Annotated in this window: 51 protein-coding genes, 4 tRNA genes, 1 other RNA gene and 1 pseudogene; 44 read left to right on the top strand and 13 right to left on the bottom strand. The window is 40.0% G+C overall.

The genetic code is table 11. The features are described 5' to 3' along the window. Positions 1–1305: 1305 nt before the first annotated feature. Positions 1306–1644: a Grx4 family monothiol glutaredoxin gene (gene grxD, locus C3B55_RS02775; protein WP_129211267.1), complete on the top strand. Its 339-nt coding sequence runs from the start codon at positions 1306–1308 to the stop codon at positions 1642–1644. A gap of 65 nt (positions 1645–1709) precedes the next feature. Here grxD and bfr read toward each other — a convergent pair whose 3' ends face one another. After that, complete coding sequence (gene bfr / locus C3B55_RS02770; protein ID WP_129211265.1) at positions 1710–2180, bottom strand: bacterioferritin; 471 nt, start codon at positions 2178–2180, stop codon at positions 1710–1712. A 2310-nt stretch (positions 2181–4490) separates the two neighbouring features. On the opposite strand from bfr, the gene C3B55_RS02765 reads away from it, so the two are divergent. The 4 genes from C3B55_RS02765 to fecE are packed head-to-tail and all read left to right on the top strand — an operon-like array spanning position 4491 to position 8152. Beyond that, positions 4491–5405, top strand: a complete 915-nt coding sequence (locus C3B55_RS02765) for a Fe(3+) dicitrate ABC transporter substrate-binding protein (protein WP_129211899.1) — start codon at positions 4491–4493, stop codon at positions 5403–5405. 2 nt (positions 5406–5407) lie between these two features. Then, complete coding sequence (gene fecC, locus C3B55_RS02760; RefSeq protein WP_129211263.1) at positions 5408–6397, top strand: iron-dicitrate ABC transporter permease FecC; 990 nt, start codon at positions 5408–5410, stop codon at positions 6395–6397. Then, entirely contained in the window at positions 6394–7362 is a 969-nt protein-coding gene (locus C3B55_RS02755; protein WP_129211261.1) for a FecCD family ABC transporter permease, read from the top strand. The genes fecC and C3B55_RS02755 overlap by 4 nt, the downstream gene beginning before the upstream one ends. Before the next feature lie 4 nt (positions 7363–7366). Next, on the top strand, positions 7367–8152 hold the full coding sequence (gene fecE / locus C3B55_RS02750; RefSeq protein ID WP_129211259.1) for a Fe(3+) dicitrate ABC transporter ATP-binding protein FecE: 786 nt from the start codon (positions 7367–7369) through the stop codon (positions 8150–8152). A gap of 1314 nt (positions 8153–9466) precedes the next feature. Here the strand turns inward: fecE and C3B55_RS04680 are convergent. The 3 genes and pseudogenes from C3B55_RS04680 to folD form a co-directional block, all read right to left on the bottom strand. Further along, entirely contained in the window at positions 9467–9598 is a 132-nt protein-coding gene (locus C3B55_RS04680) for a hypothetical protein (RefSeq protein ID WP_457912672.1), read from the bottom strand. A gap of 252 nt (positions 9599–9850) precedes the next feature. Beyond that, positions 9851–10898 (bottom strand): annotated as a pseudogene (locus C3B55_RS02745) (branched chain amino acid aminotransferase). A gap of 3274 nt (positions 10899–14172) precedes the next feature. Continuing rightward, positions 14173–15030, bottom strand: a complete 858-nt coding sequence (gene folD, locus C3B55_RS02740; protein ID WP_129211257.1) for a bifunctional methylenetetrahydrofolate dehydrogenase/methenyltetrahydrofolate cyclohydrolase FolD — start codon at positions 15028–15030, stop codon at positions 14173–14175. 251 nt (positions 15031–15281) lie between these two features. On the opposite strand from folD, the gene C3B55_RS02735 reads away from it, so the two are divergent. The 8 genes from C3B55_RS02735 (at position 15282) to C3B55_RS02700 (ending at position 24249) form a co-directional block, all read left to right on the top strand. Next, a tRNA-Arg gene (locus C3B55_RS02735) sits at positions 15282–15358 on the top strand. Positions 15359–15389: 31 nt separating this feature from the next. Then, positions 15390–15465 (top strand) — tRNA-His (locus tag C3B55_RS02730). A 58-nt stretch (positions 15466–15523) separates the two neighbouring features. Continuing rightward, positions 15524–15608 (top strand) — tRNA-Leu (locus C3B55_RS02725). Between the two features lie 1498 nt (positions 15609–17106). After that, a complete protein-coding gene (clpP, locus tag C3B55_RS02720; protein WP_129211255.1) occupies positions 17107–17748 on the top strand; it encodes an ATP-dependent Clp endopeptidase proteolytic subunit ClpP in 642 nt (213 codons plus the stop codon). 106 nt (positions 17749–17854) lie between these two features. After that, positions 17855–19138, top strand: a complete 1284-nt coding sequence (gene clpX, locus C3B55_RS02715) for an ATP-dependent Clp protease ATP-binding subunit ClpX (RefSeq protein ID WP_129211253.1) — start codon at positions 17855–17857, stop codon at positions 19136–19138. A gap of 206 nt (positions 19139–19344) precedes the next feature. Then, a complete protein-coding gene (gene lon, locus C3B55_RS02710) occupies positions 19345–21741 on the top strand; it encodes an endopeptidase La (RefSeq protein WP_129211251.1) in 2397 nt (798 codons plus the stop codon). A gap of 161 nt (positions 21742–21902) precedes the next feature. Beyond that, positions 21903–22175, top strand: a complete 273-nt coding sequence (locus C3B55_RS02705) for an HU family DNA-binding protein (RefSeq protein ID WP_129211249.1) — start codon at positions 21903–21905, stop codon at positions 22173–22175. A 211-nt stretch (positions 22176–22386) separates the two neighbouring features. Next, positions 22387–24249, top strand: coding sequence for a SurA N-terminal domain-containing protein (locus C3B55_RS02700; RefSeq protein WP_129211247.1), 1863 nt, complete (start codon positions 22387–22389; stop codon positions 24247–24249). 3451 nt (positions 24250–27700) lie between these two features. Here the strand turns inward: C3B55_RS02700 and xthA are convergent. Both xthA and lpxH read right to left on the bottom strand, forming a co-directional pair. Then, positions 27701–28513, bottom strand: a complete 813-nt coding sequence (gene xthA / locus C3B55_RS02695) for an exodeoxyribonuclease III (RefSeq protein WP_129211245.1) — start codon at positions 28511–28513, stop codon at positions 27701–27703. Between the two features lie 5310 nt (positions 28514–33823). Then, on the bottom strand, positions 33824–34573 hold the full coding sequence (gene lpxH / locus C3B55_RS02690) for a UDP-2,3-diacylglucosamine diphosphatase (protein WP_129211243.1): 750 nt from the start codon (positions 34571–34573) through the stop codon (positions 33824–33826). Between the two features lie 554 nt (positions 34574–35127). Here lpxH and C3B55_RS02685 point away from each other — a divergent pair. The 6 genes from C3B55_RS02685 (at position 35128) to C3B55_RS02660 (ending at position 46010) form a co-directional block, all read left to right on the top strand. Beyond that, positions 35128–36855, top strand: a complete 1728-nt coding sequence (locus tag C3B55_RS02685) for a glutamine--tRNA ligase/YqeY domain fusion protein (RefSeq protein ID WP_129211241.1) — start codon at positions 35128–35130, stop codon at positions 36853–36855. Further along, the gene (gene cysS / locus C3B55_RS02680) at positions 36849–38243 is read left to right on the top strand and encodes a cysteine--tRNA ligase (RefSeq protein ID WP_129211239.1); all 1395 of its coding nucleotides are present in this window, start codon (positions 36849–36851) and stop codon (positions 38241–38243) included. The genes C3B55_RS02685 and cysS overlap by 7 nt, the downstream gene beginning before the upstream one ends. Positions 38244–40359: 2116 nt before the next feature. Next, positions 40360–40809, top strand: a complete 450-nt coding sequence (locus C3B55_RS02675) for a hypothetical protein (RefSeq protein WP_457912699.1) — start codon at positions 40360–40362, stop codon at positions 40807–40809. 2647 nt (positions 40810–43456) lie between these two features. Next, a complete protein-coding gene (uvrC, locus tag C3B55_RS02670; protein WP_129211235.1) occupies positions 43457–45280 on the top strand; it encodes an excinuclease ABC subunit UvrC in 1824 nt (607 codons plus the stop codon). A gap of 33 nt (positions 45281–45313) precedes the next feature. After that, positions 45314–45883, top strand: a complete 570-nt coding sequence (gene pgsA, locus C3B55_RS02665; RefSeq protein ID WP_129211233.1) for a CDP-diacylglycerol--glycerol-3-phosphate 3-phosphatidyltransferase — start codon at positions 45314–45316, stop codon at positions 45881–45883. Positions 45884–45934: 51 nt separating this feature from the next. Then, a tRNA-Gly gene (locus tag C3B55_RS02660) sits at positions 45935–46010 on the top strand. A 6084-nt stretch (positions 46011–52094) separates the two neighbouring features. Here C3B55_RS02660 and C3B55_RS04585 read toward each other — a convergent pair. The 3 genes from C3B55_RS04585 to C3B55_RS02650 all read right to left on the bottom strand — a co-directional run bounded on the left by C3B55_RS04585 (position 52095) and on the right by C3B55_RS02650 (position 55282). After that, positions 52095–52268, bottom strand: coding sequence for a hypothetical protein (locus C3B55_RS04585; protein ID WP_157978055.1), 174 nt, complete (start codon positions 52266–52268; stop codon positions 52095–52097). A gap of 631 nt (positions 52269–52899) precedes the next feature. Continuing rightward, positions 52900–53493, bottom strand: coding sequence for a phosphoheptose isomerase (locus C3B55_RS02655; RefSeq protein ID WP_129211231.1), 594 nt, complete (start codon positions 53491–53493; stop codon positions 52900–52902). Between the two features lie 1609 nt (positions 53494–55102). After that, the gene (locus C3B55_RS02650; protein ID WP_129211229.1) at positions 55103–55282 is read right to left on the bottom strand and encodes a hypothetical protein; all 180 of its coding nucleotides are present in this window, start codon (positions 55280–55282) and stop codon (positions 55103–55105) included. Positions 55283–55880: 598 nt separating this feature from the next. Here C3B55_RS02650 and rsmI point away from each other — a divergent pair. From rsmI to lpxC, 16 genes are all read left to right on the top strand, one after another. After that, on the top strand, positions 55881–56732 hold the full coding sequence (gene rsmI / locus C3B55_RS02645; RefSeq protein ID WP_129211227.1) for a 16S rRNA (cytidine(1402)-2'-O)-methyltransferase: 852 nt from the start codon (positions 55881–55883) through the stop codon (positions 56730–56732). A 101-nt stretch (positions 56733–56833) separates the two neighbouring features. Next, an RNA gene (gene rnpB / locus C3B55_RS02640) (RNase P RNA component class A) lies at positions 56834–57188 on the top strand. Between the two features lie 782 nt (positions 57189–57970). After that, the gene (gene rsmH, locus C3B55_RS02630) at positions 57971–58918 is read left to right on the top strand and encodes a 16S rRNA (cytosine(1402)-N(4))-methyltransferase RsmH (protein ID WP_129211225.1); all 948 of its coding nucleotides are present in this window, start codon (positions 57971–57973) and stop codon (positions 58916–58918) included. Further along, positions 58915–59208, top strand: a complete 294-nt coding sequence (gene ftsL / locus C3B55_RS02625) for a cell division protein FtsL (protein WP_129211223.1) — start codon at positions 58915–58917, stop codon at positions 59206–59208. The genes rsmH and ftsL overlap by 4 nt, the downstream gene beginning before the upstream one ends. After that, positions 59205–60950, top strand: a complete 1746-nt coding sequence (locus C3B55_RS02620) for a peptidoglycan D,D-transpeptidase FtsI family protein (RefSeq protein WP_129211221.1) — start codon at positions 59205–59207, stop codon at positions 60948–60950. Before ftsL ends, C3B55_RS02620 begins: the two co-directional genes overlap by 4 nt. After that, positions 60950–62413, top strand: coding sequence for a UDP-N-acetylmuramoyl-L-alanyl-D-glutamate--2,6-diaminopimelate ligase (locus tag C3B55_RS02615; RefSeq protein WP_129211219.1), 1464 nt, complete (start codon positions 60950–60952; stop codon positions 62411–62413). The genes C3B55_RS02620 and C3B55_RS02615 overlap by 1 nt, the downstream gene beginning before the upstream one ends. Then, positions 62406–63776, top strand: coding sequence for a UDP-N-acetylmuramoyl-tripeptide--D-alanyl-D-alanine ligase (locus tag C3B55_RS02610; protein ID WP_129211217.1), 1371 nt, complete (start codon positions 62406–62408; stop codon positions 63774–63776). Before C3B55_RS02615 ends, C3B55_RS02610 begins: the two co-directional genes overlap by 8 nt. Next, complete coding sequence (gene mraY, locus C3B55_RS02605) at positions 63776–64858, top strand: phospho-N-acetylmuramoyl-pentapeptide-transferase (RefSeq protein WP_129211215.1); 1083 nt, start codon at positions 63776–63778, stop codon at positions 64856–64858. Before C3B55_RS02610 ends, mraY begins: the two co-directional genes overlap by 1 nt. Before the next feature lie 11 nt (positions 64859–64869). After that, entirely contained in the window at positions 64870–66210 is a 1341-nt protein-coding gene (gene murD, locus C3B55_RS02600) for a UDP-N-acetylmuramoyl-L-alanine--D-glutamate ligase (RefSeq protein WP_129211213.1), read from the top strand. Beyond that, on the top strand, positions 66207–67406 hold the full coding sequence (gene ftsW, locus C3B55_RS02595) for a putative lipid II flippase FtsW (RefSeq protein ID WP_129211211.1): 1200 nt from the start codon (positions 66207–66209) through the stop codon (positions 67404–67406). The genes murD and ftsW overlap by 4 nt, the downstream gene beginning before the upstream one ends. Before the next feature lie 7 nt (positions 67407–67413). Next, positions 67414–68484 carry an undecaprenyldiphospho-muramoylpentapeptide beta-N-acetylglucosaminyltransferase gene (murG, locus tag C3B55_RS02590; RefSeq protein ID WP_129211897.1) on the top strand — a complete coding sequence of 357 codons (1071 nt, stop codon included), beginning with the start codon at positions 67414–67416 and terminating at the stop codon, positions 68482–68484. After that, on the top strand, positions 68477–69913 hold the full coding sequence (gene murC / locus C3B55_RS02585) for a UDP-N-acetylmuramate--L-alanine ligase (RefSeq protein ID WP_129211209.1): 1437 nt from the start codon (positions 68477–68479) through the stop codon (positions 69911–69913). The genes murG and murC overlap by 8 nt, the downstream gene beginning before the upstream one ends. Before the next feature lie 884 nt (positions 69914–70797). Then, positions 70798–71667 carry a cell division protein FtsQ/DivIB gene (locus tag C3B55_RS02575; RefSeq protein ID WP_457912671.1) on the top strand — a complete coding sequence of 290 codons (870 nt, stop codon included), beginning with the start codon at positions 70798–70800 and terminating at the stop codon, positions 71665–71667. 15 nt (positions 71668–71682) lie between these two features. Continuing rightward, positions 71683–72984, top strand: a complete 1302-nt coding sequence (gene ftsA, locus C3B55_RS02570; protein ID WP_129211207.1) for a cell division protein FtsA — start codon at positions 71683–71685, stop codon at positions 72982–72984. A 68-nt stretch (positions 72985–73052) separates the two neighbouring features. Continuing rightward, positions 73053–74258, top strand: coding sequence for a cell division protein FtsZ (gene ftsZ / locus C3B55_RS02565; protein ID WP_129211205.1), 1206 nt, complete (start codon positions 73053–73055; stop codon positions 74256–74258). A gap of 112 nt (positions 74259–74370) precedes the next feature. After that, a complete protein-coding gene (gene lpxC / locus C3B55_RS02560) occupies positions 74371–75282 on the top strand; it encodes a UDP-3-O-acyl-N-acetylglucosamine deacetylase (protein ID WP_129211203.1) in 912 nt (303 codons plus the stop codon). Positions 75283–77616: 2334 nt separating this feature from the next. Here the strand turns inward: lpxC and C3B55_RS02555 are convergent. From C3B55_RS02555 to C3B55_RS02545, 3 genes are all read right to left on the bottom strand, one after another. Beyond that, a complete protein-coding gene (locus tag C3B55_RS02555; protein WP_129211201.1) occupies positions 77617–78273 on the bottom strand; it encodes an alpha/beta hydrolase in 657 nt (218 codons plus the stop codon). Between the two features lie 11479 nt (positions 78274–89752). Further along, the gene (locus tag C3B55_RS02550; RefSeq protein WP_129211199.1) at positions 89753–92599 is read right to left on the bottom strand and encodes a valine--tRNA ligase; all 2847 of its coding nucleotides are present in this window, start codon (positions 92597–92599) and stop codon (positions 89753–89755) included. 839 nt (positions 92600–93438) lie between these two features. Continuing rightward, on the bottom strand, positions 93439–94929 hold the full coding sequence (locus C3B55_RS02545; RefSeq protein WP_129211197.1) for a leucyl aminopeptidase: 1491 nt from the start codon (positions 94927–94929) through the stop codon (positions 93439–93441). A 305-nt stretch (positions 94930–95234) separates the two neighbouring features. On the opposite strand from C3B55_RS02545, the gene lptF reads away from it, so the two are divergent. The 9 genes from lptF (at position 95235) to C3B55_RS02500 (ending at position 110923) form a co-directional block, all read left to right on the top strand. Beyond that, a complete protein-coding gene (gene lptF / locus C3B55_RS02540; RefSeq protein ID WP_129211195.1) occupies positions 95235–96350 on the top strand; it encodes an LPS export ABC transporter permease LptF in 1116 nt (371 codons plus the stop codon). Beyond that, positions 96347–97429: an LPS export ABC transporter permease LptG gene (gene lptG / locus C3B55_RS02535; RefSeq protein WP_129211193.1), complete on the top strand. Its 1083-nt coding sequence runs from the start codon at positions 96347–96349 to the stop codon at positions 97427–97429. The genes lptF and lptG overlap by 4 nt, the downstream gene beginning before the upstream one ends. A gap of 106 nt (positions 97430–97535) precedes the next feature. Beyond that, a complete protein-coding gene (lepA, locus tag C3B55_RS02530) occupies positions 97536–99335 on the top strand; it encodes a translation elongation factor 4 (protein ID WP_129211191.1) in 1800 nt (599 codons plus the stop codon). 5 nt (positions 99336–99340) lie between these two features. Continuing rightward, positions 99341–100195, top strand: coding sequence for a signal peptidase I (gene lepB, locus C3B55_RS02525; protein ID WP_129211189.1), 855 nt, complete (start codon positions 99341–99343; stop codon positions 100193–100195). A gap of 183 nt (positions 100196–100378) precedes the next feature. Continuing rightward, positions 100379–101059: a ribonuclease III gene (rnc, locus tag C3B55_RS02520; RefSeq protein WP_129211187.1), complete on the top strand. Its 681-nt coding sequence runs from the start codon at positions 100379–100381 to the stop codon at positions 101057–101059. A gap of 2 nt (positions 101060–101061) precedes the next feature. Then, positions 101062–101964, top strand: a complete 903-nt coding sequence (era, locus tag C3B55_RS02515; protein ID WP_129211185.1) for a GTPase Era — start codon at positions 101062–101064, stop codon at positions 101962–101964. 540 nt (positions 101965–102504) lie between these two features. Next, positions 102505–103275, top strand: a complete 771-nt coding sequence (gene pdxJ / locus C3B55_RS02510; RefSeq protein WP_129211183.1) for a pyridoxine 5'-phosphate synthase — start codon at positions 102505–102507, stop codon at positions 103273–103275. Positions 103276–104310: 1035 nt separating this feature from the next. Beyond that, entirely contained in the window at positions 104311–104805 is a 495-nt protein-coding gene (gene tadA / locus C3B55_RS02505; protein ID WP_129211181.1) for a tRNA adenosine(34) deaminase TadA, read from the top strand. A gap of 4711 nt (positions 104806–109516) precedes the next feature. Then, positions 109517–110923 carry an amino acid permease gene (locus tag C3B55_RS02500; RefSeq protein ID WP_129211180.1) on the top strand — a complete coding sequence of 469 codons (1407 nt, stop codon included), beginning with the start codon at positions 109517–109519 and terminating at the stop codon, positions 110921–110923. A gap of 1730 nt (positions 110924–112653) precedes the next feature. Here C3B55_RS02500 and metR read toward each other — a convergent pair. Beyond that, positions 112654–113571 carry a transcriptional regulator MetR gene (metR, locus tag C3B55_RS02495; protein WP_129211179.1) on the bottom strand — a complete coding sequence of 306 codons (918 nt, stop codon included), beginning with the start codon at positions 113569–113571 and terminating at the stop codon, positions 112654–112656. Positions 113572–115343: the final 1772 nt, after the last annotated feature.

The raw sequence follows: 115343 nt of genomic DNA, 5'->3' as shown, positions 1-115343 counted from the left end.
GCATGCGCAGCATTAATGCTAGCGGTACAAGCAATCAGTTTGCTACGCCATAGTGATATTATGCTTAAAGCAGGGAGGATAGCTTGATTATATGACAAAGATCATGCTTGCTCTGTGGGTACCTAGTATTGGTCAGCTTACTTCGTAGAAAAAATCATCCTAAGTAGAATGGGTTTTGAAAAGTTAAAACCGTACGACGTAATGATTCATTATTTGCATTTCAGCACCTTTATGCACAAAGCTAACTAGCTTTTTTTGAGTGCGATTAATCATAGATGGCAAGTGCTTTGTGCTAATTATAAAGCGTTTATTTTTTAATAGATTATAGTTACTTTAACCTTGATATCTTATAGCAATACTCAAGATCAACGGTGAAAGTTACACTAGACTATAAAATATAGTACAAGTATATATTTTATCATGAAATATTGCTCAGTATTAGTATTTAAAAAATTTTAAATGCCATTTAAGAATGGCACTATAGAATATTTAAAAACTCTATGTAAGGTTTTTAAATGTAAAAACTCATAGTTTAGCCTAAAACTCCACATTTACATTACGAACGTTGATAGTACTTGACTGTGCGATAGTGAATAATGCTGTGCGTTATTTGGCACATAGGCGTATCGCCATGGCGTTCAGCACGATGTACTATCGGTTGGTACAATAGATCAGCTTTTTCACTAAAAATTTTAACTATGGTAGATATAATATCTTATATACTATAATGCTGCTTTGTAGGTGGTTATTGGTATGAAATGGCGACTGGTACTTAAAATTGTTAACAGCTTCGCATGTCTTGACGTTTGGAGTATAGCAACTAGTTACCCGTGCCAGTCATAGCCGCAGAAATGTTTACTGGGGGCAAAAGATAAATCTATGCATTTGTGACTATAATGTGCGAATCTAGTTCTGTCGACACTTAATGTTCCGCGGATGCGGTGTGAGTCCTAAAAAGCCAAATTTGCATGGTCAGTATTGACCTGCATTAAATCATACAGCACGTTCCGCTAACCTGACCTTGCTATTCACTGCAGTGCCGAACATAATTATTACTATGACAATGTTCGTTATGTTAACAACATGCATTTTTACAGTGAAGTAACTAACAAAGTTTGCACCAATAACATAACTTATGAGCGGCACTTAGACGAAATCCCCTGGAGTTCTGCACTGAACTGCATATTATTGCAGATTGCTGTTTCGTAAAACTTGATTTTTTCACTTAAATTGTGTGTCACGATGGAGCACCTTGACGACTTGTGAGTTGCAAGGTTCCTATGAAAGTTTTCATGAAGGTATGATATGAATATTATTGATACGATCAAAGAGCAAATTACTAACAATACTATTTTGCTTTATATGAAGGGCGCCCCAAATGCTCCTCAGTGCGGTTTCTCTGCGAGAGCTTCTAGGACTATTATGGCGTGCGGTGAGAAATTTGCTTACGTGGATATTTTACAAAACCCAGAAATCCGCGCCAATCTACCGAAATATGCCAATTGGCCAACTTTTCCACAACTGTGGGTTGCTGGTAAGCTGGTCGGTGGCAGCGATATCATCGCTGATATGGCAGCTGATGGTTTACTGCAAGCGCTAATTAAAGAAGCAGCGACAAACGCTTCGGCTAAAACTGATGTTTGATGTTTTAGCCATAACAACTCCTTCTTGAAACAGAGTGTAGCTTTTGTGGTCGATTAAACCGCAGATTATGCACACATCTGTGATTGTAGGTAGTTTTCTAGGCTGACTTTAATGATTAGACCAAGTTGGGTTTCCAACCAATCTATATGTTCTTCCTGATTTTTCTGAATATTTTCTAGCAGTTCACGGCTATTAAAGTCGTTTTCAGTTTCGCAATGAGAAATGGCAGCTGTGATGTCGCTATGACTTTTATGCTCAAATTTCAGATCACTGCTGATTATTTCCTGCGTATGCCCGCCAATGTTTAGCTTGCCTAAATTCTGCATGTTTGGCAAGCCCTCTAGGAACAGGAGACGTTTAATTAGCGTGTCTGCATTTTTCATTGCTTTGATGGATTCATCATATTCATGCCTTCCAAGCTTTTCTAATCCCCAATTGTCATACATGCGCGCATGTAAAAAGTACTGATTAATTGCAATGAGCTCATTGGCAAGAATTTTATTAAGTTGCTTGATCACTAAGATGTTGCCTTTCATGACTGTAGTTTTGCCCTGTATTAGCTCTATGAGAGTATAGAGTGTAATCTGCGAAACGCATAGTGTATCAATCCAATCGATTGAATAATTACTGAAACATCAGCTAAGTAAGAATGTTTATATTCTGTATTTTAGTGCTAGCTAATTGAAGTACTAGCATAAAATCTTAATACTAAATTTGGTTCCCCTAAAACACATTTACTTAAGGTATGTCTAAATTATGTTAAGCAGGAGAGTGTAGCGTGGGTTAATTTGTAGCGCAATCAGAATTGAAAACCACTTGCTTAGCAAGGTTAACATATTTGCTGTGCAAACCAGCAACGCTCGTGGTTTTGCACACTTTTTATAGTTGTATTAACATTATAGGTTATTTTGTGGATTTATCCTGTGGTGACGTCAATAGAAAAGCAGGCATACATAATAGAAAATTATTACTAGCTTAAGCTTTAAGTCCAACAGATTTGACATTATTTGTAATAACAAAAAATAACTTTTAGGTATTGCCGGATTACAACTATACATTAAACAAAAAACGTTTTAGTGTATGGTGGTCATTCTGAACTAAGCATGTTAAACTCACAGTTTATTATCGATACATAATAGGTTAAGGATGCTATCCTTGTAGCGTAAAAAGCTGCTCTCTACATTAGAATATTACCAATAAGCATACTCGTTAGTAGTGAGTTATAGTATTTCGACGCCATAACCGTTCTCGACGATGGTGAAATTACTAACAGATATAAACCATCTAAAGCTATGAAGACCACACACAGTGTGTGATGACTTAAATAATCGACATAATAAGGTAGCCAAATGCGTCGATATATTTAGTAAGGTCAGGGCTACTTAATTAATAGTATCTCGCTGAACGATAGTAAAGGCGACAAAATTAACGTAGCACCTGAGTGCACTAACCGACACTCCACAAAAACGCATACAGATTAGCGCACATGCTATGGTAGTTAACCGCTAATAATATGCACTATAACTTATGCGCAGTCCTGAAATAAAGCTAGCGCTAACTGTACAGCGTAGCACTGTTGGCGGCGAGTTTAGGCGCGGCATTAACGTGATGCTTTATAGAAGTATAAGTGATATATACAAGTAATTTTTAATTTATTACACCAAGTTATTTTGGTTAGCGATAACAATGGTGATCACACTATTTTGCTATTGGATTGCATCCATGATAAACGTATACACCACTATATTCAGGATACGCAGTTTATTATAGGTCAGCCTCGTGAAACTCGTGAACTATGGGACCAGTCTGACTGCTAGCTGCTTCATACATCGAAATTCAAAATAGCGTTACTAGGATATTACAACACTCAGCAACTTCTGTAACTCTATAATAAACTCCAAAAAACTTAACAAATAATACGTCTAGATACCAGAATCTATACCATGAGAACTGTTTTAGAGGCGTAGCGCTATCCGATAATTTAAGATTTTTAAGAATTGCTTATTGTTGGCACTAAATGCGCACCAGCAATGGTTCAAAGTTGATGGTTAGATCAATAACGTTACGTGCATTACATTTTTATATTAATGCAGATAATTCTTATCCTCGGTCTATACTATCTTCAAAATACCAAAAAATATCGCTTGATGCCAACTACTATGGAAGTTTTTAGTTAATATTTAAATTAACCTTATACCTAAATTAACAAAGATAAAGCCTTTCTATTGCTTACAAGACGCTTTATTGAAGTCAACGCCAAATATGACGTTGACCTAGGTGCTAAATTGAATATGCCGACAGTTGACGATCTGTAGCTAATCAGTCGTGGTATTTATTCTGACCTGTAGTATCTAGATAAATTTATAGTTTAAGGTAAGCCATGTCAGGAACCGCATTAACGTATGCATGCACTATGCCTGCAAGATAGCTACAACAAAATAGCAACTTACGTGCTAATGTCGAGAAAGTCGCTAATAAACTCTACTGGAGTTTATTAGCAAGCGTTGAATAATTGCGAGCTTGGTGTGATTTTGTGAATACTATGAATTTACCTGTTGCTCAACTACGGTAGATGTTTAGACTTAGCTAAAATGAAGCAAAAGAATTTTTATGTGCAAGCCTGGCTTGCCAATGAAGGTGTTATTTGAGTTTGCCTAATAAATTCGTGTGTCTGTATTACAATTTCAGGCAAGCTAGAGCTCCAATATCAGTTCGTTTTTGCTCATGATATGTGATGCTAAACAGAATGTTTTTTTGATTGCATTATCTCAATATGGAATAGTACCAACTGTTTTCCTAAGACAATCTAGTTTGAGCGCTTTAACCATGAGGTCCTTGTCATGCAAATGCTGCACTATATCTCAACTCTTGCTGCCTGCATCCTAGCGTGCTCTTCCAATGTGTTGAACGCGGCGCCTATAGACCTTAACGATGGCCAGCATACTATACACCTAGTAGGGGCACCAAAACGCGTAATTGTGCTAGAGTTTTCTTTTCTTGACAGCCTCGCAGCTATCGACGTCATGCCGATTGGTATTGCCGATGATGGTGCCGCTAACCGTGTATTGCCAAGTGCGTATAAGGCTATAGGTCAGTGGGAGTCTGTAGGCTTGCGTTCACAACCAAATATCGAAAAAATTGCCAGGCTTAAGCCAGATTTAATCCTTGCTGACCTCAATCGTCACCAAGCGCTTTATGACCACTTATCGAGTATTGCACCAACCTTATTGTTGCCGTCGCGTAGTGAGGATTATCAAGGCAGCCTAAAATCTGCTAAACTAATCGGCAAAGCTTTGGGCAAAAGCCTACAGATGGATGCACGTATTGCACAGAACTGTGAGCACCTGAAAGCTATTGCGCAGCAGATTCCAGCTGGCACTAGCGTACTGTTTGGTGTCGCTCGTGAAGATAGCTTTTCAGTGCATGGCCAGGATTCCTACGCTGGTAGCGTATTAAAAACCATCGGCCTAAAGGTGTCATCTGTTAGCGCCAAGGCTGTTCCGACAGAGTTTATTAGCCTAGAGCAATTGCTCGCGCTTGATCCTGGTTGGTTGCTGGTTAGTCACTACCGTCGTCCCAGTATCATCGATACCTGGAGTAAGTTGCCATTGTGGCAAGTGCTTAGTGCTGTACGTAATCATCAAGTGGCTGAAGTGAATGGCGATAACTGGGCACGTCACCGTGGTGTATTAGCCTCAGAACAGATAGCTGAAGATGCGTTAGTGATTCTTAAGAACGGTAAAGCCGTACTGAGCTACTAAACGTGCAGCGCAGTTTTGCTGCAGCAGGCATTTTACTGCTGGGGGCTATTCTGTTTTGGTTTTCTTTGTACAGTTGGTCACCATTTGTGATTACACCAACAGATGCTTGGAATGGTTTAGTGCATCAAGGCGTCGCAGCCGGCAATATGGCCTATATTGTTACTCTGTTGCGTGTGCCGCGGGCAGTGTGCGCGGCATTAGTCGGCGCCTGTTTAGGCTTGGCTGGCACCCTAATGCAGGGTATTACCCGTAACCGTATGGCATCGCCATCGCTACTAGGCGTAACTGCCGGTGCAGCATTAGGATTAGCATTATTTTCGACTGGTTTGGTGGTACCGCCATTCGCTGGTGGTACATTGTTAATGACTTGCCTGGGTGGTGCGTTGGCTTGGGTCACGGTATTCAGCCTGAGCCGCGCATGGTCGCCGACTACTGCTCAAGGTCGATTAGTGTTGGCCGGTATGGCAGTCGCAGCACTGTGCGTGGCTTTGACCAGACTTACAGTGATTTTGGTCGAGGTTCAAGCTCAAAGCGTATTAAACTGGCTAGCCGGTTCTCTAGCTAATGTTAACACAGCGCATGTGCAACTGCTTTGGCCTTGTACGCTGATCGGTGGTTTGTGGGCACTGTGGTGTGCTCCGCGCTTAAATTTGATCAACCTTGGTGATGATACTGCACGCTCACTGGGTGTCAGTATTGGGAGTCTACGTTTACAGGTGTTTATCGCCAGCCTATTACTTGTAGGCGCTAGTGTCTGCGTTGTCGGCCCTATCGGGTTTGTAGGTCTAATTGCACCAAATATTATTCGCCAATTTCTTGGCAATGACTATTGTTGGCTGATCCCGCTGAGCGCAGCTTTAGGCGCAGTAATTGTGCTTGGCGCTGACTTGCTCAGCCGTGCTATGGCCTTTCCAGCGGAAACTTCAGCAGGTGTGGTTACTGCACTGATCGGCGCACCGTTCTTCCTTTTTCTTGCCAGGCGTGCTCTATGACTAAGCCACGATGGTGCTTAGGATTATTGTTGAGTCTATTGCTATTGGCGCTATTTGTCAGCCTTAGTGCTGGTACTGTGTGGCTTAAATCGGCAACCGTGCTAGATCGGCTATTAGCCCACGACGCTTTAGATTTTGAGGTCTGGAACCACCGTCTGCCGCGCAGTTTGATCGCTATCCTTGCTGGCTATGCTTTTGGTATGGCTGGCGCGATTGTGCAGGGTGTCATTCGTAACCCGCTAGCTTCGCCAGAGATCCTTGGCGTAACCCAGGGCGCCAGTCTGGCGCTGACTATAGCGATTATTACTTGGCCGCAAATGCCGATTGTTTGGCTGCCATTAGTGGCTTGTCTAGGTGGTATTAGCGTGGCATTGTTACTAGCTCTGTACAATATAGGCGTGAGCTTTTCTGGAATACGCCTTGCTTTGTCTGGTGTGGCAATTGCGGTAATTTTGTCTAGTGTTACTGAGTTTCTGATACTGTCCCATCCACTAGATATTAATGTTGCTTTGCTCGCACTCACCGGTAGCTTGTGGAGCCACAATTGGCATCATGTAGCTTTGGTGCTGCCATTTCTATTATTAATTCCATTAGGTTTATGCTTAGCTAAACCGCTCAACTTGATCGCCCTCAGTGATGAGGCCGCTCATAGCCTAGGTACTACACTAAGCTGGACACGTTCGTGGGCTATGGTTTGCGCAGTGGTGCTCACTAGCGTAGGCGTTGGCGTTATCGGACCGATTGGTTTTATTAGTCTGGTTGCGCCACATATAGCACGGCAACTAGTGGGTGGGCATCACCAGTATCTTATGCCGGCTGCAATGCTGATAGGTGCGTTATTGCTTGTACTCGCCGATACCTTAGGTCGTACATTGATTGCACCAAGTGAAATTCCGGCTGGGATTTTCACAGTGGTGATAGGCGCACCCTATTTTCTTTGGTTGCTCGCACGCTTTAAGGGCTGACTGCATGAGTATTCTCCACGCACAACAGCTTGATATCGGTTATGGCGCTACGCGCATTGTGCAGGGCCTTTCGTTCGCATTATCGGCGAATCGAGTTACCGCACTAATCGGTCCGAACGGTTGCGGTAAGTCTACTTTGCTCAAAGCTTTTGCGCGGATACTTAAGCCAACTCATGGTAGATTAACCATCTATGGACAGACCTACGACAGCCTGTCGGCTCGCCAGTTAGCACGGCAGATAGCATTCTTGCCTCAAGCATTACCAGTGCCAGAAGGCGTTAGTGTACGCCAGTTGGTTGCCTGTGGTCGTAGTCCGTATAATTCACTGTGGGGCCGTCTGAGTGGCAATGATCAGTCCCACGTGACCAAAGCTATACAACGCCTAGAGCTCGATAGCCTAGCTAATCGAGCTCTTACAGACTTATCTGGTGGCCAGCGCCAACGTGCTTGGCTTGCTATGGTGTTAGCACAAAATGCACCAGTGGTACTGCTTGATGAGCCAACTACTTACCTTGACATCAGCCATCAGGTTGAACTACTAGATTTGATGGGTCAGCTGGTAGCTGAGGGTAAAACCGTGATCACCGTATTGCACGATATTAATCAAGCCTGCCGTTATGCTGATTATCTAGCAGTGATGAGCTGCGGGCAATTGGTTGCCTACGGCACGCCAGCTGAAGTAATCAATACCGAACTAATGCGTCAGGTGTTCGATGTACAAGTGCAGATCATGCGCGAGCCTTTTGCGGGTACGCCAATGTGCTTGGTGGAAAAAAGCACCCGCAATTAAGACTTAAGTGATTAATATTCATTATTGGATATAAATAGCATTTTATTTTGAATATTAATTCTGTGTTGTTACTATCAAAATAGTCTATCACTATATTTTGATAATATTACTGACAGGGAGTTAAAAATATGTTTTCAAATTACAAGCTTTCAATCGTTCCGCGGCGAGCCATATCCATACTGCGTGATCTAGAAAACTTATGGCAGCAATAAAGAAGCGAGTCACTACAGTAATCTTGCTTGCCTTAGTGCTATAGCCAACAAGAAATTAGGATAGCATTTCTCTCTATTCTCTCTATATAGAGAGGTTATTAGTCATCACGGTGCTAATTATTTGTGTGGCAACCATTATTAGAGCACTGCTCGCTTTATATCAGGCTATCTGCCGATACTTCTAGGCTACACTGAGTAGCCGTATATCTAGTATTAGACCTTTAAATGTACGTCCTCCCACATTTAACCAACAGCACCACTTCGATCACCTTATTAGTAGGCAAAATTCATAATAACTTGTTTAGTGAACAAGCGTAAGCGCTGTAGATATAGCGCAATATAGTTGCACGCCAGCTCAACTGCTAGTTAGGTACATATGATACGTTCTTCTGGCGGATCAGTGTAGTCACATTTCTTTTTCTCGCGAGAAATGGCTTTAATTATCTCGCTGTAAAATTAACTATATACTGCACTAGCTTGTATAAATAACCAAGTGCCATCATTCTCTAAAATGTAATAGCAATGCTAGTGAGCAGAGATTAAAATTTAATATAATACAAGTTTTTATCGGATGTAGCGGTATCGTATTTTGCCGGCAAAACTTTAATTTCAATCAATATATACATATGGTTTTAACTTGTTAATCACTTACATTAGAAGAAGTTTTCTTTTAGTAACTGTTTTGCTCGTAATAAAGTTATGTATTTAGAGCACCAAGGTGGGTTATAGAGCATCCTAAGTTCCTTAGTGCGCAGGTCGTAGTTAGTACGCTGTGTTTAGCTCATGAAGCAATAGTGATGGGCTCTAGAAAATCAAGAGAATTAGCACCTAGTCTAGCATGCGTAGTTATTTATCTCTGCAAATCTTAGCGTTAGTACTAATGGACCTAGAGTTAGCTTTCATAAAAGGTAGTGTTACTAGTTATACTATCCTGATAATCGAATTACTGCTTTTTAGATTTGTGCGTATATACTAGTAGTCTAGCTAAATGCGTATGTTTGTATTGATTAAAGCGCAGAAACCTACGTTGTTCGTTTGTAGGATTATAGGGCAGTTGTTGGGCTCTGTCTTGAAGTAGAGGAGCATGCATGGCTTAGAGAGCTTAGCTACGCTCTAAGCGTATTGCTAACGTAGCAAAAGTTTCAAGCATGGGAGTTTGTAGGTATTCAGTGACGTCTGACATGCGCAATACAGACAAGCTATAGCGGAGTGTTCCATAATTAAGGTGGGGCACAATAACTCGTAGTGAGGTAGCTGTTAATAGCATATAACACGTAGAGTTAGTAGTAAAAGTATAAATTGGTGTATAGCAATTGCCAGCACCTTATATAGTGGTAGAATAGTATTCTTTGCTTTAAGATGCATCAAGATCTATCAGTATATTACTGACAGTAATGATGCTTTTGTGGTATTTTACGAGTTACCACCGTATTGGTTAGGACAGAAAATTGGTATAGGCGAGAATATTGCGAAGAATATTTTTTCTTTAGTCATGAAATTGCCAAAAAATTATTTTTTGGTCTCGTTTAGACACTTTAACAATCCAATCCTCTGTTGCTTCAATATCGCTAGTTAGTACGCTGGTTACCTCTTTGTAGGGGTGCCGTGTAAATCTGGCTGACTTCAGTTTTGCTGTGGAATACGTGCAGTTTCCCGTTGTATTAGATGCCGCCAAATAGGTAATGTACCCGCTGGGTACAGCGGGCATCAGCTTCCTTGAGTGGATCTAGTTCATCAAGAAATACTTCGCCCTTTCTACTTTTTTTGGTCAAGTCTTGATTCTAGGCTACTTAGCTTAGCGATAAGAGAGTGCTACCATGATAGCACCGAGCTGAATTTGTTGTAATAAACTCATTGTCATGGGTAACCATCGAGAAGTTTGCTCAACTTACTTTCTTGATTTTTAGTGGGTCATTTAGTTTCAGTAGATTGCGTCAGCAAAACCAAATTTCTTTGCTTCTGCACTTAGCAGAAGTGCTAGCGGTATAGTTGCTAGTTATTTATAGGGCACCAGTACCTCGTGGTGCAGCTCTATTAAAAGTTGAGATTTGAATGTTATGTGGCACTAGACCGCTTTTAAAGTAAGCGCTGACTTAGACTATAAACATCGAGAATGTAAACTCTGGTGCGTACGTATGCCTATATTATTACCGGTGCTGACCATGAATTAGCGTAGCCTATGGAGCAGTCATCACTGACGTATGGCTAGATAAAGTGCTCATAGCCTACACCACTTACTTGCAGACTTCAAAAAAATTTTTGGTTGATAAAGATGGCATGAGTGGGCTTTAGTAGCTGCGCTATATGCGCTTAGCATTTTGATCCGGACAGAATAAGTTGATCGAGTTATTATTGTAATAATATGCTTGGAGGTATTCCAAGCACTGCTGGCCATAGTGCAGCTGCAGTAGCACTCTCGCTAATGTGCAACATGTTGTTGGACAGGATGTCTTTTGCTATTCACCATTTCTTTATATCTGGAGAAACCGCTTATCTGTCTTTATGTAGTTAAAACCTAATGCTTTCCAGCTGATGCTTTTTGCTGCTTATGAAGCATTTGATATTTGGTTAACCGTCGAGTCAAAAGACATATTTGTAAGTTGTTTTTTAAATAAGTTTAACAATACTTTTATTGTTGGTCGTCGTATTATGAGTCGGTGTGGGAGCGGTTAGGCGTGCAATTCAGTATTTGTATTGGCTTGATATTTCATCATTACTGAGTTACAGATCATGGAGTTGCTTCTTCAATAATTTCATCAAAAGTTTAGCTGGAGTAGCATGCTGCTTATCAAATCTTCTAGTCGTGCACTCATGACTGGGCGCAGGCCAGCATCTTGGCTTCGTTTAAGTCTTGCCTGCTGCTACTCTTGCCTACTGCATACTAGTTTCAGGCCTATAAAGTATATGATAAAGATTGCCACTAGATTACATTTATTGGACTTACCACTGATTAGTTCAGTGGATATTTTACTTTATCCAATATCTAATAATGGAGTCATAGGCTTACTGCTCAAATTATCAATGCCATATAAAGTTTGTATAATTACCCTGGTCAGGGTTGTTAATTTTAACTTTAGATCCGTTCATCGTTAGGTTTAGAGTTTAAAGGTTGAAGTAGTGGATTTTAGTTTTGCGCCTAAACTACCGCGAACGCTTGTTTTACTTTCTAGGGGCAAGATTATTCTTCTGTATTTATATTATACGATTGTAGTGTTGTTTTTAAGCCAGTTATGTTGTGTTGATAGCATGATTTTATATCTAACCACTGGAGGCATTCAGTTATTCCGTAGCGACAGCCTACCATCGTAGGTATATAGGATATTTTCCTGCGTTTAATTATACTAACCTTGCGGTATAGAACGTTCGTAGTTTGGTGATCAAGAATGAGCCGTCATGCACACGTTAACTTAGTCGATGGTTATGATCGCACCACCAATTATCTTAGTTAATAATCAGTTAAACTCATCAATTACGTTATGACTGTTATCGAACAAAATAATATATTTTGCATATGGTTTAGCTTGGTAATATATTTGCTTGACAGTTATTGCAATTCTAAAGTTTAGATATTGTCAACGGTGTTAGCCCAAATAGCGCTCTTCGGTAGTTGTTACTAGAATGATTATGGAATCCAGTAACATGTCATTATACTACCAAACCAATGGAGATAACTAGAATTTTTTATATCGACGAAAACATCGATGTAGCTAGCAGGTTTGCTGTTAGGCCGATGATATTGGTGGATATAACTAACATAATAAATGCTTGCAGTATTTTCGCTGTGGTCTTTATCAGCTTTTATACACTAACAGCTCTAATGGAATATAATTACAGGCCTAGCAGTATGACCTAGCTAATAATCTAGCACATGTTTTTTGATTATGTTAAGTAACGTACAAGTAATGACCGAAGATTAATTGCAGATATATTTATTTTTATATATGGCAGCTCTTCAAGCCTATAATCTATAGGAAATTACGCATGTGAATTATTTCCAGTGTTTTACTGCAAGCTTCTTAAAGTAAGACCATGTCATTTAAATCACTCTATTAATGCAGTACTTGGATGCTTAATTATTATATACTTATGTTTGTATAATCCTTAAAGATAAGCATAATAAATGTACATTTTAGTAAAAACGCCGAATGATTTTATAGATGAGCATATGGGCGACTAATGCGTATATGACAATTGTTAATTTGAAGTAGCCAACTACATATTTATCGCCTGTTTGTGATATTATTTAAAGAATAAAACCAAACGAAAATAATTAGTAAACACAGACAAAACGATGTCGGATGCAAGAGCATCATGGTTGACTATTACTACATGCTAGTTAAATTAAGCCTGGACACTACTGTGCATGATACACCGTAGGATTGTTATAATAAATAGAATTAATTTACTGCTCTAGCTAAATTTAATACACTTTAGTTTGAAGAATGTGGCAAGTTTAGCATTGAGTTAATAGCTATAGTTTTTGACGTTCATTATGTATCACACAACATAGTGGCAATCACTGCTAGTTAGCCATAGATCAACAGGAAATCGTTATTGCATGGCTCATGCTTATTTCTTTGTACCATGTAGATATAGCGAATACAGTATTCTTGATGGACTTGTTCGTTAACCAGGCAGTTGCTTGCGATTTAGTAATAATCGAGTCGTTCTAGTTTTTGATTATATCCAAACCTGATTCTTATTTATCTAAATGTGATTTAGTTGTGATCTTTGTTTTTATTGGCACCTAATTAAGGTAGCAAAACATTATACTATATGTTATAGTATATAAATTTTATTACTGCTAGCATGCGCGTAGCGAGTCGCAATCTATTTATGGCTTATATTGAGATTAGTAGGTCTAGCAGAGCATTTACAACTTGATAATGTATTGATTTTTCATGCTAAGGCATACCGAAATGCATTCGGGTCTTTGACCGATACACTGTCGCTAGAAAGAATTTTAATGACACTCTGCTTACTCAGTAAGTCTTTAATACTTATCGAGTCACGAAACGAAAAGTGACCTTAAATACAACATGTAGATATTCATGTGTGAATAAGAACTAATGATGTATTAGTTGGATATTCAATTGATGGCGGTTTTGATACCCTTTAATGCTAAAGCCTAGATTAGGCAAGAGAAGGTGATGATACATGAGCTTAATGTTCTGATAAAAAGTAAGATTAATTCAGTTTAGCGGCGTTATGTAATTTTCAGGTTTTTGTTAGCGCTTATAGCGAAAATTTATATCCGGCACAGAAATGCTTCTGTCAATCACAACCTGGTTGTGGATATGCATTACATTGGTGAATAGATAAATTTGCCAAAAGTATCAAGTATCATCAGTAATGCCTGGTGGTGACTGATGTTGATCATCAACATCAGGAAGTTTGTTTGGGTAGGCTAGTTATATTAAGGTTGTTATTGTTTAACTTAATATCTAAGTTGATGTGTTTGGCTGGGTGGCCTATATCGGAAAAATTAAGGTGTATATGCGTAGCTGCTAGCATCACTAGGCGGATTCATAGCTTACTTGCGGAAGCGATTAGCATGGGAACGTTAAAGTTGTTAGAATAGAGATTCTATTGGTTGAGAGACGAACTAATACGGTTTTGTCGTAAGCGATCTAGGGTTTGGAAGTGTGGTACGTAGTAAAATAGTGTAACTAATGCAATCATATTTTATATGTATGAATGAATATCTATCGAATGTTTTTAGATTTAGGTAAAAGGTTTAAGGTTGTAAAAGTTTTTATGCGGACCGTAAAAACTTTACGATAAAGCAGGGTTTTTCAGTGAAATCAACTATTCACTGTGTAGCTTTTCTGCTGCATATAGCGTATTTTCCAGCAGGCAAACGCGAGTCATCGGTCCGACACCACCTGGCACTGGTGTAATCCAGCTTGCACGAGGTAAAGCAGTTTCGTATACTACATCACCTACCAGCCTGCCGCCTTCTAGGCGATTGATGCCTACGTCGATCACTATCGCCCCTTCCTTAATCCATTCACCTTTGACCAGGCCAGGTTTACCTGTGGCGATAATGACCAGATCAGCACGGCGAACATGATTGACTAAGTCCCTAGTGAAGCGGTGGGTGATAGTCACAGTACAGCCGGCTAACAGCAGCTCCATAGCCATCGGGCGACCAACGATGTTAGAAGCACCAATGACTACTGCATTGAGGCCATATAGATTGACGCTAGTGCTTTTTAGAAGCGTCATGATACCTTTTGGAGTGCACGGGCGTAGTAGCGGAATGCGCTGGGCTAGGCGGCCGACATTGTATGGATGGAAACCATCGACGTCCTTATCTGGGCGAATGTGTTCCAGTAACTTAGAGGCATCCAAGTACTCTGGTAGCGGTAGCTGGAGTAGGATGCCATCAATACTTGGGTCATCGTTAAGGCTATCGATCAGATTGGTTAGGGTTTGCTGGGTAGTCTCTGAAGGCAAATCGTAGGCTTTAGAAATGAAACCAACCTCTTTACAGTCTTTACGTTTGTGCGAAACATACACTTGAGAGGCTGGATCGCTACCGATCAGGATCATTGCAAGGCCAGGCGTACGCAGGTATTGTAGGCGGCGCTCAGTTACTCTTTTGGTTATCTGCTGGCGCAGGCTGGCGGCGATTGATTTGCCGTCGATAAGTTGTGCAGTCATTACGCGTGATTAACCATTAAGATGAGGCAATAAAAGTTGGTGTACTTTGACACGCTGTTACGTACTGGCAAAGTCAATTATCTGTAAATTGTTCTAACTAATTAAATAAAAATCAAGTTTTTTTTAAAAAAATTGACTAGTATCAAATATATCTATATTATAATAGCCACAATTACAGATTACGTGCCTAGCATAATCTTAAAAGTATTGTTTTAGTAAAATTAGCAGCACTAAAAGTGCAGCTTAATAAGGCGCCCGTAGCTCAGTTGGATAGAGCGCCCGCCTTCTAAGCGGATGGTAGCAGGTTCGAGTCCTGCCGGGTGCGCCACAATGTAGTGTTAATATGTAACCAATATACGGTGGGCGTAGCTCAGCTGGTAGAGCACGGGATTGTGACTCCCGTTGTCGAGGGTTCGATCCCCTTCGTCCACCCCAGTTTTAGAAAAAACACTAAATTAATTGTCTAGTGCTCTTAATTTTAAGAGCTCAAAGCGCGGGTGTGGTGAAATTGGTAGACACACTGGATTTAGGTTCCAGCGCCGTGAGGCGTAAGAGTTCGAGTCTCTTCATCCGCACCAATACAAATTGTCGTCAAGCCTTTAAGTCAAGTAAAAATCCACAAATGAGATGCCAGAATTCTTTATTAATACAATATAAATCAATGGCGTAGCTCAACAGGTAGGTCACTATAGTAGTGACCTACCTGTTGAGGGTTTAAAAAAATTATATAATAGCAATATTAAAATTAGGTTTAGGTAGCGATACGCACTTGTTTGGATGCTATGCGACTTTTGTCTATAGCAATGATTGCGCATAGGCATATTGATTAAAATGTGGTTGGTGCAGATGCCTGATTGATAATCAGGCTCAGACTGAGTTTCTTTGAAAAAATTCACGCAGTTTTCAAGCCTAAACAGCGATAACATTTTACAACATTTTACATTAACATAAAAAGTCATTATAGCTCAATATTAGTATAAAGTGCTTTTCGATAATACAAGTTGATTAAAAATAATTTTTCTTTGCTAAGCATCAGTATGCACACTGTAGCAGTGTGGTAGCGTAATCTCTTAATTCAGTTAGTTTTTTTTGAAGACATCACTAATATTGGCGCTTGAGCATTGATATGTCTGGCTTTTATCTGTAGAAAATACTATTGATTTTTGCTTATATAAAAATATTTGTTTTGAATTAACTGATTGCGCTGCTATAGAAAAACTGGCCAGTCAAATATTGATGAACGCTGATAAAGTTCTTAGCGAAATATTCGCAGTTGTTTCTACTAAAAGCATCTAGCTAGTGTTTGATTTAAACTGCATGACTCCTAGCTTTAACGATGACCAGGCTAGCGCAAAATCTACTTAAGAATACTCTCTAACCCATAATTTTCTCTGCTGACCACCAGAATTTGCACCTATCTGATAAAGCCACCAAGTCAATTATGACAGATACCGAAAGTTTTCTTATCGAATGCGTAAGAATTATGAAGCGTAGGCCACATTAGCCAATTAATAATCTTATTAGCAACCTTAAACTTGATAGGCTAACATAGCAATGCTAGTTGAAGTACCTAGAATATTTTTATTCAAAGGCAGATTGTTTATCTGTTCAATTTAGTTTATCAGTTCAGTAGCAATATTAATTTTGACTAACTTCCAGTATAGCATAGCTGTTCAAAAAGTAAGCCTAAGTGCTGCATAATAGTTGGTTTAGTTATAACTGCAGTAATCAAGCAATTTAACCTTAAGTCTAATGAAAATAACGTTTGCGAAAAGATCCAGAACATAGCTTCAGTTTACTAAAAGCTTGCGCAGATTAAGGCTTGGTACTATAGGAATAACCAGCACCACTGAAATTACTTCGTTAAGTTATGCTAGAAAAACAACTCATGGATACTGTTCTGTAGAGAGTTAAGGTAACCGACAAAGTTGCTTCTTATAAAAAAGCAGTTTAATTAGTGTAAATAATATCAGCAATCGATAGATTGCTCAACTTGTTCTAAATACAGCAATAAGCCAGTATTGTCCTGTTCTTATGTAATTTCAAGATATGACTATTCAGGGGTAACTGTAAAGCATGTTCCGTAATTTCTATATTCAGCAGAACTCTGATATACAGGCTACCAGCAGCTTGGTTCCGATGGTTGTCGAGCAATCTGCTCGTGGCGAACGCGCCTATGACATATACTCGCGTCTGCTTAAGGAGCGAGTGATATTTTTGGTTGGTCCTGTAGAGGACTACATGGCTAACTTGATTTGTGCTCAGCTACTGTTTCTTGAAGCAGAAAACCCGGATAAAGACATTCACCTTTACATCAACTCCCCGGGCGGTTCTGTGACGGCAGGGATGTCTATTTACGATACTATGCAGTTTATAAAACCAAACGTGTCGACTACGTGTATCGGTCAGGCTTGTAGTATGGGAGCATTCCTGCTAACTGCTGGCTCCGAAGGCAAACGCTTCTGCTTGCCAAACTCTCGCGTAATGATTCACCAGCCGTTAGGTGGTTTTCATGGTCAAGCGTCAGACATTGAAATTCACGCTAAGGAAATTCTATTTATTCGTGAGCGTTTAAACACGCTGATGGCTAAACATAGCAAACATACCCTAGAAGAAATTGAGCACGACACTAATCGCGATAATTTTATGAGCGCTGAAGCCGCCCGTAAATATGGGCTGATCGACGAAGTAATCGATAAGCGCCCTTTTGAAATATAAACTGCTTTAAAAACCTACTTAGCGTATACGAACCGCTGCGGGGCTTGAAAAAGCCAGCACAAGTCTTCATCTTGTGTTGCACGCCTATCGGATTTGGATTGAACGAATGACTGACACCTGCAACAGTGAAGACAATGGCAAGTTACTCTATTGCTCCTTTTGCGGCAAAAGCCAACATGAAGTACGAAAATTGATTGCCGGTCCATCAGTGTTTATCTGTGACGAGTGCGTCAGTTTGTGCAATGATATCATCCGTGAAGAGGTACAAGAAACCCAAGCTGAAAACGATTTACACAAGTTGCTTTCTCCTAAAGAAATTAGCGGCATTCTTGATCAATACGTAATTGGTCAAGAACGCGCAAAAAAGGTTTTAGCAGTAGCTGTGTATAACCACTATAAACGTTTAAACCAACATGATAAAAAAGGTGATGAAGTTGAGCTTGGTAAGAGCAATATCTTGTTGATAGGTCCTACAGGTTCAGGCAAAACCTTACTTGTAGAGACACTCGCTCGTCTGCTAAACGTTCCATTTACTATTGCCGACGCTACCACTCTTACTGAAGCTGGTTACGTAGGTGAAGATGTCGAGAATATCATTCAGAAATTGTTGCAAAGGTGTGATTATGATGTAGAGAAGGCCCAGATGGGCATTATATATATCGACGAAATAGATAAGATTTCACGTAAGTCTGAGAATCCTTCTATTACTCGTGACGTTTCTGGTGAGGGGGTGCAACAAGCTTTGCTAAAGCTAATTGAAGGCACGATTGCTTCTGTACCCCCACAGGGTGGCCGCAAACATCCACAGCAAGAATTTCTTCAGGTTGATACTCGCAACATATTGTTCATCTGTGGTGGTGCCTTCTCTGGTCTGGAAAAAGTTATTCAAAATCGCTCTGCGCATGGTGGAATAGGATTTAGTGCAGAAGTGCGTAGTAAAAAAGAAGTTAAAAATATTGGCGAGTCACTACGTCAAGTCGAACCTGATGATCTTGTTAAGTTTGGTCTAATCCCTGAATTTATTGGACGTTTACCAGTCCTAGCGACATTAGATGAACTAGATGAGTCTGCTCTAATTCAGATTCTCACTGAGCCGAAAAACGCCTTGACCAAGCAATACGCCAGGCTATTTGAGATGGAAGGTGTAGACCTGGAGTTCCGTACTGATGCGCTCAAGTCTATAGCCAAGTGGGCACTGAAGCGTAAAACCGGTGCACGTGGTCTACGCTCAATTCTTGAAGGCGTATTGCTTGACACTATGTACGAAATCCCCTCGCAGTCTGAGGTCAGTAAAGTAGTAATCGATGAAAGCCTTATTGAAGGCAAGTCCAAACCACTGTATATCTATGAAAACAGTCAATCGAATGCTAAGGCTGCACCAGACGCGTAAGCGCTGAGCTGTTACAGTGACAGGCAATAAGTTTTATGAGTGATGGCTTGCCTTTATAGGCTCGCTTCATAATAGTAATTTTTTTGCTTTATGGATAAATTTATATTGATTTATGCGTTTAACTAGTGCCATTAAGTTTGTTTTTGTTGCACGTAACCATCAGCCTTATTTAAGGCTCACTTTTCAATTATCATAAAGGCAAAATCATGAAGACAATCATCGAATTGCCTCTCCTGCCTTTGCGTGATGTAGTTGTCTATCCGCACATGGTCATTCCTCTATTTGTTGGTCGAGAGAAGTCTATCGAAGCCCTCGAGACCGCAATGTCTGGCGATAAGCGGATTCTGCTATTGGCTCAAAAAAATCCTACTGATGATGATCCAGGTAAAGATGGCCTGTATCGTGTTGGTACCATTGCTACCGTATTGCAACTGCTTAAGTTGCCAGATGGCACCGTCAAAGTGCTGGTAGAAGGCGAGCAGCGCGGCGCAGTTGAGCGTTTTGTAGAATTAGACGGATACCTGCGTGCTGAGGTAGCGCTAATTGACGAGGTTTCGGCTCCGAAGCGTGAATCCGAAGTGTTTGTGCGCAGCCTGCTCTCACAGTTTGAGCAGTACGTGCAGCTGGGTAAGAAGGTCCCGGCTGAAGTCTTATCTTCTTTAAATAGCATCGATGAGCCAAGCCGTCTAGCCGATATTATGGCTGCGCACATGGCGCTGAAGATCGAGCAAAAGCAAGACATTCTTAAAATTATCGACTTGTCAGATCGTGTTGAGCATGTGCTAGCACTTCTAGGTGGCGAAATTGATCTGCTGCAGATTGAGAGGCGTATCCGTGGCCGTGTAAAAAAACAAATGGAGCGCAGCCAACGCGAGTATTACTTAAATGAACAGATGAAGGCTATTCAGAAAGAACTCGGCGATAGCGAAGATGGCCACAACGAAATTGAAGAGCTAAAAAAGCGTATTGATGCAGCTAGTCTGCCCAAAGACGCCTTTACTAAAGCTATAGCTGAGCTCAATAAACTGAAACAAATGTCACCAATGTCGGCCGAAGCCACTGTGGTTCGTTCTTACATAGACTGGTTAGTACAAGTGCCCTGGAAAGCAAAAACTAAAGTACGCCTGGATCTAACCCGCGCTGAAAATATTCTTAATGCTGATCACTATGGTTTAGAAGAAGTTAAAGAACGTATCCTTGAATACCTCGCAGTTCAAAAGCGTGTAAAGAAAATTCGTGGCCCAATATTGTGCTTAGTTGGTCCTCCTGGTGTAGGTAAAACCTCGTTAGCAGAATCAATTGCTAATGCCACTAATCGTAAATTTGTGCGCATGGCCCTAGGTGGCGTGCGCGACGAAGCAGAAATTCGCGGTCATCGCCGTACTTACATTGGCTCGATGCCAGGAAAATTAATTCAAAAGATGACAAAAGTAGGTGTACGTAACCCGCTATTTTTACTCGATGAAATCGATAAGCTAGGTAGTGATATGCGTGGCGATCCGTCATCGGCTTTGTTAGAGGTGCTCGACCCTGAACAAAACCATATCTTCAATGACCACTACCTAGAAGTCGACTATGACTTGTCTGACGTAATGTTTCTGTGCACCTCTAACTCCTTGAACATTCCGCTAGCTCTGCTAGATAGGATGGAGGTTATTCGTCTGCCTGGTTACACCGAAGACGAGAAAATCAATATTACAGTTAAATATCTCGCACCAAAGCAGATTTCGGCCAATGGCCTCAAAAAAGGTGAGATTGAGTTTGAGGTTGATGCGATCCGCGATATAGTTCGTTACTATACTCGCGAAGCTGGTGTGAGAGGCCTTGAATATCAGATTGCAAAGATTTGCCGTAAGGCAGTTAAAGAGCATACGTTAGAAAAACGCTTCTTTGTGAAGGTAATTGCTGATTCTCTAGAACATTTCCTCAGCGTGAAAAAGTTCCGTTACGGTTTGGCTGAGGAGCTGGATCAGGTAGGGCAAGTAACTGGTTTAGCATGGACTAAAGTAGGCGGCGAATTATTGACTATCGAAGCGGCAGTAATTCCAGGTAAGGGTCAATTAATAAAGACTGGTTCACTGGGTGATGTGATGGTCGAATCTATTACAGCTGCACAGACTGTAGTCCGTAGTCGCGCGAAGAGCTTGGGTATTCCACTAGACTTCCACGAAAAGTATGATACCCACATCCACATGCCGGAAGGAGCGACTCCTAAGGATGGTCCTAGCGCTGGTGTAGGTATGTGCACGGCATTGGTGTCGGTATTGACTTGTATTCCCGTGCGAGCTGATGTTGCCATGACTGGAGAAATTACTCTGCGTGGCCAAATATTGGCAATTGGTGGTCTAAAAGAGAAACTACTTGCTGCACATCGTGGTGGTATTAAGACTGTAATAATTTCTGAGGAAAATGTTCGTGACTTGAAAGAAATTCCTGACAATATCAAGCAAGATTTGCAGATTAAACCAGTTAAATGGATTGATGAAGTTTTACAGATTGCGTTGCAATACGCACCACAGCCATTATCGGATGTAGCCCAAGAGCTTGTATCAAAGGATGAGCAACGCGAGTCTGACTCCCAGGAAAGAATTAGCACGCATTAACTTGATTGATGCAATTTTGGTTGCCTTGACAGCTTTTTAAAGCTCTTGTTATAAAACAGCTTTTCAAGTGGATTTAGGACTATCCAACACCAGTTTTTTGTTTTCACTAAAAACTGAGAATTATATTCAATATATTAAAAAAAATAAGTGGGGGCATTAAAGTGAATAAGTCGGAACTGATCGATGCTATCGCCATATCTGCTGATATCTCAAAAGCTGCTGCTAGCCGTGCATTAAACGCAGTAATTGAATCCGTTACTGGTGCTTTAAAGGCTGGCGACTCCGTAATACTGGTAGGCTTCGGTACTTTTTCTGTGACTGATCGCAGAGCCCGCACTGGTCGTAATCCGCAGACTGGCAAAGCACTACAAATCGCTGCCGCTAAAAAACCAGCTTTTAAGGCTGGCAAAGCCCTAAAAGAAGCTGTCAACTAAGCTTCGCTTAAAAAGCTTAACCACGAGTCAAATATAGGTCTAGCCTGGCCGCAAAACAGCAGCTAACCTAGGTACCCATTAGATCAGTCCACTCAATTTTTACTTCTATAGTCATAAAAAATACGCATCTGATAAATGCGCTTTTTACTTAGATTTGATCTAAGTTTCACGATTGCCTAATGCTTGAAGATAAAACGCTTCTAGGGTACGTATGTTGCAAAATATTAGGGATAATTCACAAGGCTGGCTTACCAAAACTGCTATCTGCATAATAATAGTATTGCTGGTATTGACTAGTATCGAGGCTATTTTTCATGTTTCTACTGAGAATAGTCAAAGCGTGGTAGAGGTTAATGGTGAAGCAATCACTAAAACTGAACTGAGCCGGGCCATCGACATACAACGCTACCAGCTGATGCAGCAGATTGGTAAGGATTTTAAAGATTCCTTATTGGATGAAACATTGTTGCGCGAAGTGGTCTTAAAGATGTTGATTGATCGCAAGCTATTACTGCAAGGTGCTGCTGATTTAAAGTTAAGCTTCTCTGAAGCTATGCTAGATAAGATGATATTAGAGACTCCAGAATTTCAAGTAGACAATAAATTCAGTGCTAAACGCTTTGATTTAGTAATCCGTCAACTGGGTTATAGCCGCATGCAATTCCGTCAGATGCAGGCTGAGGAAATGCTAATCAGTCAACTTCGCAGAGGTATAATAAATAGCAGTTTTGTCACTGATGTCGAGGTGTTAGCTTTTGCTCGTCTGGAAAAGCAGACGCGTAGCTTTAATACCATGAGTATTAAGGCTGATCCTACTACTATAAAGCTAACTGATGATGAGGTTAAAGTTTACTATAACCAATATGCTAAAGAGTTTATGACTCAAGATGAAGTAATCATTGATTATATAGAGCTAAATAAGCCTTCTTTTTTTAACCAGGTCACCGTAAGTAACTATGAGCTGCAGGTCGCTTATCAAAAAGAAATAGCTAAATTCGCTGAACAGCGTCACGCTGCCCATATTTTGATTGAAGTTAACGAAAAGACTACCAATGCGCAAGCTAAGGCGAAGATTGAAGAAATTCAGACACGCTTAAATCATGGTGATAAGTTTGAAGATATAGCCAATGATCCTGGTGTAGCTAAAAATAGCGGCGACCTTGGTTTGATCAGCCCAGGTGTTTACGATTCTAACTTTGAGACTGCATTGTATGCTTTGAATAAAGATCAGATATCACCTCCAGTACGTACTACTGTTGGTTGGCACCTAATAAAGTTATTGGGTATTAAATTACATGAAGCACCAACGTTTGCTAGTTTGAAAGATAAGCTGACTAGCGAGCTTAAGAGCAAGAAGGTTGAGCAACGTTATGTTGAAGCGATCAAGCAATTAGAAGATGGAGCATTCAAAACTTTCGACTTAGACCAGTTAGCGTCTGACTTGAGACTAACTGTGCACACTTTCGGACCTTTTAGCCGTAAAGGCGGGGAAGGTCTTGCAGCAAACCGTAATGTGATCAATGCTGCATTTAGCCGGGAAGTGTTGTATGAAAATGCAAATAGTACTGCTATTGCGCTAAACTCGGAAACAACTATTGTGCTGCGTGCTAAAGAGCATCTTCAACCCAAGCAGCTGCCACTAGACAGCGCAGCACCGATAATCCGTGCTAGGATGATCAAGGAGCGCGCCAATGCGGCTGCTAAAATTAATGCTGATAAGTTGATTGCTAGTCTTCGCAATGGTAAGATATTAATAAATCAGCCGATTGATAGCCAAGTCTGGACGATGACTAAATCAGTTAGTCGTAACGCAGAAGAGCTCGATCCAAATCTGCTACAAGCCATATTTCGCATGCCAAAGCCAATTGCTACAAACAAACCAACCTTGGCAACTGTAGAGATGGTAGATGGTAGCCTGCTGATTGTACGCTTGCACAGCGTAAACGAAGTGGCTGCGATAACAGCTGAAGAAAAGTTAAAATACCGCCGCCTTCTTGCTTCGCGTAGCGGCCATCAAGATTTTGCTGTGTATTGTAAGCAGTTAGAGGCTAAAGCTAACATTAAAAAATTTTAATGCATGGGTTAATACAAACCCATCCTTTTTTTAAAAACCTTGTAGGTTTTTTTGTTTTCTAGGCAGCTTCTTGATTAGATTGATTTACCCAAAAAACTTGAGTATGCTGTAATTTAACTATATAGCTGTTTTATTAGTGGTTAATTCTTACAGTTTACTTAGTTTATTGATCGACAATATTTCACGTTAATTTGCGCTGAGCTGCTTCAGTAGCCAAGCAGCTTAAGATTGGTTTTTATTGGTTTTAGTCGATTGCGAGAGTTAGTTTATTAGACTATTAGTTTATCAGGCATATGCCTGATAGTATCAGATTGCTTTTTGATATTAAAATTATAAGTTGACTTTTAGTGATCAGGGTAAGGATCACCAAAGCAAGTTTCGTGTATACGTAGGTTTTAAACATGTACAACTAGATTTATAACATACAGATAGAAGTTTAATCCACTAGATGGCGGTTTTGCAAATGTAGTCTGCCCAGCCTCATGGCTATACTGCTATTAGCTTTGTACAGAGTAGCCAGCCAAGTAAACACCAAAGCAAAATACGTACAACCATAAAGTAGTACGTGTTAACTTATACTACAGTAATGCTGTGAACTAAGGCACAGCAGTTATTTGTCATCAATAGTAAACTGATACAGTTATCAGCCACCCACAGTTAATAGTTAACGATATATGTTTAATGGATTAAAGATCCATACTGTAAATTTACTACAGATTCTTGTAATTTTAATAGAAATGCACTTTCGATTTTAATTACATATTAAAGCTTAGCGCTAAATTATCCCAAGGCTACTTACTTTAATCATATGATAAAAATATCTACGCCATGATATTTTTATCATATGATTGCACTGCAGGCTAAGCATGCAGATTGTTTCTCTATAAACCGCTTACAATACTAGCAAATGAGCTATATATTAATACTTTATCAAGAAGATAATTTGAGGTAGTAATACCTACTGTTAAAGAAAATATCACTGATCTCATCGCAATCCACGCCACCCATTGGGTTTTGCTTGTTTTACTATTTGGATACTAGTTGAAACGTTTAGGTTAAGATAAAATCAAAGGCTAGTAGGCAGTTGCCTGTTAAACGCAAGTTACGTATTGTGAATGCAGGTCACAGGCTGACTACAGCATATATAGTTTAAAAACATGTAAAACTAAACACCATCTTTAGCAAAGTCTGTTGCTTTGTGTTTAGGTGGATAACTGCAAACATGATTGTTATTTATTCTAAACCAGATCCGTTGCCGCTATTAAATGAATGCGGAGGCTTGCTAGCTAACTACTCTAACTCGTGTTTACGTAATTTCAATAATAGCTTGTTAGATGCTAGTGTAATGATGTGGATTAAGCAAAGCTCCTATTTTTTGGTTGAGACGCAGCTGATTGGCGTGGTGCTAAAAGAGTTTCAATTTATCACCTAGCACACTGTGCTGTGTGCTGCAGTGCATCGCTTATAGCTTGATTGCTGCAAACTATACTTGCATTAGTTATTGGACGCCTAGCTTAACAATTGCTACAGTCAAACAGCGATGATCGAATTCATTAAAAAGCATTTATACGTATTATACGGGTTGACTAAATAAATGCATAGTTATGTGTGTCCAACATTCAGATATCTTATCAAAGTGTAATTTGTAACAATTATGTTGGATCCGTATAGCGCTTCAAAACACATTAATATGTGCACCATTTTATTTACATTGGATATGTTTGTATGATAGTTATGTCGTAAACTCAGTCTAGAGCTTAGCCAGCGTAATGGTTTGCCTGGGCTAAGAGGCGCATATAGCGTGGGATAAACAGGCATAACACGGCTTCAATGTGTTACAATTAAATATTCAGCTGGCTTATGCCAGTAGCATTATTAGCCGTAATCATGCATATGTTATTACTGATAAAGCTATGTTTAAGCAGCATTAATGCTCTAAAACTAATAACTTATGAGTACGCTAATAACAGTACTGGCTATGTGTATTGACTACGCTAACTAGTTTATTCTTTTCGCTATTTAGCATCAGCTAGGTATTGATATGTTTTTAACAGCATGAAGATAGCCTTTATATTGATAAAACCCTTAGCTTTACGCCTTTGTGTAGGTAAACTACTAGTTTTAGATGTGGGCACTTTAAGTTTTGTTAATAAGTAAAGATTATTACCTATTTTGATATCTAGCAAATTCCTACAATTGGTAGGCTTAACTTCGTTAATAGTCAGAGTGATGTGTATATTTGGCAGTTAATATTGCACTTAAATGGCACTCTTTAGTCAAGGCTAGATAAGCAGCGACTATAGCAGTAAACATAACCATTGTATATAACTGCGCGCATTAGTAGTTTATGCATAGCACAGCAGAAAACAGTTTGCATGTATGATGTATAGCTAAGCATTGCCTTAAGTAATAAATGTATGAGTACATGCTAGTGCAACTAAATTTTGCACCAATGAAGAAGCGTAGAAGTATAAAGTTGTGATTAATTCAGCATATGAAGCTAGCGGAAAGATCTGTATAGAGATTCTCTACGACTATTGTTATGTTTATAGTTTCAAATAGGTTGCATGAAGCGTAGCTTTGAAGTTAATCAATCAGTACAACTCAAGGAACCTAAATGAATAAAGCATCGAACATTAGTTCTATAGCTTTTCATTTGCTTGTTGCTTACTTGTAGATTGTTAAGTGCGCAAGCATGTAAAGTACGGGCTCTGAAGGCTACTTGTTAACTATTATTTACTATCCATACTAATTATTCGCTGCTGCTAGCTAAAGCGTGAGCTATGTTGATAAAATAAATAGTATAGTGTACATCACTAAGCTTCATTAAAATGACGATCTTGCTATCAAGTATCTATGCTAGTGACACAGAATTTAACTGTGTTTGCTGTTGCAGGATAATTGCGAAGCAGTTGATAGCGATTACTAGTTCTGTTGCTAGGTTTCCTAGTTACCTAAGAAATTGTTGCTTATATAGTTATCTATCCTTGATCTCGTAGTGTGATGAGTGTGCAAAATTAGTATTAGCTTTGCGGTGTACTAAAGACGGTGCTTAAGCTTATAGGCTACTATGTACTATATAAACATTATTTTACTTTGATCAATTTTATTGATTACTTGCTATTTTTTAGCGCCTGTATCTAGTTTATTATCTATTTGCCTATATGGTATGATACTTTATCAAATTATTGAATAGCGTTAGCCTAACTTAGTTATACTAATAGTCTAAGAATCTTGTATACATAAAATGTACAGCCTGCATCTAGAACGCCAATCAATAGCTTCAAAAGTATTAATTGGAAAGTCTTGCAAGAACAAGCTGTGCTTGTATCAAGCCGGCACCTTCAGCAGTCAAAAGCAGGTGCCGTCAGATTAAGTCAGTTAAGTTTCAATACTGTTATTGATGTAATTTTAAATTAGCTTCCATATTTTGATATTATCAGTCTTTGGATTAATTTAATTCTAGCCAGATAGGCGCATGGTCAGATGGTTTTTCTAGACCACGCAACTCATAATCTACACCGGCTTCCTTGAGCCTTGGCACTAAGCCAGTGGAGGCTAAAATCACATCAATGCGCAGTCCACGTTTAGGTTCATCCTCAAACCCACGACTGCGGTAGTCAAACCAGCTGAAGCAATTGTTTACGTCGGGAGTTAAGTGGCGGAAGCTATCCACTAAACCCCAATTTTTTAGGCGAACCATCCACTCGCGTTCTTCCGGTAGGAAGCTGCACTTACCATTTTTTAGCCAACGCTTAGCGTTGCCAATTCCGATACCGATGTCAGAATCTTCCGGGGATATATTCACGTCGCCCATTACTATTAATGCCTGGTTATTGCTAAAATTGCTTTCTAGGAGTTGCTGTAAATCTGCATAGAAGCGTTGTTTAGCTGGAAATTTGATTGGGTGTTTACGGCTCTCTCCTTGGGGGAAATAGCCATTCATAATAATGATGGAGTTATCATTCTCATCAGTGATTATGCCCCATATAAAGCGTCGTTGGGTATTTTCCTTATCACTGGCAAACCCCTTGTGTACGTTCAAAAATTCTTTACGTGAAAGTATGGCTACGCCGTAGTGGCATTTTTGCCCATAGTAGTACACTTGATAGCCAAGATCCTGCACTTCAGCTAGCGGGAACTGGTCATCGTGAACTTTAGTTTCTTGCAAGCCGATCACATCAGGCTGGTGCTTTTCGATCAAAGCCTCTAACTGATGACGCCGAGCACGTAAACCGTTAATATTGAAGGAAACAATTTTCATATTTAGTAATCTAGTCTAGATAAAATGTTAATACTAGCTAACAAGTCAGCCGGTAGCTATTTGTAGCAGTATAGCTTATGCACTACTATTTTTTTCTGGGAACGACGAGCATTGTATAGCTCTTTATCAATAAGAGCGCTGTCCTTTAAGTAACGTCTAGTGAGACCAGACTATAATGCATGTCTGACACTTTTACTGCTTTCCAGAAATCTGTCTAATCAACAATAGTTATTTTAGTGACGCCAGTTCTTTATTGTATCAAGGCTTATCGGCATGGACAGGCTTTACCTAGAATATCATTATGCTACACTGTGGTATGCTTACCTAAAAAGTCTATACATTTTTATCGCTGTTGGGCATGTACCCGCAATTATAGGGCAAGCACTACTGTGAGCAGTTGCTAAAAGCGTGCAATTAGTACGTCAAAGACCAATATTCTTTATATTTAGTACTGAGCTAAGAGTATAACGTTACCTGGATTTCTATAAACGTTAGAGCTATAAAGAAATAAGTGAGGTTGCTATAGGATTGATTTTGAAAATATATATTTTTTATATAAAACTATAATTATCACTTACTACAATAAATTAGGATAAAATTATTTAAACAATGTAGATTTCAGGAGTCTACTAATCTAGTAATATATGTACTAAGCATCTCAAATTAAATATTTAAAGCTAACAGCCGCAGGCTGTCATTTTAGCTGGCTAATTATGATGAAAAATTATTGCTATAGTTAGTCTTAGCACCAACAAATAGGTCTGTAAGATATCTAGAGCCTTGGACTTTTATCAATCGTGGATTGTTAGTAATATCTAGGGTGACAAAAAATTATGTTTAACACTGACTATCAACCTAGGTGAGTAATCTAACATATTTGTGAAATATGACCGGTTTAAAAAACTGCTCAAATCATTAAAATTAAAGCCTTGAGGTTTGAGTAATGTTTAAAAAAGTAACCTAAAATCTAGCATTATGCTAACGCACGGTAACTATGAACATATTAAGCGTTTAATTCATATAAAAGTTTTATGCTATATTGTTTTCAATAGGTATTTAATTAGCAAGAAACTCTTGGCCGACCGTATGCTCCAGAATATATGTGTGACATTAGTTTATAATTTGCAACGGAACTAGAGCTGTAATACGTGGCTGGACCGTAGTTTTTTCGTAATGGAGCTTATTGGTCCTGTGGATAGCGCTTGGAATTTAGGTAGCTGCTGGGTTAGATGCTAGGTTGATGTTGAAAATCTACATGGCTACTTAGGTAGCCAGAGTATGGTGTTTGCTTATTTGCTTTTTCAGCAAGGAAGACGGTCTAGCTGAGTTCAATGCGCTACAGTTTGACTGGTCATTAGGTGAACAATAATTTATATTGAGCAATAAGCTGAGCAGTCGTTCTCTCAATCCATGCTTGGTATTTAAAGTACTAGTTGTAATTTAGTTAAGCGACGTTCGCATCGGTTACTCATATTACTCAATGGTAGTGAAGAGGTTAATGGTCAGCAATTAGCGGTGCACCTTTGTTAATTGCGCTAAGCCTGCTTAATACCTTTAAGCTTGATGCGGATAGTAGCAGGCTATCAGCTACATCAAGCTCAGCGACTATCTATATTTGCTAAATAAAGAGCTTATTCATGCAGTTATATTATTACCTGTTAATGGGTTAAAAGTCATTACGGAGCTGCCAGACAAGGTAATGAGCTAAACCCTCAACTGCCACAAGCAACATGAACGATAATGACCAACGCTAAGCAGCGTCAGTATTAAATGCAGAAAAAGACTTGATGGATTGATGCTAGTAAGACAAGGCCAATACTACGGGTGAATAGATTCCCATCCGGGAGCTGAATGCCGGTGATAGCAAAGCCTGACGTTCAGCATTAAAATGGATTGCAATCAAGACTGCACCACTGACGCTCAGATTAATTAACTATGTTTCACTTAGGTCTCGTTATATATTCAATAGGCGTAACTTCTCACAAAGATGACAATTACTTGAGAAATCTTAAGGTTGGCTTTGATTAGCTAGGTTGGTCAATTCAGTATTATTGTAACACTGAGCAGAGATCTCAAACAATTTGTTCTACTCGAGCAAGGTTAATTGTGTTAGACATAATATTGAGTTTGTAAGTACTGAACTGAATAAACTGGACGACGGATTCGCCTACCTCACTTGCTGGCCTGCTACATACTAAAAGCGAGCCAAAATAAACATTTCAGCAGGAATGCAGGCTTCGATCTAAAGGATAATTAATGTGTCTAAACTAAGCGGTTCTGGTAGCTAACAGCCAAAGTTGCAGGCAAAAAGTAGGTTGGCTAGATGATACTACTAACCAGAATATTTGTAATAATAGTTACTTGTAGTAACATTTAGCCTAACAGATTGACATTAAGCTGGTGCGATAACCTGGTCATAACTGCAGTTATTTGGCCAACCAATAGGCTTACCTATAATATTAGACTTTGCCAATAATTAATTGCGAAATCTTAGTCTGGATGCTATATTATGAGAAAGCCTAGCCAGTAAAAAAATCAGCTTTCAAGTATAGCGATATTCGATTTGGTAATACTCAAAGTAGTATACCAGCCACCGTTAGTGTTTAAGGCGATCTCAAAACCAGAAGGTCTAACTGGATCCAGGCAGGTCTATATTTAAGATAAATATACAAGCCAGTAGTTAGAATTGATTAGTTTTATACTTAAGCAACAATCAAACTTCTAGCTAAATTGGCATGGTGACTCTTGTTGAGTGCTGCTAGATGTCTAGCAGTGTTGCTCATACTGCTACAATCAGCGCTGTATATTCAAGAAATTTTCTTGCCATAGTATTTTACTTGGCATCGCAAGCTTAACTTTGCTTTATAACTTGACCTAGCCTTGCTAGCTATCCAAAACAAACGTAGTTTCTATAAGTGCCAGCGATAGTATTCTATTGAAGTTTAAAACGACCATCAACCACTAGTGCATTAGCATTAAGCATAACTTTGTAGTTTGACATCATAATCATAGATCAACTCCTTGCTAAAGGATAAGTTGATTATCAACACTCTTAGCCTAACCAAATCCTATTCGTTGCTAGCCGGTTTATGTTGATAGAAAAAACTTCAACAGTCATGGCCATAAAATCCGATTTGGCTTGTAGCACTCATGGATTGCTAACAATGCGAGTCTAGATCAACTGTGAAGTTGATAAGCTTAAGTTTTATCTCAGCGTTTAAGGTTTAAGCTTATAGGTGCTGATTTTCGGTAAAAGCGTTCACTTTAACGGCAGCTAGCGTAGCGACACAGATAAGCAATGCGATCTCAAGGATGATAAGTTAGCGATTGTCAGCTAAAAACACATTGCTATACGGCACATAATCACTGCATGCAAACTGCTGCTGTCAATAGTTAAAAGATTGAATGATACAGTGATCGCCGTCAACTAGATTGAGCATAACAAACTGCCGATAGCGATGGTTATGGATATCGACGTGGAGGTTAAATTAAGGCTATCTTAACTTTGTTAGTTTTGGTTTACCTGCTACGATCAAAGCTACACGCACTATCATCGATAACCTCAGAACAGTTACAGCTGGTATTCGTCTGAGTAGCAGCGGTGCAAAGAGTAACCAGCTATACAGATTGTCTGTGAGTTAACGACGTTATAAAAAATACGCTATCGCACTTAGTGCAATGTTATTGCTACAACAATACTAATGAAAATAATAATATGCCTACTGAAGCATTGCTTGTCTAAAACATAATAGATAGTACCATAGATGATTTCGGATCTCGCCAATAAGCCATGAGCACCTAACGCTCCCTACTCTATATAACTATGGTAACGATAAAAAGCTTTTATGGTAGTAATCAATTAATATGACTAAAAGCTTAGCTTACTCTACGGCGCTGGAGTGTTTGAGCCATACTAATACCATTATATTGTGTTGTATCTGTTTAGCAAAAAAAGATTTACCTGGAAGTTGCGATTGGCATAGCTAGCTAATAAATTTATTTATACCTTATTCATACGTTATGGAATCACCAAGTAAACTTTTAAATTTTATTTAAAGGTTGCTGATTAGTTAGTAATAAGCTGATTTTCAGCGACCGACTTACATATGATATCTGGCATTAAGCGCTGCCTTGACTAGCTTGTCTGGCTGAGCCAGGTTACTCAAGAATTGCATAATCAGCATTACAGCAATAGCAATTAGCTGAGCTATGCCGAAATCTGTTGCTAAACATAGGTTCTATGACCATCAAACAATATGACTGGACCTGCTGACGTGTAAGCGTTCCAAGCAAGGTTGGAAGTCATCTGTATTTGATGGTCATAGAAGGTGGCTAGCGCTTGGCTGACATGCTGGTGCATATCTGCGTCCATCCGATGAATGATCTAGCTAGTTACGTTTAATTTAATAACGTTAATTCTTAGAGTGGTAATTATGTGACACTAACAAGCTTTATACTGGTAATATCGGTGGCATAATGCTATTGAGAATAGTTTGAACCTTATGTGGGCAAGTGCGTGCTGCCGCAGTCTGCTAGCTAGCTATCGTGTTTGACCATCGCCGATAAAATAATCAAGACTAATAGCAATCTAGATTAAGTGCATATCGTGCATGACCATGCTAATGACAATATTATATGTACTAGCCAGATACTAAATTTTGGTGATCGTCAACTAAGTGCACCTTGTATAGATATTTAGTAGTAATACAGATAGCCTTAAAAGGCTGGAATTTAGCTCTCAGTTGTAATTAATTGATACGAAACAAAAAAATTGCAAAGTACCCAGATTAAACTAGCATGCACCGGTTGCTAGCTGTTTAGCTAAACGCATCGTACAATGTAGTAAAAAATAGCACGGCTATGGCGATTGGCTTGATTTATTTGATGCGTGTCAGCTCCTCCAATGATATTGATTGGTTTAATTCATATCTGTTCTCGTACAACTGCTAATACGTAATTAGCAGCGGCACTGCTTTTCATGCTAACCCTGAGCGACAGTAGCTATAGCTTGATGTAATCACTAACAATTTAGATCTATGTATACCGCCACAAACTAGCATTATGCACACATTGAGTGAGAACATAATGATTTACTAGCTTATCTATATGTTAAGCAAGGCAAAGCATAAAGCCCAATGGTGCAGTTGGATGAAGTTTGCGATAGCTAGGCATGTTATAAATACCTGATATAGATTACTTTAAGTTACTGAAATGAATGTTCATAGGATTGACCATGAGTACATGATTAGAAATATTGTCTATTTACTGGAAGGTCAGGAGAGGAAGCTCCTGCCATTAAAAATTTGTTCATTAAATATGATAGCTGGTTTGCCTGAGCAGCGGTCTCACAAAATTAAATGACGATAGTGTAAAACTGTGCTCATCCACTTGCAACGCCCAACCATGCTGATCCCAACTGCCCAACACAATACGCCAGGCTACCTGGTCTCCAATCTGTAACTCATGGATCGCCGGGCGGTGCGTATGGCCATGAACCATGGTGCGCACGCCAAAATGCTGCATAACGAGCGGCACTTCTTCAGGTGTCACATCAACAATGTTATTAGCTTTTGTTTTTGCGCGGCTTGCATTGCGCAGCTTGCTTGCGAGCTTATGTCTAGCACACAAAGGTAGGTGACGTAGGATATAGAGCGTAATAGGGTTACGTAATATACATCGCATCTTCATATAGGCGATGTCGCGAGTGCAGAGGCTATCGCCGTGCATTAACAGTACAGGCTCACCATAAAATTGCACAACAGTTGGGTCCTGAAGCAAAGTGGCGCCTGCTGCTTTACAGAATGTTTTACCGATTAAAAAATCACGATTGCCGTGCATTATAAAAACTAGGGCACCGCTGTTGCTTAACTTACGCAGCACCGCACAAATCAAATGTTGGAAAGTTGTCATTCCGTCATCGTTAATCCAAACTTCAAATAAGTCTCCTAGAATATACAATACCTTGATTCTATGGGCACGGCTATAGAGTAAATCTAGAAACGCCAGGGTAATATCCGGGCGTTCTTCTGCTAAATGTAAATCTGAAATCAGTAATATCACCAAACAATCTCGGCTTTCTCAATGGTAATGTTCTCTGCCGGATAGCTATGGTAACCGACTTTGTTGATAATCTGCATACATGTAATCTTGTAAACGATGATATTGGCCTAATAGTGACAATATTAAGTGTCGATTAAAAATGTTGCTGTCTATTTAGTTCTAAACGCTTTAGTGGCTGGTCTTTTGTTTCTTTTAATCCTGATTCTAAACATCTATCTTAAACCAGGATAGTTACTAGTCACACGATGAAAATACTATTTTAATAGTGGTTGATTTAAATGTATTTGATGAAATTAGCGACAGTGATTAGAGCTTGGTGAGCGCTTAGCTTAATTATGATTTGATTAAAGCCGCTTTAAGTTTACTTAAATAAGTAGCAAAAGTGTGTAGTTTTACATTTTTAGTAAGAATTTTGAGGTAATTTTTTTACAGCTACAATATATTAAGTGCAGTAGTTTTTAGCGGCTTTCTGTCGGTTGCTTGACAGCTTTAGCTGTCAAGCTCTTTATGATTAACTTGGACATTGCTAAGCACTTCGTCTATTCAAGGATCTTATGAGCAACTCAACTATTGACCATACCTCGAATGCAAAGGTCGAACCTATAATCCCTATTAATTTTTTACACCAGATAGTCCAGTTAGACTTGAATGCGGGCAAGTATAAGCATATTGTCACTCGCTTTTCGCCAGAGCCAAACGGTTACCTACACATCGGTCATGCTAAGTCGATTTGTGTAAATTTTGGTCTAGCCAAGAAGTTTAGTGGTATTACACATCTGCGTTTTGACGATACCAACCCGGCTCAGGAAGATCAGGAGTATATCGATGCTATTAAAAACGATATTAAGTGGCTGGGCTTCAACTGGACCGGTAAAGTACGTTATGCGTCAAATTACTTCAATCAGTTATTTGACTGGGCTATTGAGCTGATCAAGGCCGATAAAGCCTATGTTGACGACTTGAGCCAAGAACAAGTTAAGGAATACCGTGGTACACTAACCAAGCCAGGCAAAAACAGCCCCTTTCGCGATCGTTCAGTGAAAGAGAACCTCCACTGGTTTGCCCGCATGCGAGCTGGTGAATTCCCAGATGGTGCTCGTGTACTGCGCGCCAAGATTGACATGGACTCGCCGAATATCAATCTGCGCGATCCAATTATGTACCGTATCTGTCATGCCTACCATCATCAGACTGGTGACAAGTGGTGCATCTACCCAAGCTACGACTTCACCCACGGTCAATCAGATGCAATCGAAGGTATTACCCATTCTATCTGCACTCTGGAGTTTGAAAGTCATCGTCCGCTATATGAATGGTTCCTCAATAGTCTATCGGTACCGATGCGCCCGCGTCAGTATGAGTTCAGCCGTCTAAATCTAAACTACACTATTACTAGCAAGCGCAAGCTTAAACAGCTTGTTGATAAAAAACACGTACATGGTTGGGATGATCCGCGCATGTCGACGATATCTGGTTTACGCCGTCGTGGCTATACCCCAGCTTCGATCCGTAACTTCTGCGAAATGGTTGGTACCAATTGTTCCGCTGGAGTAGTTGATTTCGGCATGCTTGAATTTAGCGTTCGCCAGGATCTAAATGTGAACGCTCCGCGCGCAATGTGCGTGCTACGTCCATTGCGGGTTGTGATCACTAACTACCCGAAAGATAAAGTCGACAACCTGGAACTACCATGTCATCCGCATAAAGAAAAGCTAGGTGTACGTAAGTTGACGTTCGTGCGTGAAATCTACATTGATTATGATGACTTCATGGAAAAACCGCCGAAAGGCTATAAGCGCTTGGAACCGAATGGAGAAGTGCGCCTACGCGGTAGCTATGTGATACGTGCGGACGAGGTTATCAAGGATATTAATGGTAATATAGTGGAACTACGTTGTTCGTATGATCCAGCAACTTTAGGTCAAAATCCTAAAGGCCGTACAGTTAAAGGTGTGATCCACTGGGTACCGATCACTACCTGCATTGATTGCGAAGTGCGTCTATACGATCGTCTTTTTCGTTCGCCTAACCCTGAAAGAACTGAGAGTAGCGTCAGCTTCTTAGACAGCATCAACCCGTACTCATTGCAAGTGATCAAGGGTTGTCGTGCCGAACCATCGCTTAGTAATGCAAAGCCAGAAGACCGTTTCCAGTTTGAACGTGAAGGTTACTTTTGTGTAGATATTAAGGATTCAAAACAAAGTGCTCCTGTCTTTAATCGTATTGTTGCTTTACGTGATTCGTGGACGCACAGAGATCCTCTAAGGAAACCATTGTGCTAACAATATATAATACACTTAGTCAGACTAAAGAAGTATTTCAGCCTTTGAATGGTAACAAGGTGCGGATGTACGTGTGTGGCATAACTGTATATGATTACTGCCATATAGGTCATGGTCGTAGTATGGTGACCTTTGACTTAGTAACTCGCTGGCTGCGTTTTAGCGGCTATGACTTAACGTATGTGCGCAACATTACTGATATCGAAGATAAGATCATTAATCGGGCCAAGGAAAACTGTGAACCGTTTCATGTTTTGACTGAGCGTATGATCATAGCAATGCACGAAGATGAGGCACGTCTTAATATCCTAAAACCAGATACTGAACCGCGGGCTACAGATTATATTTCTAGTATACTACGCATGATTCAGACCCTTATCGACAAGGGTTACGCATATTGCGCCCCAGGTAACAGCGGCGTATACTATCGTATTGCTAAGTTCATAGGCTATGGTAGATTGTCACGTAAGAAAATCGAAGACCTACGAATTTATACGCGTGTCGATGTGGACGATGCCAAGCAAGACCAACTGGATTTTGTTTTGTGGAAAGCCGCTAAGCCAGGTGAGCCGAGCTGGGAGTCACCATGGGGTGCTGGGCGTCCTGGTTGGCATATCGAATGCTCAGTGATGTCTACTTGTTGTCTTGGCGAGACCTTTGACATTCATGGAGGTGGTAGTGACCTTAAGTTCCCGCACCATGAAAATGAAATAGCGCAAAGCGAAGCCGCTACAGGCAAGACCTACGCCAATACCTGGATGCACTGCGGCATGATCCGTATCAATGGCGAGAAGATGTCTAAATCTTCGCATAACTTTGTCGTTATTCGCGATGTGTTAAAAAAATATCACCCGGAGGTTGTGCGCTACCTACTTATATCGAGTCACTACCGTAGCGTCGTCAACTATTCGGAAGATAGCCTCAAAGATGCCAAGGGTGCTCTGGAACGCCTTTACCACTCACTGAAAGGCTTGCAAGGCGGTGTGCCGCCTACTGGTGGCGAAGTTTTCGTAGCACGGTTTACTGAAGTTATGAATAATGACTTCAGTACACCAGAAGCCTGCGCCATTTTATTCAAAATGGCGCGTGAGATTAACCGCCTACGCGAGAGCAATCTCAATGCTGCGTCAGGTTTAGCTGCACGCTTGAAAGAGTTGGCTAGTGTGCTTGGCATACTTCAGATGGAAGCAGTTGACTTCCTGCAAGCTAGCGCTGCAAGATGCGTGGATACAGTTGAAGTATATACGTTGATTCAGGCGCGCTTAGTTGCACGTGCCAATAAGGACTGGGCGGAATCCGACCATATCCGTAAACAACTTAATTCAATGGGTGTATTGTTAGAAGACGGGAAAAGTGAGACACTGTGGAGATTGACTGATGAGGCTTAATTAGTAAGTAATAAATGAAAAATATCAATACTATCTAGTGATTTTTTTTGAGAGTAAATATGTATTATATATGATACCAGTTGCCAATGTTATAACAACTTTTTTTTAAAATTTTGTGTAGTAAATTTAAGTATAGAATAAACAGCTAGCAATCCATATAGAGTTTGCCCGTTTAGCATTAAACTGCAAAACGACCATGTTTGTCACACTAATGGATGTCGAACTGTTAGCGTATGTTTTATTGCTATAATGACGCTAGAGATAAAACATTATATTGGCTTTATAGATGCTGCTAGTTACGTCATTATGGATGATCTTGTAATATCACCCGTTGTTGCAGTGTATGGTAACTTTATTATCTACTATGCAGGTAGACTGTATATTTTGCAATAAAAATAAGCTTACATTTAATAAGAATCAACCCACAAAAAACAATGTTTCTTGTCAATTATTCAGGCTAGAATAACGGCATAGCGCTTTAGATAGTAGAACTAGACACTGCAAGATGCGCATAAATTATTTGTCTATTGCTGTGATGGAGGTATTGAGAGAGGAGTGCTATTTAACTTAAATAAAATTTGTAATCTAGTTTACATTAGGTTGATAAATAATGCTAGCTGAACATACTATTTTAAGCACAATTAATATTACTTAAATTATTATTAGTGTATATAAAGCTTTAGGTACACTAGAAAGCCTGTCAGGTATCGTTGCTAAAAGATAAGTAGCGCAAAAGCGTGGTTTACTTAAGAAGGTGCTGATATATCTGCATTAGTCAGACTACATGCATTGACTAATGTTTGTTTGGGTTAATGCGGTTGTTAGTTAACTCGTTAACCGTGATAGTTAATTCGGCGTATTTAGGTAAGTCTTCTTTAAGAAACGCTATCTATTACGGAATCCAGAAAACTACGCTAATTAGCTTCATATTTATAGTTGGCGAATATTGCGACAATAAATGCATCCATAGCTGCTCAGTTTAAATTTAGACTAAGTTATTCAAGTAGAATGCTTGGTGGTAAGGGATTGGCGTCTATAAGACTAATTGTCTATGTAAGATAGTAGTTGTTATGTATGTGACATTATAGATGTGATATGGTATTTGAAATTAAGCCCAGAGGAGTGAAGTACACTAAACCCACAGCAAGTACTTAAGGCTATGGTAGTGTCTTTGTCAACTGGAGGTTACGGTATAAATGGCTTTAAACCAAATAATCCTTTTACCTGATTGATAGCAATCATAGTCAGCGGATATTTTATCCGTGATAACGATCTTCGCTTGAAGCTCACTGTTTATTTTCAACGCTATCGCTATAGATAAAAAAATTTGCTAATATCAAGTTCTATAAGATATAGCCTTTTTTATCAAAGTAACCGTACTGATAAAATATGACATGTAAGATAAACTTTAATTGATGGAGTAATATGGTAAATTTTATAAGATAATGGCGAATTAAAGTCATTTAAACTGCGAAGAGAGCCAAGAATTAGCTAATTCGCAGACCCTATGGTGCATGCCTTGCAAACCTCTTGATTTTTTGCTGCCGGTTACTTTCAGAATATGAAAAATTGCGCTAGATCAGTATAGTATAACTTGGTAAAAAAATTAGAATTCAAGCATCTGTTGAAACTTGGTAAACAGCAGCATTGGTATTCGTCTGGATGCTCAGACTTAGTGAGCGCGGGAAGACATAATGGCAAGTTGACGTATTTGCATGCTTAGTTCTTGTCAGGAATCATATTGATTTGCTAGTGTCTTATTGAATAGTTTTAATGAAGTTTGTTATAATATAATAATTAGTAGCATATACTTGGTTGTATGCTGGGTACTTTATTATGTATAAGCTCTCAGCATTGATGTATTCCACTGAATTATTCTTTAAATTTGGCTAGCTTGTATTCTCTGGCTGTCGAGCTAGTAATTTGCTAGTTTATCTGATTACTATGCATACAGCCTATTGCTACATCTGTATTAGTCTTATGGTTGAACAGCTGTCTCCGTCAAGTGATCATCGAATGTGTGATTGTGCTGTAACGGTTATCTTTTTGTGCTGCCCGCTTTAGTGGTTAGCGTTTTTTATGTGGGGGCGTTTCCTTGGTAGTCAGTAAACTAGATATGCATGCGTTATTTGTGCTGGGTGATTTACGTGCAAAATTGGTGAAACAATTTCAATCCAGTTTTGTTTACATCGCTGAACAGACGCCAGAAGGTATGTACATCGCTGAAATACATACTGGGTCAGCGATGGTCGTGGATGATAAGCCACGTTTAGAACTTAAAGTTGGTGACCATTTTTGCGCGGCAATTTTGCCGAGTCGTGAAGGTGGCAAGCTTGAATTAAAATTTCGTGATATTAAGTTAACGGTGTATGGTTTAGGCGATTATGCATTTGTTTCTTCAGCTGACGGTCAGGGCATTATATTTAAGGAAGGTCATAGCCTAATGCTAGTGTTTGCCACTAATGAGCAACGGCAGGAAGGTCTAATTAAAATTCTTAAGGCTGTAATCAGCAAGGTAGCTAAGTGGCGCAATGGTGAGCTAGTGACATTCAAGGCAAGTGAATAGTTGCTAAATACCGCATATGTTTCTGCTCGTTAGAAGCATCTACTACAGTTTAGCTGATTCAATTATTTAGATGCTTCGTAGATTCTAAGTAAATCTAGCCTCCATAAAAGCTATGTACTATAGTTGTGCTGTTATATCTAGATAATTTGAACTGGAAAAAGGTTTTTAGTCTGAGCGACGGTTATATAAACTCTCGCAGTAGTTCTAGCACAGCACCAGATAGTAAAATTGTATCGTGAGTCTATCGCAGTAAGCTAGCGCTATTCTATCTATATATGTGCTGTGCCCTCTAATTGAATGCAACAAGTTAATTTAACTTAAAATAATTACTATTTAATACTAACGTCTAAACCAGTCTGAATTAATTAAGATTATCTTAATCAGCAACTACTAGGTTGTTAGTATCCAGGCTAGATATTAGTATGTTAACGCCGTTTTAGTGGTCAGTTAGTTTACTGCTTTTTACTAATGTGCATTTTTAATCAAGTAATTTATAACAGCATTAGCCTTACTGAACGAAAAATCACACACCGACACCGAATATAGTGCAGGTGTTTTTTAAGAAGCATCCCAAAGTTAATAGGTTTAGTTAACACCATAATACAGCATTAGAAGTTTTATAGCGACCACAAGTAATAAATTAGTAATATACACGTAAACTTAGCATGCACTTCATTTATCTAGTTATATGTTCTTTACGGTTATTGTAGCATGTAAATTTATGCTTTTTTATAGTATACAAGCATCATAAAAAAGGATTTGGTAGTAATGCGGTCACTATAAGTAAACCAAAGCAACTTGTAAGCAATTCCGCTCTGCCGCACTCAAGACTACACTTGCCTACTATTTGTAGCTTTGTTAACGGTCGTATTGCCTTACTAAGTGCTTCCATGTTAGTAAACCATGGCACATGAAGTGCATGTAAGCAACTTGTATGCCATACAGTTAAATCAGATGGCAAGGCTCACCAACTTTTCTTGACGGAATAACTATGCCTATCCTAGTATGGATATTACTATAATGCTCATACGTCAAAAGTAGTAAATTACTGCGGACATTACAGAGTTAAATGGACAAGTGGCATAGCTTATATAGTTAGTTCTTTCAAGGTTTAATGAAAAGCTAAGTTATTAAATTCTGAATAACAACAAAAAGGCAGCCGTAGGTTAAATGGCTCTAGTAGAAGCTACTCTAAGTAGTTTATGTAGATTCCAGATACTATACACAACAGCGGATATTCTAATACCTGCAATCAAAGATCATTAGTGAGCCCAAGCTGTTTATATGAATAGACGGCTACGAGTACATAGCTATGTTACGCATCGTAAACCTAAATGCTAGTAATCTGCGTTGTGTTTCCAAATGATATATATAACCACCTAAAAAGGTACGCTTAATTTATATTAATAGAGTGCTAATATGCTGGCAACTATTAGTGTTTTATGAACTATCATTAATTAACTCTAAACTGGTCTAAATGGAATAATTAGTACTCATTACTGAGTATTTTTATATATAAAATAACTTTATGGCATAGTTTTAAATCAAGCACCTATCAAAGATAATTTTTTCCTTTCATGCTACAGTATGACTGCTAGCTTATTTTAGCTTTCCATATTATCTATTTTACGTCTAGTAAACACCTGATATAGTTGTGACTATATTAACGCTATGATGACGTGCTAACGCTTAAAGAGAATAGACTCCTGGAGAATATTTTTTATCATTATTAGTTTAAAAGTTATAAGTCATGCTACTATGACTTAACGAGAAAACCTGAACAAAATTAGATACAAAATATTAGGTAATTATTGTATTCTTTTAAAGAAAATGTGCAAGCAGCTTGGCTGTTTCACCTTTATTGTGATTGAATATTTATTACGCTGAATAAAAAATTTAACTATACTACGAAGAATAACTAACTTTTTATTTAGGAAGCTGTACTGCTTATCACCAAGCTGGCAGTTTTATTATGTAGACACTATATATGCTGCTTGTATAGACGCTTATGGCTTGGTTTTTTGTTAAAATATATGATAATGTATAAGACTATATAGTAAAAGTATCTATCCTAGATTAGAGTGCTACAGTAGTCAAAAATCATAACTTAATTTATACGTATATTATACTGATGCTAGTTAATATGGATGATTTGCTATTAGCTACTGGCTATGCTAAGTATAGGTATAACCCATAAATCATAATCTGTGATAGGTATAGTATTAACACATATCAAAAAATGACTAATGTTAGTAGCTTTTTTCAGCTAATACATTTGTTGCACAGTTTATTTAGTTATCAATAGTTATAGTGGCGAATGCGCGTTAGGCAGATTTATTTTCTGCTAGGTTTTTGCAAGCCAGCAAGATCAGTGCCTACATAACAGGGTAGGCCAGCGGATATATTGCAAGCTACTACAATTTACTAGTGATTTATCGTTTATCGGGCCATCAGAGCGAAAAATCTAGATCGCTTTGGTAAACTTCGCTCACTAAGCAGTGCAGTTGATTTTTGACAGATTGTTTCTAGCGATCAAAAATCGTTAATACTTACGGTTCTTGTATTTTAGATAAACTTATCATAAGCAGCGATTTTGAGTTGATCCTGCTCGCGATACGGTACAGTATAATGGGCGCTAGCGTTTGACATGACCACATCGTTTGATCCACGTGCTTTTCTCTCAACTTGCAGTAGCAGCTCTGGTGTGTACAGCATGTTTGATAGTGAGGCATGCTTGCTTTATGTAGGTAAAGCTAAAAATCTAAAGAGCCGTCTCACGAGTTACTTTCGTAAAACTGGGCTAGCACCCAAAATAGTATCTCTCATGGCACGTATCGCCAAGATTGAAATCACTATAACTGCCAATGAGACCGATGCATTACTGCTTGAGCATACGCTGATTAAAAAATGGCGGCCACCCTATAACATACTGCTGCGCGACGATAAATCCTACCCCTACGTGTTTTTATCAGACAGTAATTTTCCTCGCCTAAGCATTCATCGTGGCGCTAAGCATGGTAAAGGTAAATATTTCGGTCCCTACCCGAGCGCTAGCGCGATCCGTGAAACTTTAGGTCTGTTGCAAAAGACTTTTTTTGTGCGCCAGTGTGAAGAAAGATTCTTCAAGAATCGTACGCGGCCGTGCTTACAGTACCAGATAAAGCGTTGTAAGGCGCCTTGTGTTGGCTTAGTTGAACCAGCAGAGTACGCTAAAGATGTGCACCATTCGGTGATGTTTCTTGAAGGACGTAGCAATGTCCTTACATATGAACTCTCCGGTGCTATAGAACAAGCCGTCAGTACCCTAGATTTTGAACTGGCTATCAAGCTGCGTAATCAGCTTTCGCTATTGCGTCGTATACAAGATCAACAAAGCATGGAAAGCGGTGATGGCGATATTGATGTAATCGCAGCCTTTGTTAATCCTGGTGGCGCTTGTGTAAACCTAATTAACGTACGTAGTGGTAGAGTCCTTGGCAGCAAAAATTTTTTTCCAAAAACTGGTATCAATGAACAAACGGCCGGAATCATGAATGCCTTTCTTAGTCAGTACTATATGGGTAATCCAGATCGCACCTTGCCTTCTGAATTGATTGTCAACGTGGTCCATAAAGACTTCCCTATACTAATCAAGGCAATTTATGAATTGCGCGGCCAAGAATTAGCTATTAATCATAGTGTACGCGGTATTCGCGCACGATGGCAGCAACTATCGATTACTAACGCTAAACAGGCCTTAAGTGCGCACCTAGCTAATAGACAACACATTGCTGTGCGTTTTGATGTCTTAGCTAAAGCCCTTAACCTATACGTGCCACCAATGCGGCTAGAGTGCTACGATGTTAGTCACTTTAATGGCGAAGCTGCAGTTGCGGCCTGTGCAGTATTCGGGCCAGAAGGACCTATCAAATCTGATTACCGACGCTACAATATTACAGGTATCAATCCTGGCGATGATTATGCAGCTCTGCAGCAGGTCCTGATGCGACGCTTTAGCAAGTTGAAGGATATGGATAACATACTCCCTGATATTCTACTCGTGGACGGTGGTAAGGGTCAGTTATCCATAGCCCGCGATGTGCTTAATGATCTAGCTGTGCCAGATCTAGTCCTACTTAGTGTAGCTAAGGGTATTATGCGTAAAGCTGGTTTCGAAACGTTGTACTTGAATAATACGATCCATGAGTTAATTTTAAAAAGCGACTCACCTGCTCTACATTTGATCCAGCATATTCGTGATGAAGCGCATAGATTTGCCATTACTGGTCATCGTGCCCTCCGTAGTAAAATTAGAAAAACTTCAACCTTGGAAAAAGTGGCTGGTATTGGCCCAGTTCGACGCCGTGACCTGCTTAAATATTTTGGTGGTTTACAGGGGCTGTGCTGTGCCAGCATTACTGAAATAGCTAAAGCACCAGGTATCAGTAAAAAGCTCGCTGAATTGATTTATGTAAATCTGCATAGCGAATAGAATGCTATTCTTACCTCGTAGCTAGTTGTGCCGATGAACATCCCAAATTTGATCACCATTCTACGCGTTCTGTTTATCCCGATTTTTATTTTATTGTTTTATATGCCGTACGAATGGAGTTATGCAGCTTCTAGTTCGGTGTTTGTTTTTGCTGCTACAACTGACTGGCTTGATGGCTACATGGCTCGTCGCTTAGAACAAAGCACGCCGTTTGGTGCGTTTCTCGACCCGGTAGCCGATAAAGTCATGGTGGCTATATCCTTGGTTTTGCTAGTTCAAGAACATAGTAACTTCTGGTTGACCTTGCCAGCCGCTGTGATTATTGGTCGCGAAATTGTTGTCTCAGCCTTGCGCGAATGGATGGCTGAAATAGGTGCTCGCGCCCATGTCGCTGTATCAAACATGGGTAAATGGAAAACTGCTGCGCAAATGCTTGCGCTGGTGATCCTGCTAGCCAACCCGCCAGACTTCTCTCTTTATGTTCTTACTGGCTATGCTTTGTTACTAATTGCTGCTGGCTTAACTTTGTGGTCCATGTTGCAATATTTGCGCATAGCTTTGCCTTACATGCGCACTAACGTTGAACAAAATAAAAAATTTTAATCAATGAGTTGACTAAGAGTTTAGATTCTGAGTAATATGTACTCTCAATATGCGGGAGTAGCTCAGTTGGTAGAGCACGACCTTGCCAAGGTCGGGGTCGCGAGTTCGAGTCTCGTTTTCCGCTCCAAATACAAAGCAACATCCACAGACATTAAGAAAGCTCTAGCTCAGATCGAATAATGATGTGCCAAGTGGCACAGTACTCATTGTTTGACATAGTTAATGTCAGTCCAATATGAGCCTTTTCAGTAAGGCCAGACTTCAGTAGGTCATGAATTATGATTGACATTCTAGTGACGATTTATCACGAATAGTGTTTTGTACACCCTGGTTTTGAAGTTGAATAAATGCAACGTTTCGACTATGCGGCTTAGCAGGATTTAGTGTATTATGTAGTGTTTGACGCATCCTGCATTTATGCATTTTAGACCTATTATTAAGCGCACATAACTTTATCTATTAAAAAGATACGTAGGTATATGTGCCTCTTAAAAAATTTCATTTTGCGTAGCGAATACATTTTATGTATATTAGTTCACGGTTATGCTTAACTCTGTTCTCGTTGACGCCAGTTAGATACAAAAATTTACTACTATAAGAATTACTTACTAAACACGTTTAAATAAATTAATATAAGTAATTAAAATTTAATATTTTGTATACCGCTTTTGCGTACACCAGCTGGTAAGTTCAGCATTAAATTTTAGCACTGGTATGCTTTGGACACAATTACCAGCATCACGCGGCTATGATTGAATCAATGTGATTTAGTTACCTGGTATTTTGCGATATTACTAATTAATTACCTTTGCCGTAGATAAGGACATGCTACCTAATTATAGCATTCATAGCTGTAGGTAGACGTGACACCTAATCTTTCTGGATATTATGGTTTGTTGTATGTACTTCAAGAGCTATTAACAATATATGTTAGATATGTTCAGTGATTAATTGATATCAGTGCTGATGATGCATATTTTAGGCTGAATTAGATGGATAGACTATTTTCCAAGGTCTATAGGTAGTTTTTAAAGTTTTGGTTAGCTGAACCTATAACGATCATTTTCGTCAATTAAAAAAATCAGTAGTAGCACTGCTGCTAGCAGAAGTATCAGTCTTTTTTAAGTATTTCATGACTATTACACGTAGCGTAGCTTGTAGTATTTTGCATATTTAGTTGCAACATGCAACACTTTTAGTGTTGCAGTTTTACTGCACAAGAATTTCGGTAGCCTTACTAGTACATAGATGTGTCTATACTGCGCAGTAGCGATAGTCTGGCATCAAACAAGCCTTGCATCTGTATCGCTAGTTTATCTGCGTATGCTAGTATGAGCCTCTCAAAGAGGTTTTGCTCAAATTAGTAAACTTATCGACTTCAAAACACTGGCATTATTCTGTATGCAAGCGCATATTCACGAATGTTTTAATGAGTATGTATCAGATGTTTTGAAACTTAATCTTTCACCTTGTACAATTAACTGTCTTCCAGTTGCCAGTTAATTTTTAACTATCTTTGTCTGTCTGGACGCGTCAATTCTTAACGTAACTCTGTTACGGCATTTCGAGTTGAATTAGTAAATAGTTCGACCGGAAAGTAGTTTGTTGTCAGCGTACCCCCCCCAATTTGCTAGGCCTAGCTTAAATACAAGGTTGACATGCTCTGCATTAAGATCATGGCGGCGAGTACCTTAGACCATGCCTGCACCGCATATATCGGTAATTTTAGCAATGCTACTTTGCATGGTTAGCCATATTTGTAATAGATGGTAAAATTACTGATTTTGCAGTTTTCATTTTATTAAAATTCTAATGATTTTGCGATAACTACCACCCATTTTTTTGTTTTATTAACTGTCATAGTCATGATTTAATTGGTGCCAAAATGAACTATACAACTGGTCAAGCTGAAAGCGAATATTAGCGAAAGTTATTAAAGTATAATTGAAGATAATGCCTGTAACGTCCTCAGCACTTCGTCTAATATCCTCAAGTATTTCTACTCAGGCGCAATTATGCTACAGTCGTCTAACCAGTTTTTATACTGGTCCTAATACTGAGCATTGTCACTTGTAGTGAGCAAAACTATGACAACTCTTATTATGTAGTCGTTATAGTCTGCACTATGCTAAGCACTACATTCAGTTACGTCGCTCCCAAACAGAAGCATCAGCAAGCTTGTAGGTAGACCAGCACAACCGTACTAGTAAAGCCACACTAATCAGTGTATACTTGGTGTATGACAAAAAAGTTTTAGATTTCGCTAGCTCCGCGTCTACCTATAGTTACAGTCTATATATCATAGAGTTATATAAAAGTTGGACGTTAATATAAATTATTATATCTAGTTTGTTGCCTGTAGTGAATAGTTTTATTATAGTGTGGCACACTAAAAATCACTATTTTATATTTTGTGATTAAACTTAAGAGGTTTTTTTGTTATTATACTGGTTTATTAGTATTATATAGGCAATTAGTGGTATCTCATCTTAATGTTTTATGTATAAATAATATTTTTTCTGCAGTGCTTAGTTATTGTGACAGTCAGTAGGTGCTCACGGTAATAAACAGCGAGCACCATGGCTTGGTTGTGCCTGAATATATAAAAACTCGAATATTCGCAGTATGCTGCCAACCCAGCTTATGGATACGTACATTTATAGAATGTATCTTATTTTTATTTGCACAACATAAAGCATTTCGTTTTTTGCCTCGCTATAACCACTAACACACCTATTTTTTTGGTATTCTTATATCATGGTAAGAATCTAAATATCAGACTACCAATAAGATCATATAAACCTTTTCAAAATAGTTAATTTATACCTAATTACGCAACATACGAGTAATGGTCAAGATGTCATGTAAGCTAATCAAACGCGCTTATTGCTGCTTCATATTTGTGCAAATCATTCGTGCAACACTAGTAGTAAGTGCGTTTTATTCGGTAACGACTAGATAACTTATTTTATCTGCCTGACTGATCATATTAATGCTTTCTTTTTAGTTGGTGCTAGTGATCACGTTATTTGCATAGTTGAATAGATCTAATTCAGTCAGCTTATCTAAGAACACCGCATCATTAAACGTAATAAACATCTGCTCACTACGTGAATTTGCCTAATATTAAGCTTTAATGAACATTTCTTTATCAAAACTAGACTAATCATAAAGAAATATTTAAATATCTTTCTATATCAAATGTTTAGTTTGGTGCACAATTTTTTTAAAAACGCATACAGCTGAAATGCAGCATGTTAAGAGTTGTACTGGTGTAGATGTAGATGTAGTACGTTTTGGAGTATTAAGAATCTATGCTTGCACTGGTATTTCTTAGGTTGTTTCAATGAATACTGAAACCGATCATGGTCAGTTATTAGTAATAAAAACGGTAACCTTTCTAGTTGACTTAATAGTTCTGGTAGCGAGACATTGAGCAAACTATCAATTAGTTGTTACGAAAGGCTGATGCTTAGTAAGTTATCTATGCTGTAGTTATCCAACAGCATCTGAATTCTTTTACTAAAGATAAATAATCTTGCCAATTAGTTATCGAGATTATGTAGGCTATTCTTAAAGATTAACCAGACATACTTTATATTAAAGTAAGTTAAGAATTAATAAGTTTTTTTGCGGTATGGCTCATTACCTTGAGTATGCTTAAGGTACGCGATGAAATCAGATAATTTTCACGAGACACGCCTAGTGTTAAAATAATATTGCTTTGTAGCCTCAAATATTATCAGTATTTACTTATGCTTTGAGGTTGACTTTTAGTGTATTTGATCATATTTTGCTTGGTGAGATTGGCCTGATATGCCTGATAGGTATGCTGATAAGCTTTGCAACTACCGCATTATAATAAACTGCATGGATGTTACCTATAAGCTAGTACGCTATTGTAACGTTTAGATCAATTTATATTGATAGTTAATCAATTACCCAACTATTTTCATGCTTGAAACTATTTTCTACCGTTGCGCTAAGCTGTTGTATATAATAAGTACTCACAAGCAAGATACTGGAAATCATAAAGTGTTGCGCAACTAGCACTAGCGTAGCTAACGCTACGCGCTGTTTATAATGCAGGAGATGGTCGACTTTGCTTGATATTATCTATAGTTGAATTACTCATTTAGAATGAGAAAAATACTATTTACTTATGATAGTGCTTCATGAATTAAACCAAAAGCGCCTTAATATATCTAAGGTGCTTCAGTTCTCAGTTATGCAGCAATATGATGTCAGTGTTGTCTACCTGGTTTTTCCTATGTAAAAACAAATATAGCAAGGCGAACAGTCACAGCAAAGTGCCCTGCAAAATCTGCTAACTAAGAAAGTGTATGACCTAATTGCAGATGAAAAGCAGTTCAATATTATGTTATCTTTAATTATCTTAAAGCGTTCATCTTCTGAAAATATCGTAGCAATGATATATTGCGTGAATTATGTAATACAATGCGTTGAGTGAGCTATTTGAGTAGTCAATTCATACTTTTGTTCGATACTTTATCGGCGACCTATAAGATAAACCCAGTATCTGTATAGTTTCATACAGGGCATGGTACGTTGCAGGCACTTATTAACCATTGTTTGCTATGTTAGCATAAATATATGCTGATATGAATTGCAATAAATTGCAAGTTATAATCTGCCCAGAGTAATCTAACTATAGAATAAATACATCTATGACGACGCTGTAAGTTAGCATTTTTATCAGACTCTCTATGCCATGATTGATAGTCTGTATAAATATAAACAAGCTGTAGCAACAATAAATGATTGATCAGTTGATCATTAATATGTTTTGTGCGCAAACACAACGATACGGTATTATGTGGTGCTACAGATTTGCTAAACGTTTTAATAATTTAGCAGTTGAAATCTAGCAGGTCTGATTTATTATAAATAATTCAAGTTAACTATAATTTCGCTTAGAGGATGTTTTAAAATTTGCGCGAGTACTTATAAATATCTAAATAAGTCAAGCAAATTAGCAAAATTTTCTTCAGTAGCTAGGTGCAGTCACATGTGCACCATGATTGCAGATCAAATCACTAAAAGTTATTATAGTCTAACCATGCACCAGTTGATAGATTAAAATTTAAGGTAGTTAGCATTATTCATGCATGTACCGATCTTAACTTCTTCTTTGCGCTAGTCAATTGAAAAAGAAGACCGTTACCATGCTGAATTTATATAAGAAGGATGCATTACTTTATAGGCAATCTAAAATTCAATGCTAGATATTTTCTACGTTTTATAATATATCATTATATTTTTCGAATCGCTGACCAGAAGACAACTATTTGTTGGCCTACGATTGCTGGATAGTATTAATATGCGCTGGGCACACAGCTGGACAGATAGTCTTTTAGTTACCTATATAAATACTGGCCTATATGACTATGCAATGTAATTGCATATGACAATCGTATTGATCTGTGAGTTAGTATAGACTAATTTTTTAGTATCTGGTAGCTGATCAAGTAGTATTGTACGTACTGAATAAGTACGTGATTTTATTAACAGGACAAGAAGATATACACGCAGCTTTAGCAATACGATGCGTAAAAATTTATTTATTATGTATGAGATATATTGGATATATAAATAGAAATTGTCTAACGGTTTTTTATATAAAGGAAATAATAATTTTATCAAGGAAGTTTGTTTGGTTTTTAATATGTTGATCCATTGTAAACCGCAAGCTATGTCTGACGCGAATTTTTTGTCTATTGTATTGCAATGTCAGCACAGGTTTTTTTGCCAATGCCCTCCCTGTATCATAAGATACAAAAGTAGGATTTACCTTTATGCTTACTTTGCTTCGTCTAGCTGTGCTTGCTTCTTCAATAATTATGAGGGTAGCCAAAAGCAGGCAAATGACTCATTTGCTATCAAATATCACCGCTAAAATAGCGGCTTCGCTGCGTTAACAAATTCCACAATTGATCATAGCAACTTTGGTAAAGCGCATTAATTGGTTTTGTCATTGATGGTCTTGGTAGAGCTGGTTATGGCTATTATGCTGACGAGTAAGAAAAAACTTCGTTCAGCATGACTAATAACAGTGTTAAAGTTCAACACTATGGTTGTCTAGATTAGACTGATCATGTCTAGCAAAGATTATTTTTTGTAGAAATTGCTAGCAGTTTTTATATAACTAAATAATATGGTAAATTCCTTTAAGCAATTTAACTAAAATACCTTATAGGTCTTTGATTACACTGACAGCATCTTCAGTCGCTAACTTAGCATAGACTTCCCCTAAAGTTTTGCACAGAGTGTGGCTAACTACCTGACTTTCCAAGGTTATCTGCCAGGCAAATTTGATTATTTGTTGTATTAGCCAGGATAACTTGATTGCTAGTAATACTAACATGAATAGTCGCATTAAGAACTGTCGCGTGGAAGTTAATTTTAGTCCGATTCCTGGTCAAAAAATACAACCTACCTAGCTAGCAACAGCAGGCAATATATTGTAACTATCAGCACTATAATAATCGGTACCAGTGTATAAATATACGCAAGATTATGAAGGCCATATAGAATATGCCTTGCAGTTACTGCATAACATCTTTTTATAGAATTATAACTTAACATTATTAAATGTATCGAAACACTTGCATAATACTTCTATACTACAAATAGAACCTATACTAAGTTGGTTATGTTTAATAGTTGCCACTTAGATTAGTATGTTTATCATAATGGATAAGAATGCTATTATTGGTAGTAAGTTTCATACTTAAACTGTCTATTGCGCTGTCGATAGGTGATGGCACCTTAGTCTTGGTTAGTCAGTGAGGCGCCTTTTACGTTGTCCGTAACGTATTGAGTAACCGCTACTTGTAGCGTGCGTTTCAATGAATAAATCGTTAATCATTTTAACTAATGTACTGATATTCTGACTATCTATATTATTTTCATGACTCAAGTTACTTGTGATGGCTATGTTGTAATAGTTGATGCAAGGTGCAGCGTAATAGCCAATAACCTTGAGATTTTAACGGTTACTCTTCACTGCCAAACAGTTGGTTATCAATTAGATCACACAGGCAGTGGATCGTTAGCAAATGAACCTCTTGAATGCGCGCGATAACATTAGCTGGTACACGAATTTCCACGTCTTCCTTGAATAGTGACGAAGCCATCATACCGCCGCCGCACCCGGTTAATGCTACGATAATCATTTTACGATCATGTGCAGCCTGGATTGCTTGGATGACATTCTCCGAGTTACCGCTAGTGGATATCGCTAGTAATACATCGCCTGGATGGCCTAGGGCGTAAATCTGCTTGGAAAAGATTTCATTATAGCTGTAATCGTTAGCGATTGAGGTAATCGTTGATGAGTCAGTAGTTAAGGCTATGGCTGGTAAGCTTGGGCGCTCGCGTTCAAAGCGGTTAAGTAGTTCAGAGGAGATATGCTGGGCATCACTAGCAGAACCGCCGTTGCCGCACGAAAGCATTTTACCATCGCTAAGAAATGCTTTAACTATTATCTGACCAGCTTGCTCAATATGCGGTGCAAGTATGTCCATCGCCTGTTGTTTGGTGCTAATGCTAGCCTGGAAAATTTGGCAAATTCTAGATTTCATGTCCATATATATGACCTTAGATAGCGTGGCTGTTTAGCATAAAAATATGCAGCCGGTAAAGCAAAGAGCAAAAGTTTGCGGTAAAGATGTCTAGTAAATTAGTTTTTTTGAAGATATCTTTAAGATAGTTTAAATCAGTTAACTAGAGAGCATGCTTTATGGTAATTGCATCTAAATGGCATATGGTAGTAAAGCCGAACAATAATTTTTTTAGTAAAACACTGCACAGCAAGTATCAGCTTTTGATACCGGTCCCAACTAATACTAGTGAGCACACATCTACTGTGTATGTTGTTTTTGCTGCGTATTTTAATGAATAATATTGTATAGTCGTTAAGTATTACCAGATCAAGTACACTGTGTTTGCACAATCAAGTTTGCACTAATACACAGAGCAAGATCTTACAATTATCAATATTGCATTACTTACATTTAAGCGTTCTTGCCGCTTTCGTTTGTAAAACTGTTCGGCAGTCAGTAACTCTTACAACCGACGAACTTCGTTTGTGACATTTGACGATTCACGCATTGATTAATACTTACGCTTAATTTGCTAGATAGGTTATCAGCACGTACGATTCATGATGGTACTATTGGGTTAATCTAGGTTGCATCTTAAGGTGGCAGGCGTCTGTGCTCATCACGTACAGTTAGTTTAGGTACGACTGAGCTGTCGCTATTATTATGTAGCATCTGGTTACGTAGCAAATTTAGTAGTATTGAGTAACTACAGTGATTTCGTAGAGCATTACTTTATTTGTATCTATGTACTGATTATTCTGCCGCTGGCGCGCAAGCAAGTGAGACGTTATGTAAACAGGAACATCAATGGTGTACTAGAAGTACATGGTTAGTTTGATCTACTGGGCTAATTGCAGTAGTACAGCTAAAAAAATAAACTCAATATCTAGGTTTCGCAAAGTTTACGCTGTAACATTCGATATCGCTCGTGCTATTCAAAATTCTTGATGCTACTTTTATATTGACGCAGCTTAAATAGGTTGACTGTATACTAAGCGCTAGTAGTAGCGGATTCATGCATTTGATGCTTATAGAAAATGCTGTTATTTGCCTCCAAGTTGCTAACAGCCTAATCAATGAACATGCTTATCAGCTTTGCTAGGCAGCAGTATAGAGGTGATGCGGTTTAGACTACTGATATGGGGCTTAATAGTAAGTCTTCACTGGTTTCTTCTTTGGTAGCCAGACTAAATTTAGAACAAGTTCACTGCGGGTTTTATGGAATATGTTTCAGTTCGGCACAATGGCTGTAATTGGCTATTGCCTGCGAGCGTTAAGTAGCAAAAATCAACGTTTGCGACCCAAAAAAGCATGCCAAAAGCCTACGGCATAAAAATTTTTTAAGAGATTAGGTGCGAGCTCTCACAGATTTTAATTATTAGCAGATTTCTTGTCTGGTTTGCGTAGCGCTGAAAGTGCACAGCTGTAAAACTTTCATGTAACGTCCATCCGCCAATCCATACTTAATAAGATTTCTCACGGTAGCAGAACGGTAATTTTTTACATAGACTAGCCGTCTAATTGCTTGAGTCTAGTTGGCATAGTCGGTAGATTGACCAACGTTTAGTGGCTAGGCTTCTAGATGTGACATGTATTAATTAAAACCTGCTGTTTCTCCAAAGTGATAGCGATCTATGATCGCTGGCATTAGACTGATTTGGTCATTGCAAGTTTCGTGGTCGCTGACTGTCAGTTGCTCGACAGGCATGGCAGTGGTTAGTGCCAAAAAATCTTTTTTATGTTTGCTTTTGGTAGCATCTTTAGTCAGTAGCATAGCTATCGAGACTAGTTTTACGAGTGGTTCTGAAGGCTAACTAAATACTAACTATATGTATTATAAATGAGTGTCTACATAGTATTAGTGTAAATCTTCTGGTTAATTGGTAGTTCCTTTAACCTTTGCGGGACAGGATGGTAGTTCAGGACATTCACAGATAACTGCACAAGAATCTGCAACGACCAACTATAGTTGGTCTAATTTTAAGCTAGATCATCCGCATTCAAGTACGGCATGATAGCTCTGTCTAGGGCTTAAGGGCGGTAGCTTTTTGAGTGATCGATTAATACTGATATCTGGAGTTTATAGAAGTCGTCAAGGCTGGACAATAGTGAATTAGTTTACACAGCAAAGCTGTTTGTGAGGCAGACAAATGATTAAGTTATGATATAGATAAAGGTAAAGTATAATTGTATTTCAATCTTGATTAAGATGCAATCTTATTTATATAAGATAATGGCTTAGTTTGCGTATAATGTTGTCGTCAGCTACTGACGAACAATCTTGAGAATATATTTATATTATATCGTATACGCGCTACAATGCAACTCTCTATAATTATTGAGGTGTGCGTTTTGACTGCGCCAGAAATCTTTTGAATTCTACTGCTGGATCGCTTTTTGTAGTAGCAACGCCTATTGGCAATCTAGATGACATTAGTACACGGGCGCTGAAAGTGTTGCGTGAGGTTAAATTAATTGCCGCGGAGGACACGCGGCATTCTTTACGTTTAATGCAGCACTTTGGAGTCAGCACGCCATTGGCTTCGTGCCATAAGCATAACGAGCGCGACGCGAGTAGTCGTTTTATTGCGCGCCTACTGACTGGTGATGATATAGCTCTAATTGCCGATGCAGGTACTCCATTAATTGCCGATCCTGGTTATCATCTAGTCTATCAGGCGCGCGCTGCTAGTATTAATGTAGTACCAATTCCGGGAGTGTGTGCGCTGATTGCTGCATTGTCAGCTGCCGGTTTGTCATCAGACCGCTTTCTTTTTGATGGTTTCCTACCAGCTAAAACCTTTGCTCGCCGAGCACGATTACGCACTTTGAAGGAAGAGCCGCGTACTTTAATTTTTTATGAAGCACCGCACCGCATCCTTGAATGCCTGCAAGATATGGAGCTTGTTTTCGGCGGCAAACGATTGGCGCTACTAGCTCGTGAACTAACTAAAACTTTTGAAACTATCAAGGGCTTACCACTTGAAGAACTACATGCATTCGTCCAAGACGATACCAATCAACAACGCGGTGAATGTGTAGTTTTAGTAGCCGGCTGGACTAAGTTACAAAATCATAATGAAGTCGGCAGCGAGGCTATACGTATTCTCGATTTATTACTTAAAGAAATGCCACTGAAGTGTGCAGTGCTGTTGGCGGCTAAAATTACTGGCTTGCGTAGGAATGCGTTATATCAGGTTGCGCTTGATAAGCAACAAAACTGAACAGCGCCGTGGGTTAAATCGATATTTTGTTGAAACGTAATGGTATTGCTGTCTTGTTAATACTTGCCCTAGAGACACAATGCCGTTAATCTCCGCAGTGGAGAGTCGATTAGACAGTCGCTGCCCTCTATAAAAAATTAGAGGGGGGAGGAAAGTCCGGGCTCCATAGGGCGCAGTGCCAGGTAATACCTGGGAGGCGTAAGCCTACGGAAAGTGCCACAGAAAATAACCGCCTAAACACTTAGGTGTCGGTAAGGGTGAAAAGGTGCGGTAAGAGCGCACCGCGCAACTGGCAACAGTTCGTGGCTAGGTAAACCCCACTGGGAGCAAGACCAAATAGGGTTCTAAGGCGCGGCCCGCGTTGGGACCGGGTAGGTTGCTAAAGATGTCCAGTGATGGCCATCGTAGACGAATGACTGTTCAAGACAGAACCCGGCTTATAGATTGACTCTCCACCTTTTTTATTCTGTTAGAATTTTGTGCAGAAACCAGATAGTCACCTAATAATCTATCTCCGTGAAATCATTGGTAGATGTATACTTAAATAATACCAAAAATTTTGCTTTTTTAATACAGCACTTTAATGCTATATTCTCGTGTTATAAGCTATTTGCAATTTATTGAAGCAACAAATTTTACTAAATTCTTATTTCTTCCTTTTGCGTTCATAAATATTCTGTTTTGAAAGCTTGTCATTGAACCTGCACCTTACGGTGCAGTAACGCATTCCGATAATAAGTGTGCACAAGTTGTAAAAATTAGTACAAAGTAGGTGTTTAATGTAAAACTCTGAAATTTAGAGAAAAACATCTTTGTTTTGTTTAGCGAACACTATAAGTCTTTATGCAAAACGATTGTTCGACCATACTTGGTCATATCATAATAAGTTCATCCAGCGAAGTGTATTGCGGTTAATCATCACCATTGATGCCGATCATTATTATTAATGTATTTATCCTACCGATAAGTTATGCTTGACTGCAATCAAGTCATACTCTCTCCACCTTAATTTACTGATAGATAATGCTGTTGATCTTAAGCTGGATAGTAGCAGTTATTTCCTAGTGCCATCTCGCTTGCACGAGTACACTCAGTTTAGTTAAGTGCGCAATGCTGGCAAGCTAACTGCACAAGTTCCAGTTTTGAAACGAAGATATTTGGTATTCTGTTTCCAAAGCTGATCTAGCTGCTATTCAATAGCGTGATGCCATGCCTAATTAACTGCGTGATTAAATCCTGTGACTACTAATAATAGCTGCAACCATATTACCGTAATGCTTGCTGAAGCAGTGGAGGCTCTTGCCATACGTGCTGATGGCTACTATTTGGATGGCACCTTCGGAAGCGGTGGGCACAGCCGGTTGATACTTAGTCAGCTAGGGCTCAACGGTAAACTCCTTGGGTTTGACAAAGCCCCTCAAGCTATTGTTGCTGGGCAAGCGCTAGCGGCCGAAGACGGCCGTTTTGTCGTTGTGCAGCGTAGTTTTGCCGAACTGGGTACTGAAGTTGCAGGGCGTAGCATGGTAGGCAAAGTGGCTGGAATTTTGTTTGATTTGGGTGTGTCTTCGTCACAACTTGACAATGCAGAGCACGGCTTTAGCTTTATGAAAGATGGCCCGCTTGACATGCGTATGGATCCTACTCGTGGTATTAGTGCCGCACAGTTTATAGCTACTGCGCCTGTTGAAGAAATTACTCGTGTATTTAGAGAGTATGGTGAAGAGCGTTTCGCTAGTCGCATGGCCCGTGCTGTAGTCGAGCGCCGAAATATCTACCCAATAAAGCGTACTGTTGACCTAGCTGAAGTACTCAAGGGTGCTAATCCGGCGTGGGAAAAAGGTAAAAACCCAGCGACCCGTGCGTTTCAGGGTCTACGCATTCATATTAATAATGAATTAGGTGACCTAGAAGCTGGTCTTGAAGCCGCGTTAGAAGCACTGGAAGTTGGTGGTCGCCTAGTGGTAATCAGTTTTCACTCTCTTGAGGACCGTATGGTCAAACTATTCATGCGTCGTTTGGTTAAAGGCGAGCCAAATAATCTGCCGCGTAACCTGCCAATACGCTTTGAAGCCTTTGCACCTAAAATTAAAATTCATGGCAAGGCTAAGTTTGCTTCTGAAGCTGAGCTTCAGATTAACCATCGCTCCCGTAGTGCTGTCATGCGTGTTGCGGAGAAGTTAAGGTGAGCAAGCTTTTCTCTAAACCACTCCCTAGGGGTAGCTTATTTATGTTGCTGCTATTTATTAGTGTTCTAGTATCTGCGATTGCAGTGTCCTATAGCGCCCACTACAATCGACAGTTACTCAATACTCTGTATGGGGAATTGATTGTGCGTGACAAAGAGCAAGCAGAATGGAGCCGGTTAATCCTTGAACAAAGCACATGGACCGAGCATAGTCGTATTGAAGTACTAGCTACAGAACAACTGAAAATGCATATTCCTGGTGCAGCGGAAGTTCATATAGTGGCGCCATGATACAACTTCAGGGAGCACTTTACCCATGGCGCTTCCGCCTAATGCTGGGCTTGCTGGCGTTGATGGTGGGCGCAATTGCTTGGCGAATCATTGACCTGCAAGTTGTCAATCGTAATTTCTTGATCGGTCAAGGCGATGCCCGTAGCCTACGGCGCATCCCCATTCCTGCGAATCGTGGTCTGATTACTGACCGTAATGGCGAGCCTCTAGCAGTAAGTACACCGGTTACAACCATATGGGCTAACGCCAAGGAACTGCAAACCGCCAAGGAAAAATGGTCAGATCTAGCCGCCGCACTTGGTCAGAATCTGCACACCCTGAGTGAACGTTTAGAAACCCATGCTAATAAAGAATTTATCTACCTGGTGCGTGGACTCACCCCTGAGCATGGTCAGCAAGCACTTGATCTTAAAATCCCTGGTGTTTATGGAATAGAGGAGTTCCGTCGTTTTTACCCGGCCGGTGAAACTACTGCGCATATGGTTGGCTTCACAGATATTGATGATCATGGTCGCGAAGGCGTAGAGCTAGCCTATGATAAATTGCTGGCCGGGGTTCCTGGAAATCGGCAGGTTATCAAAGATCGGCGCGGCAGACTTATTAAGGATATCCAGATCACGAAAAATGCTAAGCCTGGTAAGCGTTTAGTGTTATCTATTGATCTGCGCCTGCAATATCTAGCAAATCGCGAGTTGCGTAATGCGATTATTGAAAACGGTGCTAAGGCTGGTAGTCTAGTAATCATGGACGTAAAGACTGGTGAAATTCTTGCCATGGTTAACCAGCCGACCTATAACCCAAACAACCGGCGCAACTTACAACCAGCGATGATGCGTAACCGCGCAATGATCGATGTATTTGAGCCTGGCTCGACTATGAAAGCTATCTCAATGAGTGCTGCCCTAGAAACTAGACGCTGGAAGCCGAGCGATAAAGTTGAGGTTTACCCAGGCACATTGCGGCTAGGTAAGTACATTATTCATGACGCATCCCATAGCGAAGGTCCGGTACTGGATCTTACAGGCATTCTGATTAATTCCAGTAACGTGGGCATGAGTAAGGTTGCATTTGATATAGGCGGTGAAACTATCTACCATTTAGCGCAAAAACTAGGTCTAGGCCAGCCAACCGGCCTAGATTTTCCAGGCGAACGCGTAGGTAGCTTACCTAAATACCGCGACTGGAACAAAGCCGATACTGCCACTCTTTCATATGGATACGGCTTGTCGGTAACCGCAATTCAGCTCGCTCACGCTTTTTGTGTATTAGCCAATAATGGTAAAATGGCTCCACTGAGCCTTATCTATGTCGATGAAGCTCCAAAAACTACTCAAGTAATCCAGGAAGATGTCGCCAGAACAATGCAAAGCATGCTGCAACAAGTAATCGAAGCACCACGCGGTGTGTTTCGTGCCCAGGTGCCAGCGTATCACATGGCTGGCAAGTCTGGCACTGCACGTAAAACCTTGATCGGTACTAAGGGTTACGCTGAAAATTCTTATCGTTCGCTGTTTGCTGGTTTTGGCCCTATGAGTGATCCACGCTACACTATAGTTGTAGTGATTGATGAACCAAGTAAAGCTGGATATTTCGGCGGCCTTGTTTCAGCGCCGGTGTTTAGTAAAGTCATGTCTAACACTATGCGCCTGATGAATATCACGCCAGATAACTTGCCATCAACTCAACAAATTGACGATAAACTACCTGCTGTTACTACGAAAGCTAATGGCTGGCGCGGCTGATGTCTTTTAGCCAGAACAAAGTTTTTTCTTACGCTCAGCATGATTTGCTAATTCGTGATCTGAGTTTAGACAGCCGTAATGTACGCACCGGTGATTTGTTTTTGGCGGTACCAGGCAGTCATTTAGATGGTCGTGCTTATATCACCAATGCTCTGGAGCGTGGTGCGGTAGCTGTAGTTTATGAGTTGGAAGGCGCAACTGTTCTGCCAATCACCGACGTGCCAATGATTCCGATTAAAGGTCTGGCTGCACAACTGTCGGATATTGCCAGGCAGTTTTACGGTGATCCGAGCCGTCAGCTAAACCTAGTAGGTGTAACTGGTACCAACGGTAAGACTAGCGTAACTCATTTGATCGCACAAGCGCTTGAATTATTGGGTCAACACTGCGGTATTGTCGGCACTCTCGGCGCTGGTTTTTGTGGCGAGCTGCAAAGTGGTTCGCATACTACGCCGAACCAGATAGCCGTGCAAGCAACTTTGATGCATCTACAAAAAGCTGGTGCCGAGACAGTTGCTATGGAAGTATCTTCTCACGGTCTAGACCAAGGGCGCGTTGCTGGTCTGGCTTTTGACGTAGCTGTTATAACTAACCTATCTCGCGATCATCTTGACTACCACGGAACCATGGAGGCTTATGCTGCTACCAAGGGTAGGCTGTTTACCTGGAATGATCTAAAGTGCCGAGTAGTCAATTTAGATGATACGTTTGGTCGTAAGTTAGCTATCGAATACAGCAATGCACGCCTAATCACCTACAGCCTTAAAGATTCTAGCTCGTACCTGTATTGCTGTGAAGCTCAATTTAGTGATAAAGGCGTACTTGCTACGTTGGTTACGCCTCAAGGCAAGTACTACTTATGCAGCACATTAATCGGTCGTTTCAACTTAAGTAACATGCTAGCTTCCATCGGAGCTTTACTCGGTTTAGAATATAGCTTAGATGAGATCCTGCACGTGTTGCCGAAGCTGAAAGGACCGATTGGTCGCATGCATTGTTTGGGTGGTGGCTTTCGGCCGTTAGTAGTAATCGATTACGCTCACACTCCGGATGCCATAGAAAAAGTTCTAATAGCCCTTCGTCCACACGCTAAAGGCAAGTTGCTTTGCTTGTTTGGTTGCGGTGGTGACCGTGATCGCGGTAAACGCCCACTGATGGCTAAGATTGTTGAGCGCTTGGCCGATAGCGTGCTTGTTACTGACGACAATCCTCGTAGTGAAGATTCTGGTCAGATTTTCGATAATATCCGTGTCGGCTTTAAAGACGTCTGCAAAGTTAGTTTTATTAATGATCGCAGCGCTGCAATCGCCCAGCTAATCGCTAGCGCCAGTGTTAATGATGTAGTCTTGCTAGCTGGTAAGGGTCACGAGACTTACCAGGAAATTAACGGAAAGCGCTATGCCTTTTCCGACTTGGTCGAGGCTGATCATGCCCTAACTACCTATGAGGTAGCGCATGCTTAAGGCTATGAGGTTTAACGAACTCACTCAGACCTTGTCGGCTCGCATCTTATCGAATGATTGCAGCTTCGATGGTGTTAGTATCGACAGTCGTAACATTAAACCTGGCCAACTGTTTGTTGCTCTAGTAGGCCAGAGTTTCGATGGTCACAACTACCTGAATGATGTTGCCGCTAAAGGTGCTGCAGGTGCTTTAGTGCAACGCGAAGTTGAAGACTCTTCCTTGGCGCAGTTGCTGGTCTCCGATACACGTTTAGCTTTCGGCCAATTGGGGGCACTGAATCGCACCGCATTTAAGAAACCAGTTACTGCCATTACTGGATCTAGTGGCAAGACTACGGTCAAGGAACTACTCGCCAGCGTGTTACGTACACGTGGGCCAGTGCTCGCCACCTATGGAAATCTAAATAATAATTTCGGTGTTTTACTGACCTTACTTGAATTAGCCTTGGAACATACGGCAGCAGTAATTGAGCTAGGTGCTTCGCGCATCGGTGAGATTGCTTACACGGTGACGCTTACTAAGCCTCACGTTATAATCATTAACAATGCCGAACTCGCCCATGTAGGCGAGTTCGGCAGTCCTGAAAAAATCGTTGAAGCTAAAGGTGAAATCTTTGAAGGCCTCAATGCCTCAGGTACTGCAGTACTTAACCTCGACGATAAGGCTTTTGAGACTTGGCGCATACGTGCGGCTAATCGTAACGTGCTAACGTTTGCTGTGTTGAATACTTCCGCTGATTTCTGTGCATCTAATATCACTATCGATGCTCGTGGTTGCCCCTCGTTTACCTTGCACACGCCACAAGGTAGTGAGCATGTACAACTAAATTTACTAGGCAGGCATAATGTTGCTAACGCCTTAGCTACTGCTGCTGCCGCATACGCTCTAGGCGTATCGCTATTTGATACAACGATTGGTTTAAGTACTTTGCAGCCAATCAAGGGCCGCACCGTAGCGCAGCTAGCGAACAACGGGATGCGTATTATTGATGATACTTACAACGCTAATCAATCTTCTATCTGTGCCGCTATTGATTTACTCAACAGTTTTGCTGGTCATAAAGTGTTGGTGCTAGGCGATATTGCCGAACTAGGCGACTGGGCTGAAAAGTCTCATCGAGAAGTTGGCGCCTATGCCATAGGCAAAGTTGATGCTTTTTATGCTGTCGGACAAAACATGGTTCATGCTGTAAATGCTTTCGGCCGTGATGCTTGGCATTTTGCCACTCAGGCAAAACTAATCCAGACGCTAGTTACAACTGAACAAGAAAAACAAACTACTATTTTGATCAAAGGATCTCGCAGCGCAGCAATGGAAAACGTCGTTGCAGCTTTGTGTAGTTTCAGACAGGAAAAATATTAATGTTGCTGTTACTAGCTGAGTATTTGCAACAGTTCTATAGCGGCTTTGCCGTTTTTCAGTACTTGACCCTGCGCGGGATCTTGAGTGTGATGACTGCCCTATCTTTATCTCTATTCTTGGGGCCGTGGATGATTCATACCCTGCAAAGCCTGCAAATTAGTCAGTCGGTTCGTAATGATGGTCCGCAATCACACTTATCTAAATCAGGTACACCGACCATGGGCGGTGCACTGATTCTATCCTCTATCAGCACCAGTACTTTGCTATGGGTCGATCTGCATAACTGTTACGTATGGGTGGTGTTGCTAGTGACCATATTGTTCGGTGTAATTGGATGGTTTGATGACTATTGTAAAGTAATCGAGAAAAACTCTAGGGGGCTGCCAAGTTACTGGAAATATCTCTGGCAATCAGTATTCGGCCTTACTGCAGCGATCTTTCTTTATGTGACCGCTCCAAGTGCCGTTGAAACTACGCTGATCATCCCGATGTTTAAGGATGCTAGCACTCCGCTTGGTATTGGCTTTGTAGTTTTAACCTATTTTGTAATCGTCGGCTCTAGCAATGCGGTCAATATTACTGATGGTCTCGACGGCCTAGCAATTATGCCAGCGATGATGGTTGGCGGTGCACTCGGCATCTTCTGCTACCTGTCTGGCAATATAAAATTTGCTGAATATCTGCTGATCCCTTATGTACCCGGAGCTGGTGAGTTGATCGTATTCTGCAGCGCGTTACTTGGTGCTAGTCTTGGTTTTCTATGGTTTAACACGTACCCAGCACAAGTGTTTATGGGTGATGTCGGAGCACTAGCTCTAGGCGCAGCATTAGGTACTATCGCGGTTATCGTTCGTCAGGAAATAGTGTTATTTATTATGGGTGGTGTATTCGTGATGGAAACCTTGTCAGTAATCATTCAGGTGCTTTCTTTTAAATTGACTGCGCGTCGTGTGTTCCGCATGGCGCCTATTCATCACCACTTTGAGCTCAAGGGTTGGCCTGAGCCACGTGTGATTGTCCGCTTTTGGATAATTAACGTAATTCTAGTGCTGGCTGGCCTAGCTACTTTGAAATTGAGGTAAAACGAGTATCTATGATCACTGCAGATCACTTCTACATTGTTGTTGGCCTTGGCAATAGTGGTATGTCTATAGTTCGTTTCCTAGTTAATCGTGGCATGTTATTTGCTGTTGCAGATACGCGAAACAATCCACCTGGACTAGCTGCGCTACGCCGTACTCACCCGCATTTAGAAGTGTGTTGCGGTGAGCTAGATGTCGAGTTTCTATGTCGTGCTGACGAGCTTTACGTAAGCCCCGGTGTAGACTTAGCAACATACGCTCTGCAAGCTGCTGCAGCACGTGGCGTGAAGCTGTCCGGTGATATTGACTTATTTGCGCGTTATGCGAAGGCACCGATCGTAGCTATTAGTGGTTCTAACGCAAAGAGCACAGTGACCACTTTAGTTGGTGAGATGGCAGCCATGGCCGGTAAGCGCGTGGCTGTTGGCGGTAATATCGGCATGTTGGCGCTGGATTTACTCAGTGATGACATCGAGTTGTACGTGATAGAGCTGTCAAGCTTCCAGCTTGACACCACTCATAATCTGAGCGCAGAAGTAGCGACCGTGCTAAACATAAGCGAAGACCATATGAACCGTTACAGTAGCTTTACGGCGTATTGCTTAGCTAAGCACAGGATTTTTCAAAGTGTCAAACAATTGGTGGTCAACCGTCATGATGCCCTCAGTTGTCCGCTGATAGGCGAGAATCAGACGTGTTGGACGTTTGGTCTCAGCAAACCAGATTTCAAATCTTTTGGTATTCGCGAAAAGAATGGTGAACAATATTTAGCCTTCGAATTTCAGAATTTAATGCTAGTGCGAGACCTTAAAATCCGTGGTGCGCATAACCAATCCAATGCCCTAGCAGCGTTGGCGCTAGGGCATGCAGTTGGTCTGCCGTTTGATGCAATGCTCGCTAGCTTGCGTATGTTTACCGGCCTTGAACATCGTTGTCAATGGGTACGCAACCTTAATGGTGTTAGCTATTACAATGATTCTAAGGCTACCAATGTCGGTGCAACATTAGCCGCAATCGAAGGCCTGAGCTCTGATATTGATGGTAAGATCGTATTGATTGCTGGTGGTGATAGCAAGGGTGCTAACCTCAAGGATCTGATAAAACCGGTAGCTACCCATTGTCGCGCTGTAGTGCTAATTGGTAGTGACTCAAATTTGATTTACGCCACTTTAGGCAACGCTGCGCTACAAGTACGCGTTATGTCCTTAAATGATGCCATCATCCATAGCAGGGCTCTAGCAGAACCTGGTGATGTAGTGCTGCTATCGCCGGCGTGCGCTAGTTTTGACATGTTTAAAAATTACGAAGAGCGCGGTCAGCTTTTTACTCGCGCTGTAGAGGCTTTGGTATGAATTTCAAAAATATCATTAAGCCGTACCCATCGCCAATTATTACAGGTCATGGCATAGACCTCGACTTCCCGATGCTCGCCAGTTGCCTTGCGCTACTTGGTCTGGGCCTAGTGATGATTACCTCAGCTTCCTCAGAAGTGGCTGCTGTACAGTTAGGCAATACTTTATACATGATGATTCGTCACTTGGTATACTTGGTATTAGGCATTAGTGCGTGCATTGTAGTTATGATGATTCCTATTGTTACTTGGCAACGCCTAGGTTGGAAGATGTTGATATGCGCATTTGGTCTACTAATCATGGTAATATTTCCTGGTATTGGCCGTGAGGTGCACGGCTCAATGCGATGGATCAGTTTCGGTGCGTTTAACGTACAACCTTCAGAAATATCTAAAATATTTATGGTGATTTACTTTGCTGGCTATTTGGTGCGCCGTCAAAAGGAGGTGCGTGAAAGCTGGATAGGTTTCTTCAAACCATTTATTGTATTACTGCCGATGGCAGGCCTATTACTGATGGAGCCTGACTTCGGTGTCACTGTGGTAATCATAGGCACGGCGGCAGCGATGCTGTTTCTTAGCGGTGTAGGTTTGTTACGTTTTACTTTAATGCTGGTGTTAGCTATAGTTGCTGTGACAGTATTAGTGCAGAAGCAACCTTACAGGATAGCCCGTCTGATTACCTTTACTGATCCATGGTCAGATCAATTTGGTTCTGGCTATCAGTTGACTCAGGCGCTTATTGCTTTCGGGCGTGGCGAATGGTTGGGTGTTGGCCTGGGCAATAGTGTGCAAAAGCAATTCTACTTGCCAGAAGCGCACACAGATTTTATATTCTCGGTACTTGCTGAAGAATTAGGTGTTGTTGGTTCGTTGTGTACAGTTGCGCTGTTTGTATTCGTGTGTGTACGCAGCATGTACATTGGCTTATGGGCCGAACAGGCTAAACAGTATTTTGCCGCATACGTGGCATACGGTTTATCGTTTCTGTGGATTGGCCAACTTCTGATCAACGTTAGCGTGAATGTTGGTCTGCTGCCGACCAAAGGTTTAACTTTACCGTTTATTAGTTACGGCGGTAGTTCGTTAGTGATGTGTTGCGCGTGTCTCGGATTGTTGTTGCGCATAGAGTGGGAGAGTAGAACCCACCTAAGTAGCGAATATATTGGCTTCTGTGAAAGCGATTTTGCTAAATAATCCAACCGTGAGCTCTAACGTGTTGATTATGGCAGGTGGAACCGGGGGGCATGTCTTCCCAGCCATGGCATGTGCTCGTGAATTCCAGAACCGTGGCTATATAGTACACTGGTTAGGTGCGCCGCATGGCATTGAAAACGCTGTAGTCCGGAGCGCTGGTTTACCATTACACTTAATAAACGTTACTGGTCTGCGTGGAAAGAGTAAATGGTCTTTGCTTCAAGCACCGTTCGTGCTACTCAAGGCAATGTGGCAAGCGCTTAATATTATCCATGAACTGAAGCCTGTATGCGTGCTCGGTTTTGGCGGTTATGTGACAGGTCCTGGTGGTGTTGCCGCTAAGCTTACTGGTGTACCAGTGATCGTGCACGAACAGAATACTGTTGCTGGTACTGCTAACCGCATGCTAATACCATTGGCTAGCCGTATATGTGAGGCGTTTCCAGCTACGTTTAGTGCCTCAGACAAGTTACGTACTACCGGTAATCCAGTACGTACTGAGCTGTTTATAGCTATCGATCGCCAGGTACTGAATGGGCGTAAGCTGCGCCTATTGATACTTGGCGGAAGTCTGGGAGCCGAGCCTCTAAATAAGCTACTGCCAAAATCATTAGCGCTATTACCATTAGCACTGCGGCCTGAAGTATTTCACCAGGCTGGTAGTCAATATAGTGAAGTAACTATTACCCGCTATCGTGAGGCTGGTATACAGGCGAATGTACAGTCTTTCATTCAAGATATGGCTCATGCCTATAGATGGGCTGACTTGGTAGTCTGTCGTGCCGGCGCGCTAACTATCAGTGAACTAGCCGCTGCAGGGCTACCATCTTTACTAGTACCTTTACCTCAAGCTATCAATAATCACCAAACCCGTAATGCTGAATACTTGGTTAGTGAAGGCGCTGCTTTTCTACTGCAACAAAGAACAACTGATTGCGCTGATTTGGCTGCATGCTTAACTGGAGTTTTTATGCAACCGGAACGACTCAATAGCATGGCTTGCAATGCAAGCCGCTTAGCCAAACCTAACGCAACTAGCACCGTAGTTGATGTCTGTCTAGAGGTAGCTCATGATTAAAAGTCAGACAGTCGTACCGCAACCGGAAATGCGCCGTATCCGTCGTATCCACTTTGTTGGTATTGGTGGCGCGAGTATGTGTGGGATTGCTGAAGTGCTGTTAAGCCTTGGTTATCAAGTATCTGGTTCGGATTTAAAAAAGTCGTCTGTCACTGATCGCTTAAAAACCTTCAACGCAAAGATTTTTATCGGGCATCGCGCCGAGAATGTCGCAGAGGCTGATGTGCTGGTGGTATCTAGCGCAGTAACCACTTCTAACCCAGAAGTGGTTACTGCGCTAGAGCGCCGCATTCCTGTAGTGCCACGTGCTGAAATGCTTGCAGAGCTGATGCGCTATCGCCACGGTATCGCCGTTGCCGGAACTCATGGCAAGACTACCACTACAAGCTTAATTGCTTCTGTATTTGCGGCTGATGGCTTAGATCCTACGTTTGTGATCGGCGGTTGTCTAAATGCAGTCGGCACAAATGCCCAGCTTGGCACTAGCCGTTACCTAATTGCCGAAGCTGATGAGAGCGATACTAGCTTCCTTCACCTGCAGCCTTTAGTTGCTGTAGTCACTAATATCGATTTAGACCATATGCGTACTTACGACGGTGATTGTAATAAGTTAAAGAAAGCCTTCATTGAGTTTATACACAACCTACCATTCTATGGTCTAGCTGTAGTGTGCCTCGACGATCCTATCGCATGTGAAATTCTACCACAGATTAAGCGCCCAACCATGACCTATGGTTTTAGCGAAGTCGCTGACGTACGTGCAATAAATGTATGTCAAAAAGGCATGCAAACTTTCTTTACTGTACTGCGTCAAGACCGGCAACCATTAAATGTATCTGTGAATATGCCAGGTAACCACAATGTGCTCAACTCGTTAGCTACTATCTGCATTGCCTCCGATGAGGGCGTGAGTGATGCAGCTATCATCAAAGGCTTGTCATGCTTTTCTGGTGTCGGCCGGCGCTTCCAAATCTATGGTCAACTATCAATAGAAGGTGGCAACGTAATGCTTGTAGACGATTATGGTCATCACCCAACTGAAGTTGCGGCTGTAATGAAAGCCATACGTAGTGGCTGGTCTGGGCGCCGTCTAGTGATGGTTTACCAGCCGCACCGCTACAGTCGTACATGTGATTTATATGATGATTTTGTTAATGTTTTAGCCGATGCTAACGTGCTACTACTTATGGAAGTCTACTCGGCTGGTGAAGAACCAATCCCTGGCGCCAATAGCCTTAGGATGTGTAACAGCATTCGTCAGTGTAGCCAGTTAGATCCTATCTATATAGAACGTGGTGTGGACTTGGCGCCTATCGTTAAGCGGCTATTGCGAGTCGGCGATATCCTGCTGTGTCAGGGTGCCGGTGATATTGGTAGCCTTGCACCTAAACTGCTCGCAAGTCCTTTGTTTCGTATAGCTCAGGAGTAGTTATATGATCTATAATTACGACGTCTTTATTCTCCGCCATCACGCCTACCTACTTAGATAATATAGTTATGCTGTTCGGCTGTAAGAGTGTCTGGTGTGAAGTATCGCTCAAGTCTAACAAATACCGTGCTTGACACACTACAAAATACTGATATGAGCGTATTCGGTATCGATGTGAGGCATCAATTTCATTGTCTACCTGTTCAATAAAAAAATTGATTACGTCTTCATTAATTGTCACGGTCGTAGCGGTGAAAGTAGCAATATACAAGGCCTACCGGTATGACGGTACATTTGAATCACGTGTCACTGCGTGCTATATAGCGAAAACAATTATATTTCTGCAGTTGAGGAACTGGGTTAGCCTTTAATCGTTCTAGCAACCTATGCAGGCGCTAGTATTAGCATGGCAAAGTGAACTCAGCCAACGAGTTAATCGATGCATAGAAAACGGCAAATACATACGATTCATAAGTGTTGTTTAGGCGACCGATTCCTGTTCAGAGTAAACTATAGCCACTTTGCATAGTCATGTATTACTGCCAATTGCATTGAGCATGTTTCTGCATCTTTTATAACTACAACGCCAAGTGCATGGCTTCCGAAGCTCGGTATCTGATCCTTTTATAGGATATATGCAACCAGGGAACAGGAATTGCAGATCTCACGGTGAAAGCTTGTAAAGCGCTAAGTATCACTGATTGGGAGCGGGCAGACTTAATACACTACAACCAAAAAAATTTATGGTTCTTTGAAGTCAATACTGTTTCCAGTTATGACTAATTATAGATTAATACTTATGGTAGCCAGTGCCGCTGATTTAGATTTCTATTAGTTAGCGTTAACGATCCTAGCCGAAAGCATTGAGCCAAGAGGCTAAACACATGAACTGCGTATCGCTTCATCATCAGCAATCTCCAGTGCATAGCTTCAAGCAGATGCCACGAGGTGCTAGCCGAATAGTAGCTAAAGAACCGATGTCAGTGCGCTTCTCTAAAGCTAAATTAGCTTTTCTGAAAGCACTATTCTGGCCGGTACTGCTGGTGGCGTTTAGCTTCTGCACTTATGAAGGCGCACAACGCTTATTGCTATATATAGACTGGCCAATTACTAGAATTAGTGTACATGGCAATTTAAGCCATATTTGCCAGCAAACGGTACAGCAGCGCATCGGTCAGTATATAACTACGAGCTTTTTTACTATTGACCTGGCCGGTATACGTGTAGAGCTAAAAAGAATACCGTGGGTCGCTCATGCCGAAGTATACCGTATTTGGCCAGACCAGGTGGTAATCTGCCTGGAAGAACAACTGCCCGTGGCTAGTTGGGGCGATAGCATGCTTTTAAATAATCATGGTCAAGCGTTTGTGCCTTGTGAGTTAACAAACTACAAACATCTTCCTCACTTGTTTGGACCTCAGCTGGCGCAGCAACAAGTGATACAGCAGTACCAGGCTTTGAGCCAAATATTACAGCCACTTGGCTTCTCTATTGCACGCCTGGAATTACGTGAGCGGGGCAGCTGGTTTTTGACTACCGCAGCAAGCAGTTATGGACCAGGTATCGAATTATTGCTTGGACGTGACCGCTTGGTAGAAAAGATGCGCCGCTTTATTGTTATCTATAACAAGACTTTAAAAAAACAGATTATAAACATTGCAAGTGTCGACTTGCGTTATGCCAATGGCCTTGCCGTCGGCTGGCGTGAACCATCAGCGTCGACGATAGCCAAACCCGCTATTGCGAAAAATTAAGAAGAGGCAGGATATATGGCAAACGTGCAAAGTGACAAAATGATTGTCAGTCTTGATATTGGCACTTCTAAAGTAGTAGCGCTAGTCGGTGAGGTTAGTGAAATCAGTGCAGCCAATGAGATAACTGAGGCTACTGAAAACAGTATGATTGAAATAGTAGGTATTGGCATATACCCCTCCAGAGGTCTGAAGAAGGGCGTAGTAGTAAACATTGAGTCTACCGTGCAATCAATCCAGCGCGCTATCGAAGAAGCACAGATAATGGCTGGCTGTCGGATTTACTCGGCCTTTGTCGGTGTGGCTGGCAACCACATCCGCAGTCTTAACTCCCATGGCATCGTGGCGATTCGCGATCGTGAAGTTAGCTTGGCTGATCTTGAGCGCGTACTCGACGCTGCCCAGGCAGTAGCGATTCCAGCTGACCAGCGTGTACTACACACCCTACCTCAGGACTACGTTATCGATAATCAAGAAGGTATTCGTGAACCTTTGGGCATGTCTGGCGTGCGTTTAGAGGCAAATGTTCACGTGGTTACCTGTGCCGTTAACGCTGCACAAAACATTGAAAAATGCGTACGCCGCTGCAGTCTAGAAATCGATGATATTATTCTTGAACAGTTGGCTTCGTCTTACTCGGTACTCACAGACGACGAAAAAGAGCTAGGCGTGTGTTTAGTAGATATAGGTGGCGGCACCACTGATATTGCGATTTTTACTGATGGTGCAATACGTCACACTGTGGTGATTCCTATTGCGGGGGACCAGGTCACCAATGATATCGCTATGGCGTTACGTACGCCAACGCAGTATGCCGAAGAAATCAAAATTCGCTACGCCTGCGCTTTAGTAAAGCTAGCCGGTGCAGGTGAAACTATTAAGGTGTCAAGTGTCGGTGATCGTCCACCGCGTGAGCTGTCTCGTCAGGCCTTAGCTGAAGTGGTGGAGCCACGCTACGAGGAGCTTTTTAACCTAATTCAGGCTGAACTACGACGAAGTGGTTATGAAGATTTAATTCCAGCCGGCATTGTTTTAACTGGTGGTACCTCAAAGATGGAAGGCGTAATCGAATTAGCCGAGGAAATTTTCCAGATGCAGGTTCGCTTAGGTATACCGCATGGCGTCAATGGCTTTAGCGATGTAGTGCGCAACCCAATTTATTCTACCGGTGTAGGTTTGTTGTTATATGGTCTGCAAAAACATACTGACGGTATTTTTGTAACTGGTTCAAGCATGCGTGACCGTTACCGCAGTGTTAGCAATAAAGCCAAAGCGCCATTGTTTAAGCGGCTGCAGGCTTGGGTAAAAAGCAACTTCTAAATATTCATTTATGCACACATTAACAATGTAACAAGCAAAAAATACCACAAAAACAAAGGAGATGGAAAATGTTTGAGCTCGTAGACAATATTCCCGCTAGTCCGGTTATCAAAGTAATTGGTGTCGGTGGTGGTGGTGGTAATGCTGTCAATCACATGGTTAAGAGTGATATTGAAGGTGTTGAATTTATCTGTGCTAACACCGATGCTCAGGCACTGAAAAGTATTAGCGCACAGACTATCCTGCAACTTGGTACAGCTGTAACCAAAGGTCTTGGCGCTGGCGCAAACTCAGAAGTCGGCCGTCAAGCTGCATTAGAAGATCGCGAACGTATTGCTGCAGTACTGCAAGGTACAAACATGGTGTTCATTACTACCGGTATGGGCGGCGGTACCGGTACAGGTGCTGCCCCGATCATTGCTGAGGTAGCCAAAGAAATTGGAATTTTGACCGTCGCTATTGTAACGCGCCCGTTCTCATTTGAGGGCCGTAAGCGTATGCAGATTGCCGATGAAGGTATTCGTCTATTGTCTGAAAACGTCGACTCTTTGATTACAATTCCAAATGAGAAACTACTGACTATCCTTGGCAAGGATGTAAGTCTGCTCTCCGCGTTCGCTAAAGCTGACGATGTACTAGCTGGTGCCGTGCGCGGTATCTCTGACATCATCAAGCGCCCAGGTATGATCAATGTTGACTTTGCTGACGTACGTACAGTTATGAGTCAAATGGGCATGGCGATGATGGGTACTGGCTGCGCTAGTGGTCCAAATCGTGCACGTGAAGCTACTGAAGCGGCAATTCGTAACCCACTGCTTGAAGATGTAAATTTACAAGGTGCGCATGGTATTCTGGTGAATATCACCTCTGGTCCTGATTTATCATTAGGTGAGTACTCTGATGTAGGTAGCATCATCGATGCATTTTCTTCTGAGCACGCCATGGTTAAAGTTGGTACAGTTATAGATCCAGACATGCACGACGAACTACACGTGACTGTAGTTGCTACTGGCCTAGGCACAAAAATTGATAAGCCCATGCAGGCTATCGCCAATACCATTCATACTAGTCATAGTTCTAATATATGCCAAGCAGCTACCGCTCATGCGCCTGCGCATCATGAACTACCGCCGGTAAACTACCGTGATTTAGATCATCCAACTGTGATGCGTAACCAGGCTCAGACTGGCGTGGCGGCATTCCGTAGCATGAATTCACAGGATGATCTAGATTATTTAGATATTCCGGCATTCTTGCGCCGCCAGGCCGATTAATGAAATGCACCAAAGCTGCTATGGTGATTTGTTTGCAGCAAATGCCTGTTCTGCTATTATCGCCAGCCTTTATTGATACCAGTTCGCAATTCGCGCTGAAGTTGGCTGAGCTATGATTAAGCAACGCACTATAAAGAATAGTATTCACGCTACTGGTGTAGGTCTCCACTCCGGAGAAAAAGTATACCTAACCCTAAGGCCTGCGCCTATTGACTCTGGTATTGTGTTTGTGCGCGCTGATTTGGATCCTGTTGTGCAAATTTCTGCTCGCGCGGAAAATGTTGGCGAAACCACGATGTCAACTACATTAGTAAACGGTAACGTGAAAGTAGATACGGTAGAGCACTTGCTCTCTGCGATGGCTGGTCTAGGTATCGATAATGCTTACGTCGAGCTTTCCGCGTCCGAAGTACCTATCATGGATGGGAGTGCTGGACCTTTTGTATTTTTGATTCAATCTGCTGGTTTAGAAGAGCAAGACGCAGAGAAGAAATTTATACGCATTTTACGAGAAGTAAAAGTAGAAGACGGCGATAAACGTGCTACTTTCGTTCCATTTCAAGGATTCAAAGTGAGCTTTGAGGTAGATTTTGATCACCCGGCATTTCGTGCCCACACCCAAAGTGCAACCGTAAATTTTTCCAGCACTTCATTCGTAAAAGAAATTAGCCGTGCTCGTACCTTTGGTTTCATGAGTGACATTGAGTATCTGCGTAAGCACAATCTAGCACTCGGCGGCAGCGTTGACAATGCCATTGTAGTTGACGCAGATGGTGTATTAAACGAAGACGGTCTTCGTTACGAAGATGAATTTGTAAAGCATAAAATCCTTGATGCAATTGGTGACTTGTATCTACTGGGTAATAGCTTGATAGGCGAGTTTAAAGGCTTTAAGTCTGGTCACGCCCTTAACAATCAGCTACTACGTAAGTTAATTTCACAGACTGGTGCTTGGGAAATCGTGACTTTCAAAGATGCTAATGCTACACCGATTTCTTATATGCGCCCAGCTGTAGCATTTTAAGCAATAACTATTTTTTTATTTTTTAAGGTTTACTTATGGTTACTTGTTACGCGCGCTATTTCTTAGCTGCTACATGTTAGCCTTATTATATTACAAAAAAATTAGCGGCATCAGAACAAGGTAACATGAATTTATAATAGCGCTACCGTAGCTTGAATAGAGAATTAAATTCTCTCTGTATATAGCAATCGTCATTAATCAGCAGCTACGTAAGAATCAAAGTAATTACCTTACAAAGTAATACTTTTAATGGCTACACTACACAGATATTGGCTTCACAATTACTTTCATAGTCTTCGATAATCGCTGTCTACTTACATAATATAGATAACTCAGCGCTAGTAATGATGTGCCATAACAAGCCTAGTTTTCCCGAGTAAACCACAACTTGGTTTGCCCTATTTAATTTATAGGGGGTAGATCGCAATTACTTAAAGCCTGTACTAGTACAAGAGTTGTATACACTTGAAGTTATGCCGTAATTTTTATAGCTGTATGCTCAACGATGATATGATTTTAGTATATATCCTTAAGGTTTTAGTTAATTTTGTTTCAAATTGTGGCTATCTAGAACTACCACAACTGCACGTAGTGATCAATCACCGCGTTTATTGCTCTTTATAATTGCATGGTGGTAAGTGTTTGCTAATAAATATTTTATCGCTTTAGTTGCACTCTAGCGAGTTCGTTGATTATAGTTGTTAGACTGTCTTGTTCGCATAGGTACTAAGTTGTTTGTAGGTGTCTTAGCAATCATAGTTAGCATTTGTACAGTAGGCGAGATACATAATCGTATTTTCTGTATTCATAGCTTTGTGTTGTCTTAACGCTACGCGTATATTTAATTAACTAAGTGCTTATCAAAGTCAGCTAGCCAAGGTACAAAAAAACTTTTTTGTTAATCTTTCATAAAGGTTATCTAATAAAATCCAAGCAGTCAAATTTTATAGCTCCTATAAGCTGTTTTATCGCTCCATCTACATATTATGCAATAATACATGGACTAACGTATAGCTGATAGATCACAGTTATGAATATAAACAGCTCAATTTTTAGTTCTATAGATAACTGGCTTACCATCTATTTATTCGTCATGACTTATTCTTGCTGTATAAGCCTACCTTAATCCACCGTAATAGCCTTTAGCTATTTAGCATGTAAATAAGACAGCTATTATGCTTGATTCTCGTGGTATTAGAATTTAGTCAGGAGATCAGCCGTTAACAGTTTAAAACGAATTACCTGCCATGTACATCTATAACTCTGTAGTATTATGACCAATACGTATTTCCATAACTAAAAAGTCTCACTTAATGATTGTTGTTGAGTTTGTATATAAAATCTTATACTTGTCGGAAGTAGTAACGGCGTAGATTCGTTACTCAACGTTTTGTTTGGCAATATTTTCATCATTAATCTCAATTGATAAATAAATCAGTAATTTATTACTTGAAAATATTTATGATATCTTAGGTTAAAGTCGCAAAAGATAGCAAAGTCTGACGCTTATCTCTAGGTGTATTTTGTACATACCATCATCTATTTGTAGGATAAATAGCTATGCCTAGTATGCTTTTAGCTTTAAATGATATCATCACTGTAATATCGCCGTATCGCTTAAAGTCAAGCCGGTACTTAAGGCATAGTCATAAAAATATAATAGTGATGGTTTTTTGGCTATCTAAACTGCTTATCTAAGTCTATGCAACCTATCAATATCATAACGTTAATGCTAGTAAGCTTTGTTTATATTAGCAGCGTTTTTGATTATCTGCACAATTAGTTTGTTAGCTATGGCGATAATCAATGTGCGTAACTAATGTCGTCTTTATAGGTAATACTGAAGCTCAGTACTGACGTCTAAGTCAGTATATAGTCAGTCGAATTTATGTTCTAGATTATATATCAGTTTTATCGCTAGTTTAAAGTCATGGAAGCGGTTTTTATCTTGCTTTAATTTGACGAAGATATCTTCGACGTTTTTTCGAATTCACGAGAGTTTTTGGTATGCGTTTTCAGTGCAGGTACTATATTCTGCGTTGTCTTTATATGTTTAGCATGTTTAGGTATGATGACCTCGAGTTTTTGCGATTTAGCAGCAAGTGCGATCTAGTGTTACTGTTGACTTTCGTTGCAACTGCAGAAGGTAGCACTGGAGTACTAGAAACAGGCTTAAGTGATTCTAATTAACCTCTACCAGGCATCTCCTTAAGTGCATTTAAGCACAATAATATAATTAATTAATTAATTAAGGAAGATATACTAACTAGTGGTAGTACTATATAAAGCTGGAGCCGCATAGTATACCTATCATGCGGCTATATAAACTGTATTTTAGCCTAGACGTACAGTCAGCCAGTTACCTATATCGCGTATTTCTTCAGGTAACACTTTGTGACCTATTGGGTATTCATGCCATGTTGCGATGACATCACGACTCTTTAAATGCGTGAAAGCACTTAGGCCCATAGCGTATAGCACAACTTCATCGTAGCTACCATGTAGACACAGAACTGGAATATGTTGCTGGTTGGTAGACAGCTTTAGCATCTTATTAAAAGTTGGCGCATAGGTAGAGATAGCAATCACGCCACCAAGTGGCTCCTGCCATCCAAGGTAGGCAGTATGGAAGACTACGGCGCCACCTTGAGAAAACCCTGCAAGAAAAATTCGCGATACGTCTATCCCGGTCTTCTCTTGTGCTCTGATCAAATCAGTCACCATATTTGCCGATTCTTCTAGTTCAGCCAAATTGATCGATCGCGCAGGGCTCATTGCTGTTATGTCATACCAGCTTGGTATTTTGTACCCGCCATTAATAGTTACCTGGCGTGTTGGTGCCTGTGGTAAAACAAAACGCATGGATAGCAAGGTTTCCTGCAGCAACTTGGCTGCTGGTAAAAAGCTGTATTGATCAGCACCAAGGCCATGCAACCAGATAACGCAGGCGTCCGCTGGCTTGGTTGGCTGAAGAATCAAAGGTTCGGTCATGTCTGCTCCATATATGTGTATTTTAATTAGATACGTTAAAACGGTACACGACTCATTTATCTCTTACAAGAATGTTGTAAGATTAAATGGATTGATATCACTAAAAGTTTTAGGTATACCAAACATCACTCTAGTACACGTTGTACTATATATAAGTAGGTATCAGAATAATCATCAACATGATCACAGTATCAGTAAATGCCAAGTGTGGAGTAATGCCTATACTTAGCACAATAACCTTATACCGTTTGCCTATAAAAACTAACACGAGTGGGTACTGGTTCGTTACAGATATGTCAAAAGTGTTAGTTTCTATACAACAGAAGTAACTGGAATCTTAAATGAATGGATTGAAACGTAGCCTAACTATCATTTCTGTGTCAACGATACTGAGTATGCTGATTTTTTTTGCTTGAGCTAGCTTTAGATAAGAAGCTGCATAGAAGGGTTGATAACCATGTCTAATTATCTGCACTTGGATACGGCACTGAATTCTCTGGCACTATAATGCAGTTCGTCTACAAGATTATAACAGCGAATATAGTAAAAACTTAAAAGTAAAAATTAAATTTTTACAGATTATTAAATAGGCTGTCAACGACAGTGAGATATTCAAAAAAAAACTAGGTAAAGAACTAATTACTAGAAACAGCCGCGACCTAAATACAGTCTAGGTCAGACGGTAATGTTTAATACACACCGTAGATGCTTTGATCACTGTTAGTTCTATCGGCTAGCCGGCTGACCACTCGATGATGTTTTGTTTTATGATTTCTAAGGCACTGCATATTGAATACAATTAATGCACAAAGCAAAAACTTAGCGTTAGTAGTCTAAAAGTGCTTGAGTAGCCTTTTTAAATAAATATGATTATTGCAAAAGTCTAGCTGGTCATGCAACCTCTTCAGCAAGATATAAGCTAATCTATAACAGCTAGACATGATTTAGTAGTTTAAGTTTTTTGAGTATCGTTATAGGCTTTATCCTGGGCATAGTACGTTTGTTGCCTAATTACATGATCAATAAATTAACGATGGTAATATGTAGAAGTATTCTATAGCAGTCCTTGACTGTTATAAATTCTATTTTAGTGTTTTGCGGTGCTCATGATTATATTGTGAACGCATATAATAGCTATAACGTCACGAATACATTTGTGATTAGCAGTGGCAGTCTAAATAAACTCAACTGTTCACCTTATATACAGCAGTATTTATTGCCTAGATAATGCGTTTTGAGATATCAAGTCTATCAGTTATAACTAAACTAAAGCAGCATATTCTCTTGGCTTACGTTGCACATGGTTACTATCCAGCAAGATCTGTGAGTGGTTATTAACCGTTAACCATTAAATACTTATACCAGAAAAACTATAGTTAGCTAATATTATCGGGTATCAGAAGAAAGTTTTGCTATTTGCTGGTACAGTGCCTAACTAGATAAACGTAACTATTGAGGTCATGACTATAACTATGATTGTGTACCTGGAATTCATCATAAGTATTTCTATGCTGATAGATTAATACAATAAGCGCGTTACGCTGATTTAGCATTCAGAAAACGTAAAAGCAAGATCTTGTGATCAATAGTATTGATACATGCCAATTTAGTTTTAGCTAGTCTAATAACCTGTTAACTTGCTTGATGTTTTACCTGATTTATCTAATTGTGTAGCTCGTTCTCTACTGGGCTATCTTGAATATTAATAAAGGTAAGAAGATATGCGTATATTATACTAAAGATTATGTTTAATGAGCTTTATCTAGTAGAGCTTAGAATATTTTATGTTTTCTGTTATGTTGCTTTAATTATCACCAAAAGGCATAAGCATAGAAAAGTTTTGCGAATGTTTGCGGTATGCTTTATTCTAAGTCGGCCTACACGGCTAAAGTGGTAGGTAGTGACTTACATGCGTTTACCAATGGGGTAGAATACAGTCAGTACTGTATAAGTCTGAGCATTTTACTGCAAGTCACAAGGTTAATTATTACTGGCATCGTCCAAGCACTTATCGCAATGCTTAAGTATACGAACCTGATTATCTCATCAGCCTATTTGATATACTTAATAAACGTTAAATAAGCCAACTACTGACAATTAAATTACTGAGACAGTTGTCCTGAAGTAGGTGCAATACGTTGATATGCTCAGGAAGCTGAGAACTTTTTTTCTATCTAAACCATTGGTGTCATTGATGCGATTATGTTATAGCAACGCTATCCGTACTTGTATAGCTGATAGCAAGATGTCGGCCAATACTACTACCCTATAAAAATTCACCTATACCTCTACCGTGAGCGCAAACATCAATCAATGCAAAATCTGGTTCCAGGATAACTGGATTTGATTATTCTACTGGTCTTCAAAGAAGTTATTAGACACTATCTGTTAGACAGTATCGCTTTTTTCTACGAAGATGACAAGGTGAGCTATGGTGCACGCTAAACTTATTTTACAAGTTACGTATAACATACGTTATATTGTCTTTAGTCAAATCAGCAATAGTGACGCACTATTTTGCATGCGATACAATTTACGACAGACACGCGTGCATCACGTCATTAATATTTCACCGCTTACTGCGCTATAGCAATTAAAGCTATTAAGTGTTAGTGCATAAACGCTTCTGCATTGCTAGCATTCATAACCAGACAAATTATCGACACGCTGCTTTATGCCCTTAATACGAATAGTGTTGCTGCAGTTTTCTAAATGCGTTATTACGTGTAACTCATCGTAGATAAAGCAATGATCAGTTTTATAAGATTTTCACTTTGCGTTATATTGTTAGAGGATTACCGCCTAAGCATTAAGTGACATCGATATAAATATTTAGGCCATAAGAGTTAATACAGTACCGCGTCAGGCCATATACGATAGTTGGCAAGACGTAGTTATTAATTTAAATAACTTTCTATTTTGTAACTTTGCAAGGTAACCTCTTGTACCTCAATACTAATTTTAAAGTGCCGCGCTGCGTTTGTTGATTTTGCAGATAGCATAAATGCTCAGTTTTTCCAGCTCATCTTAAGGCTGCTTCATATAAATATTTATCACCTCAAGATCTTAATTCAGTATACATTTATATAAGATATTTAAATATAAATACATTATTTTTATAGAGTAATCATACTAAAAGTATTTTTTCTCTTTGATGGTAAGTTTATAGTGTGTTGACTTTAAAGACATATTTGAATTGGCTTTAGAAAAATTTATACGACTGGATTAAAGTATAAAATATATAACAGACATCGCTATATGATTAAGCGCTACCTGGCCGACTAGACCATACAGCAACTACATTATTGCATTATTTCAAGCATGTCAGCTCATAAAGTGAATACTTACCGAGCAAGCTACGCCATCTATTTCTACTCTGCTGAGCATCAGCTGTAATATATTACACTAAAGTCATGCGTATACTTAAGCATAGTCGGTGACTGATGGTATCAGATTTTGAATAATTTGACGTTTTGCTATACTTTATTGGCATGCATGTCATATATTATTTCTAATAATGATTTCTTTGTCTAGAACTAAGGGTAAACGACTTAGTCAATCTTATTATTGGTGTGGTCAAGGTTATTGCGTTTAGTGTATCTATTCTAACAAGCGGCACTGCCGCATAGTGCACCTAAATTACTCAGCAATAGTTTTTCGCGTAGACTTTAATGAACGCTTTTATGCATCACTGATCAGATATTAAGCAATACTACTGTATATTTCTTGATCGTCGTGCCAGGCATATTTCTGTCAATATAAAGATTGTCAAATAACTTAATACTGCCAGTAAGTATGATGCTAGATATAACCATAGTTATTGAAATGATGAAATCGTCTTCATTACAGTAATAAATTTATTGATTTCGTAAAACTTTTCTTTGTATTTAGGCAAAGAAAATAGTGTTCTGATAGTATAGTAGGCGTTTGTCTAGCAGCGTGAGATTTTTTGTGCTGGCTAAATGCAGCTTAGTTATGCACTTATGAAAAGAAGCAAGCAAGATTTACGCAACTGAACTAAAAGTAAGATCGGCTTAATACTACTACTCTGCAAGCATCCAGACTTAGCAATAGAGTAATTATAGCTGTGGAGTTATACTAAACAAAGTGTAGCTTAAGCATCTAGCAAGTATTAGTACTAGAGCGGTTTATCTCTAGCGGTCATAATGTTATAGCAGATAGATGGTAAATCCAATATTATGATTTCTAGTACAAAGCTGTAGAAGTGCTAATCATACACACAGTATTAACCATACGTACGTTATACAAAACCTACTAAGTGCAGTATCGTACTCAGTACGCTATGTACCACATCAAACCCAACTTACCATAACGCAATTAAATCACAGAAGAGGTACGAAGGAATCACAAACTGACATATTACTATAACTGCTATGCTTACACCATAAATAACACTTAGCACCATTAGTGCGGATGCACTATTATATGGTGTACAATACAATTGTACCAATCTAAACAACTGTAAAAAACAATACCAATATACGTTGCTCACCAAATTAATTAGCTAGTTTACCAGCTGCTTTTAATAAGCTAGTTGAAAATCAGATCATAATCATTTATGCTCCATTGCATATTCTAAATGTTGATACATAATTATTGTTAACAGCTCTATAAAATGATCCATATACTACAAGATTTCTAGACATGAATATAACTACTGGAGTTGCTGGTGGCTAATTTAAAACTGATCAACCTAATACGAATCTTGTTTATGCTGGTGAATGGCTATTGAAGAAAATTCTTGAGTCTATGCTTAAAAGTGACTAACAATAACCATGTTAGCGCTTAAGAATAAAATTACTATTTAGTTTTTTACCATCATTATGTAGCTGTCTGTGTTATAGGGCTCGATGAGCAGTTACCTATACATTATAAATCAAAAAATTTTTTCTCTGACTAGGTCTAGCAGACCTGGTACAAGAACACTGTGATTTAGCCATACGCAGTATCTTATTAATAAACACAGACTATCTACGTATATAGCGTTTAGTCAAGCAGTTGACTGGGCCAGCTGTATAATCAGCATACATGCTTAACGTAGAGTTAATTGAATGCATTAATTAACTCTACGTGCACTAAAGTATTATTTACCGATGCAACACTTATATGGCCATGGTATGCCAACGAGTATAAGTGTTGGTAGACCAATATGGTTATTTAGTTCATAGTTAAATGTAATTAAATACTGAATCATTTTAAAGCAGTCAACTTACTATGTAGTTTATAAATTTACGCATTGTTATGTAAGCGATGAAATTTAATAAAGATTTGTACATACATTATGTAAAGTCCACTAACTTATCCTTACTTGTTGTTATTGTCAGTTTAACTAGTATAATACTGTTTATTTAAGATATTTTTTTCACACCGACTTTCGTGTTTAAAGTAAATAGCTATAAGCGGTAGCCATGCTGCGCATGATTACCGAATAGTATGTAACCTGGATGTGTTTGTTAGCGTCGTAGGCGAATTGACTACTATAGTGACTGTGCGTAAGTTTACACTTAAAGAGCTTTTATGCTTATACGAAGTATATCATGTAGTTGCTCTTATTCTATCGATCTTTATGAATTATTGTATTCACAGATGCAATCTGCAATATACACATTAAAGCAAGTTAGCACTAGACTTAAAATATCGATAGCATCGTCAATGCTTAATTGCATTTTATAGTGGCACGTTACATCCATAACGATTAGGGTATTATTAGTCTAGCTTTATTGTCGTGCTAATTGTCGAAATCAATTATAAATGCGCTAATTGTCAGCATATATGACGCTATTGTTGTAATATATACCGAGTAATCAGTTATAGACTTTTTCTGGTTTACTGCGTTGCCATTTATGTGGTTCAGCATTTGTTTATACTGTACGCTAGTTAAACTAGCCAGTGATATTATAACGTGAAGACTTTAGTTCGTATGATATGGTAAAGCACGTGTAACGATAATATAGTGCAATGTCGTAATTGTTGTGACACTTTGTGGCGTTGGATAGTTTGCTAGTTTTGTTGGGTTTCAATTATCGTAGTGCATAGCTATGGTGATTAGCTGCTTTCCAATATTAGTGTAATTATCGATGATAATGCATGATTGTTGGTGCTACCACGGGTATTGTAATCGTTTAGATTATTGGCATTCTGTATCTATAGAACAGATTTGCACGAAAGATAGCTATTGTTTTGCTACACATATATAAAGGCATTAGTAATAACATCTACCAGTATAGTTAAGTTTAAGATAAAACGCTATTTGAGTCAATGAATACTAAAATTTCGCGCAATGTTATAGCTGCTGGTATCATTGTCTTCTGAGTCGTTGACGATGGTAGTTAAACGCGTTATGTGGCTAGGTAGTAACTTTAGTGTTCGAATTCTACATGGCAGATTACTGCATATGTGCCAAAGTGTTTGATTATATTAATCTACGCTGCGTCGCTAAGCTGGTCACTGATTTATGCTAGAAGTTTATGATTTAAATATCATGTGTATTGGTCGTTACAGCAGGCTGTAAACCTTATTACTGTCGATCTAAGCTTATAAAATTGCACCTTTCCCCTTCAGTAATTTTTTACAGGCTTGTATAGGCTCTATCATCATCTGACAGGCTAATGTTTTTTGCATGCCTACTGTAACCTTGGGAGCTGAAGAAAGTTAGCATATTATATTGTATAGCTGAATTGATTTAGTACCGCTTTCAGTGGTTTCGAGTGTAATGGAATATGATTTATTATCCAGCACTAGTATTATTACGGTAGTAAGGTAAGATTTAAGCCTGCGCTAAGGAGTATTTAGCATAAAGTGCTGGTAATAACAATCAAATGTCTGCGCATAAGATGTGATCTTGGAAAAGAATAAATATGGTGGCATCCATACTCAAATTACGTAATGCATGTCAGTGGTTTACTGTTATCCAAAATACTTTTTTAGTGCATTTCTGGATTATCTATATTGTTAGTGTGTGATATCGCTATACTTTATTCTGTAGGCTAACTTTAGCTAGCAGAGAATACGTATGCTATCTTTAGCGTATAACTGCTAGTTATTAACAGTACTGCTACCGTCGTCAGTCAACCATGGGCATCCACAGCTTTTGCGGGTAAAATTAACCTCGTATGAGACTTTATAACTAGCGGCAGACAAATGTATTGGTTATCACCTCACAACGACTGATTATGGTTTTAATACTGGACTTAAGCGGCATGGGATAGTTGCAATACGTTTACTCCATCAATACTCAATATGCTAAAAAGTAAAAAATGTTTGTGATGTATAGCGATTAACACACTTAGGCAATAATGCATTTTTAATACAAAAATGTAGCGAATGATGCATCTATTCTATTTTGTTTGTACATATATATTATCTATAATAATTATATATGCTAATAGGCCCAGCTGTTTCCGCATAAAACACAAAACTTTAACACCCATATGGTCTCCTAACGCTTTGCGCGCTATATCATGTATGCCATAGTTTATGGCTAAATAAGCTCAGCTCAATTCATCTTGAAGCCAGAATTAAATTGGAATACAAAAAAATTAGGCTAGTGCTAAATCGAAACTACACAGCACCAAATGCGTTTAGCTTAATCCAAGTTTTGGCTTAACATTAGCCTTCAAAAATCGCTAGTTATAAGTTACTTACTTTAAACAATAAATACACGTTTTGTGCTTATACCACGTCTAAACAGACAGACGATTTGCATAGCAAGTAAGAGCTACTACCAACAGCCAAAACAACTTAGAAGCAATTACCCAAAGTTTTAGAGCGCATATTTATCTAATACTTGGCCATGATAACACATAGTTTCTGCTGTAGCGTTCTATGTAAATACATGTAGCAGTTTTACTGCGACTTCACCAGTAAAAATATCTTCAGTACACTATACTTATACCTAAACACTAATATTCTCTTGCGGTAGACAAGAGATCATACAGTTGATGATCTTGCGTCCATTAATGCTTAACGTTTTTAATAAAGAATACTTAAATTGTAGCTAATATTTTAGCAGATTAATAAGCTGCATAGCTTTATTTGCAGGCCAGTACGCTTATCTATGTTCTGAACAACTGTTTGTGTATGTATATTTATGTATAATGCAGTATCAGTCATCAGCAATAAGGGTATTTGAAGTATGAGCGTTTAAATATGACGCTAATTTAAGCACAAAGCTGACCACCCTAAATTCAATCCTAAATGTAGACATGCCATTGTTGCCATATAGCTCATAATTACGCCATATCTAAAAGCTCTTAATCAACTGGATTACAATTGCTTGAGTAGCAATGTCATTAATATTATTAAACGTATTGACCTGGCGGTGAATGTATTGATTAGCGTGAGCATGCATTACGGTATTACCCATGCAAAGTAAGTTAAGTTTCTTCGCAATGCATTAATGGCAACCTATTTAGGTTATTTACCATCACAACTTTGGCTATCGTAGTCAATGACTAGCATCACGTAATTCATATCTATATGATGAACTGACTAGCAGATACTTCCTATAAAATTATTATTAGCCTTGCAGTAAGAAGTTTATCTGATCATGATTAGGAAGTATTTAAATCATACATTAGCGCCATTGCTGTTGTCAGCATTAATTTAACAACGAATGTTGCTGGTGATTTATTCTTGGCTAACGTGATGACTGGTGTGCAATTAGTGCTCTGCGTAAAAAGATTAGATATAAATTAGATTAATTTAATTATACAGGTAGTATTCGTAATCATATGATGATTTGGTGGTTGACTAAGCATTAGACCAACTTTCAGTAAATAGCAATTCTTTGATACGTTGAGAATCACTGAATCGCTTTTGGCTTTAGTGATAACCAATAAGTAGCTATAACAGTATATTTAGTATTTTGTTTAACGATAATACTTTTGCGACTACAGATTGACCATCGTGTAGTGATAAAGCTTATTTTTTGCGATAAACAGTAATTTTGTCATGGTTTCAAAATAAAGTATATCGCCGCAACCTAGAGACTGCTAACCTAAATGCATTAATTAGCTACCTCAACACTGGATTAACATGTTGTTAGTAAGAGCCACTAACAGAGCATAGCGCGTTTATAGGCAAACAACTAGAAAGTTTGTATTGCTGTCATAATCTTAATTATGAATCAGCGCTTTATTAATATCCACAAGCGGAATTCCGTAACCATCTGGAGCCTACAAGGTCTTTGCTTACTTAGAGAGGCATCTTCCTCAACAAATCTATCGCCAGATACAGTAATGACATTCTAATCTAGAATGACGGCAGGTCTGCTTATAATAACTATACTTGTCGTTAGTGCTATAAGTACAGAAGTGTATACTTATTTATATACTATCTATGATTGGTTTAAATACCATCTTAATCTTGTCATAGTTCTTGATTACTATTACAGCTAGCAGCATTAGTATAATTTTTACTGCATATTCATAAGCTTATGTAAAGCATAAAGTGAAGTGCTTCACGCTAGTTTACCTATTAGGTCTGCCGGCTACGTAATTATAAAGTATTCGGCAGCTTTATTTTATTTGATCTTGTCATCTCACAAGACATGCTTTAAAATTGATAGAAAAACTATCGGCGCACTAGCTAGAGTGCGTGCAACTAGTTTTGTCATGTGTGTATTAGTCTGGATTTCCGGTAACAGGTTGTAATTATTGCGAAGGATCATGGTCGTAGAAAGCTTTTGGTAAATCTTTATCAATTAAGGTGAGTCACCATTACAAGTGGATTTATTGGCTTACTAATTTAAGCTGACTACTGTTGTGGTTCCACTACGGTCTTAGTTTTTTATGTGCCGATCAGTCTGGCAAGCCTGCACTATAGCACATCAAGGTGGTGACTATAATTATCGATTTATGCCTTGTGGTAGTAGACAAATATTACATAGGTATAGATATATGGATTATATCTCTTCAATTAACTTTTATAATTATTTAATTATCATGCAGTTAAAAGTAATCTAATCCTAACTTCCGTCGAAGTATTCTGCCAGCTAGATACTAGAAGAGTACACTTCATACTCATTGTTAAAACACCAAGAACTTGTCTTATTAATCATTTTTCTTGATAACTACTAACTTAAGTGGCCCGGAGTTAAACGCATGCAGAATTCATGATGTGGCATTAGTTTTGTAGTCGTTTAGATGGATAAACGCAGAGTTGGTTGGGTAAAGCTTCTCGATTAATTGAATAGAGAAATATTTAGTATTTATGAAAAATAATTTCAATATGACACTAAAATGACTTGGCCTAAATATACCTAGAAAGCTCATCATTAAATTAACCTTAGCATTTATCAATTCCAACTAATCTACATTTTTCTGGCCAAACGGCTAGCATTATACTCTATAATCCATATGTAATTAATGTAGTACAAACATTATAATAGTTACTAATAAAAACTAACAGATTACTAATCTGGCTAGCAACAACACAGGTGCACCTAAAACTACAGTGCACGCTTGTTGGATCAACTAAACTAAGATTTGATTGCTAATCAACTAGAGCACAGTAACAAAATTATTTTATCTAGGCGTAGGTATAATAAAAATAACTAAACGTTTCAGTCAATATTGAACTATGACAGTTTGACTGGTGCTACTAGTGAAATTGCTATTCAGAAATTTTTTAGCTTGTTATGGCTAAAAACTAGACCTGAATAGTCAAAGTTTTTATTGCTAGCGATATTTAGTCACGCACTCAAACTCTAGCGCTAAATCTGTTGTTAGTATCTTAGTATAGATAGTTTTGCATAAAAGGCGATTTTATTTGTCTGGTATTAGGATAATCCATGCTACCTAGCTGTACATGTTGTATTGCGAAGCATACTTAACCTCCTTTTACCATAATTTTGCTGACTAACTTATAGGGTTTACAACAAAATACTTTGTGCGGATGTGATGCCAATATTGATATCTATTATTCTAATGTATAGAATTATATGAAATTGAACCAAATGTTAATGCTAGATAATAAATCAAGTAGAAAATATACATCATGAGAAGGTTATGACATCGTCAAATGCAGGCGTAATTTACTACACCATGCCAGTACTGCATGATGCAGAAAGATTTTATCAGCGTCTAGTTAAGCACTAGCGCTGCGTTCTAGCAGATAAGTCAATGATCTTCTTGCTGCATGTGGATGAATAATCATAAAACTTTGCAGTTTAATGCTTAATAGTTCTAGAAAGTCGTAAAAGCGCTATGGATTATTTAATTTTTAACTAAAAAATAGCGTGGTAGATATTACCTGTCTTTGAGTAAAATTCAAATACGTGTGGGAGCTAGTATTGGTAGCAATGCATATGCATAGACTAATAATCAAGTCTAGACGGTTCAATTGTAAACAAATTAGCTAAACATATCAATTTAGTTTAGAGGAAAAACTCTAGTGTATTTTAGGTAAAAATACCCTGGATGAAATTTTCATACAATTTTATTCACTCGCTTACTTATTATAAAGTAGAAATTCGCGCATACTGCTCGATGAGCCTACTTAAAGCCTGCTCAGCCTCAGCTAATTTAGCACGTTCTTTATTAATCACTACGTCCGGTGCGTTGTTAAGGAACGCTATTTTGGATAATTTGCTATCCATGCGTTGCACTATTCCTTGGAAATGCGCAATTTTTTTATTTAGACGGTCTAGTTCCGAGCCATTATCAATCAAGTCAGCCACCTTCACTAATACTTCCATCTGGCCAACCAGTGTAATTAAGGATAGCGGCGCCTCGGCGACGGCAGTCAATACAGTGATTGACTCTAATTTTGCCAGCTTTTTAAGTAGTGCATCGTTCTCAGTGAGGCGACGCTGATCTTCGGTACTGGCATTCTTTACAAAGATTGCCATGAATTTGCCTGAGCTAACGTGCCTTTTAGCGCGAATATTTCTGGTGCTTGTTATTAAAGTCTTAAGCCATTCTATATCACTTTCGGCAGTTTTATCAATACATGTTTCATCGGCTATTGGCCAAGGTTGCAGCATAATGGTTTTGCCTTGAATGCCAGCCAGTAGCGCGATACGTTGCCATATTTCTTCGGTTATAAACGGCATGAACGGGTGTGCTAGGCGTAGCATTATTTCTAACACACGCACTAGAGTATAGCGAGTACCGCGCTGGAATTGGATTGGCAAGTTTTTGTTACATAGTACTGACTTGGATAGCTCTAAGTTCCAGTCACAGTATTGATTCCAGATAAATTCGTACAACGTCTGTGCGGCTAAATCAAAACGGAACCGGTCAATCTGGCAGGTGACTTCAGTTATAGTACGCTGAAGCTGTGACATGATCCATCGATCAGATAGGCTTAATGCTACTTCTTCGCCGTTTTGACCGCAGTCTTCGCCTTGATATAGCACATAACGCGCAGCGTTCCATATTTTATTACAAAAGTTGCGATAACCTTCGACGCGACTCATATTAAATTTGATATCGCGCCCTGTTGACGCTAGCGAGCAAAAGGTAAAGCGTAGGGCGTCAGTACCATAGCTAGCTATACCGTTAGTAAACTCATTGCGAGTTTGCTTCTCGATCTTCTGTGCAAATTTAGGTTGCATTAGGCCCGAAGTACGTTTCTGTATTAAGGTTTCCAGATCGATACCATCAATAATGTCTAGTGGGTCGAGGACGTTGCCCTTGGATTTTGACATTTTTTCCCCATGGCTATCGCGCACTAGGCCATGCATATAGACAGTCTTGAATGGAATCTGCGGTGTACCGTCATCGTTTTTTAACAGATGCATAGTCAGCATAATCATGCGAGCAACCCAGAAGAAAATAATATCAAAACCAGATACTAGCACGTTAGTCGGGTGGAAAGTCTTGAGGGCATTGGTTTGTTCCGGCCAGCCCAGAGTAGAAAAGGTCCATAAGCTAGAGCTGAACCAGGTGTCAAGTACATCGCTGTCCTGTTGAAGAGCGGTATTCGCACTGAGGTTGTTATTAGCACGCACCTCTGCTTCGTCGCGGCCTACATAGGCTTTACCAGACGCATCATACCAGGCAGGGATTCGGTGACCCCACCACAGCTGACGGCTAATGCACCAATCTTGGATATTACGCATCCAAGCAAAGTACATATTTTCGTATTGTTTAGGTATAAACTGAATACGGCCATCCTCTACGGCTTCGATCGCTGGTTTAGCTAGTACTTGGGTAGATACGTACCACTGGTCAGTTAACCACGGTTCTATCACAGTACCAGAACGGTCGCCCTGCGGTAACTTCAGGTCGTGGGTATCGACACTAATCAGTATGCCTGCAGCATCTAAAGCGGCAACAATCTGCTTGCGCGCCTCGAAACGGTCAAGACCGGCATATTCAGCCGGGATATTACCGTGGATATTTTCGTTTAGCGTGCCGTCTATGTTGAACACTTGGCAAGCAGGCAGTATAGCGGCATTCTTATCGAAGATATTTAGTAGCGGTAGGTTATGGCGCTTACCGACTTCATAGTCATTGAAATCGTGAGCAGGGGTTATTTTCACACAGCCAGTACCGAATTCATGGTCGCAGTAATCGTCTGCTATGACAGGGATGCGGCGACCTATCAACGGTAATTCGACGAACTTACCGATGAGCGTTTTATAACGCTCATCGGTCTGGTTGACAGCGACAGCAGCGTCGCCGAACATGGTTTCTGGACGAGTTGTCGCGACTATTAGGTAGTCTTTACCTTCAGCAGTCTTGGCGCCATCAGTTAGCGAGTATTTAAGTTTCCAAAGAAAGCCTTTCTCGTAGTGGTTTTCCACTTCTAGATCAGAGATTGCTGTGTGCAACTTTGTATCCCAGTTTACTAAGCGCTTACTACGATAGATTAGGCCATCTTGATGCAGACGTACGAAAGCTTCTTTCACGGCTTTCGAAAAGCCATTATCCATGGTAAAACGCTCACAGGTCCAGTGAACTGAAGAACCCAGGCGACGGATCTGACGGCTAATATTTCCGCCAGACCGGTCTTCCCATTCCCACATCTCTTGTAAAAACTTCTCGCGACCAAGATTGTGACGGTTATACCCAATGGATTCGAGTTGGCGTTCTACAAGCATCTGGGCAGCGATACCGGCGTGGTCAGTGCCAGGTTGCCACATGGTGTTGTGACCCTGCATACGGTGGAAACGTATCAACACATCTATAATCGCATTGTTGAAGCCATGCCCCATATGTAGGCTGCCAGTGATATTTGGTGGTGGAATCATGATGGTGTAGGAGTCACCAGTACCTTGCGGAGAAAAATAACCTTCAGACTCCCAAGTCTTGTACCAAGAAGCTTCAATAGTATGCGGTTGGTAGGTTTTATCCATACGTGCAGGACTCTATTAGCGTTTATTAGGTAAACGCCTATAAGTGTAACTGTGCAAGACGCAGAATGCCAAACTTCATGTAAAAGCCATGCAAGATTTAGGAGCATTATTTAGTTGAGTAACTGCTTTATCTAAGCATCTATTTGCCTTTTCATTAATAGTACTACCGTAGCGATGGCTTGCCACCGTCCATATCGGACAATAGTGTAGTTTATACTTAACCATAAACTGATTAAGTTTATGGTAATCAGCAACAAGCAATCATCCAGCAGTTGACGAATGAGCTCTAGGCAATCTAACCAGTCATTGTTTTAGCTAGTTTAGAGTATGTATTCTATGCTCACAGTAGTTGTAACTGGTGGTCTTGCAGGGACAGCTATGTTTACGGTAGAAATAGAAGTTATCCAGCGTAACCTGACGAACAGCCAAGTTTTCCGCCATTATTTCTACCACATAAGCAAAGTCTTAGTAAAGATCAGTGCCTTGAAGATAAGGTTAATTATTAAATCATAATAATCACCACTAACCATAACTATATAGTGTCTACACCCAATACAAACAAACCGTTAGATTCTGATTTAGCGTAACCATGCAACGCAAAACTTTTTTGTTAAAACATCATGCGTGAGCATCAAGATGCTTCACATTTAGCAGTATCGCTATAATACAGATATGATGTAGTAGCTTTATATGTCAGGCTTTTTAGGTAAGCCTGCAGGTAAAGTCCAGGTGTGCGGAAGCTGGGTAATTTGCTTGGTAATATATAAAAAGTCAACTGTGGTCATTACAGTTCCTGAGACTTGGCACCGCCAATCACTTCCTGCGCAAAATTTTAAGTTTTAGGCTTTGGCACGATCTATCAAGTACTGGGTAATTAGTGGTACTGGGCGTCCGGTTGCCCCTTTATCCTTGCCGCTGCTTGTCCATGCTGTACCGGCGATATCTAGGTGCGCCCAATGAAAGTTTTTAGCGAAACGTGACAAGAAGCAAGCAGCGGTTATGGTGCCTGCCTTGGAGTTACCAACATTAGCAATATCAGCAAACGGACTGTCAAGTTGCTCTTGATACTCATCAAACATAGGTAGTTGCCAGACACGGTCGTCGGCAGCCATGCCAGCGCTGAGCAGTTGCTCGATTAATTCGCCATTGTTACCTAACAGGCCTGAGGTGTGTGAGCCAAGAGCAACTACGCAAGCACCGGTCAGAGTTGCGATATCGATCACGGCGCGTGGATTGAAGCATTCGGCGTAAGTTAGTGCATCACATAGCACTAGACGACCTTCTGCGTCAGTGTTGAGAATTTCTACAGTCTGGCCGCTCATCGTAGTAACGATATCGCCAGGACGCGTAGCGTTGCCGCTCGGCATGTTCTCAGCACAGGCCAAGATGCACACCAGATTTATTGGTAGTTTAAGTTCTAGTACGGCATGCAGCGCACCAAATATGCTGGCAGCTCCGCCCATATCGTACTTCATTTCATCCATACTAGCACTTGGCTTGAGACTAATACCACCAGTGTCAAAGGTGATACCTTTACCGACTAGTACATAAGGCTTCTCGGACTTGATGCTGCCGCTATATTTCATCACAATTAGTCGCGACTGTTGATTGCTGCCTTGACCAACAGCATAAAACGCGCCCATACCTAGTTCCTTGATTCTTTTCTCGCTAATTACCTCAATCTTGAGGTCCTTAAACTTTTTGCCTAGTGCCTTAGCTTGTTCGCCAAGGTAGATTGGGTGACAGACATTTGGCGGCAGGTTGCCCAAGTCGCGTGCAAACGACATGCCATTAGCGATGGCGGTAGCGTGGGTTACGGCACGCTCAACTTCAGCTTGGGTGATTTTCATAGTGAGCAAGGTAATTTTTTGTAAAACACGTGGTTCGGTTTTCTGGCTCTTGAACTGGTCGAAGATATAACCTCCGTCTATCAGACTTTCAACCAGTAGGCGGGTCTTGCCGTAACTATCGCGGCCTTTCACGATAATTTCATCGAGCGCCAATACAGCATCAGTGCCGCCTAGGCTTTTTAGGGTAGCGAGAATCGTGCTGACAATCTTGCGGAATGGGCGGTCGTCTAGTTCTGCATCTCTACCTACGCCTACGAGTAGCACGCGGTCAGCTTTAAGATTAGGAAGGCTTTGCAGTAGCAGGCTTTGCCCTACTTTACCAGCAAGATCACCGCGCTTAAGAATAGCACCAATAGCACCGCCGCTCAATGCATCCAATTTCTTGGTGGCAATGCCAATCTTGCGCCATTCTCCAACAGAGACCACTAGTGTCGCAGTTTTTAATGTTTCAGGGCTAACGCTTTTTACAACCAATTCCATTTTTGAGTCCCTTAATATAATCATGCTCAATTAGCCTGAAGCATGTAATTCAGGCTTGAAAGCAAGATGGCTTAGCAATGCAGTCATGTAAGCTCACTGACAATGCCGTAGTTTGAACCTCGCAGACAAAACCTGACAACCTTTCTGGCACGTTTTGTGTCTTTGACATGAAATGGCTTCGTGACAAATGAAGCTAGATTACAGAATAATGCACAAGCTTTAACTTGCACCGTACGTACTGGCTGAACCAGTATACAAGCCGCTTATTTGGCTGCCTTAGCCATCGCAACTATGGAGTGTTTTGTTTGATTGTCTTCCGTCATCTATTTCGTGAAGTTCTATTGACCCTAATTGCTGTTAGTGCAGTATTACTAATCATCACTATGAGTGGTCGCTTCATCAAATTTCTTACCCAGGTAGCCTCTGGTGCTCTTGATCCGAATGCTTTATTCCTAATCATGAGCTTTCGACTGCCGAGCTTCTTACAGTTAATCTTACCGCTTGGATTGTTTCTCAGTATTTTGCTAGCCTATGGCCAGTTGCACCTTGAAAGTGAAATGATCGTGCTCTCGGCTACAGGCATGAGCCAACAACGTTTGCTGGCAATAACTATGGTGCCGGCCGCCGGTGTTGCTTTAGTTGTAGCATGGTTAAGCATGAGTCTTGCACCACATGGTGCTATGCAGTTCCAGTTACTGCTAAATAAGCAAAACGCAATGACAGAGTTTCACACCCTTGAGCCAGGGCGCTTTCAAGCACTTAATAACGGCACACGGGTGACTTATACCGAAACCATGACAGATGACCGTTCTAATTTAGGTGGTGTATTTATATCGCAAACAAACTTTGTCCAGAACCATAAAGACTATGGTATTTCGATTTTAGTAGCCAATAGCGGGCGCCAGGAAGTACGCCCTGACGGCAGCCGTTACCTAATCCTAGAAAATGGCTTTCGTTACGATGGAAGCCCCGGTCTGGCAAATTATCGGACGATTAAATACGATACTTATAATATATTGCTTGCTAAGCCTGAAGCTAGTGAAGAAGTTACCGACTGCGATGCACTACCAATGTCGTCACTTTTCGGTACAACAGAACCGCGCTCTGTTGCTGTCTTGCAATGGCGAATTTCCTTGCCGCTACTTGTATTTATCGTAACCTTGATGGCGGTTCCGCTGTCGCGTGTCAATCCACGGCAGGGCCGTTTCTTTAAATTATTGCCTGCAATTTTACTATATATGGTCTACCTGACTACCCTGATTGCTGCTCGTGGCTACCTGGAAAAAGGCAAGTTGTCGCCGGCTATTGGTTTGTGGTGGGTGCACTTGGTCTTCTTAGTAATCGGCCTAAAGTTGTTCTACTGGGAATCTATCTGTTTAAAAATAAAGAGTTGTTATTTACCTAAGGGAGTTGGTTCGTGACTAAGCTGGATAGTTACATTGGTGGCAGTGTATTAATCTATATTATGGCGGTATTAGGTATTATTCTTGGTCTGGCTTCTTTATTTGCTTTTATCGATGAAATTAGCAATGTAACCGACACATACACGGTTATAGATGTGTTAAGCTACGTTGCACTCACTGCACCGCGTCGTCTATACGACTTGATGCCGATGGCGGCGCTAATCGGTTGCCTCATTAGCTTGGGCGGTCTAGATAGTAACAGCGAATTGATCGTCATGCGTACTGCCGGTGTTTCTATTTGCCGTATCGTCTGGTCAGTGATGCAACCAATACTGTTGATGATGGTGTTCAGCGTACTAATCGGCGAATACGTAACGCCACTGACCGAAGCTAAAGCACAAGCCAATCGAACCCTAGCCAGGGATTCAGGGGATGCACAGAGCGCTAAACACGGTCTATGGCATCGACATGGTAATGAGTTTATCCACATCAATGCTGTGCAGCCTGGCAATTTATTAGTTGGTGTAACGCGTTATACTTTCGATAAAGAAAGGCATATGCTGGCTTCTAGTTTTTCTAAGTGCGCGCAGTATTGTGATGAGAGAAGATGGGAGCTATATGAAGTTACAACAACTTATTTTCGTAATGTGGGCCAAGGTACCAAAGCTTATACCGAAGTGATCAATATACCGTCCGAACAGTGGAATATTGCTCTACAACCGGAACTGTTAAATACCGTACTTATGATCCCGGAAAGCTTGTCTATCTCAGGTTTGTGGGGATATATTCACTACCTTAAGGGTCAGGGTTTGAACAATGGACGTTACTGGCTGGCGTTTTGGGTCAAGCTATCACAGCCGCTGGTCACCGCTACGCTGGTATTTATGGCTATTTCGTTCGTCTTTGGCCCTTTACGTGCCGTGACAATTGGTCAACGCGTATTTACCGGCGTACTAGTAGGCTTCACCTTTCGTATTGCACAGGACCTGCTAGGCCAATCAAGCTTAGTATTTGGTTTCTCTCCGCTGCTCACAGTGTTAGTGCCGACTATTATGTGCACCTTAGTTGGATTCTGGCTGCTAAGCCGAGCTAATTGACACCGCATTTATAAACAAAAAAATAACGTATAATCTATATATTATAATATAATACGTGGATACTTGTAGCAGATAATCTATCTGCAGCTTTTTTGAGTATTAATACTTGAGTGATTTGAGTCATATCCGTAATTTCTCTATTATAGCCCACATTGATCATGGCAAGTCGACGCTAGCTGATCGATTTATTCAAATGTACGGCTGCCTTGCTGAACGTGAAATGGAAGCCCAGGTACTGGATTCCATGGATCTCGAGCGTGAACGTGGGATCACTATTAAAGCCCATAGCATTACTTTGTACTATACTTCTAAAAATGGTATCAAGTACCAGCTGAACTGCATTGATACTCCAGGTCACGTTGATTTCACCTATGAAGTTAGCCGGTCTTTAGCAGCCTGTGAAGGCGCCTTACTGGTTATTGACGCTGGGCAAGGCGTTGAGGCTCAATCCGTCGCTAACTGCTACACTGCGATTGAGCAAGGTCTTGAGGTCATGCCAGTGCTAAACAAGATTGACCTGCCCCAGGCAGATCCAGTCAGGGTAAAAGAAGAAATCAAAAAAATTATAGGCATTGACGCCACTGATGCCGTTGAGTGCAGCGCTAAAACTGGTTTTGGCGTTGATAAAGTTCTTGAGCGCCTAGTAAAAACTATTCCTGCTCCTACTGGTAATTACGAAGATCCGCTACAAGCATTAATAATCGACTCATGGTTTGATAACTACTTAGGTGTGGTGTCTCTGGTGCGTGTGCGCCATGGTTATGTAAAGAAAGGTGATAAGATTTTAGTTAAATCTACCGGCAAGACCTACCTAGTAGACAGCGTCGGTATATTTAACCCAAAGCATACCGCCACTGTTAACTTAAAAGCCGGTGAAGTAGGCTTCATTATAGCTGGTATAAAGGAAATTCACGGCGCACCAGTAGGTGATACCCTGACTTTAAGCTCTACACCTTATATAGACGTGTTACCTGGTTTTAAACACATTCGACCGCAGGTTTATGCTAGTCTATTCCCGGTCAGTTCTAGCGACTTCGAAGATTTCCGTAAAGCGCTACAAAAACTTACCCTCAATGATTCATCTTTGCAGTATACTCCGGAAAGCTCCGATGCCCTAGGTTTTGGTTTCCGCTGTGGGTTCTTAGGCATGCTGCACATGGAGATAATCCAGGAGCGCCTTGAGCGCGAATACGATCTAAACTTAATCACAACTGCACCAATGGTTATTTTTGAACTAGCTTTGAAAACCGGTGAAACGATTTATGTGGACAATCCATCTAAGCTTCCAGATTTATCATCTATTGATGACATACGTGAGCCGATCGTGCGGGCTAATATTTTAGTACCGCAAAAACATCTAGGCAACGTTATTAACCTATGTATCGAAAAACGTGGCGTGCAACATAGTATGTTGTTTCTTGGTGCTCAAGTTCAAGTAACCTACGATTTACCGATGCACGAAGTAGTCTTGAACTTTTTCGACCGTCTCAAATCCACGAGCCGTGGCTATGCTTCACTGGAGTATTGTTTTAATCGATACCAATCGGCAAATTTAGCAAAACTAGATTTACTAATTAACGGCAATAAAATTGATGCATTAGCGCTGATCGTGCACAAAAACAACGCACATTCTATAGGTCGACAATTAACCTGTAAAATGAAAGAACTAATTCCACGCCAGATGTTTGATGTTGTGATCCAGGCTGCTATTGGCGGGCAGATCATTGCACGTACCTCAGTCAAGTCTCTTAGAAAAAACGTACTAGCTAAATGCTATGGCGGTGATGTAAGTCGTAAACGCAAGCTGATTGAGAAGCAAAAGATCGGTAAAAAACGCATGAAGCAAGTTGGTAATGTGGAAATTCCACAAGCAGCCTTCCTTGCGGTGCTTAAATTGGATAGCTAGATCTTATGTCACTAAATTTTCCGCTGTTACTGGTCATCGCCGCTGCCGTGTGCGGTCTTTTAGCATTACTTGATCTATTATTTTTTACCCCGAGTCGACGGGCGGCTATTGCGTCCTATGAGGGAAGCGTTAGCCAGCCAGATGCAGTGGTAATTAAAAGATTGAACAAAAAGCCTTTGCTAGTTGAATACGGCAAGTCATTTTTCCCTGTATTGTGTATTGTGCTGGTTCTGCGTTCGTTTCTAGTGGAACCGTTTCAGATCCCTTCTGGGTCAATGATACCTACCCTAGACGTGGGTGACTTTATTCTGGTAAATAAGTTTTCCTACGGGATCCGCCTGCCGGTTATCAACAAAAAAATTATCTCAGTTGGTGATCCGCAGCGTGGCGACGTGATGGTATTCCGCTACCCAAGCAACCAAAATATTAACTATATTAAGCGTGTAGTTGGTTTACCTGGTGATGTTATTCGTTATACCAGCAATAAACGCTTATTTATCAACGGTGAGCTAGTTACAGAGAAATTGATTAGCACCGAGCCGAGTACCCTTGGTAGTGCTGAGCTGTACCAAGAAAAATTAGGGGCAGTAGAGCATGAAATACGCAAAGAAATGAGTATTTATTACTTGCTATCAGACACTGAATGGACAGTGCCTGCTGGGCACTACTTTATGACTGGCGATAATCGTGATAATTCCAATGACAGTCGTTACTGGGACGATCCTAATATTCCCAAGAACTTACTTGGCATGGTTCCTGACGAGAACATTGTCGGTAAAGCCTTTGTTATTTGGATGAGTTGGTCAGAACCTAAGCTCAGCCACCTGCCAAACTTCTCGCGGGCTGGCCTCATCAAGTAATACTGGCGGTACCGTATACAAAGCGTCTGATATTTTTTTCTAAAGAGCTGGAAGGTACAGTCATTCATCACAAGGCTTAATGCGATAATAAGCTAGATTTGAATTTGAACGCTATATTAGATCAGCGTCAACCAACCTGTATGCCATCAGCTAGATATACACCTAATTAGGTATAAATAAATCGTGACTGTTTTGCTAAGTTGTTTAGAGCGTCAGCTCGGCTATGTCTTTAAAGATCAGGAGTTGATGGTTCTTGCCCTTACGCACCGTAGTTTTACTGGACGTAATAACGAACGCTTAGAATTTCTCGGCGATGCTATTCTTAACTTCATTGCCGGTCAAGCACTGTTCGAGCGTTTCCCTCAGGCCCATGAAGGCCAACTGTCACGCCTGCGTGCGCGTCTAGTAAAGGGTGAAACCCTAGCCATGCTAGCCCGTAGTTTTGGGTTAGGCAAATACCTACGCCTAGGTTCTGGTGAACTGAAGAACGGTGGCTGTTGCCGTGCATCAATTCTAGCTGATACTATCGAAGCTATTATTGGCGCAATCTACTTGGATGCAGGCATTGAAGCGGTTAAGAAGCATGTCACCGCATGGTTGCACTTCGAACTCGAAAGTCTAACGCTCATTGATACTCATAAAGATCCCAAGACTAGGCTGCAAGAATTTCTGCAGGCACGGAGGTGCGAGCTGCCATGCTACACATTGGTGAATATCCAAGGTAAGCCGCATTGCCGTACATTTTTCGTAGAATGTGAAATTATCTTATTGAATAAAAAAAGCCTAGGGCAAGGTATGAGTCGGCGTATTGCCGAACAGTTAGCGGCAACCGCAGCACTGATTGCCCTAGGTGTGGAAGAATAGCTGTGACTAATCTAACTATCAAACGCTGTGGCTATGCTGCTATCGTTGGCCGCCCAAACGTAGGTAAGTCTACGCTGCTGAACCATATTCTTGGCCAGAAGCTGGCGATTACTTCGCGTAAGCCGCATACAACCCGCCATAACATGTTGGGCATTAAGACCGAAGACAACGTACAAACGGTTTATATTGATACGCCTGGCATACATAGAGGTAGAAAAAAAGCCATCAACCGATATATGAACAAAACTGCCTTAGCAGCGTTAAAAGACGTAGACGTGGTGATTTTCATGATCGACCGTAACAAGTGGACTGACGAAGATCAAATAGTTCTAGAATGTGTACGGCATGTTACCGGCCAGCTGATTGTCACGTTGAACAAAACGGATCGCCTTGAAGTCAGAGCTGAGTTGGTACCGCACATAAGCTGGCTACAAGAACACCTACCAAACGCCCAAATTATCCCAATCTCAGCCCAAAGTGGCCATAATCTTGATGTTTTAAAGCGCATGATCGCTAAATATCTACCGGAAAATGAGTACTATTTCCCAGAAGACGAGATTACTGACAAGAGCAGCTTATTTCTAGTTGCCGAAATGATCCGTGAGAAAATCATACGCCAAATAGGTGCCGAGGTACCGTACCAGATCACCGTTAAAACTGAAGAGTTTAAGCAGCAGGGTAAAGTCTTACATGTCCATGCGCTGATTTTTGTAGAACGTGATGGTCAAAAAAAAATTATCATTGGCGACAAAGGTGAGCGCATCAAGCGTATCGGTACCGAAGCACGGAAGGATATGGAGTTGCTATTTACTTCTAAAATCATGCTGAACCTTTGGGTTAAGGTGAGTAGTGGCTGGTCAAATGATGCGCATACGCTGCGTTACCTTGGCTACGGTGATTTGTAAAAACGCTACATTGTGTTTTGCGCTGCTCTTTTACTCCGCAAAAGACTTGTTATTTCCAGCTCCGCGTCTCTTAGATTATACAGCATGGCCATGCGTAGCTGCGCCTAACATTAGATAAAGTTGCCTTAATGGATTTCTTTAAACTTTAAGACTTGCTTACGTGTGGTATTGCGTAGCATACAGGATAAATCCAAGCCGTTAGAGCCATGCTGCTTCGCGCTTTTGAATGGTACCTACTACTCAATGTAGTTTAGCTATTTCTTTAGAGATGAGCAAAAAACTTACACAGCAGAAACTGATCGTTATATATAGCATATAATTCCTACAAGTCTAAATTCATTTTGAACGTAGTATATATGCTACATTCTGGCCTGCCCTAAATCGCTAAACTAGTAGTTATAAGTTAAATTAGTTAAATAGCCACAGGTATTAGCAATATATTTATATAAGACAGCCGCTAGTGCATTATGAATTTTTTTGAAAGGCATAATAATCACATGTACACTGCACAGTATGTCTTTGCTTTTTTAGGAGCGTTTCGTGGCTACTAGTAATCGCATTCTTCTTGGGGTAAATATTGATCACGTTGCTACTATACGCCAAGCTCGTGGTACCCGTTACCCAGATCCAATTAAGGCTGCACTTGATGCCGAAGAAGCTGGTGCCGACGGTATTACCGTACATCTGCGTGAAGATCGTCGTCATATCCAGGAACGTGATGTACTGCTGCTTAAAGACGTACTACAAACTCGTATGAATTTTGAAATGGGCGTTACCGAAGAAATGATGGTATTTGCCGAGCGTATCCGTCCAGCGCACATCTGCCTAGTGCCGGAAACTCGGAAAGAACTAACCTCTGAGGGCGGCCTTGATGTGGTCAACAATGAAGCAAGGATTAAAGCAGCGGTGGCGCGTTTATTGCGAATTTGTAGTGAAGTATCGCTTTTTATTGACGCAGACGAATGTCAAATCGTAGCCGCAAGCCGTGTAGGCGCGCCGGCCATAGAGTTACATACTGGCCGTTACGCTAACGTTACTGCACCGATAAAGGTATTAGATGAACTACAACGCCTTATAGCCGGCGTTAACTGCGGCCTGAACCAGGGCTTAATAGTTAACGCTGGCCATGGCCTAAACTACCAAAACGTCGAAGACATAGCTATGATTAATGGTATTAACGAACTCAATATAGGCCATGCGCTGGTAGCGCACGCGTTATCTGTTGGCCTTAAAAACGCTATAGTCGAGATGAAGACGTTGATTCTAGCATGCCGCTTAAGGCATGCGATAACATATGTGCAAAAATTTTGAAGATTCTACACTAGGTCATAGTGTGTTTTTTAAACGTAAAACAATAAAGATTCTGGCTATATAGCCAGGTGAGATATATCGCGCATATTCTTTGTTAGATTTTTACCTATATCTATATTAAGTATATGAGGTTTTTTAGTTATGCTCCTTTACTAGTCAACAAGTCCCTACTAAATCCTATGGGTCAGGCCTTTATTTGTGTTGGTGATGTTAACACCTTTAATCGCTACTGTATAGGGAAAGTTACAGAGGTAAAACTAGTTGTGATTACTAGCTGACTATCGCTTAACCTTATGCCAAGATAACAGCCTTCACTCGATAAAACTAGATTCACCACATTAATATTAACATTCCTGATGTCACAGCATGGCTCAACGTACTATAAGGCAATCTCATTGAGCTACGCCTATCTAGCAAAGAGTGCTAATTTATGCCTGGCAAGTATACTACTATCTAGTTAAACTAGACACTAGAGGTAAATATAGAGTTGTCAATTCATAACGATTTAATACGTACCTACATGCTTTGCATGTATGTTTCATACAAGACGTTTGCTTAATGATTACTTGTTCTGTCAGTCGATTAGATTGATAAGCCATAATCTGTCAATACCAAAAACTGCACTCCAATTTAAAATTGGTTGATACATTTTCAGTGGTATGGTAGCAGTCCTCTAAGCCTATGGCAGATTAACAATAATGTTTTGGATATCACTAACAAAACTTGCTTTAACTACTAGATAATTAAGTTCTTTTAGAAGTACAAAGCTTCAATTTTATAATTGAAGAGCATGACTTGGTACCCATATATAATTTACGTGCCTGAAATGACTTTTAGGTGATCTTGTTAAAATTATCAAAATTACAACATAGAGTCTCTTACTTCATTAACATCTATATTTACTTGGTAAGAATCACCGTATCTATATAAGCCTTAGTGAAGGATAATTCAAGACAAGAATTTCCATTGCTATGTGATTGACTATATTAAAACTAGCTAGGTAGTAGTTGCCATTGAGATAAAGTCATATATCAGATGAGCCAAATAGAGATTTTTGACCACAGTCGCGACCAGTACTTTATGCGTGACGCTCTTGCTCTTGCTGCCCAAGGCGCCGCACGAGGAGAAGTGCCAGTAGGTGCGGTATTAGTGCAAAATGGTGCAATCATAGGCCGTGGTTTTAACTGCCCAATTAGTAGTAATGACCCTAGTGCCCATGCTGAAATAGTAGCTATACGCATCGCTGCGACAGTTATTAGTAACTATCGCTTGGTAGATAGTACGTTGTATACAACCCTGGAGCCGTGCAGCATGTGTGCAGGCCTAATCGTGCATTCGCGTATTACAAGGTTGGTATATGGCGCGCTGGAGCCTAAGGCCGGGATTGTACAGAGCCAAGGGCGTTTTTTTACTCAGGGTTTTCTCAACCACAGGGTACTATTTAAAGGTGGGGTGCTAGCTGAAGAATGTAGGACAGTATTGGGTGATTTTTTCAGGGCTAGACGGGATGGTAAGCTTATCTCAATTTAATTGAATAACTCGATTAACCTGCTATCACAGGTTAATCTCCGTCGTTTTAAGGAAACACGATTAATGCCTGACGATACTTGTCTGTTTGATCTTACGCTGTTTATCGACTATCTATTTTGCTCACCTTTACATAAAACATGTAATTGATATCACCGCACGCCGTATCCACAATATCAATGCTATATTAGATAGAAAAACTACACCTATACGCATATGCGTATAGGTGTAGTTTGATGATAGCACCTAGCTTGCTTGGCGCCTTCAATCACTAAGATTTACAGAACTAAATTGACACCTTGCATTAAATAATCTTTCTGCGTAAACAAGTATTTTGTTCTATAACCAACGACGATACATGAGGCTTATGGATAGTATATTTAGGTTTTACAAATAGCGCTACTCCGTCTGGAGTTAGTAGAAAAATAGCTAGCTAGGTAATGGTTACGCCTCTCATGCTGCTTAGCATTTATACCGAACATGCGTCACATGTGATAATTGTTGTTGTGAAAACTATATACATTCATAATGCGTTTACTTTGTAAGATTTAGATATGGCACAATAAGTAATCATCCGTATTTTACTATCAAGTTGCGCTTGCAGAACATGCAGCCTGCATAGCGATAGATGTACCGGTCAAGTATAGTTAAGCGATAGATAAATTAAGTATAACAAAGCAATCAAGAAGGACAAATTAATATATTAAGATTATGATAATAGATTTTTAATCTAACATGCTAACATGTCTTTATAGTATTTTTTCAAGCCTAGTAGGCCTTATAAAGTATATGATGCCAAACTTCTAGGTAGTTTAAGTTAGATATAGTCATTATCATGTTTAAACGCAATATAAAACTTGGTGAGATATACGTATTTTAATAATTTTAATTGGTGGTATCTCTGAAAAGATTAAATACCCTCAGGCGACTACGTTTAGCGAACGTGTTAAGACAACGATGGACGTTCACCAGAGAAAATAAATGGTATGGTAAGTTTAGTGTTACTACTGACGCAGGTCATCATTAAAATATGAATAATTCGATTTAGATTATGCCTGCCGGCGGCAATTCCAAAAAAATATTACGTTAAAGTTATTGAGGTATTTATGGTAAGCGCTGAACTAGCGTCGTGAAATTATTCACCGATATTAACAAGTCTTTTAGATATCGGTATGCACACTAATGACTATGCTTGGATTGCATAACGACTACTAAAAATAGAGTGCGATCTCTACCCTAAACGCAACAACTCACTAACGTGCAAAACAGTACTAAAATTAGCAGATTGTTTAGGCCGTAGTAGATCAGGATGCTGAATACTACGGTGCCTGCGCCTAACGTGAATATCAAAAAACCAGTTCCCTGCAGCAGCCAATAACTGTAATAAGTTCTCAGGTACTTCAGTTACACAACTAGGCAGTCTGCTAGACTTATAATAAATATAGTTACTAAAGTTAGGCAAACAAGATATTGCTAGCAGAATTTTGGATGAACTAGCAATAGGTGGTGTTGGGGTTTATTTAGCAATATGAAGATTAGATCTTCATTAGTTTGAAGTTAGAGTTGGCATGTCCGCGTAATTACACCTACGCTTATGCTTTACCTGGGAGGTGGGTAAATGGCACGTAAGTAAAAGTGGCTTGTATTGGTTAGTCATTAAAAATGGTAGAAGTAAGCTGACAGTATTAACAGAGTTACTGTTGATTTAAAATAAAAGGCGAATATAGCTAAAAATTAGATAAGCTTGTGACTGCAATAAAACATTGTGATGATAGAGCTGACCAGCGATTAAGCCAGTCTAGGCAATAGACAACAACCAGAATAATGCTGTTGCTAAATCCGCTAAATGTGTTATAAAGTATACCTTTATGTCTTCTTTCATATATCCAGGTAGCTCTTAAAGGCTACTATGGTTTTGCTTCAGTAAAATTAGCTCATGAATTTTAACTTCACATCATAATAACTTTTTCACACACCACTCACGTTAATTATTACCATGTGTCTGGTTGATGTTAGCTGATCCGTCATGTCGATGCTTCTTCAGTGGATAATTACTTGCTAATTATAACAATACGCTAGCCATAGTTATTACAGCACTTAGGTTGTTTTTTCTCTGTAGCACTTTCTAGCATATGCAAGTGAATAAATGCCTAGTTGAAAAGCTTCGTATCAAAACCAAATTATTTTCAGTTTACACTAATCTAGCTATAGCCAATCTTGGCTAACTCATTCATTGTTTCATCAAATTATCAGTTAAGCTTGAAGTCGCGATTTAATTTAAAATCGGTATGGCTTCGATCAGCAAGATCTCACGCCGCTATTTATGCTAGTGTAGATTAGGATATTGATCACAATCTGTACTGGATCACAATATTGCTTGTTGAAGAACACCAGCATGTCGAGCTAGCTTTCCATATTTTTTTGTTGTTGATCATGGTTGCTGGATTTTACTCATCCAGTTACTTAATAGTCACATTATACACTAACCAGCTAAAGTTATTTCTTTAGCTAACGCAAATCAGATTACTACGCATAGTCTTCGATTGACACATCTATAGCGCTATTGCTAATGGTTAGGCTTGGTTTGTTTGATTTGCTAACTTTTACTAAATTTTTAGGCTATTAAGTAGCGCTTTAGCGATGGTAACTTTTAGTGATAGAACCAAATAGACAAATAACTTATGCGCGGTCCAGCCACTGGTTAGGAATCGAATCCAGAGTGTTTTAGGTATATACAAATAGTATTTTAAGCAAAGTCTAAACGCAAGTCTCGGTGGTGGTTAGATTTAATATTCTGTGAATGATTAAGAGTTCTATCCACACCCACCCAACAATGCCATAAGTCAGATCTCACTTGGGATGCATTATTTTCATATCTTTTGAGTACTTCTACTAACTTTGCAGGCAGGATATGAATGTATCCAAGCAAAATGGATCTATTATTTTAATCTCATCACGCATGCTACTGACGTGTAAAATGTAAAATTGCTAGCCGTGGATCTGTATGACTTAAATCTTATCCGGTAGGTTTTTGCCTGAGTAAAGTTAAGCGAGTATTACAAGATGCTTTGTGTTTAGTATTTTCGAAGTCAGCAACGTTATTAAGATCAATGTTCTAGTGGTGGTGCTTGCTAATCGCTGATGGGGGTGCCCCATCATGAGGCATACAGGTTAAATACGGTATGGTTGCAGTGTTTGCTATGTTGATATTGAAATAGCACCATACTAAATAAAATTTATACAACAAAGCTTAGCTAATATGGGAGCTAAGGTTACGTTTGGCGTTATGTTTCTTCATCAACCACTAAAGTATACCAGTAACTTAAAGCCTTTAGAAATTTTTATTGACTTTATTGGTGCCGAGTAATATATGGTGAGTTTGTTGCAACAGCTTGATTTAAGTAAGTAGCGAAGCTATGTAGTAAGTCGCTTGATAACGTTAAATTGCATGTTGTGTTAAGCAGCTAGCTTTAGCTAACGTCATCCTAAACACTTCCACATAAATAGTGTTATCTATATGGAAGTCATGCTGCTGCATAAACGATTTTAATAGCTATTAGTACTTTGTGCCTAGATAACAATTGTTGCTGGTTTTCATGCGGACACACAGGCTATCTGATGTTAATTCGAGCAGAGTGAAGTTTTGGTGCGTCTACAACGTATTAGCAGGTGCGCAAATCTACACGATTTGTGACTAAACTACCCTGACAATGCTTGTGTATTTGGCGACGTAATTAGCCTAGTTTGGATTAGTCGCAAGTTTTGATTAAAAAAGATTTTTAAATCACTAAAGGCAGGATCGTAAAAGGGTTTGAGTGTAATTACTATTAGTAAGCTAGTTAGTTGGTACAAAAAACAATATATGTTTGTTGGTTATCATTAAGCCAAAATAGATTTTTTTAGCATAGAGCACAAATAGGTTACACTTAATGTAATCTATACGTTAGCAAAAAAATTACGCTTAGGACTAAATAGCATGACTACGCTTTAACAGACACAACAGGAAGCTATCAATAACGCTATAACTAGCTATGCGGGAAGAATAATCCTGTACATGCATAAACAATGGTATTGCTATAGATAGGCTACAATTTATTAAAAAGGTTTATAGGTAAGGCTTTGCAGGTAAAAAAGTTTATATCTCTTTAGCTGCGTGGTATGCCTCAGAACTACTGGCTTAACTCAGTGTAATTAATCAGAACAAACGCTGCATGTAATTTAGCGTAAGTTGTTTATAGGCTCAGGCGCTGCCAAGCTGTCTTTGTAATTTTAAAGTTTGAATTTATTCAGTTTATTGCAATGGAAGCCATAGTTGATTAATCCTGTGTGCAGATTAAGCTGACTTACTTGAAGTTTAGTAACTAGCTAAGTGCTAAGTGTTGTAAATGAACTATGTATTTTTTTATATCAGTGGCAGTATTTATAGTGGGCAAGTCAGCTTATAGCAAGTATATATTGCTGGCGACTAAGTTTTATAGCTTAATGTAGGTTAAATGCTTTTGTTCCATGATGTTCAGTCATTCGCTTCCACTAAAATATCTATTTTGCATAGTGAAAATTTGCCTCAAGCTTTTTATACTGCACGCCATGCTGATCTTGCTAGGCAAGTAAGGCTGCTATTAGGCAGGTCAGGTTTCAGCAAGAGTATAAGCTCATTGTCTCATACCCTGTTGACTCTACAGATAATCCAATAACAAAATGAGGTCGTACTCCTATGTTAGCCGGCAACCCACTGCTTCATGGTGAAACTGCTCAAGGTAGCCTTCTTAAGCGCGAACTTAGTGAACGACATATTCGTCTAATGGCCCTTGGCGCATGTATTGGCGCAGGCTTGTTCTTTGGCTCAGCCAAAGCGATTGCGCTAGCTGGGCCATCGATTATGCTTTCCTGTATTGTTGGTGGCCTGGCGATTTTAGTGATTATGCGCGCACTCGGTGAAATGGCAGTATACAATCCAGTTGCTGGTTCGTTCAGCCGATATGCCCAGGATTACTTGGGCCCATTGGCAGGTTTTCTTGTTGGTTGGAATTACTGGTTTCTATGGCTAGTGACCTGTATGGCAGAAATCACTGCTATCGCTGTATATATGGGCATCTGGTTCCAAAATGTGCCGCGTTGGATCTGGGCTATGGCAGCCTTGGCTAGTATGAGCACAATCAACCTAATTGCAGTAAAAACCTTCGGGGAATTTGAGTTCTGGTTTGCACTGATCAAAATCTTTACAATTATCGCTATGATGATTGGTGGTATCAGTATCATTGCATTTGGTTTTGGTAATAACGGAGTAGCTCTCGGAATTACCAACCTGTGGGTCCACGGCGGCTTCATGCCTAACGGCGTTACGGGCGTATTAATGTCTTTGCAGATGGTGATGTTTGCCTACTTGGGTGTAGAGATGATTGGCCTAACTGCCGGTGAAGCGAAGAACCCACAGAGAATTATCCCAAATGCTATCGGTTCTGTGTTTTGGCGTATCCTACTCTTTTATGTAGGCGCGTTGTTTGTGATTCTATCGATCTACCCATGGAATGAAATTAGTACACAAAGTAGCCCATTTGTAATGACTTTTGAGCGTCTAGGTATCAAGACTGCTGCGGGTATTATTAACTTTGTAGTGATCACTGCGGCACTGTCATCTTGCAGCGGTGGAATATTTAGTACTGGGCGTATGCTCTATAGTCTAGCACAGAACGGCCAAGCTCCAGCTACTTTTGGAACCACATCGAGTAATGGTGTACCACGTAAGGCATTACTACTCTCGATATTTATGCTGTTGCTAGGCGTATTGCTTAACTATATGGTTCCAGAAAAGGTTTTTTTGTGGGTCACCTCCATTGCCACCTTTAGCGCAATCTGGACCTGGCTTATGATTCTGTTATCTCAGCTTAAATTCCGTAAAAGCCTGAACGCAGTCGAGGTAGATTGCCTCAAGTACCGCATGTGGCTTTATCCAATTAGCTCGTATATGGCGCTGGCATTCCTGATACTAGTATTAGGTCTGATGGCGTATTTTCCGGATACCCGTGTGGCGCTATATGTGGGTCCAGTTTTTTTAGTGCTGTTGATGGTATTGTTCTATGCGTTTAAACTAAAGCCTACTAATGCATCAGTGCTCGCTTAAACCTGTTGTGCAGGTACTTAATACATCAAGCTACTTATAAAATTGCAACTTTGTTGCTGTTTAGGCTATGGCCACACTGAGCACCAGGCTTGTGTGGTGTTTATTGAATTTTAACTAAACTTATCCTATCACGCCATCAGTGCAATCACTACTAGCATAATGAAAAATTGCATGATAAAGGCATCATCTGTTAAATCTTACGTAAGCAAGATAGCAATACTAGCTCGCTTATTTAAGCTAACAGGAAAAGATACGCTATATACAACAACACCAGATATGGTATAAAATATTTCATACTGCGCAATATTACCATGAACCACTATAGAGGCATAACTTGCCAAAAAAATACGGATACTTTCAAGAATCACTAAAGATGATATTGTGTATAATGATTTAGCTGAGATGGCCATTGGGGCCGCGGTTCAAAAAACCAAGAAGCCCAATAATAAGACATCGTACAAGAGATGCATTAACCGTATTCATTCAGCATAGCGGCTAACTCTTGAATAAGTAATCGTAGTAAATAAAAAACAAAAAATAAGTTTATGGCTCGCTGCACATAAGTAACACATACTTTTGATATTTACAATCCATCATAAGAAAACTGCGTATTTGTCTAGATATTTTTTAGAAATTTATAATTATAAAAATACTGTAAATGCTGGTAAATGATGCACAGGTAATACCGACTTCTACAAAGTACGTCCAGCTGGCGTCTATTCAAGTTTTGTTATTGTCAATGAAGCGTAACTAGCCACTAAGAACCAACAAGCCTTGTTTGTTATCATCAGTTACCTTCCTATCATCCTTTGATCCAAACGCTATACCTTAGTTTGTGAATGATCTATGTGATCTAGGTGGCTCAGTTTTGGCTGTCTAGCAGTTGAGCAGTAATAGTAATATAGTCGAATAAGGTATATGAATCTTCTTGTTAGAATGCTGTTAGTATTCATGGTTAGCGCGTATTTGGTGTTTCCAAAAAAACATTACCAAAAAGCTTTGTTGCGTTAAGCCTCATACTCATTGATTTGCTATATAAAATCAGCAAAAAACAACATTTGGCAGTAAAAATCTAACTCCGCTCAATCAGGTTATTTTTTTGATAAACAAAGAAAATATTGTATGTTTTTAATTGATGCATAAATCACAGGTAAATACATAGCGGTTCTTAGCAAATTTTTTTACTAATTCTCGGTATATCCAGAACGCATAATTTCTTAATCTTCTAGCTTAATTAAATATTCTGGAATAGCTTTCAATATAGCAGGTGCCTTAGCCAGCAACAACTTCATATAGTTTAAAGCTATCCGCATGTATCATCTGCCGCTTGCGTTAATATAACTCTTCGTTTACTACTTTAATCAATTAGTCAGCATACTTCAGGAACACATGCAACTGTGAGAACAGTTTTATTTTAGTCGTGCATATATATGCACCAATTACTTAGCCGGCAGCAATGACAGATGATATAGAACACTGAAGATATGGAATGCACTAACGATCTTGCCGTTGATGTAATAAGCTCAATACCTAAGGATAAATTAGCGATAGCAAGAAAATCTACTGTAGATGATAGCACTTCTTTGAATCTGGAGACCAGTAAAGAGCTTACCTATCAAGCAGTTGTCAATTGAGGTATCCAAGTTATCTATCCTGAGTTTTACTTAACGTTGCTAGCTGATGTTTTACAACAAAATGGTCATTTCTATGCATATTTTTATGTGCAGCGCTTAAAATTCTGCATTTACTATGTCCAAGGTAGAAAAGGACATATCTTTAGCTGTTAGCAAAAAGTCTCGCATATATGGCGCGTCTAGCATGTCTGCTCGAATCCCAGCGTACAGCGTTGCAAATAGACCTTTCTCGCTAAGTCGCTTAGCCTGCACATACCCACGTGAGCTGTATTCATGCAGCGCCCAATGCGGTATGCCGCATACGCCACGGCCGCTAGCCACCAACTGCATAATCATCACTGTGAGTTCTGATGTACGAACTTGGGCTGGTTCTACATTGGCTGGCTCTAGAAAACGTGTAAAAATATCTAAACGATCACGCTCCACAGGATAAGTGATCAGAGTTTCGATCAGCAAGTCTTCCGGTGTGATGTATGGTTTGCTGGCGAGTTGGTGTTGATTTGCCACCGCTAGCATCACCTCATAGGTAAACAGTGGCACATAGGTAATGCCAACCAACTCTAATGGATCTGAGGTTACTACTAAGTCCAGGTCGCCACGTGCTAAGGCGGGCAGCGGGGCAAAAGCAAAACCAGAAGCCAAATCCAGTTCAACTTCAAGCCAAGCGTCGCGAAATTGATTAATGGCTGGCATGATCCACTGAAAACAGCTATGGCATTCAATTGCCATGTGCAAGCGCCCAGCAGTGCCACCTACTAACCGAGTAATATCTCGCTCGGCTCCACGCAGAAGCGGCAGTGTAGCATCAGCCAATAGCAATAGACGTAAACCCGCACTGGTGAAGCGCAGTGGCTTAGTCTTACGCACAAACAATAGTACGCCTAGACGTTCTTCTAGCTCCCTAAACTGATGCGAAAGTGCCGACTGCGTCAAATGCAAACGCTCTGCAGCTTCTACCAGACTATTGGTTTCGCGCAAGGCGTGCAGAGTCTTAAGATGACGAATTTCGAGCATAGGCGCTCCATGAAAGCAATTAATTATAAAAAATAACGTGAGTTTATTTTATGATACAGATCATGTCGATCTATGCCTGCCAGACAATCTTTATTAAACTACCATGCAGCTATGGTATTGTGCTTAAATAAGCTTTATCAAATGTGCTCTCGACTAAGGTTCTTCGTGTATTTATCGATATATCTTTAGAGCTTGTCGTTTTTACGGATTCTCCATGTAATATTATTCTTATGAACAAATTGGCTAGACAAAACAAGTTGACCTTGTCTACTGCAGTATTGGCTATACTTGTAACCTTACATTACTATTGGTTATAGGCTGTAAGCGAGCAGTGTATAAACCGGCTAGATCAAGTATTGATGGCTTTGTACAAACAAGTGTTTCTGGTAATTAACTGTGATAATCATAATATCAGCATATCCACATGATACTAAGTATACATGAGAGCTCATCTAACCTTTGAGGCAATGCGATAAAGTGTAACTTGCCAGGTGGCAATAACTTAAACGTCGATCGACATGACTGACGGATACTTTTCATTTAATCGACATTTTATAGATTCAGCAACTGTGTGTATTGGATACAGGCATGTATGAACATAAGTGCCCAGTACCTGGCAACCATGAAGCTATGGTTAGTTAAGGGCTTGACTCCTTAAGTAAGGATAAACTAAATAGCCGAAATCTGTTCTGAACCTGAATTAAGTTAGCGCAATTACTGTAATTACGTCACACGCTTAACCGCTAGTAGGTACTATAATTGCAAATAAATTTGTTCGCGGCCTTAGGCCAACCATACATGAAAGACAATTATCAGACCTTGCTATACAAGGTAGTATTATTTATAATAAGTGTTTAGGCTATGATTGTATAAAGCATCATTTTATAATATAGGTACTGATTTTTGATCAATCAGCTATATACACCAATACTAATCTTGTGCAGCAACTGTTAATTATTTGCTACTGGTGATACGTACGGTGTGACCCAGCAGCAGATTATACATAGAAAAGTTATATAACTGTGCCAGAACATGAGCCTTTCCCTTTTTAGAAAGGGTACAATTTAATATTGTTGGTAGTAAAGATTTATAGCACCCTAATGTATAGGGATATAGCAACTACTACAAGTATTCTCATAAACATAAATTTATGCACCTTACTTATGGTGCATTATTGATTTATGTAGTTTGATGGACGTCTTTTATTGCGTAACACCTGAACAGGTTAGGTCTATGTTTAGGTCTAGATTTATGTTAAGCTGTTTAAGCTGAATTTTATTACAAGATGCTTGCGATAATCGCTAAAAGCATTTTTTTGTATATCAATCACATTGATAAAAATCAAAGCTATTAATGAATAATATGTCGTTGAGGTTTATAAGTAGGAACAGTTATAAGAGTGATTCTGCAGGCTATAAGCGAAGCTACATGCAAATATATAATTTAGTATTATAATCTTTTATTGCTGCAGATAAGCTTAAGGGCTGAATTTATCCTGCTTTATTAACACTTTAATAGTGTAACAAATACTGCTAACTATGCATACTATAAACATCAAGTTATCGACCAACCAGCATATGGTACTTATACTTTATACCCCTAAAGATTATGTGTATTATTACTAGATAGTAACTATGTTACCGTTGATCAATGCTTAGTGAGCGTATAGGTAAGACAGCCAGATAGCAGCCTAAAAGAAATAATTAACAAGTATAACTAATATATTATAAGTTTTATAAAACTACGATCTTAATATCAATCTTGTGCTGCAA

This window comes from Candidatus Pseudomonas adelgestsugas, assembly GCF_004124255.1.
GTDB lineage: Bacteria > Pseudomonadota > Gammaproteobacteria > Pseudomonadales > Pseudomonadaceae > Aquipseudomonas > Aquipseudomonas adelgestsugas.
This window is presented reverse-complemented; position numbering and strand designations above follow the sequence as displayed.

Excerpts from the sequence above, each read along its gene's own strand:
- grxD (WP_129211267.1), top strand. The coding sequence starts at position 1,306 with ATGAATATTATTGATACGATCAAAGAGCAAATTACTAACAATACTATT.
- bfr (WP_129211265.1), bottom strand. The coding sequence starts at position 2,180 with ATGAAAGGCAACATCTTAGTGATCAAGCAACTTAATAAAATTCTTGCC.
- C3B55_RS02765 (WP_129211899.1), top strand. The coding sequence starts at position 4,491 with ATGCTGCACTATATCTCAACTCTTGCTGCCTGCATCCTAGCGTGCTCT.
- C3B55_RS02755 (WP_129211261.1), top strand. The coding sequence starts at position 6,394 with ATGACTAAGCCACGATGGTGCTTAGGATTATTGTTGAGTCTATTGCTA.
- fecE (WP_129211259.1), top strand. The coding sequence starts at position 7,367 with ATGAGTATTCTCCACGCACAACAGCTTGATATCGGTTATGGCGCTACG.
- folD (WP_129211257.1), bottom strand. The coding sequence starts at position 15,030 with ATGACTGCACAACTTATCGACGGCAAATCAATCGCCGCCAGCCTGCGC.
- clpP (WP_129211255.1), top strand. The coding sequence starts at position 17,107 with ATGTTCCGTAATTTCTATATTCAGCAGAACTCTGATATACAGGCTACC.
- clpX (WP_129211253.1), top strand. The coding sequence starts at position 17,855 with ATGACTGACACCTGCAACAGTGAAGACAATGGCAAGTTACTCTATTGC.
- lon (WP_129211251.1), top strand. The coding sequence starts at position 19,345 with ATGAAGACAATCATCGAATTGCCTCTCCTGCCTTTGCGTGATGTAGTT.
- C3B55_RS02700 (WP_129211247.1), top strand. The coding sequence starts at position 22,387 with ATGTTGCAAAATATTAGGGATAATTCACAAGGCTGGCTTACCAAAACT.
- xthA (WP_129211245.1), bottom strand. The coding sequence starts at position 28,513 with ATGAAAATTGTTTCCTTCAATATTAACGGTTTACGTGCTCGGCGTCAT.
- C3B55_RS02685 (WP_129211241.1), top strand. The coding sequence starts at position 35,128 with ATGAGCAACTCAACTATTGACCATACCTCGAATGCAAAGGTCGAACCT.
- C3B55_RS02675 (WP_457912699.1), top strand. The coding sequence starts at position 40,360 with ATGCATGCGTTATTTGTGCTGGGTGATTTACGTGCAAAATTGGTGAAA.
- uvrC (WP_129211235.1), top strand. The coding sequence starts at position 43,457 with ATGACCACATCGTTTGATCCACGTGCTTTTCTCTCAACTTGCAGTAGC.
- pgsA (WP_129211233.1), top strand. The coding sequence starts at position 45,314 with ATGAACATCCCAAATTTGATCACCATTCTACGCGTTCTGTTTATCCCG.
- C3B55_RS04585 (WP_157978055.1), bottom strand. The coding sequence starts at position 52,268 with ATGTTAGTATTACTAGCAATCAAGTTATCCTGGCTAATACAACAAATA.
- C3B55_RS02655 (WP_129211231.1), bottom strand. The coding sequence starts at position 53,493 with ATGGACATGAAATCTAGAATTTGCCAAATTTTCCAGGCTAGCATTAGC.
- C3B55_RS02650 (WP_129211229.1), bottom strand. The coding sequence starts at position 55,282 with ATGCTACTGACTAAAGATGCTACCAAAAGCAAACATAAAAAAGATTTT.
- C3B55_RS02620 (WP_129211221.1), top strand. The coding sequence starts at position 59,205 with ATGATACAACTTCAGGGAGCACTTTACCCATGGCGCTTCCGCCTAATG.
- C3B55_RS02615 (WP_129211219.1), top strand. The coding sequence starts at position 60,950 with ATGTCTTTTAGCCAGAACAAAGTTTTTTCTTACGCTCAGCATGATTTG.
- C3B55_RS02610 (WP_129211217.1), top strand. The coding sequence starts at position 62,406 with ATGCTTAAGGCTATGAGGTTTAACGAACTCACTCAGACCTTGTCGGCT.
- mraY (WP_129211215.1), top strand. The coding sequence starts at position 63,776 with ATGTTGCTGTTACTAGCTGAGTATTTGCAACAGTTCTATAGCGGCTTT.
- murD (WP_129211213.1), top strand. The coding sequence starts at position 64,870 with ATGATCACTGCAGATCACTTCTACATTGTTGTTGGCCTTGGCAATAGT.
- ftsW (WP_129211211.1), top strand. The coding sequence starts at position 66,207 with ATGAATTTCAAAAATATCATTAAGCCGTACCCATCGCCAATTATTACA.
- murC (WP_129211209.1), top strand. The coding sequence starts at position 68,477 with ATGATTAAAAGTCAGACAGTCGTACCGCAACCGGAAATGCGCCGTATC.
- C3B55_RS02575 (WP_457912671.1), top strand. The coding sequence starts at position 70,798 with ATGAACTGCGTATCGCTTCATCATCAGCAATCTCCAGTGCATAGCTTC.
- ftsA (WP_129211207.1), top strand. The coding sequence starts at position 71,683 with ATGGCAAACGTGCAAAGTGACAAAATGATTGTCAGTCTTGATATTGGC.
- ftsZ (WP_129211205.1), top strand. The coding sequence starts at position 73,053 with ATGTTTGAGCTCGTAGACAATATTCCCGCTAGTCCGGTTATCAAAGTA.
- lpxC (WP_129211203.1), top strand. The coding sequence starts at position 74,371 with ATGATTAAGCAACGCACTATAAAGAATAGTATTCACGCTACTGGTGTA.
- C3B55_RS02555 (WP_129211201.1), bottom strand. The coding sequence starts at position 78,273 with ATGACCGAACCTTTGATTCTTCAGCCAACCAAGCCAGCGGACGCCTGC.
- C3B55_RS02550 (WP_129211199.1), bottom strand. The coding sequence starts at position 92,599 with ATGGATAAAACCTACCAACCGCATACTATTGAAGCTTCTTGGTACAAG.
- C3B55_RS02545 (WP_129211197.1), bottom strand. The coding sequence starts at position 94,929 with ATGGAATTGGTTGTAAAAAGCGTTAGCCCTGAAACATTAAAAACTGCG.
- lepB (WP_129211189.1), top strand. The coding sequence starts at position 99,341 with ATGTCACTAAATTTTCCGCTGTTACTGGTCATCGCCGCTGCCGTGTGC.
- tadA (WP_129211181.1), top strand. The coding sequence starts at position 104,311 with ATGAGCCAAATAGAGATTTTTGACCACAGTCGCGACCAGTACTTTATG.
- C3B55_RS02500 (WP_129211180.1), top strand. The coding sequence starts at position 109,517 with ATGTTAGCCGGCAACCCACTGCTTCATGGTGAAACTGCTCAAGGTAGC.
- metR (WP_129211179.1), bottom strand. The coding sequence starts at position 113,571 with ATGCTCGAAATTCGTCATCTTAAGACTCTGCACGCCTTGCGCGAAACC.